114 protein-coding genes, 1 tRNA gene, 1 pseudogene and 2 riboswitches (2 of these 118 only partly in view) are annotated in these 113448 nt (G+C 69.3%); of the genes and pseudogenes, 33 read left to right on the plus strand and 83 right to left on the minus strand.

What is annotated here, in order from left to right; all coding sequences use genetic code 11:
* Both Psi02_RS11135 and Psi02_RS40030 read left to right on the plus strand, forming a co-directional pair.
* Window positions 1-594: the 3' portion of a tyrosine recombinase XerC gene (locus Psi02_RS11135; RefSeq protein WP_239094794.1), read on the plus strand. 330 nt of this gene lie to the left of the window's left edge; only the last 594 of its 924 coding nucleotides appear in the window; its start codon lies beyond the left edge, outside the window; its stop codon occupies window positions 592-594.
* A gap of 224 nt (window positions 595-818) precedes the next feature.
* Window positions 819-1070 (plus strand): hypothetical protein, encoded by a 252-nt coding sequence (locus Psi02_RS40030; protein WP_239094825.1) that lies wholly within the window; start codon window positions 819-821, stop codon window positions 1068-1070.
* Between the two features lie 47 nt (window positions 1071-1117).
* Here Psi02_RS40030 and Psi02_RS40035 read toward each other — a convergent pair.
* From Psi02_RS40035 to Psi02_RS11280, 29 genes and pseudogenes are all read right to left on the minus strand, one after another.
* A pseudogene (locus Psi02_RS40035) lies at window positions 1118-1741 on the minus strand (murein hydrolase activator EnvC family protein); the annotation flags it as partial.
* 61 nt (window positions 1742-1802) lie between these two features.
* The gene (locus Psi02_RS11145) at window positions 1803-2126 is read right to left on the minus strand and encodes a DUF2469 domain-containing protein (RefSeq protein ID WP_012888569.1); all 324 of its coding nucleotides are present in this window, start codon (window positions 2124-2126) and stop codon (window positions 1803-1805) included.
* 39 nt (window positions 2127-2165) lie between these two features.
* Window positions 2166-2891 carry a ribonuclease HII gene (locus tag Psi02_RS11150; RefSeq protein WP_203973392.1) on the minus strand — a complete coding sequence of 242 codons (726 nt, stop codon included), beginning with the start codon at window positions 2889-2891 and terminating at the stop codon, window positions 2166-2168.
* A 78-nt stretch (window positions 2892-2969) separates the two neighbouring features.
* Window positions 2970-3563: a signal peptidase I gene (gene lepB, locus Psi02_RS11155; RefSeq protein ID WP_203973393.1), complete on the minus strand. Its 594-nt coding sequence runs from the start codon at window positions 3561-3563 to the stop codon at window positions 2970-2972.
* Window positions 3564-3573: 10 nt separating this feature from the next.
* On the minus strand, window positions 3574-4422 hold the full coding sequence (gene lepB / locus Psi02_RS11160) for a signal peptidase I (protein WP_203973394.1): 849 nt from the start codon (window positions 4420-4422) through the stop codon (window positions 3574-3576).
* Window positions 4423-4532: 110 nt separating this feature from the next.
* A complete protein-coding gene (rplS, locus tag Psi02_RS11165) occupies window positions 4533-4895 on the minus strand; it encodes a 50S ribosomal protein L19 (protein ID WP_203973395.1) in 363 nt (120 codons plus the stop codon).
* Window positions 4896-5066: 171 nt separating this feature from the next.
* Window positions 5067-5891 (minus strand): tRNA (guanosine(37)-N1)-methyltransferase TrmD, encoded by an 825-nt coding sequence (gene trmD / locus Psi02_RS11170; RefSeq protein WP_203973396.1) that lies wholly within the window; start codon window positions 5889-5891, stop codon window positions 5067-5069.
* A gap of 13 nt (window positions 5892-5904) precedes the next feature.
* Window positions 5905-6423, minus strand: a complete 519-nt coding sequence (gene rimM / locus Psi02_RS11175) for a ribosome maturation factor RimM (RefSeq protein WP_203973397.1) — start codon at window positions 6421-6423, stop codon at window positions 5905-5907.
* A 109-nt stretch (window positions 6424-6532) separates the two neighbouring features.
* On the minus strand, window positions 6533-6775 hold the full coding sequence (locus Psi02_RS11180) for an RNA-binding protein (protein ID WP_203973398.1): 243 nt from the start codon (window positions 6773-6775) through the stop codon (window positions 6533-6535).
* Window position 6776: 1 nt separating this feature from the next.
* Window positions 6777-7226: a 30S ribosomal protein S16 gene (rpsP, locus tag Psi02_RS11185; protein ID WP_203954852.1), complete on the minus strand. Its 450-nt coding sequence runs from the start codon at window positions 7224-7226 to the stop codon at window positions 6777-6779.
* A gap of 232 nt (window positions 7227-7458) precedes the next feature.
* On the minus strand, window positions 7459-8973 hold the full coding sequence (gene ffh / locus Psi02_RS11190) for a signal recognition particle protein (RefSeq protein WP_203973399.1): 1515 nt from the start codon (window positions 8971-8973) through the stop codon (window positions 7459-7461).
* Window positions 8974-9463: 490 nt separating this feature from the next.
* Window positions 9464-10027 carry a GTP-binding protein gene (locus tag Psi02_RS11195; RefSeq protein ID WP_203955035.1) on the minus strand — a complete coding sequence of 188 codons (564 nt, stop codon included), beginning with the start codon at window positions 10025-10027 and terminating at the stop codon, window positions 9464-9466.
* Between the two features lie 7 nt (window positions 10028-10034).
* Window positions 10035-10439 carry a DUF742 domain-containing protein gene (locus tag Psi02_RS11200; protein WP_203973565.1) on the minus strand — a complete coding sequence of 135 codons (405 nt, stop codon included), beginning with the start codon at window positions 10437-10439 and terminating at the stop codon, window positions 10035-10037.
* A gap of 147 nt (window positions 10440-10586) precedes the next feature.
* Window positions 10587-11009 (minus strand): roadblock/LC7 domain-containing protein, encoded by a 423-nt coding sequence (locus Psi02_RS11205; protein WP_275415182.1) that lies wholly within the window; start codon window positions 11007-11009, stop codon window positions 10587-10589.
* Complete coding sequence (locus Psi02_RS11210) at window positions 11006-13933, minus strand: nitrate- and nitrite sensing domain-containing protein (protein WP_203973400.1); 2928 nt, start codon at window positions 13931-13933, stop codon at window positions 11006-11008. Before Psi02_RS11210 ends, Psi02_RS11205 begins: the two co-directional genes overlap by 4 nt.
* A gap of 422 nt (window positions 13934-14355) precedes the next feature.
* Window positions 14356-14940 (minus strand): GTP-binding protein, encoded by a 585-nt coding sequence (locus Psi02_RS11215; RefSeq protein WP_373315676.1) that lies wholly within the window; start codon window positions 14938-14940, stop codon window positions 14356-14358.
* On the minus strand, window positions 14921-15280 hold the full coding sequence (locus tag Psi02_RS11220; protein WP_203954857.1) for a DUF742 domain-containing protein: 360 nt from the start codon (window positions 15278-15280) through the stop codon (window positions 14921-14923). The genes Psi02_RS11215 and Psi02_RS11220 overlap by 20 nt, the downstream gene beginning before the upstream one ends.
* A gap of 18 nt (window positions 15281-15298) precedes the next feature.
* Window positions 15299-15718, minus strand: a complete 420-nt coding sequence (locus Psi02_RS11225) for a roadblock/LC7 domain-containing protein (RefSeq protein ID WP_275409590.1) — start codon at window positions 15716-15718, stop codon at window positions 15299-15301.
* On the minus strand, window positions 15715-18576 hold the full coding sequence (locus Psi02_RS11230) for a sensor histidine kinase (RefSeq protein ID WP_203973401.1): 2862 nt from the start codon (window positions 18574-18576) through the stop codon (window positions 15715-15717). Before Psi02_RS11230 ends, Psi02_RS11225 begins: the two co-directional genes overlap by 4 nt.
* A 243-nt stretch (window positions 18577-18819) precedes the next feature.
* Entirely contained in the window at window positions 18820-21132 is a 2313-nt protein-coding gene (locus Psi02_RS11235; RefSeq protein ID WP_239094795.1) for a [protein-PII] uridylyltransferase, read from the minus strand.
* A gap of 4 nt (window positions 21133-21136) precedes the next feature.
* Window positions 21137-21475, minus strand: coding sequence for a P-II family nitrogen regulator (locus Psi02_RS11240; protein WP_203887678.1), 339 nt, complete (start codon window positions 21473-21475; stop codon window positions 21137-21139).
* Window positions 21472-22782 (minus strand): ammonium transporter, encoded by a 1311-nt coding sequence (locus Psi02_RS11245; protein ID WP_203954859.1) that lies wholly within the window; start codon window positions 22780-22782, stop codon window positions 21472-21474. The genes Psi02_RS11240 and Psi02_RS11245 overlap by 4 nt, the downstream gene beginning before the upstream one ends.
* A gap of 289 nt (window positions 22783-23071) precedes the next feature.
* Window positions 23072-24007 carry a sigma-70 family RNA polymerase sigma factor gene (locus tag Psi02_RS11250; protein ID WP_203954860.1) on the minus strand — a complete coding sequence of 312 codons (936 nt, stop codon included), beginning with the start codon at window positions 24005-24007 and terminating at the stop codon, window positions 23072-23074.
* A 230-nt stretch (window positions 24008-24237) separates the two neighbouring features.
* The gene (gene hutI, locus Psi02_RS11255; protein ID WP_203973402.1) at window positions 24238-25386 is read right to left on the minus strand and encodes an imidazolonepropionase; all 1149 of its coding nucleotides are present in this window, start codon (window positions 25384-25386) and stop codon (window positions 24238-24240) included.
* Between the two features lie 54 nt (window positions 25387-25440).
* Entirely contained in the window at window positions 25441-26784 is a 1344-nt protein-coding gene (locus Psi02_RS11260; RefSeq protein WP_203973403.1) for a formimidoylglutamate deiminase, read from the minus strand.
* Window positions 26785-27117: 333 nt separating this feature from the next.
* Window positions 27118-28896: an ABC transporter ATP-binding protein gene (locus Psi02_RS11265; RefSeq protein ID WP_239094796.1), complete on the minus strand. Its 1779-nt coding sequence runs from the start codon at window positions 28894-28896 to the stop codon at window positions 27118-27120.
* 197 nt (window positions 28897-29093) lie between these two features.
* Window positions 29094-29255, minus strand: coding sequence for a hypothetical protein (locus tag Psi02_RS11270; RefSeq protein ID WP_203973404.1), 162 nt, complete (start codon window positions 29253-29255; stop codon window positions 29094-29096).
* Window positions 29256-29356: 101 nt separating this feature from the next.
* Window positions 29357-30148, minus strand: a complete 792-nt coding sequence (locus Psi02_RS11275; protein WP_203973405.1) for a hypothetical protein — start codon at window positions 30146-30148, stop codon at window positions 29357-29359.
* A 55-nt stretch (window positions 30149-30203) separates the two neighbouring features.
* Window positions 30204-30932 carry a FadR/GntR family transcriptional regulator gene (locus Psi02_RS11280; RefSeq protein ID WP_203973406.1) on the minus strand — a complete coding sequence of 243 codons (729 nt, stop codon included), beginning with the start codon at window positions 30930-30932 and terminating at the stop codon, window positions 30204-30206.
* A 100-nt stretch (window positions 30933-31032) separates the two neighbouring features.
* Between Psi02_RS11280 and Psi02_RS11285 the strand changes: the two genes are divergently transcribed.
* From Psi02_RS11285 to Psi02_RS11300, 4 genes are read left to right on the plus strand one after another with little or no spacing between them, the layout of a single operon-like run.
* A complete protein-coding gene (locus tag Psi02_RS11285; protein WP_203973407.1) occupies window positions 31033-32424 on the plus strand; it encodes a glutamine synthetase family protein in 1392 nt (463 codons plus the stop codon).
* A gap of 44 nt (window positions 32425-32468) precedes the next feature.
* A complete protein-coding gene (locus Psi02_RS11290; RefSeq protein ID WP_239094824.1) occupies window positions 32469-33800 on the plus strand; it encodes an aldehyde dehydrogenase family protein in 1332 nt (443 codons plus the stop codon).
* A 4-nt stretch (window positions 33801-33804) separates the two neighbouring features.
* Window positions 33805-34569, plus strand: a complete 765-nt coding sequence (locus Psi02_RS11295; protein ID WP_203954868.1) for a 3-oxoacyl-ACP reductase — start codon at window positions 33805-33807, stop codon at window positions 34567-34569.
* 39 nt (window positions 34570-34608) lie between these two features.
* Window positions 34609-35301 carry a gamma-glutamyl-gamma-aminobutyrate hydrolase family protein gene (locus Psi02_RS11300; protein ID WP_203973409.1) on the plus strand — a complete coding sequence of 231 codons (693 nt, stop codon included), beginning with the start codon at window positions 34609-34611 and terminating at the stop codon, window positions 35299-35301.
* Between the two features lie 134 nt (window positions 35302-35435).
* On the opposite strand, the gene Psi02_RS11305 is transcribed toward Psi02_RS11300, so the two are convergent.
* Window positions 35436-36293: a hypothetical protein gene (locus tag Psi02_RS11305; RefSeq protein ID WP_203973410.1), complete on the minus strand. Its 858-nt coding sequence runs from the start codon at window positions 36291-36293 to the stop codon at window positions 35436-35438.
* Window positions 36294-36441: 148 nt separating this feature from the next.
* On the minus strand, window positions 36442-36741 hold the full coding sequence (locus Psi02_RS11310) for an antibiotic biosynthesis monooxygenase family protein (protein ID WP_203973411.1): 300 nt from the start codon (window positions 36739-36741) through the stop codon (window positions 36442-36444).
* A 154-nt stretch (window positions 36742-36895) separates the two neighbouring features.
* Window positions 36896-36993: riboswitch (glycine riboswitch) on the plus strand.
* Window positions 36994-37089: riboswitch (glycine riboswitch) on the plus strand. It abuts the riboswitch before it with no gap.
* Window positions 37090-37133: 44 nt separating this feature from the next.
* Here Psi02_RS11310 and gcvT point away from each other — a divergent pair.
* The 3 genes from gcvT to Psi02_RS11325 are packed head-to-tail and all read left to right on the plus strand — an operon-like array spanning window position 37134 to window position 40066.
* Entirely contained in the window at window positions 37134-38249 is a 1116-nt protein-coding gene (gene gcvT, locus Psi02_RS11315; protein WP_203973412.1) for a glycine cleavage system aminomethyltransferase GcvT, read from the plus strand.
* On the plus strand, window positions 38246-38635 hold the full coding sequence (gcvH, locus tag Psi02_RS11320) for a glycine cleavage system protein GcvH (RefSeq protein WP_203973413.1): 390 nt from the start codon (window positions 38246-38248) through the stop codon (window positions 38633-38635). Before gcvT ends, gcvH begins: the two co-directional genes overlap by 4 nt.
* 60 nt (window positions 38636-38695) lie before the next feature.
* A complete protein-coding gene (locus tag Psi02_RS11325; protein ID WP_203973414.1) occupies window positions 38696-40066 on the plus strand; it encodes an L-serine ammonia-lyase in 1371 nt (456 codons plus the stop codon).
* A 5-nt stretch (window positions 40067-40071) separates the two neighbouring features.
* On the opposite strand, the gene Psi02_RS11330 is transcribed toward Psi02_RS11325, so the two are convergent.
* Together Psi02_RS11330 and Psi02_RS11335 are read right to left on the minus strand one after the other, a co-directional pair.
* Complete coding sequence (locus tag Psi02_RS11330) at window positions 40072-40548, minus strand: hypothetical protein (protein ID WP_203973415.1); 477 nt, start codon at window positions 40546-40548, stop codon at window positions 40072-40074.
* Window positions 40549-40550: 2 nt separating this feature from the next.
* Window positions 40551-41150, minus strand: coding sequence for a DUF6286 domain-containing protein (locus Psi02_RS11335; protein WP_203973416.1), 600 nt, complete (start codon window positions 41148-41150; stop codon window positions 40551-40553).
* Between the two features lie 201 nt (window positions 41151-41351).
* Between Psi02_RS11335 and Psi02_RS11340 the strand changes: the two genes are divergently transcribed.
* Window positions 41352-42527 (plus strand): amino acid deaminase/aldolase, encoded by a 1176-nt coding sequence (locus Psi02_RS11340; RefSeq protein WP_203973417.1) that lies wholly within the window; start codon window positions 41352-41354, stop codon window positions 42525-42527.
* Between the two features lie 495 nt (window positions 42528-43022).
* Here the strand turns inward: Psi02_RS11340 and Psi02_RS11345 are convergent, their stop codons facing one another.
* A complete protein-coding gene (locus Psi02_RS11345) occupies window positions 43023-43346 on the minus strand; it encodes a DUF3618 domain-containing protein (RefSeq protein WP_203973418.1) in 324 nt (107 codons plus the stop codon).
* Between the two features lie 133 nt (window positions 43347-43479).
* On the opposite strand from Psi02_RS11345, the gene bcp reads away from it, so the two are divergent.
* Window positions 43480-43947: a thioredoxin-dependent thiol peroxidase gene (gene bcp, locus Psi02_RS11350; RefSeq protein ID WP_203973419.1), complete on the plus strand. Its 468-nt coding sequence runs from the start codon at window positions 43480-43482 to the stop codon at window positions 43945-43947.
* Window positions 43948-44081: 134 nt separating this feature from the next.
* A tRNA-Leu gene (locus Psi02_RS11355) sits at window positions 44082-44154 on the plus strand.
* Window positions 44155-44174: 20 nt separating this feature from the next.
* Here Psi02_RS11355 and Psi02_RS11360 read toward each other — a convergent pair.
* On the minus strand, window positions 44175-44456 hold the full coding sequence (locus Psi02_RS11360) for a hypothetical protein (protein WP_203973420.1): 282 nt from the start codon (window positions 44454-44456) through the stop codon (window positions 44175-44177).
* A gap of 525 nt (window positions 44457-44981) precedes the next feature.
* Here Psi02_RS11360 and Psi02_RS11365 point away from each other — a divergent pair.
* From Psi02_RS11365 to Psi02_RS11380, 4 genes are all read left to right on the plus strand, one after another.
* The gene (locus Psi02_RS11365) at window positions 44982-46160 is read left to right on the plus strand and encodes a sensor histidine kinase (RefSeq protein ID WP_203973421.1); all 1179 of its coding nucleotides are present in this window, start codon (window positions 44982-44984) and stop codon (window positions 46158-46160) included.
* 19 nt (window positions 46161-46179) lie between these two features.
* Complete coding sequence (locus tag Psi02_RS11370; RefSeq protein WP_203973422.1) at window positions 46180-46845, plus strand: response regulator transcription factor; 666 nt, start codon at window positions 46180-46182, stop codon at window positions 46843-46845.
* 112 nt (window positions 46846-46957) lie between these two features.
* The gene (locus Psi02_RS11375) at window positions 46958-47701 is read left to right on the plus strand and encodes an ABC transporter ATP-binding protein (RefSeq protein WP_203973423.1); all 744 of its coding nucleotides are present in this window, start codon (window positions 46958-46960) and stop codon (window positions 47699-47701) included.
* A 3-nt stretch (window positions 47702-47704) separates the two neighbouring features.
* A complete protein-coding gene (locus tag Psi02_RS11380; RefSeq protein ID WP_203973424.1) occupies window positions 47705-50185 on the plus strand; it encodes an ABC transporter permease in 2481 nt (826 codons plus the stop codon).
* Between the two features lie 58 nt (window positions 50186-50243).
* Here Psi02_RS11380 and Psi02_RS11385 read toward each other — a convergent pair whose 3' ends face one another.
* The 8 genes from Psi02_RS11385 to Psi02_RS11420 form a co-directional block, all read right to left on the minus strand.
* On the minus strand, window positions 50244-50507 hold the full coding sequence (locus Psi02_RS11385; protein ID WP_203973425.1) for a PepSY domain-containing protein: 264 nt from the start codon (window positions 50505-50507) through the stop codon (window positions 50244-50246).
* Entirely contained in the window at window positions 50507-52282 is a 1776-nt protein-coding gene (locus tag Psi02_RS40040; RefSeq protein ID WP_239094797.1) for a toxin glutamine deamidase domain-containing protein, read from the minus strand. The genes Psi02_RS11385 and Psi02_RS40040 overlap by 1 nt, the downstream gene beginning before the upstream one ends.
* A 125-nt stretch (window positions 52283-52407) precedes the next feature.
* On the minus strand, window positions 52408-54141 hold the full coding sequence (locus Psi02_RS11395) for a molybdopterin-dependent oxidoreductase (protein ID WP_239094798.1): 1734 nt from the start codon (window positions 54139-54141) through the stop codon (window positions 52408-52410).
* Window positions 54142-54187: 46 nt separating this feature from the next.
* Complete coding sequence (gene rdgB / locus Psi02_RS11400) at window positions 54188-54790, minus strand: RdgB/HAM1 family non-canonical purine NTP pyrophosphatase (RefSeq protein WP_203973426.1); 603 nt, start codon at window positions 54788-54790, stop codon at window positions 54188-54190.
* Complete coding sequence (gene rph, locus Psi02_RS11405; RefSeq protein WP_203973427.1) at window positions 54787-55515, minus strand: ribonuclease PH; 729 nt, start codon at window positions 55513-55515, stop codon at window positions 54787-54789. Before rph ends, rdgB begins: the two co-directional genes overlap by 4 nt.
* Window positions 55516-55520: 5 nt before the next feature.
* A complete protein-coding gene (locus tag Psi02_RS11410) occupies window positions 55521-56273 on the minus strand; it encodes an MBL fold metallo-hydrolase (RefSeq protein WP_203973428.1) in 753 nt (250 codons plus the stop codon).
* On the minus strand, window positions 56270-57097 hold the full coding sequence (murI, locus tag Psi02_RS11415) for a glutamate racemase (protein WP_239094799.1): 828 nt from the start codon (window positions 57095-57097) through the stop codon (window positions 56270-56272). The genes Psi02_RS11410 and murI overlap by 4 nt, the downstream gene beginning before the upstream one ends.
* Window positions 57098-57338: 241 nt before the next feature.
* A complete protein-coding gene (locus Psi02_RS11420) occupies window positions 57339-58133 on the minus strand; it encodes a thioesterase family protein (protein ID WP_203973429.1) in 795 nt (264 codons plus the stop codon).
* A 168-nt stretch (window positions 58134-58301) separates the two neighbouring features.
* On the opposite strand from Psi02_RS11420, the gene Psi02_RS11425 reads away from it, so the two are divergent.
* Window positions 58302-59909 carry a DUF3352 domain-containing protein gene (locus Psi02_RS11425; protein ID WP_203973430.1) on the plus strand — a complete coding sequence of 536 codons (1608 nt, stop codon included), beginning with the start codon at window positions 58302-58304 and terminating at the stop codon, window positions 59907-59909.
* 235 nt (window positions 59910-60144) lie between these two features.
* On the opposite strand, the gene Psi02_RS11430 is transcribed toward Psi02_RS11425, so the two are convergent.
* The 5 genes from Psi02_RS11430 to clpS form a co-directional block, all read right to left on the minus strand.
* Entirely contained in the window at window positions 60145-61092 is a 948-nt protein-coding gene (locus Psi02_RS11430) for a PLP-dependent cysteine synthase family protein (RefSeq protein WP_203973431.1), read from the minus strand.
* An 11-nt stretch (window positions 61093-61103) separates the two neighbouring features.
* Window positions 61104-61382 (minus strand): MoaD/ThiS family protein, encoded by a 279-nt coding sequence (locus Psi02_RS11435; protein WP_203954892.1) that lies wholly within the window; start codon window positions 61380-61382, stop codon window positions 61104-61106.
* Between the two features lie 206 nt (window positions 61383-61588).
* Window positions 61589-62002 carry a M67 family metallopeptidase gene (locus tag Psi02_RS11440; protein ID WP_203954893.1) on the minus strand — a complete coding sequence of 138 codons (414 nt, stop codon included), beginning with the start codon at window positions 62000-62002 and terminating at the stop codon, window positions 61589-61591.
* A 10-nt stretch (window positions 62003-62012) separates the two neighbouring features.
* Entirely contained in the window at window positions 62013-62537 is a 525-nt protein-coding gene (locus tag Psi02_RS11445) for a DUF2017 domain-containing protein (RefSeq protein ID WP_203973432.1), read from the minus strand.
* 96 nt (window positions 62538-62633) lie between these two features.
* Complete coding sequence (clpS, locus tag Psi02_RS11450; protein ID WP_239094800.1) at window positions 62634-62921, minus strand: ATP-dependent Clp protease adapter ClpS; 288 nt, start codon at window positions 62919-62921, stop codon at window positions 62634-62636.
* A gap of 39 nt (window positions 62922-62960) precedes the next feature.
* Here clpS and Psi02_RS11455 point away from each other — a divergent pair, with 39 nt between their 5' ends.
* The 3 genes from Psi02_RS11455 (at window position 62961) to Psi02_RS11465 (ending at window position 65644) form a co-directional block, all read left to right on the plus strand.
* The gene (locus Psi02_RS11455; RefSeq protein WP_275415183.1) at window positions 62961-64244 is read left to right on the plus strand and encodes a nicotinate phosphoribosyltransferase; all 1284 of its coding nucleotides are present in this window, start codon (window positions 62961-62963) and stop codon (window positions 64242-64244) included.
* A gap of 70 nt (window positions 64245-64314) precedes the next feature.
* Entirely contained in the window at window positions 64315-64887 is a 573-nt protein-coding gene (locus Psi02_RS11460; RefSeq protein ID WP_203973434.1) for an isochorismatase family protein, read from the plus strand.
* Window positions 64888-65008: 121 nt separating this feature from the next.
* Complete coding sequence (locus Psi02_RS11465) at window positions 65009-65644, plus strand: hypothetical protein (RefSeq protein ID WP_203973435.1); 636 nt, start codon at window positions 65009-65011, stop codon at window positions 65642-65644.
* An 84-nt stretch (window positions 65645-65728) separates the two neighbouring features.
* Here Psi02_RS11465 and Psi02_RS11470 read toward each other — a convergent pair whose 3' ends face one another.
* From Psi02_RS11470 to Psi02_RS11490, 5 genes are all read right to left on the minus strand, one after another.
* Complete coding sequence (locus Psi02_RS11470) at window positions 65729-67483, minus strand: DEAD/DEAH box helicase (protein WP_203973436.1); 1755 nt, start codon at window positions 67481-67483, stop codon at window positions 65729-65731.
* Window positions 67484-67635: 152 nt separating this feature from the next.
* Window positions 67636-68370 (minus strand): hypothetical protein, encoded by a 735-nt coding sequence (locus tag Psi02_RS11475; protein WP_203973437.1) that lies wholly within the window; start codon window positions 68368-68370, stop codon window positions 67636-67638.
* A 156-nt stretch (window positions 68371-68526) separates the two neighbouring features.
* Window positions 68527-69468 (minus strand): zinc metalloprotease, encoded by a 942-nt coding sequence (locus tag Psi02_RS11480; protein WP_203973438.1) that lies wholly within the window; start codon window positions 69466-69468, stop codon window positions 68527-68529.
* Between the two features lie 98 nt (window positions 69469-69566).
* Window positions 69567-69818 carry a DUF3039 domain-containing protein gene (locus tag Psi02_RS11485; RefSeq protein WP_373317324.1) on the minus strand — a complete coding sequence of 84 codons (252 nt, stop codon included), beginning with the start codon at window positions 69816-69818 and terminating at the stop codon, window positions 69567-69569.
* A 137-nt stretch (window positions 69819-69955) separates the two neighbouring features.
* Window positions 69956-71521, minus strand: a complete 1566-nt coding sequence (locus Psi02_RS11490) for a DHA2 family efflux MFS transporter permease subunit (protein ID WP_203973439.1) — start codon at window positions 71519-71521, stop codon at window positions 69956-69958.
* 140 nt (window positions 71522-71661) lie between these two features.
* Here Psi02_RS11490 and Psi02_RS11495 point away from each other — a divergent pair, with 140 nt between their 5' ends.
* Window positions 71662-72303 (plus strand): TetR family transcriptional regulator, encoded by a 642-nt coding sequence (locus Psi02_RS11495; protein ID WP_203973440.1) that lies wholly within the window; start codon window positions 71662-71664, stop codon window positions 72301-72303.
* A 67-nt stretch (window positions 72304-72370) separates the two neighbouring features.
* Here the strand turns inward: Psi02_RS11495 and Psi02_RS11500 are convergent, their stop codons facing one another.
* The 5 genes from Psi02_RS11500 to Psi02_RS11520 all read right to left on the minus strand — a co-directional run bounded on the left by Psi02_RS11500 (window position 72371) and on the right by Psi02_RS11520 (window position 76744).
* Complete coding sequence (locus tag Psi02_RS11500; RefSeq protein WP_203973441.1) at window positions 72371-72946, minus strand: YqgE/AlgH family protein; 576 nt, start codon at window positions 72944-72946, stop codon at window positions 72371-72373.
* 103 nt (window positions 72947-73049) lie between these two features.
* On the minus strand, window positions 73050-74459 hold the full coding sequence (locus tag Psi02_RS11505) for an NAD-dependent malic enzyme (protein WP_203954905.1): 1410 nt from the start codon (window positions 74457-74459) through the stop codon (window positions 73050-73052).
* 148 nt (window positions 74460-74607) lie between these two features.
* Complete coding sequence (locus Psi02_RS11510) at window positions 74608-75237, minus strand: cytidylate kinase-like family protein (protein ID WP_203973442.1); 630 nt, start codon at window positions 75235-75237, stop codon at window positions 74608-74610.
* Window positions 75238-75284: 47 nt separating this feature from the next.
* Entirely contained in the window at window positions 75285-76202 is a 918-nt protein-coding gene (locus Psi02_RS11515) for a tetratricopeptide repeat protein (protein WP_203973443.1), read from the minus strand.
* Window positions 76203-76276: 74 nt separating this feature from the next.
* The gene (locus Psi02_RS11520; RefSeq protein ID WP_203954908.1) at window positions 76277-76744 is read right to left on the minus strand and encodes an Lrp/AsnC family transcriptional regulator; all 468 of its coding nucleotides are present in this window, start codon (window positions 76742-76744) and stop codon (window positions 76277-76279) included.
* A gap of 66 nt (window positions 76745-76810) precedes the next feature.
* Between Psi02_RS11520 and Psi02_RS11525 the strand changes: the two genes are divergently transcribed.
* Window positions 76811-78202 carry a pyridoxal phosphate-dependent decarboxylase family protein gene (locus tag Psi02_RS11525; RefSeq protein WP_203973444.1) on the plus strand — a complete coding sequence of 464 codons (1392 nt, stop codon included), beginning with the start codon at window positions 76811-76813 and terminating at the stop codon, window positions 78200-78202.
* A gap of 483 nt (window positions 78203-78685) precedes the next feature.
* On the opposite strand, the gene icmA is transcribed toward Psi02_RS11525, so the two are convergent.
* Complete coding sequence (gene icmA / locus Psi02_RS11530) at window positions 78686-80368, minus strand: coenzyme B12-dependent isobutyryl-CoA mutase large subunit (RefSeq protein ID WP_203954910.1); 1683 nt, start codon at window positions 80366-80368, stop codon at window positions 78686-78688.
* Window positions 80369-80580: 212 nt separating this feature from the next.
* Between icmA and Psi02_RS11535 the strand changes: the two genes are divergently transcribed.
* A complete protein-coding gene (locus Psi02_RS11535) occupies window positions 80581-82305 on the plus strand; it encodes a S8 family serine peptidase (protein ID WP_239094801.1) in 1725 nt (574 codons plus the stop codon).
* A 166-nt stretch (window positions 82306-82471) separates the two neighbouring features.
* On the opposite strand, the gene Psi02_RS11540 is transcribed toward Psi02_RS11535, so the two are convergent.
* Window positions 82472-83017: a MarR family winged helix-turn-helix transcriptional regulator gene (locus Psi02_RS11540; RefSeq protein ID WP_203973445.1), complete on the minus strand. Its 546-nt coding sequence runs from the start codon at window positions 83015-83017 to the stop codon at window positions 82472-82474.
* Between the two features lie 336 nt (window positions 83018-83353).
* On the opposite strand from Psi02_RS11540, the gene Psi02_RS11545 reads away from it, so the two are divergent.
* Together Psi02_RS11545 and Psi02_RS11550 are read left to right on the plus strand one after the other, a co-directional pair.
* A complete protein-coding gene (locus Psi02_RS11545) occupies window positions 83354-85186 on the plus strand; it encodes a hypothetical protein (RefSeq protein ID WP_203973446.1) in 1833 nt (610 codons plus the stop codon).
* Between the two features lie 86 nt (window positions 85187-85272).
* Window positions 85273-85962, plus strand: coding sequence for a DUF4230 domain-containing protein (locus Psi02_RS11550; RefSeq protein WP_203973447.1), 690 nt, complete (start codon window positions 85273-85275; stop codon window positions 85960-85962).
* Window positions 85963-86075: 113 nt separating this feature from the next.
* On the opposite strand, the gene meaB is transcribed toward Psi02_RS11550, so the two are convergent.
* A complete protein-coding gene (meaB, locus tag Psi02_RS11555; protein ID WP_203973448.1) occupies window positions 86076-87035 on the minus strand; it encodes a methylmalonyl Co-A mutase-associated GTPase MeaB in 960 nt (319 codons plus the stop codon).
* Between the two features lie 2 nt (window positions 87036-87037).
* A complete protein-coding gene (locus Psi02_RS11560) occupies window positions 87038-88237 on the minus strand; it encodes an acetyl-CoA C-acetyltransferase (protein ID WP_203973449.1) in 1200 nt (399 codons plus the stop codon).
* A 110-nt stretch (window positions 88238-88347) separates the two neighbouring features.
* Between Psi02_RS11560 and mce the strand changes: the two genes are divergently transcribed.
* Window positions 88348-88770 carry a methylmalonyl-CoA epimerase gene (gene mce / locus Psi02_RS11565; protein WP_203973450.1) on the plus strand — a complete coding sequence of 141 codons (423 nt, stop codon included), beginning with the start codon at window positions 88348-88350 and terminating at the stop codon, window positions 88768-88770.
* 183 nt (window positions 88771-88953) lie between these two features.
* Window positions 88954-90249 carry a DivIVA domain-containing protein gene (locus tag Psi02_RS11570; RefSeq protein ID WP_203973451.1) on the plus strand — a complete coding sequence of 432 codons (1296 nt, stop codon included), beginning with the start codon at window positions 88954-88956 and terminating at the stop codon, window positions 90247-90249.
* Between the two features lie 88 nt (window positions 90250-90337).
* Here the strand turns inward: Psi02_RS11570 and Psi02_RS11575 are convergent, their stop codons facing one another.
* From Psi02_RS11575 to Psi02_RS11590, 4 genes are all read right to left on the minus strand, one after another.
* Window positions 90338-91075: an alpha/beta fold hydrolase gene (locus Psi02_RS11575; RefSeq protein ID WP_239094802.1), complete on the minus strand. Its 738-nt coding sequence runs from the start codon at window positions 91073-91075 to the stop codon at window positions 90338-90340.
* A gap of 153 nt (window positions 91076-91228) precedes the next feature.
* A complete protein-coding gene (locus Psi02_RS11580; protein ID WP_203973453.1) occupies window positions 91229-91933 on the minus strand; it encodes an alpha/beta hydrolase in 705 nt (234 codons plus the stop codon).
* A 256-nt stretch (window positions 91934-92189) separates the two neighbouring features.
* The gene (locus tag Psi02_RS11585) at window positions 92190-92507 is read right to left on the minus strand and encodes an Rv1322 family protein (protein WP_203973454.1); all 318 of its coding nucleotides are present in this window, start codon (window positions 92505-92507) and stop codon (window positions 92190-92192) included.
* A 92-nt stretch (window positions 92508-92599) separates the two neighbouring features.
* The gene (locus Psi02_RS11590) at window positions 92600-94108 is read right to left on the minus strand and encodes a 3-hydroxyacyl-CoA dehydrogenase family protein (protein ID WP_203973455.1); all 1509 of its coding nucleotides are present in this window, start codon (window positions 94106-94108) and stop codon (window positions 92600-92602) included.
* Between the two features lie 57 nt (window positions 94109-94165).
* Between Psi02_RS11590 and nucS the strand changes: the two genes are divergently transcribed.
* From nucS to Psi02_RS11620, 6 genes are all read left to right on the plus strand, one after another.
* The gene (gene nucS, locus Psi02_RS11595; RefSeq protein WP_203954922.1) at window positions 94166-94840 is read left to right on the plus strand and encodes an endonuclease NucS; all 675 of its coding nucleotides are present in this window, start codon (window positions 94166-94168) and stop codon (window positions 94838-94840) included.
* 176 nt (window positions 94841-95016) lie between these two features.
* Complete coding sequence (locus Psi02_RS11600) at window positions 95017-95577, plus strand: hypothetical protein (protein WP_203973456.1); 561 nt, start codon at window positions 95017-95019, stop codon at window positions 95575-95577.
* A 131-nt stretch (window positions 95578-95708) separates the two neighbouring features.
* Entirely contained in the window at window positions 95709-96536 is an 828-nt protein-coding gene (locus Psi02_RS11605; protein ID WP_203973457.1) for an ABC transporter ATP-binding protein, read from the plus strand.
* Window positions 96537-96610: 74 nt separating this feature from the next.
* Entirely contained in the window at window positions 96611-97465 is an 855-nt protein-coding gene (locus Psi02_RS11610) for an ABC transporter permease (RefSeq protein WP_203973458.1), read from the plus strand.
* Between the two features lie 196 nt (window positions 97466-97661).
* Window positions 97662-98267, plus strand: a complete 606-nt coding sequence (locus Psi02_RS11615; protein ID WP_239094803.1) for a TetR/AcrR family transcriptional regulator — start codon at window positions 97662-97664, stop codon at window positions 98265-98267.
* Between the two features lie 72 nt (window positions 98268-98339).
* A complete protein-coding gene (locus tag Psi02_RS11620) occupies window positions 98340-98951 on the plus strand; it encodes a cob(I)yrinic acid a,c-diamide adenosyltransferase (protein ID WP_203973459.1) in 612 nt (203 codons plus the stop codon).
* Window positions 98952-99175: 224 nt separating this feature from the next.
* Here the strand turns inward: Psi02_RS11620 and Psi02_RS11625 are convergent, their stop codons facing one another.
* The 17 genes from Psi02_RS11625 to prmC all read right to left on the minus strand — a co-directional run.
* The gene (locus tag Psi02_RS11625; RefSeq protein WP_203973460.1) at window positions 99176-99574 is read right to left on the minus strand and encodes a DUF2550 domain-containing protein; all 399 of its coding nucleotides are present in this window, start codon (window positions 99572-99574) and stop codon (window positions 99176-99178) included.
* 19 nt (window positions 99575-99593) lie between these two features.
* A complete protein-coding gene (locus Psi02_RS11630) occupies window positions 99594-99995 on the minus strand; it encodes a F0F1 ATP synthase subunit epsilon (RefSeq protein ID WP_203954928.1) in 402 nt (133 codons plus the stop codon).
* A gap of 68 nt (window positions 99996-100063) precedes the next feature.
* Window positions 100064-101491: a F0F1 ATP synthase subunit beta gene (gene atpD, locus Psi02_RS11635; protein ID WP_203973461.1), complete on the minus strand. Its 1428-nt coding sequence runs from the start codon at window positions 101489-101491 to the stop codon at window positions 100064-100066.
* Window position 101492: 1 nt separating this feature from the next.
* Window positions 101493-102392, minus strand: a complete 900-nt coding sequence (locus tag Psi02_RS11640; RefSeq protein WP_203973462.1) for a F0F1 ATP synthase subunit gamma — start codon at window positions 102390-102392, stop codon at window positions 101493-101495.
* A gap of 3 nt (window positions 102393-102395) precedes the next feature.
* Window positions 102396-104045, minus strand: a complete 1650-nt coding sequence (gene atpA / locus Psi02_RS11645) for a F0F1 ATP synthase subunit alpha (RefSeq protein ID WP_203954931.1) — start codon at window positions 104043-104045, stop codon at window positions 102396-102398.
* Between the two features lie 24 nt (window positions 104046-104069).
* The gene (locus Psi02_RS11650) at window positions 104070-104879 is read right to left on the minus strand and encodes a F0F1 ATP synthase subunit delta (protein ID WP_203973463.1); all 810 of its coding nucleotides are present in this window, start codon (window positions 104877-104879) and stop codon (window positions 104070-104072) included.
* Between the two features lie 82 nt (window positions 104880-104961).
* Window positions 104962-105510: a F0F1 ATP synthase subunit B gene (locus tag Psi02_RS11655; RefSeq protein ID WP_373317623.1), complete on the minus strand. Its 549-nt coding sequence runs from the start codon at window positions 105508-105510 to the stop codon at window positions 104962-104964.
* Between the two features lie 28 nt (window positions 105511-105538).
* Window positions 105539-105769 carry an ATP synthase F0 subunit C gene (gene atpE / locus Psi02_RS11660; RefSeq protein ID WP_203973464.1) on the minus strand — a complete coding sequence of 77 codons (231 nt, stop codon included), beginning with the start codon at window positions 105767-105769 and terminating at the stop codon, window positions 105539-105541.
* 67 nt (window positions 105770-105836) lie between these two features.
* On the minus strand, window positions 105837-106625 hold the full coding sequence (atpB, locus tag Psi02_RS11665) for a F0F1 ATP synthase subunit A (protein ID WP_203973465.1): 789 nt from the start codon (window positions 106623-106625) through the stop codon (window positions 105837-105839).
* A 135-nt stretch (window positions 106626-106760) separates the two neighbouring features.
* The gene (locus Psi02_RS11670) at window positions 106761-106976 is read right to left on the minus strand and encodes a hypothetical protein (protein ID WP_203973466.1); all 216 of its coding nucleotides are present in this window, start codon (window positions 106974-106976) and stop codon (window positions 106761-106763) included.
* A gap of 63 nt (window positions 106977-107039) precedes the next feature.
* Window positions 107040-107462 carry a Cg1360 family ATP-synthase-associated protein gene (locus tag Psi02_RS11675; protein ID WP_203973467.1) on the minus strand — a complete coding sequence of 141 codons (423 nt, stop codon included), beginning with the start codon at window positions 107460-107462 and terminating at the stop codon, window positions 107040-107042.
* A 116-nt stretch (window positions 107463-107578) separates the two neighbouring features.
* Window positions 107579-108961: a glycosyltransferase family 4 protein gene (locus Psi02_RS11680; RefSeq protein WP_203973468.1), complete on the minus strand. Its 1383-nt coding sequence runs from the start codon at window positions 108959-108961 to the stop codon at window positions 107579-107581.
* Window positions 108962-109018: 57 nt separating this feature from the next.
* Complete coding sequence (glyA, locus tag Psi02_RS11685; protein ID WP_203973469.1) at window positions 109019-110287, minus strand: serine hydroxymethyltransferase; 1269 nt, start codon at window positions 110285-110287, stop codon at window positions 109019-109021.
* A gap of 106 nt (window positions 110288-110393) precedes the next feature.
* Window positions 110394-110780: a hypothetical protein gene (locus tag Psi02_RS11690; protein ID WP_239094804.1), complete on the minus strand. Its 387-nt coding sequence runs from the start codon at window positions 110778-110780 to the stop codon at window positions 110394-110396.
* Window positions 110781-110817: 37 nt separating this feature from the next.
* On the minus strand, window positions 110818-112149 hold the full coding sequence (locus tag Psi02_RS11695; protein WP_203973471.1) for a hypothetical protein: 1332 nt from the start codon (window positions 112147-112149) through the stop codon (window positions 110818-110820).
* 145 nt (window positions 112150-112294) lie between these two features.
* Window positions 112295-112942, minus strand: a complete 648-nt coding sequence (locus tag Psi02_RS11700; protein WP_203973472.1) for an L-threonylcarbamoyladenylate synthase — start codon at window positions 112940-112942, stop codon at window positions 112295-112297.
* Window positions 112943-113031: 89 nt separating this feature from the next.
* Window positions 113032-113448, minus strand: partial view of a peptide chain release factor N(5)-glutamine methyltransferase gene (gene prmC / locus Psi02_RS11705; RefSeq protein WP_203973473.1) — the 3' end only. Its footprint extends 438 nt past the window's final position; 417 of the gene's 855 nt are visible here — the last part of the coding sequence; its start codon lies off the right edge, out of view — the gene reads right to left on this strand; its stop codon occupies window positions 113032-113034.

Raw genomic sequence — 113448 nt, forward strand, 5'->3', positions numbered from 1 at the left:
CTGGGCACCGCGAAGTCGAACCGGTCGTTGCCCGCCGTCCTCGACCAGGCGGAGGCCGAAGCCGTGCTCGCCCTTGACGGGCCCGGCGATCCCAAGGACCTCCGCGATCAGGCGATCATGGAAGTCCTGTACGCCACAGGCGTCCGGGTGAGCGAGCTGTGCGGGCTCGACGTGGACGACGTCGACCGGGAACGCACGACCCTGCGGGTGATGGGCAAGGGGCGCAAGGAGCGCACCGTGCCCTTCGGGCTTCCGGCTCTCCGCGCCCTGGACGCCTGGTGCGTCCGGGGCCGCCCGCTGTGGATCCGCGAGGGCACCGGCCCCGCTCTGTTCCTCGGAGTCAGGGGCGGCCGCATCGATCAGGGCACCGTGCGGCGTGTCGTGCACGCCCGCCTCGGCCGGGCGGAGACCACGGACATGGGGCCGCACGGGCTCCGGCATACGGCCGCGACGCACATGCTGGAAGGCGGCGCCGATCTGCGCAGCGTCCAGGAGATGCTCGGCCACGCCTCCCTGGCCACCACCCAGGTCTACACCCACGTCTCGATCGAGCGGCTCAGGACCGCCTACCGCCAGGCCCACCCCCGCGCCTGACCGTTCTCGCGGGCATTCTCGCGGGCAGAGCTCGACAGCCGAGGCCCCCGCGCCGCGCTCGGCGGACGGTCAGGATTCCCATCAGGAAGGCGGCCGCCGCTCCGGCCGGCACGGTGTGAAGACTCGCCGGTACGGCGTGACGGCCCGCCGACTCCGCCGATCCTGCCGGTCCCGACAGACCCGACGATCCCGACAAACTCGACGGGCCCGACAGGGAGTCCGCCGTGGACAAGACCGGCCGCGCCCCCGACGACCGCGGTGCCGTGGACGAGTTCGGCCCTGGTCTCGACGGTCTCGACGGTGAGGGTGCCGTGGATGAGACCGGCCCTACCCCCGACGGCGACCATGGCCGGTCGGCGGCACTCGGGGCCACGCGACCGCGGACCCGAAGCGCGAGCCGCAGGGGCACCCGGCCTCCCCACCTGGGCAACAGGCGCACGTGGCCGGAGCCGAACAGGACAAGCGGGTCGAGGTAGCTCTCTCCCCGCAGGAGGCCCCAGTGCAGGCATGTCACCCGGCAGTGACCCGTCACGGGCTCCAGGACGCCGATCTTCTCCCCCGCCGCCACGGCTTGGCCCGGCCGTACCGTGGGGCGGACCGGAAGGTAGGTGGTCCGGAGCCCACCCGGATGGACGATCGTGACAGCGCCCCTGCCGCCGACTGATCCGGCGAAACCCACGGTCCCGGCCCCGGCGGCACGGATCTCCGCGCCCGGCCGCGCCGCGACGTCGACCCCCCGGTGCCCGGCGAGCCAGGGCTCAGCCGGAGGGTCGAAGCGTCTCGTCACAGCTCGCCCACCCTCGACCGGCCATCGCCACTCGGGCGGATCCGCCGTCTCGGCGGCCGCCGGCGCCGCCAGGACGGCGGGCAGAGCCAGACCAGCGGACACAGCCAGGCCAGCGGACAGAACCAGGACGGCACGGAAGAGAAGCAGCCCGAAGACGATCAAGTGAGCGCGACGCATGCCAGAACACTGCGCCAAGACCTGCGGCCGGAAGCCGCCGAACGCCGCTCTGTGGACGACCGGCCTGCGTGAGCAGACAAGCGTGGGCATGCGAACAGGCCGCCGACCTGAGCTGACCGCGTAAGCAGACCACCAGCCCGAGCTGATCGCGCGAGCAGGCCGTCGCCGACCTAAGCCGACCATCGGCCTGAGCTGATCATGCGAGCAGACCACCAGCCTGCAGGCCGTCAGCCCGGGCCGGCCGTCAGTTGGAGAAACCCTCCTTGGGCATCTCGAGATCGGGCTTGGCCAGTTCTTCGACGTTGACGTCCTTGAAGGTGACAACTCGGACGTTCTTGACGAACCTGGCCGGACGGTACATGTCCCACACCCAGGCGTCCTGCATCTTCACGTCGAAGAAGACATCCCCGTTCTCAGCCGTGCGGACATCGAGATCCACGGAGTTGGTCAGGTAGAAGCGCCGCTCGGTCTCGACAACGTAGGTGAACAGCCCGACCACGTCGCGGTACTCCCGGTAGAGCTGCAACTCCATCTCGGTCTCGTACTTTTCGAGATCCTCCGCGCTCATCCCGGTCCTCCTCTTCCACTCCCCGTCGAGATCGCCCTCTCAGACGACACCGGCCCCAACCTCATTCTCGCGCATGTCCCCATCCTGCCTGGCCCATGGGCTCGCATCCCGGAGCGGCGAGCCACGAGTCACCCTCGCCACCGTCACGAACGAGAACCGATGATGCGCGGTCGGTCCGTGAACGCCCAAAGCCCGCCGATGAGCGGGCGTGACGTACCCCTTGTGCTCGGCGAAGCCGTACTCGGGGTGGACACCGTCCAGATTGTGCATCATGCGGTCCCTGGTCACCTTGGCCACGATCGACGCGGCCGCCACACAGGCCGCGACCTGATCGCCCTTCCACACCGCGAGCGACGGGACGGGAAGACCGGGGACGGGAAACCCGTCGATCAGCACATATCCGAGATCGATCTCCAGACCGGCCACGGCCCTGCGCATGCCGGCGATGTTGCACTTGTGCAGGCCGCGCGTGTCGATCTCCCCCGGAGGTATCACCACGACGCTCACGGCCTTGGCCGAGGCGAGAACCTGATCGTACAGGCGTTCGCGCACGGCCTCGGTCAGGAGCTTGGAGTCGGCCAGACCGTCGATCTCCCGGCCCAGCACCACCGCCGCGACCACCAGCGGCCCGGCACAGGCTCCCCGCCCGGCCTCGTCCACCCCGGCGACGGGCGTGAGCCCTCGTCGGGCGAGAGCACGCTCGTAGCCGTAGAGTCCCGAATCCCGCCGTACGACACTGGGTCGCGGGCGATACGCAGCTGTCATGACGACAAGCAGATTACGCTCCATTCGGGCCCTGCGGTACGGCGAGAGCGCACTCGATCGGGGCGAGCGCAGGTCAGCTCAGTGGATTGCCGAGAAAGTCGCGGGCGGGGACAGGAAGGATCCGCGGGAAAGCGGCCAATAGCGGACGAAGGCCCGGCCGATCACGTCATCCTCCGAGATCGTCCCCTCGTGCCCGTCGTCGACGAACGACCGGGAATCCTGGGAGTCGTCGCGGTGATCGCCCATCAGCCAGAGACGGCCTGCGGGGACCCTGACGTCGAAGCGCCCGTCCGAGGGAGAGGCGCCCGGGTACACGTAGCCGCCCTGCTCGTCGAGGGGGGTGCCGTTGACCGTGATCCGATTCCGCGCGTCGCAGCACCTCACGGTGTCGCCGCCCTTGGCGATCACCCGCTTGATGGTGTCCTCTCCCGTCCAGCCCTTGAAGACGACGATGTCGCCGCGATCCACGTCACCGAACCGGTAGGCGAGCTTGTTCACCAGCACCCGGTCGTTGATGAGGAGCGTGTTCTCCATCGACTCGGACGGGATGTAGAACGACTGCAGCGCGAACACATGGACGAGGACCGCCACGGCGACGCCGCCCAGCAGGAACAGGATCGACTCCCGAGTGCCTGAGCGCTTCGCCGCCGGGGGGTCCTTCTCTTCGGCCATGATGAGCCGGCTATCGCCTGGTCAGGCGGCGGCGCAACGCGATGATCGGGATCGCTCCGGCGAACCCGGCGGCCAAGGGGGCGGCTCCGGCCGCGACCTGGAGCGCGGGCTGGGAGAACGTCTCGGGAATCGGCAGGATCTTCGCCCGGTCGAACGGCCAGACGATCACGAACGCCCGCCCGATCACCTTGTCGATGGGGATGGTCCCGCCGCCCGGATCGCCGACGTGCGACCGGGAGTCGAGGGAGACCGACCGGTGGTCGCCCATCACCCAGAGCCGGTCCGGCGGCACCTTCACCTCGAAGTCGCTCTGCGAGGGCTGATCACCGGGGTAGAGGTAGGCCTTCTCGTCGATCGCGGTGCCGTTCACCGTGACCCGGCCCTGGGCATCGCAACACTTGATCGTGTCGCCGGGCACGCCGATGACCCGCTTGATGTAGTCCTTCTCCCCCGGGACCACGCCGAACGCCGTGCCGACCCACCGGAAGAACGCGGCCACGGGGTTCGACGGCTCCTCCAGCTGGATCTCGGGATCCCAGGAGTCCACGCCGCTGAACACCACGACGTCACCGCGCTCGATGTCACGCACGCGATAGACGAGCTTGTTGACGAGCACCCTGTCGTTCTTGAGGAGGGTGTCCTCCATGGACTCAGAAGGGATGTAGAAGGCCTGGACCACGAACGACTTGATGAGCAGCGCGAGGAGTAGCGCGACCACGATCAGGACGGGCAACTCCCGCCAGAACGAGCCCTTCTTCCCCTCGCCGCCCTTGGCGGCCTGCTGGGTGTCTTCCGCGACCACGTCCACCCCGTCCTCGGCGGGCAGGTGCACTTCGAACTCCTGCCCCTCGTTAGTCATCGGTGCTGAGCCTAAATGATGTCCCTGGCAGTCACCGCCGGGGACTCGGCATCACCGGCAAAAAGAAAATGGCCCGCGCCACCTGGCACGGGCCATCGTCACGGCCTGGTCTACTTCGCGGGGAGCGCGTCGCGCTTCTCGCGGATGCGGGCGGCCTTGCCCCGCAGGTCACGCATGTAGTACAGCTTCGCCCTGCGGACGTCGCCGCGGGTGACCACGGTGATCTTCTCGATCACCGGGCTGTGCACCGGGAAGGTACGCTCGACGCCGACGCCGTAGCTGACCTTGCGAACGGTGAACGTCTCACGGGCGCCACCGCCCTGGCGGCGCAGGACGAATCCCTTGAACACCTGGATACGGGACCGGTTGCCCTCGACGACGCGGACGTGGACCTCCAGCGTGTCGCCGGGCCGGAACGCCGGTACGTCACTCCGGAGAGCGGCCTTCTCGAGCTCCTGGATCTGCGTGTGCATGGCAGCGGTTCCTCTTGACATGGGCGCGCGGAGGTCCGCCCGGCCGATCTGGGAAGGTCGGCAGCGAGGGGGACACGCACGCTTGGCTTGATACGTCTGACTTGCTACGTACTGTTTGTGGACCGGGCCTCGCCCGGTCACGCCGCCACAATGAAAATCGGCAGCAGCGACTCAGTTTGCCATATCTTCCGGCCCCGCGCGAAACGCGTCGCCGGAAGCCTTGCGCTCCAGCTCTTCCAGGACGCGCCTGTCGTGCGCGTCCAGGGTTCCGGAGTCGAGTCTCGCGAGGAGTTCCGGCCGCTTCTCCAAGGTACGGCGGAACGCCTCGTCGCGGCGCCACCGGGCGATCTTGCCGTGGTGGCCGGACAGGAGGATCTCCGGCACCTCGCGGCCACGCCACACGGGCGGCTTGGTGTAGACGGGCCCCTCCAGCAGGTTGGCCATCGCCCCCGGCGCGAAGGAGTCGTCCGAGACCGAGCACGCGTTGCCGAGGACCCCCGGCAGCAGGCGGCCGACGGCCTCGACGATGACGAGGACGGCCGCCTCTCCCCCGGCCAGGACGTAGTCGCCGATGCTGACCTCGTCGACCCGCAGGCGGGAGCCGTACTCGGCCATGACCCGGGAGTCGATGCCCTCATAACGGGCGGGGGTGAACAGCAGCCAGGGCTCCCTGGCGTACTCCAGCGCCACTTCCTGGGTGAACGGCCGGCCACTCGGCGTGGGCACGATCATCCGGGGCGGCACCGACACGTCGCCTTCCGGCCGGCCCTGGGCGACCACGGCGTCGATCGCCTCGCCCCAGATCTCCGGCTTCATCACCATTCCGGGGCCGCCGCCGTACGGCGTGTCGTCGACGGTCTTGTGGATGTCGCGGGCCCAGTCACGGAGCTGGTGCAGCCGGATGTCCAGGATGCCGCGGTCGCGGGCCTTGCCCATGAGCGAGACGTCCAGCGGCGCGAAGTACTCCGGGAAGATCGAGATGATGTCGACGCGCACGGGCCCGGCCTCCCTACTCCGACTCGCCGAGATCGAACAGGCCCGGCGGGGCGGCGACGACGAGCAGGCCCTTCTCGAGGTCGATCTCGGGTACGAGCGCCTTGACGAACGGCACGTAGACCTCGTCCCGGGACGGGCGGCGCACCACCAGCAGGTCCTGGCCGTGGTGGAGGACCTCGGCGACCTCCCCCACGCTCTCCCCGTCGGTCGTCACGACGGTGAGGCCCACGAGTTGGTGATCGTGGAACTCGTCCGGATCGTCCAGCGCGGGGATGTCGGCGGAGTCGACCACCAGCAGCGTGCCGCGCAGCGTCTCCGCGGCGTCCCTGTCGTGCACGCCGGCGATGGCGAGCAGCAGGATCCCGGCGTTCCAGCGAGCCCGCTCGACCACGAGCGGCCCCAGACCTGCGGGTTCGGTGGCCAGAGCCGTACCAGGGGCGAAACGCTGCTCGGGGTCGTCGGTGCGCACCTCGATCGTGACCTCGCCCCGCACTCCGTGCGGCCGGCCGATCCTGCCCACGACTAGCTGCACTTGTCGCCTTCCTCCGAACGTCTGTGGAACCTCGGTCGCGACGTCGTCACGGCCCCTGAAACGAACCGGGGGACCCTCGCATGAGGGTCCCCCGGCCGTACGGTTCTACTCAGCGGGCCTCGTCCAGATCGACCAGGTCGACCCGCACGTACTTGCCGTCGGCCAAGGCGGTCACCACGGTGCGCAGCGCCTTCGCCGTACGGCCCCCGCGGCCGATTACCTTGCCGAGGTCCTCGGGATGTACCCGAACCTCGAGGACGCGCCCGGTGCGAATGCGCCGGGCTCGGACCCGGACCTCGTCGGGATGCTCGACGATGCCCTTAACCAGGTGCTCGAGGGCTTCCTCGAGCACCTCAGGACCCGCCTTCCGGCTTCTCCTCGGCGGCGGGCGCCTCAGTGGTCTCTTCGGCCTTGGCCGGCTTCTTGGCCTTCTTCGGCGTGGTGGCGGCACCGGTGTCGCTGGACAGCGACTCCTTGGCCGCGGCCTCGTAGGCGGCGTGACGGTCGGCCTTCGGCTCGGCGACCAGGAGCGGCGCCGGAGCGGCCTCGCCCTTGAACTTCTGCCAGTCGCCGGTCAGCTTGAAAAGCTTGAGAACCGGGTCGGTCGGCTGTGCGCCGACGCTCAGCCAGTACTGTGCCCGGTCGGAGTTCACCTCGATGCGCGAGGGGTGCTCCTTCGGGTGGTACAGGCCGATCTCTTCGATCGCACGGCCGTCACGCTTGGTGCGGCTGTCGGCGACGACGATGCGGTACTGCGGGTTACGGATCATCCCGAGCCGCTTGAGCTTGATCTTGACTGCCACGGGTGTGGTCTCTCCTGCATTAGAGCGTGGGTGAGCGGTGTCTCATCGAGTGGGGCACGATGAGAGCCCGCCCGAGGGACAGACGCGACCGGCGGGGGTGAGAGGGCACCCGCCATGGCCACGATGTTCCAGCTAGACATTCTGCCAGACACTCACAGGTGCTCGGCCAATCGCCGCCGATGTGACGTCGACGAATTCGTGATCGAGACGCGGATCGGCGGCCGGAGAAGGCTTACTGCTGGCCGGGGAGCTTGAACTTGGACGGGTCGAACCCGGGCGGAAGCTGCAGATTGCCGAGCGCGCCGCCACGAGGCTGGGGGGTCTCCTCCGCCCCGGACTTGATCTGCCCCGCCTTGCGGGGGTCGCCGCTCACACGGCGGCCCTTCTTGGCCTTCTGCGCCTTCTGCGCCTTGTTCCGGCCTCCCGGCATGCCGGGGATCCCCATGCCCTGGCTCATCCGCTTCATCATCTTCTGCGCTTCGAAGAAACGGACCACGAGTCCGCTCACCTCGGTGACGGTCACGCCGGAGCCCTTCGCGATGCGGGCGCGGCGCGAGCCGTTGATGAGCTTCGGCTCCTGGCGCTCGCCGGGGGTCATCGAGCGGATGATCGCGGCGATGCGGTCCAGATCGCGGTCGTCGACCTGGTTGAGCTGGTCCCGCATCTGCCCCATGCCGGGCATCATGCCGAGGAGGTTCTTGATGGGGCCCATCTTGCGGACCATCATCATCTGCTCGAGGAAGTCGTCGAGCGTGAAGCCGTCCCCGGAGACGAGCTTCTCCGCCATCTTGGCGGCTTCCTGCTCGTCGAAGGTCTTCTGGGCCTGCTCGATCAGGGTGAGGATGTCACCCATGTCGAGGATCCGGCCCGCCATGCGGTCCGGGTGGAACGCGTCGAAGTCGGCGAGCTTCTCACCCGTCGACGCGAACATGATCGGACGGCCGGTGACGTGCCGGACGGACAGGGCGGCGCCGCCGCGGGCGTCGCCGTCGAGCTTGGTGAGGACGACGCCGTCGAAGCCGACCCCGTCCATGAACGCCTGGGCGGTGCTGACGGCGTCCTGACCGATCATCGCGTCGACCACGAACAGCACCTCGTCGGGGCTGATCGCGTCGCGGATGTCGGCGGCCTGCCGCATCAGCTCCTGGTCGATGCCCAGCCGTCCCGCGGTGTCGACGATGACCACGTCGTGCTGCTGCCGCCTGGCGTGCTCGATCGACTGCCTGGCGACCGCGACCGGGTCCCCGACTCCGTTGCCCGGCTCGGGCGCGAAGACGGCCACCTCGGCCCGCTCGGCCATGACCGACAACTGCTGGACCGCGTTGGGACGCTGGAGGTCACAGGCGACGAGCAGCGGAGCGTGACCCTGGTCCCGCAGCCATTTGGCGAGCTTGCCCGCGAGGGTCGTCTTGCCCGATCCCTGGAGACCGGCGAGCATCACGACGGTGGGCGGCGTCTTGGCGTAGCGCAGCCGCCGCGTCTCGCCACCGAGGATCTCGATCAGTTCGTCATTGACGATCTTCACGACTTGCTGGGCGGGATTCAGTGCCTGGGAGACCTCGGCTCCGCGGGCTCGCTCCTTGATCCGCGCCACGAAATCCTTGACGACCGCCAGCGCGACGTCCGCCTCGAGCAACGCGATGCGAATCTCACGGCAGGTCGCGTCGATGTCGGCGTCGGAAAGCCTGCCTTTGGACCGAAGGGAGGAGAAGACCGAAGTCAGCCGGTCGGAAAGCGTCTCGAACACGTGATTGGCCAGCCTCGAAGCAAGTGAACAGTCAGTGGACTAAGCGTCGTGTCCCCCAGCCTATCCGTCCAGACGGCCTGCGCGCCCGGGCCGCCGCGATCACGTCATCGGCCGCATACGCCTTGGACGGGAGCCGCCACGGTCAGACGCGGCCTCTCTGGAGGAAGAATCGCGACGCCGGAGAGCCGGCAGGGGCAGGCGACGGCGTGGACGCCGGCCAGCGGCGGAGCATGGAGACGGAACCGTCCGAGCAGGGCCAAGCTCGCGACATACTGCCGCCTCATTGGGGTTTCCAGTGCTCTGACCAGCAGCCACGCGGCCAGCACGGCGACGAAGCCGACTATCGCCTAACTCCTGGTCTCAGGTGCGTACCGGTTCGCCATGGGCAGCAGCACAGAGCGGAGGAGTCCCAGGAGTGCGCGGAATCGAGTCCCAAACGCCGATCATGCGGGAACGACAGCGGAGCACGCGCTCTCGGCCCGGGCGACGACTACGCGCGGTTCCCGTCGGGGACGGCGACCCGCATGGTCAGCGCGTGCTCGACCAGCGTGATGAGCGTGCCCTTGACCGAGTCCCTGTTGCGGGCGTCGGTCCGGACGACCGGAACGTGCGAGGACAGGGTGAGCGCCTCGCGCACCTCGTTCTCACTGTGCGGGTGGTGCCCGCCGAAGCCGTTCAGGCCCACCACGAACGGCAACTGGGCTTCTTCGAAATAGTCCACCGCAGGGAAACTGTCGGCGAGCCGCCGCGTGTCCACCAGCACCACGGCGCCGATCGCACCGCGTACCAAGTCGTCCCACATGAACCAAAATCGGTGCTGGCCAGGCGTTCCGAACAAATAAAGGATCAAATCCTGATCCAGCGACACACGGCCGAAGTCCATCGCCACCGTCGTCGTGGTCTTGTGCGGCGTCAATCCGACATCGTCGATGCCCGCCGAGGCGTCGGTCATCACCGCCTCGGTCGTCAACGGGACGATCTCCGACACCGCTCCGACGAAGGTGGTCTTGCCCACGCCGAAACCACCCGCAACGACGATCTTCGTCGAAGTCAGCCCACGACTAGAGCCTGCGAAGTCCACTGAGCACCCTTTCCAGCAAGTTCAGATCCGGCTTACCCGCGTCCAGCTGCGGCTGGTGCACGTGCACCAGCCCTTCCGCCGCCATGTCCCCGACCACCACGCGCACCACGCCCAGCGGCATCCGCAGCAGAGCGGAGATCTCCGCCACCGACCGCACCTGACGGCACAGCGAGCTGATCGCCTGACGCTCCGGGGTCAGGATGGACAGATCCTGGTGGATGGACGTGGCGGAGGACACGAGTGCCTCCATGGCGAGCTGGAGGCGAGGGGCAGTCCGCCCCCCGGTCACTGCATAGGGGCGCACCAGAGAGCTACGCTCCGGCGAAGGGGGCGGGGTCGATTGACCCGGGTTCGTGCCGCCGTAGTACCGGTGGGCGTCGTCCACCGGCGGATATGGCTCATTGCTCCAGCCGCCGCCTGCCACAACGTCCTCCTGACCTGCTCGTGCTCGCTCGGGAACTCACTGACCCCCTGGCCGCCTCGCTTTCAGGCCGCTTCTTCCGCCCTAGGCTCGACCGCTTCGAACCACATGTCACCTGGGATGAGACGACTGAAGCTCGGCGCGAACCGCCGGCGTCAGCACCTGACCCGCACGCTCGACCAGCAATGTCATCTGGTAGGCCACCAAACCCATGTCGGAGTCGGCCGAGGCCAGCACCGCGAGACAGGATCCGTCACTGATCGACATGATCAGCAGCAGGCCCCGCTGCATCTCGACCACCGTCTGGGTCACGGGTCCGCCTTCGAAGACCCGGGAGGCTCCCTGGGTCAAGCTGATCAAACCCGCGGAAACCGCGGCCAGCTGATCCGCCCGATCCTTCGGAAACCCGTCGGAGTACGCCAACGGCAACCCGTCCGACGACACCACCACGGTGTGCGCCACTCCAGGCACGTTATTGACGAAATCGGTGATCAACCAGTTGATGCCGCGTGCGGCCTGGCTCATTTCCCTCATCGGTCCTCCTTCTCAGTGCCGTGGGCACCGTTCTCGCCCAGTGGCACCGCCCCGGGGTAGCCCATTTCCTCGTTCGTGTCTCCCTTTGCGGCCGCCCGTGCCTGCCTGACTCCCTGCTGGAAGCTGGAGAGCCTGCTCCGCACCCGATCGGGCGAGAGCACGGGCGGGGGGGAGCTCACGGGAGTCGCGACGGACTCGGGAGCGGAGGCGGTGGCCGAGCCGGGCACCAGGTTCGCCTTGGGTACGCGCTTGGGCAGCCCTGAAGAGGTCACGCCTCCGAGCGCGGGCTCGCTGGCCGCCTTGGCCGCCTGCCAGCCTGCGTCGGCCGGAGAGGACCATGCCTTGTTCTCCACCGGGTCGACGCCGGAGTCCGTCTTCTCGATCTGCGTGTCAACCTTCTTGAACCAGTCGGACTCCACAGCCGCGAAGATCGGCAAGAACTCCTCCTCCGCCTCCATTGGCGAGGTCCGCACCACAGGCAGTGGACCCGTGTTGTCGACATCCCCGTTGAACGGGCCTCGGCCGGGTCGTCCCGACCAGCCGCCGTTGTCCTGCTGCTGTTGCGCCGGCCACGACCCGCTTCCCGGAGAGGGCAGATGACCCGGCCACGGCGTGTCCACCGGAGCCTCGCCGACCCGGGGCTGCCCGAAGGTGTTCGGCTCGAAGGAACTCCGGTCGAAGGCGCCGGTATCGAACGGGTCGCGCGCGAACGGATCCGGCTCGGGACCACGCGCGAAGGGGCTGGGGTCGAAGGGGTCGCGCGCGAACGGATCCTGCTCCCTGCCTCGTTCGAACGGCGTGGGGTCGAACGGATCGCGGGCGAAGGTCTCGAACGGCCCGCGCTCCAGACCGCCGCTCCTGGCCACGCTGGGCTCGTCCGCTCCGTACACCGGCGTCCGCGGCATCGCCTCGAACGGGGTGGGGCTGGCGAGAGCCGGCGCGCCGAACGACGCGCCGAGCTGGCCGGCGCCGCCCACGGCGGGCATCGGGCTGGTCAGCTCAGGCTGGGGCATGCCCGGGTAGGCGGGGCCCGCGGCGGCGAGCAACGATTCGGGCAGCAGGACCATGGCGGTGAGGCCGCCGGACTCCTGCGGCCGCATCTGCACCCGGATGCCGTGGCGGAGCGCCAGGCGGCCGACCACGAACAGGCCCATTCGGCGGGAGACGGAGACGTCGACGACCGGCGGGTTGGCGAGGCGGTGGTTCGCCTGGGCCAGCTCGTCGCCCGTCATCCCGATGCCCATGTCGCTGACCGAGATGATCAGGCCGCCGCCGTCGATGCGATTACTGGCCACGGTGACCTTGGTCTCGCCCGACGAGAACGCGATGGCGTTCTCGACCAGCTCGGCCACGAGGTGGACGACGTCGTTGACGGACTGGCCGACCACCGCCACGCCGGACTGAACCTGGAGGTCCACCCGCTCGTAGTTCTCGACCTCCGACAGCGAGGCGCGGACCACGTCCACGACCGGGACCGGCTGGCCCCAGCGCCGTGTGGGTTCCTGACCGGCGAGGACCAGGAGGTTCTCACTGTTGCGGCGCATGCGCGTCGCCAGGTGGTCGAGCTTGAACAGGTTGCCGAGCCGCTGCTCGTCCTGCTCGCCCTGCTCCAGGCCGTCGATCAGCGACAGTTGCCGCTCGACCAGGGTCTGCGTACGGCGGGACAGGTTGACGAACATCGAGTTGACGTTGCTGCGCAGACGGGCCTCGTCACCCGCCAGGCGTACGGCTTCGCGGTGGACCTCGTCGAAGGCCCGGGCGACTTCACCGATCTCGTCGCGGGCGACCACGCCGATCGGGGCGATGGCCGGAACCTCACTCGCCTCACCGGCCTCACGCAGCTTCTGGACCATGTCGGGCAGGCGCCGCCCGGCGATCTCCAGGGCCTCCCGGCGCAGGCGGCGCAGCGGCCCCACGAGCGACCGCGCGACGCCGGTGGTGAACAGCAGGACCGCGATCAGCAGCGCGGCCACGGCGACGCCGACGATGATCGCCCGCTGCTGCTCGTCGTCCTTGAGCGTCGCGCTCCTGGCGACGATCGACGCGGTGAGCTTGGTCTCGACGGACCGCATCCGGTTGATGGGATCCGACACGGAGTCGAACCACTCGCGGTTCTCGTCCCTGGTCGTGTAGTCGAGATTCTCGAGCGAGAAGCCGGCGTTGGCACGGTCGAGCACGAGGGTGCGGAGGAACTCCGCCTGGTCGACCTTGTTACCGGTGACGGTGTTGTCGAACTCGGCCCGTTCCTGCGTGGTCGCACTCTTGCGGAATGCCTTCAGCTCGCTGTCCTCGGCGGAGACGGCACCGAGGAAGTCCTGCAGCTGTGTCTGGTCGAACCGATGGGCCGGCAGGACGGTCGCCAGCAGTCCCCGCTGGAGGGAGAGATTCTCCTTGGCCTTGGCGAGGGCCGCCAGGGTGACCGACGCCGCGGCCAGGTTGTCGTCCTGCGTGCCCTTGGCGAGCTCGTCCTGCAACGCCAGGAGGTCGTCGACGACGAGGGTGTACTGGGTGATCACGGCGCCGGGGAGGAGCGTCCCTCGAACGGCCTGCTCGCGGAGCGGCTCGAGGCTGTCGAGCTTGCCGATGATGTGCTCGACCTCGTCGCCGGCGCGCCCTCCGACCTTGGACCGGAGGCTGGTGGCGAGCTGCCGGACGGACGTGGCCGCCTTGTCCACCTTGCCGATCTGGGCGGTCACCGTCGCCGTGGTCTTCTCCGTCCGGCCGACGGTGGCGTTCCATGCCGCCCGGTCCCGCTCGGTCTGAAGCTCCTGGGTGAGCACGGCCACGGTGTCGACGAGCCGCGCCAGGTCGTTGACCTGCTGGTAGTCGGCGGCCGTGTTGACCGAGGTGAGCACACGCAGACCGCCCAGGAGGAGCGCCGCGAGGGTGGGGACGAGGATCAGCGCGACGAGCCTGGACCGCACACGCCAGTTCCTTAACCGGAAGCGGCTCCCCTCGCCAGGATCGCGCTCAGCCGGAACACCGGTCCTCGGGCCCTGATCACTCCGGGGGTCTTTGGTCCTCACAGGCTTTCGAACCTCTCGCCGTATGTGCGCGCGGTGGGAAGACTCTCCACGAGTGTGACAGACGAGACACCAGAGACTTCCCGCGGGCGAGGGTAATTGCAGCACACCGACACCAGCGAGGCCAACCGAACACCCGTGCCCAAATAGCCTAAAGAGGGATGTGTATGGCGTTAATTGGTCAAATATCAGGCTGTCTTTATTAGCAAATTGTGCCCCGTCGGCAAGGAGGTCACTCCTCCGACAACGAACAAGGGCGACGCCTTGTCAGGCGCCGCCCTTGAAACCTCCGCGCCCGTGGCGCGGAACGCGTCCGAAACCCGTCAGAGAGCCCGGCCGTACGCCGCACGAACCGTCAGAACGTACTCCACCAGGTTGATGAGCGTCGACTTCACCGCGTCCCTCGACCGCGCGTCCGTGCGCACGACGGGGACGTGCGGCGGAAGGGACAGAGCCTCCCGGACCTCGTCCTCCGTGTGGACGAAGCTGCCGTCCCAGCCGTTCAGCGCGACCAGGAAGGGCAACTGCGCCTCCTCGAAGTAGTCGATCGCCGGGAAGCAGTCCGCCAGCCGGCGGCTGTCCACGAGCACGACGGCCCCGATGGCGCCTCGGACGAGGTCGTCCCACATGAACCAGAACCGGTGCTGGCCGGGAGTCCCGAACAGGTACAGGATCAGGTCCTGGTCCAGCGAGAGACGGCCGAAGTCCATGGCGACGGTGGTCGTCGTCTTGTTCGGTGTGAGCCCGAGGTCGTCGATTCCCGCACTGGCGTCGGTCATCACGGCCTCGGTCGTCAGGGGAAGGATCTCCGAGACGGCCCCGACGAAGGTCGTCTTCCCCACGCCGAACCCACCCGCGACGACGATCTTCGTCGAGGTCAGACCACGGCTAGAGCCTGCGTAGTCCACTGAGCACCCTTTCGAGCAGGTTGAGGTCTGGCTGTCCCTGGCTGAGCTGCGGCATGTGCAGCCGGACCAGACCCTCGTCGGCCATGTCGGCGATCAGCACCCTGGCCACGCCGAGCGGGACCCGCAGCAACGCCGAGATCTCCGCGACCGATCGTACGGAACGGCACAACATCATGATCGATTCCTGCTCAGGGGTGAGCAGGGAGTATTCGTCGCTCATCAAGGCCACCGATGATACGAGCGTTTCCATCGCCATGTGGTAACGCGGCTCGGAACGCCCGCCGGTGACGGCGTACGGACGGAACAGAGGCTCGTCCTCTGTCCCGTCAGACCCGCGCATACCCCTCTCCGACGGTGATCATCGGCGAGACACCTGAAGCTCGGCGCGGAGCGCCGGCGTGAGCACCTGACCGGCCCGCTCAACGAGCAGGGTCATCTGGTAAGCCACCAGGCCCATGTCGCAGTCGGGGGCGGCCAGCACGGTCAGGCACGAGCCGTCGCTGATCGCCATGACCAGCAGCAGCCCGCGTTGCATCTCCACGACGGTCTGAGTGACCGAGCCGCCCTCGAACACCCGGGAGGCGCCCATCGTGAGGCTGAGCAGACCGGCGGCCACGGCCGCCAACTGGTCGGCACGGTCATGCGGGAAGCCGTCGGATTGCGCCAGCCGCAGACCGTCGGCCGACACCACCACCGCGTGTGCCACACCCGGCGTGGAACCGACGAACTCGGTGATCAGCCAGTCGAACCTGCGTGCTTCCACGCTCAGCTCAGTCACGAGCCCTCCTCCTCATTTCCCAAGCCATCAGCGGATCCTCCGGCCAGATCGGCACGGCCCCGCCGTACACCCTGCTGCAAGCTCGACAGACGACTGCGGACCGCGTCGGCCGACACCGGGGGACGTGGCGCGGGGGCCGGGGTGTCCCCGCCCACCGAACCAGGTACCAGGTTGGCCTTCGGCGTCCGCTTCGGCAGACCTGCCGCCGTCACCCCGCCCTGCGTGGGATCCTTCGCCACACCGGCCGCCTTCTCGAAGCCGCTGTCCGCGCGGGACCACCAGGCCCCCTGCTCAGAAGTCGCACCGGGCGGGTCGAGCGGCCCCGGAACGGGACCGGTCTGCCTCCCGGGTGTGCCGGCCGCCGCAGGACGCGACAAGCCGGAATCCGGCGCCTTCCCGTTCCCCGCGTGCCCCGCCTGCTCGTTCGGGCCCGGCGCGGGCGTGCCCGCGCCGTTGGGCGCCGGACGCCGGAACCAGGCCGACTCCACGGCTGCGAAGATCGGCAGGTACTCGTCACCGCGCTCCAGCGGAGCGTCCTCCACAACCGGCAGCGGCCCCGTCGCCTCTCCGGGCTCCATGATGGGGAAGGCTCCGGAGTGCTCGGTGAACGTGGGACGTCCCGGCCTCTGCCGGCCCGGCAGCAGACCGCCGGCGGTGTCCGACACGGCGGGGAAGCTCGCCGTGGTCTCCTCCGGCGGAGCGCCGAAGGGCGCGAAGGCGCCCGTGTCGGAAGATGCGCCGGAACGGGCTTCCCCACCGGCCGCCAGAGGCCCGCCGTCATGGCCGGGCGATCTGCGCGTGGGCAGCCCGTTGGCCGGCGGCGTCGGAGCGGAGGACGTCCACGGTGAGAACGTCCCGGTCGCCTCGGGCGCCGCCGGAGGCGCGTTCCAGGACTGGAAACCGCCCGAAGCGGACGCGCCGCCGCCCATCTGGGGCTGATCGGCGAACGCCCCGACCGTGGCCGTCGCAGGTTGCGCGGGGGCCGCCTGGTCGGCGTTGGAGATCATCTCGGCGGGGAACAGCACCATGGCGATCATGCCGCCCTGGTCACCGCGGCGCATCTGCACCCGGATGCCGTGGCGGAGCGCGAGGCGGCCGACCACGAACAGGCCCATGCGCCGCGACACCGACACGTCGACCGTGGGCGGCTCGGCCAGGCGGTGGTTGATGTCCGCCACTTCCTCGGGGGACATGCCGATGCCGGCGTCGCTCACCCCCAGCATGACGGCCCCGCCCTCGACGGGACTGCTCGACACGATGACCCGGGTGTTGCGCGGCGAGAACGCGATGGCGTTCTCGACGAGCTCCGCGACCAGGTGGACGATGTCGTTGGCGGCGTGCCCGGCGATCGCGATGCTGCGGTGCACCTTGACCGTGACACGCTCGTAGTCCTCGATCTCCGACAGGGAGGCGCGGACCACGTCCACCAGGCGCGCGGGCTGGCTTCGCTTGCGCGCGGGCTCGTGCCCGGCGAGGACCAGGAGGTTCTCACTGTTGCGGCGCATGCGGGTGGCCAGGTGGTCGAGCTTGAACAGGTCGGACAGACGCTGTCCGTCCTCTTCACCGCGCTCCAGACCGTCGATCAGGGCGATCTGCCGTTCCACCAGCGTCTGCGTGCGGCGCGAGAGGTTCACGAACATCGCGTTGACGTTGGAACGCAGGCGCGACTCCTCCGCGGCCAGGCGGACGGCCTGCCGGTGGACCTCGTCGAAGGCCTGGGCGACTTCACCGATCTCATCCTCTGTGCCGACGGAGATCGGCCGCACATGCGGCTCGCTCGTGTCGTCCGACTCGCGCATCCGCCGGACCATGTCCGGCAGGCGCAGGCCCGCGATCTCGAGCGCCTCGGCGCGCAGGCGGCGCAGCGGCCGGACCATCGAGCGCGCGATGAGGACGGTGGTGGCGAGGACCAGGAGGAGCAGCGCGAGGATCAGGCCACCGGCGATCAGCACGTTGCGCTGTTCCGACGACTGCAACCCCCGCGCGCGGTCGAGAACCGAGGCCGAGACCCGGTGCTCGACGGTGGCCATCTGGTCGATGGTCTTGGTGCTGTCCTGGAACCAGCGCTGCAGAGTCTGGGTACGGGTTAGAGCGTTGTACGTGGACAGCGGCGTGTTCCGGGTCCCGAGCTGGATCGCCCAGGCCTTGGCCAGTTCGGCCTCGACGACATCGGGGTCGCTGAGCAGCGTCACCAGTTGCTTCGACTGCTCAGGCTGGCTCTCGGTGATGAAGGTGTCGGTGTCCGACTGCTGCCGCGACTGGGAGGCGATGAAGTCCGTCAGCTCGGTACCCACGAACTGCTGCTTGTGCTCCAGCAGTTCCCTGGTGAGGGTCGCCCGCTGTTCGGACGCCTCCTCCTTCGCGTGGGCGAGCGCGGTCAGCGCGCGCGCGTCGCCGACCACTTCAGGGTCGTCGCTGGTCTGCGCGAGTTCGTCGTGCAGCCGCAGGAGTGTGGCGATGAGGGTGGTGTAGCCGTCGATCTCCCTCTTGTCCCGCAGCTTGGCCAGCCCCGTCAGCCCCGTGGCCGCCTGCTCGGCATCCTGCTCGGCGCGGACGCCGTAGCCGGCGTCGATCCCGTCGAGATCGGCGTTCACCTGCTTGGCCAGGCCGTCCACGACCACTGTCTGCTGGGCGAGGGTGATGGTCTTGCCCGTGCCCAGCTTGATCTTGCGCTTGGGACCCCAAGTGCTGATGTCCCGTTCAAGGCCCAGCTGCTGGATGAGATCCCTCAGCCGGACGGAGTACTCCGCACTCTGCCTCACCTGCTGATATCCGTTGAGGCTTTCGATCGACCCCACGACGCGGATGCCGGCAAGAAGCACGGCCACCAGCGTGGGAGCGACGATGAGGGCCGTCACGCGGGTGGGCACCCGCCAGTTACGCGGCGCGAAACGCCTCGACCGCGCGTGTTTTTCGCTTTTCGACTGCTCCGTGCTCACCGGCCCCGCCATCTTTCGGCATGTCTTCATGGGTCTGGACAGCATGAAGTTACATAGCTATACAGGCGGGGACAATTCGACCACAAGGTCAAGGGCACCGGAGGCCGTACGGATGGCGGCTCACCCAATCGTTACCAACAGGAAAGACGATCGTCGCCCATCTCACCGCAGAGCGGCCAGCACGTGCTCACGCACCTGGGCCCGTTGTTCCTCGTCAGCGATGGGATGGCCGTTCCGGTCCGCCACGTAGAAGACGTCGACGGCTTCCGCGCCGAGAGTCTCTACGCGAGCAGCCCTCACGTCAAGACCGCATTCGCCGAACGCGCGGCCGATCTTCCAAAGCAGTCCCGGCCGGTCGTGTGCGCGCACCTCGACCACGGTCGCCGTGCTGGACGCGTCGTCGATGAGGGTGACGCGGGGCGGCGCCACCGGCACCCGGGGCGGCCGGATCGACCTCGTCCGCCTGGCGAGTCTCGCCTCGATGTCGAGACGCCCGGCGAGGACCAGACGGAGATCGGCCTCCAGCGTCGCGGGGTCGGGGGGCGTGCCGTACTCGGGCACGACGACGAACTCGATCACGGCGGTGGAACCGGCGGACGCGGCGGACGCCGACCGCACGACCATCCGGTGCGCGGCCAGCACCCCGGCTGCGCTCCATAGCAGTCCGGGCCGGTCGGGCGCGACCACGGTGACGGCCCCCTTGTTGACCCGTACGGCGCCGCCGCCGTGCCGTGCGAGGGCCGCCTGCTCCTCCGACAGGACGGGCGCAGGCGTGGGCGGGGTGCCCGACAGGACCGACCTGACCCGGCGGACCAGGTCGGACACCAGGGACGCCTTCCAGGAGTTCCACGCGGCCGGGCCGGTGGCGTTGCCGTCGGCGACGGCGAGGGCCGCGAGCAGTTCCAGGACCTCCCGCGACCCGACCGCCTCGGCCACCCGCGCGATGGTCACCGGGTCGTCGAGATCGCGCCGGGTGGCGGTCTCCGGAAGCAGGAGGTGATGGCGGACGACGGTGGACACGATCTCCACGTCGGCCGGCGGAAGGCCGATCCTGGCGCCGATGTCACGGGCCACGACCTCACCCGTCGTCGAGTGGTCGCCGGGCCATCCCTTGCCGATGTCGTGCAGGAGCGCGGAGATCAGCAACAGGTCGGGCCGCGAGACCTCACGGGTGAACGACGCCGCCCCCGCCGCGGCCTCGATCAGATGTCGGTCGACCGTGTAACGGTGCACGGGATTGCGCTGCGGGCGGTGCCGCACCCGCTCCCAGTCGGGGAGCAGACGCACCAGGATGCCCGCCTGGTCCAGTTCCTCCCACACCGGTACGGCGGCGCGCCCGGCGCCGAGCAGCGCCACGAGAGCGGCGCGGGCGTCCTCGGGCCACGGCACGTCGAGGGGAGGCGACTGCGCGGCGAGCACGGAGACGGTGGCGGGCGCGAGAGGGAGCCCGGCCTCCGCGGCGGCGGCCGCCGCGCGGAGCACCAGCGTCGGGTCCTTGCGCGGGCTCACGCCGCGGGCGAGGACGACCTCGCCGCCGTGCTCCACCACGCCGTCGGCGAGCGGACGGCGGCCTCTCGGCGCGGGACCGGACAACAACCTGTCGACGGTCCGCCACGTGGCGTCGAACGAATGGGAGATGGTCCGGCCGGCCTCGGCGAGGCGGCGCATCAGCGCCTCCGCGTCCAGCAGGCCGAGCGTTCCCGCGACGGCGTCCTGCTCCTGGAGGACCAGGCGGTCGGCGCCGCGAGCGGTGACCAGATGCAGGCCGTGCCGGATGTCCAGCAGGAACTCGTAGGCCTCGCGTACCCGCGGGCCGGGGGCCGAGGCCACCCAGGCGGCGGCGACGGCCTGCATCGCCTGCACGTCTCGCAGGCCGCCCCTGGAGTCCCGCAGATCGGGCTCGAGGAGGAAGGCCAGCTCACCGCTCGACTCGGCCCGCTTGTCGGCCGCCATCCTGAGCTCGGCGAGCCTGCGCCGGGAGTCCGCGCGCCATTCCGCGAGCACGGCCTCGCGGGCCGCGCGCGTGAGCTCGGGATCGCCCACGATGTGGCGGGCCTGGATGAGGCCGAGCACGGCCTTCAGGTCCTCGCGCGCCACCTTGACGGCCTCGTCGACCGTACGGACCGAATGGTCCAGCCCGATCCCGGAGTCCCAGATGGGGTACCAGATACGGTCCGCGATGCGCGCGACATCGTCGTGGCCGTTGTGGAGCAGCACCAGGTCGAGGTCGCTACCTGGGGCGAGTTCTCCTCGCCCCAGGCTGCCGACCGCCACGAGTGCGACGCCGCCGATCCCGTTGGGACCGGGCGCGCCGCGTTCGTCGGGGAAACCGCTCTTGGGGCCCGGCCCCGCCCGTCCCTCGCGTGCGTACGGTTGCGCACCCGCCGTGCGGAACAGATCGGTGAGCCACCTGTCGATGTCCGCGGCCCGATCCTTACGGGCCGCGGCGAACGAACGAGCTTCCCCCCTCATCATCCGGTTACAGAGCCTCCGGCCCGCGCTCCCCCGTGCGGACCCGGACGACCGTGTCCACGGGGACGGACCAGACCTTGCCGTCGCCGATCTTGCCGGTCTGCGCGGCCTTGACGATCACGTCGATGACGTCCTCGGCGTCGTCCTCCTCCGCCAGGACTTCAAGACGGACCTTGGGCACCAGGTCGACCTGGTACTCGGCCCCGCGGTACACCTCGGTGTGGCCGCGCTGCCGGCCGTAGCCGCTGGCCTCGCTCACCGTCATGCCCTTGATGCCGAACTGCTCCAGCGCCGCCTTGACGTCGTCGAGCTTGAACGGCTTGATCACTGCCGTGATGAGTTTCATGCGTCAACCTTCTTCGCCTCAGCAGGGACGGGCCCGTTGACGGAGGCCACCCCCGAGGAGTGGATGGTGCCGAGGTCGTAGCCGGTCTCGGCGTGGGTGGTGATGTCGATGCCGGTGACCTCTTCCTCCTGCGAGACCCGGAAGCCCATCGTCTTGTCGATTATCTTGCCGATGATCCAGGCCAGGACGAACGAGTAGAGGCCCACCACGACCGGGCCGAGCACCTGCCGCCCGAGCTGCGTCAGACCGCCACCGTAGAAGAGGCCCGGGGCCTGGGGGTCGAGGAAGGGGTAGGCCGCGAAGAAGCCGAGCGAGATGGCGCCGAGAGCGCCACCGACGAGGTGCACGCCGACCACGTCGAGCGAGTCGTCGAAACCGAGCTTGTACTTGAGGCCGACGGCGTAGGCGCAGACCGTGCCGGCGATGGCGCCGATGACGATGGCCGCCCACGGGTCGACGAAACCACAGGCCGGGGTGATGGCGACGAGACCGGCGACCGCACCGGAGGCGACGCCCAGCGTCGTGGAGTGACCGTCACGGAACTTCTCGACCAGGATCCAGGCGCCGGCGGCCACCGCCGTGGCGATCTGGGTGTTCATGAAGGCCAGACCGGCGGTGCCGTCGACGGCCAACTCGGAGCCCGCGTTGAAGCCGAACCAGCCGAACCACAGCAGGCCGACGCCGAGCAGGACCAGGGTGAGGTTGTGCGGCCGCATCGGCTCCTTGCGCCAGCCCGCCCGCTTGCCGATCACGAGGGCCAGTGCGAGACCTGCCGCACCGGCGTTCACGTGGACCACGGTTCCACCGGCGAAGTCCTCAATGCCGAGCTGGGTCAGCCAGCCGCCGCCCCACACCCAGTGCGCGACGGGGAAGTACACGACCGTCGCCCAGACCACGGAGAAGACGACCCAGGCGCCGAACTTGGCCCGGTCCGCGATCGCACCACTGATCAGCGCCACCGTGATGATGGCGAATGTCAGCTGGAACGCGGAGAAGACCAGGCTGGGCATGCCGGTGCCGTCGTCCTTGGTCGCCGTGTCGACCAGGGACTGCAGACCGAATTCCTTGAGACCACCGATGAACTTGTTCAGGGTGTCGTTGCCGTTGGTGCCGAACGCGAACGCGTGACCGTAGATCACCCATGCGATCGTCACCGTGATGATGCTGACGAAAGACATCATCATCATGTTCAGGACGCTCTTGGCCCTGGTCATGCCCCCGTAGAAGAACGCGAGGCCGGGAGTCATCAGCAGCACCAGGGCGGTGGCTGTGATCATCCAGGCGGTGGTGCCGGTATCGATCTTCATCGACGCGGCCCTCCTTACAATTTGCCGTGTGGCCGGTTATCACTCCCGCAGTGGCTTCGTCCGGGGCATCGTCGGCCGGCGGGCGCACTGACGTTGGCGACAGCGTGTTCTTTCGCCGTTTCAGGTCACGCCTCTTCGTGTTTCACATCTGTGAAACACAGTGAACGAGCGTTACAGGGAGGTTTCGGACACCCCGGAGAACGCAAAACGCGCACCCCTTAGGGGTGCGCGTCGCGGAAAGACCGGGAAAGACCCGCCCGCCGTGCGTCGTGCAGGTTTCCGGCGGGGGTCAGGCGGCGGCGGTGGCCATCTTCCGCAGCCGCGTCAGCGCGTCCCGCTCCAGCCTCCGGGCCCGGTCGCGGCCGATGCCGTAGCGCTCCCCCACCTCGGTGAGGGTGTGCTCGCGGCCGTCGACGAGGCCGTAACGCCACCGGAGTATCTCCCGCGTACGGCCTTCGAGGCCGGTCAGCCACTCCTCGAGACGCTCCTTCTCCAGCGTGGCGAGTGCCTGCTGCTCGGGATCCGCCCAGGTCTCGTCGGCGATCATGTCACCGAGCTCGGTCTCGTCCTCGTCGCCCACTCCGAGCTGGAGGGACACGGGGTCGGAGGCCCAGCGGCGCAGTTCCTGCACCCGCTCGATCGGCAGGTCGAGCACCGCCGCCAGATCGGCGTCGGTCGGCTCGGCGTCGAACTCGGCCAGCATGTCGCGGCGGACGCGCATCAGGCGCGTCATCTGCTCCCCCGCGTGTGTGGGCAGCCGCACCGGGCGCGCCTGCTCGTGGATCGACCGGCCCACCGACTGCCTGATCCACCACGTCGCGTAGGTCGAGAACTTGTACCCCCGCTGGTAGTCGAACTTCTCGACCGCCCGTACCAACCCCAGGTTGCCCTCCTGGACGAGATCGATCAGGGGCATCCCCCGCCCCGAGTACTTCCTCGCGACCGCGACCACGAGACGCAGGTTGGCCTGGATGAACTCATCCTTCGCCCGCCTCCCGGAAATCGCTATGCGCTCAAGCTCCTCATCGGCCGCATCAGAGACCTTGGGCTCCACCCTGCCGCTGTCGAGCAGGTGCTCCGCGAGCAGGCCTGCCTCGATGCGCTTGGCGAGCTCGACCTCCTGCTCCGCGGTCAAAAGGGGCACCCGCCCGATCTCGGCGAGATATGTCCCCAACAGATCCCGGTCGGATACCTGCTGATCCTGCGTCCGATTCCCCGTCGCCATTCGATGGCACCTCGTTCCGCCGCGCCGCAGTGTGCACCGTGTTAGAAGCCGGCCTCGGAGCCGGATCCCCCGCGATGAACACGGATTCCTCGACTTCGACGTCCTGAACCTCACAACGGTTTATCCAGGGCAAAGATTCCCTAAATTAATACGCCCGCGGAATGGTTTCGGATTCATCCCCAAGGAGGATGTGACCCCCAGAAAGGGCCGATTACCCCACCGGAGAGTGATCAAACAACCCTGCGGCCCGACCGCCACACCTGGGCCACCAATGGCACGCCCGGCCGGTAGGCGAGATGAACATAGGACGGCGCGTCCAGCATCACGAGATCGGCCTGGGCCCCCTCGCGCAACGTGCCGACGTCGTTCCTCAGCAGGGCCCGCGCCCCGCCGCGGGTGGCCGCGCGCACGGCCTCGAGCGGCGTCATCCGCATCTCCCGCACGGCGAGGGCCACACAGAACGGCATCGACGTCGTGAACGAGGAGCCCGGGTTGCAGTCGGTGGCGAGCGCGACGGTGACCCCGGCGTCCAGCAGTCGGCGCGCGTCCGGGTACGGCGAGCGCGTGGAGAACTCGGCCCCGGGCAGCAGGGTCGCGACCACGCCCGCGTCCGCCAGGGCGGCCACGTCCGCGTCGGTCAGATGGGTGCAGTGGTCGGCCGACGCCGCTCCCATCTCGCAGGCGACCCGCACGCCGGGGCCCTCGCCCAGTTGGTTGGCGTGGATCCTCGCCCGCAGTCCCGCCTTGATCCCCGCGGCCAGGATCTCCCTGCTCTGGTCCTCGTCGAAGGCGCCGCGCTCGCAGAACACGTCCACCCATCGCGCGTGGGGCGCGCACGCGTCCAGCATGGGTCCGGTCACCGTGCGGACGTAGTCGTCAGGCGTCGTCTCCGGCGGTACGACATGGGCCCCGAGATAGGTCGTCTCCGGGGTGAACTGGCCGGCGATCTCCAGGCAGCGGCGCTCGCTCTCGACCGTCAGGCCGTAGCCGCTCTTGATCTCGAACGTCGTCGTGCCCTGAGCGGTCATCTCGGTCACCAGCAGCGCGGTGGTGGCGGCGAGTTCGGGGACGGTCGCCTCCCTGGTCGCGGCGACCGTGGTGCGGATGCCGCCCGCCGAGTAACGCTCCCCCGCCATCCGCGCGGCGAACTCCGCCGTGCGGTCCCCGGCGAACACCAGGTGGGAGTGGCTGTCGACGAACCCGGGAATGACCGCGCGCCCCTCCGCGTCCACCCGCTCGTCCGCCGCGGGCGCGTCGGCGGACCGCCCGATCCATCGGACGACACCGTCCTCCACCACCAGCGCGGCGTCCTCGATCTCCTCACGGAACGGGTCCGCCGTGTACAGCAGGCCGATCCCGTCGAACACCGTTGAACTCATCGCCCTCGCTCCACGATTTCGTTTCCTCGCCACCGGCCGCGGGGCGCAAACCCGCTATTCGCGGGCCCGCGCGACGGCGTCACGCAGGAGAGCGCCGACGTCGCCGAGCGTGTACAGACCGTCCTCGACGATCATGCGGCCTCCCGAGATCACCGAGTGGACGTCGGCCGCCGTCGCGGCGAACACCACGGATTCGGCGGCCGTCAGCCGTGTCGCCCCCGCCGTACGGACCGAGTCGAGACGGACGGAGACCAGGTCGGCCCATGCCCCGGGGACCAGGCTGCCGGCGTCCGGGTAACCCATCGAGGCGTGGCCCGCCGCGGTGGCCGCGTTCAGCAGGTCGGCCGCACGCCAGTGCCCGCGCTCCCTGCTGGCCAGTCGCTCGTCCAGTTCGACGGCCCTGGCCTCCTCGAACAGGTCGATCACCGCCTGGCTGTCGGAGCCCAGCGTGATCGGCGACCCGGCGTCGAGCAATCTGCGGGCCGGCCCGATGCCGTCGGCGAGGTCGCGCTCGGTCGTCGGGCACATGCACACGTGCGTGGACGAGCCTCCGAGCAGCGCCACGTCCACATCCGACAGGTGCGTGGCGTGCACGGCGGTCGAGCGCGGCCCGAGGACGCCGTGTTCATGCAGCACCTGCACGGGAGTGGCGGAGTAGGCCTCGACACACGCCTCGTTCTCGGCGCGCTGCTCGGACACGTGGACGTGCAGCGGCCCGGAGTGCCGATGGGCGAAGTCGACGACCACGTGCATCTGCTCGGGCGGCACCGCACGCACGGAGTGGACCGCGGCGCCGATCTCCACGTCCTCCGCGCCCTCATACGACAGGGCCAACTCCTCGGCCCTCGACGCCCAGCCGTCCGCGTCGCCGTCCCCGAAGCGCACCTGGGGCCCGGTGAGGGCGTCGCCGATGCCACCCGTGAGATAGCACGTGTCGAGCAGCACGATCCGCAGACCGGCCTCCCTCGCCGCACGCACCAGAACGTGGCCCATGACGTTGGGATCGTCGTACGGCACGCCGCCCGGGCCATGGTGCAGGTAGTGGAACTCGGCGACACAGGTGATCCCGGCCAGCGCCATCTCCGCGTAGACGGCCCTGGCCAGCGCCAGGTAGGTGTCCGGATCGAGACGGCCGGCCACGCCGTACATCTGCTCGCGCCACGTCCAGAAACTGCCCCTGCCCGTCTGCGTGTGGCCCCGGAGCGCCCGGTGGAACGCGTGCGAATGGGCGTTGGCGAGGCCCGGCAGGGTCAGTCCGGCCAGCCGTACGGCTCCGGGCGGAGCGGGGACGCCGGGATACACCTCCGTGACGCGCACACCGTCGACGATCACGGCCACGTTCTCCACGACCTCACCGGGCGGCAGCCACGCCATCTCGCACCAGTAGGTCACACGCACAGATCCTCCAGAGCAGCGCCGCACTCGTCCGGCCCGCTACGGCCGGAGCCGGCGGCATCCTGACACTCTAGTGAACGCGTCCGCAGGCGCGGATCTCCTGGTGACGGGGCGCCCCGGGGTACACCCCCCGAGGCGCCCCGCCTTCGGCCGTCGTCCCCGGACGCGCCCGCACGCGCGTTCGACCCGGTGACTCCGGCTGAGGTGAAGGAGAGGTTCCGCACTCCGGGAGTTCCCGATTTCAGGAGCCGCCAAGCTGCGGACCGGCGTAAAGGCTGCGTACGGCTTTGCCATCACGGCCGCCGCATGTCACCGGATCCCCGCCCGCACAGGGGTTCACGACGACACGAGGAACTGGGTGGCCGCCAGCTCCCGGTAGAGGTCGTCGGCGTCGACGAGCTCCTCGTGGGTGCCCGAGGCTCGGACCCGCCCCGCCTCCATCACGATGATCCGGTCGGCGCCGGTCACCGTGGACAGGCGGTGGGCGATCACCAGGACGGTGGTCTCCCTGGCGACCTCGGCCACCACCTCGCGCAGGCGGAGTTCGTTCACGGCGTCGAGTTGCGAGGTGGCCTCGTCCAGGAGCAGCAGGGACGGCCGGCGGAGCAGGGCCCTGGCGATGGCGACCCGCTGGCGCTCCCCGCCGGAGAGCAGCACCCCGCGGTGGCCGACCGGCGTCTCCAGGCCGGCGGGCAGGCGCTCGACCAGGTCGTCGAGGCGGGTCCGGGCGAGGGCCTGCGCGATCTCCCCCTCGGTGACGTCGGGGGCGCCGAAGACGAGGTTCTCCCTGAACGTGCCGGCCAGGACCGGGGCGTCCTGCTCGACGTAGCCGAGCGCGGCCCGCAGGTCTCCGAGCGGCCACTCCCGGATGTCGCGCCCGCCGACGAGGATCGTCCCGGCCTGAGGCTCGTAGAAGCGCTCGATCAGCCCGAAGACCGTGGTCTTGCCCGCGCCGGAAGGCCCCACCAGGGCCGTCATCCCGCCCGCGGGCACCTCGAAGCTCACCTGGTCATGGACGACCGGCCGATCGTCTCCGTACCGGAAGACCACGTCGTCGAAGCGCACGTCGACGGGCATCCGGGCCCGCGCCGGGCCCGCGCCGCCGGAGGCCGCGGGCTCAGAGTCGAGCGCGGTCACCTCCTGGATCCGGATGATCGCGGCCATGGCGACCTGAAGCTGGGTGAGGCTCTGGATGAGCTGCCCGATCGGGGAGACGAGATAGAACAGGTAAAGCAGGAACGCGATCAGCGCCGAGACCTCCATCGCCCCACTGGCGACACGGGCTCCGCCCACACCGAGGACGGCGATGAACGCGAGCTGGACCGACATCCACGCTCCGGTGCCCGCGACGGACGTCCAGGCGGCGGCCGTCACACCGCGGTCGCGCGCGCGGGTCGCGGCGCCGGACACCGCGGCGATCTCACGTGACTCAGCCCCGCTGGCCTTGACCGTGCGGAACGCCTGAAGGGCACGGTCGAGCACGGAGCCCATCTCCCCGAGGGCCACCTGCGCCCCGAGCGACGCCCGGCGGATCCTGGGCGCGATCGCCAGGCCCATGAGGGCGACCAGGGCCACGACGCCGAGGGTGACCAGGAGCAGCAGGCCGTCCATGATCGCCATGAGGACCACGGCGCCCAGGAACATGAACACCGACCCCACGGAGCCGGCCAGCGCCTCTGTGTAGACGGCGCGCAGCAGCGTGGTGTCGGAGCTGACCCGCGAGAGCAGGTCGCCCGGCTTGAGCCGGTCCACGTCCGGGACCTTGAGCCGGAGGATCCGCTCGACCAGGCTCGTGCGGGTGGCCAGCACGATGCCCTCGGCCATCCGCTCGAGGAGGAACCGTCCCCAGGCGGCGATCAGCGCGCCCGCCAGGACGGCCAGCGACAACCCGGCCAGCGGCCCCACCAGGTCGGCGCCCTTCCCGAAGGCGTCGATGACCGACTTGGCGAGGATCGGCATCGCCAGCCCGGCGAACGTGCCGACCAGGCTGAGCGAGGCGCCGAGCACCAGCGCCTTCCTGTGCGGTCGCACCTGGCCGAACAGGAGCCGCCACGACCCCCGGTCGCGCAACATGTCGGCCCGCCGGTTCTCCGGCTCCGCGTCCTCCGCACCCATGACACTCCCCCTGCGCGGCCCGGCCGCATCCGTCAACTCACTTTGACGGTAGGTCGGGAAGGGCGATCGTGGGCGCGTCGAGGGCGACGAATCCGATCAGTCGAGGTCGGGGAGCCGAAGTCGTCGTAGTCCGCGTCGCCGTCGGCGGGGCGGCTGGACGTCTCCTCAGTACGGCCGCCCCGCCGACGGCGCGGCGGTCATCCCGCCACCCCGTAGAGCTGGCGGATCTCCGTGGCGGTGTCGACGATGGCGTGCCAGGTCAGGCACAACCTCGCCTCCGCCTCCTCCGTGCGGGCCTCGGCGGCGAGCAGCCTGTCGCCCGTCAACAGGGCGGCCTCCCGTTTCAACTGCGCCGCCATTTCCTGAAATTCGAAATGCCCCTTCGACTCCATGCCGTCGACTCCCCACCCCGGAACGACTTTCGCATGGATAAATACCCATAATTAACTTACTTATCGATTCATGAACGCCAGGATCGGCGCTGTGACGACGGAACGTCATGACGTCCGGAGACGAACTCCTGAATGGCGATCTTCACGCGGATGACGGGCCTGCGCCAGCGTTCCTCACGATGAACGGCTTTCGCCATCCGCCGCGGTTTGGGCCTTCTCGCCACCTCCGAGTAGTACCAGCGGGCCCACGGCGATCCCGGGCGGGCGAGCCGCAGGGCCCCGATGTAGACGAACGGCGGGACGAACAGCCCGATCAGGCCACTCCAGATCTTCCCCTTGAGCAGGGTGACGACGGCGAAGACGAGGTTGACGACGAGGATCGCCATCGCCGTGCCCCTGCCTCCGAGCGCCTCGTCCGAACCGCTCCACGCGAGCGGGCGCAGGCCGACCAGCAGCAGGCCGGTCCCCGCGACGGCCACGAAGACGGCGTCGACCGACGTGCGGCCCTCCTCCTGCCAGTAGACGTCGCGCAGATGCAGGAGCAGGGCGAACTCGTCGAGCACCAGCGCCGCTCCGACACCGAAGACGGCCGCGCTGAACGCGTACCACCCGATGGAGACGCTGGACAGGATCAGCCCGGCGACCCCGCCGAGCAACATCAGCACGACGCCGAACACGACATGGTGGATGTGCGTCTCCCCGACGCTGACGTTGCCGAACCAGCGCACCCGTGACCGGATCAGCCGGACGTTCACGCGGGTGCCCACGAAGGCGACGATCAGCGCCACGAAGAAGCAGAACAGCGGCAACCTGCGCGCGCCCTCATGGAGCGACGCGTCGGCAAGGTACCAGTCAGCCATTGATGAAGTCCTCGATCGGCGGAACTGCGGAAGCGACGGCGGTGGGACGGGCCGGTCAGCTGAGGAAGCCGCGCAACAGCGCGGCCGTGCCTTCCAAGTGCTCGGCCACCGCTCGCCGGGCGCCCTCGGGATCGCCTTCCAGGATCGCCGCCACGATGGCCGCGTGCTGCGTGGCGGCGTGCTCGATGTTGGGCTGGAGCACCGGAATGGCGTTGAGCAGATCGGTCACGCGTAGCCGGGCGTCCGCGCACGCGGCGGCGAGCAGCGGCGACCCGGTCAGCTCGGCGATGGCGAGGTGGAAGGCGGTGTCCAGTCGCCGGTAGTCGGCCGGGGCCGCGTCGTTCACCCCGGCGAGACGGGAGGAGAGCGTCGCCCGCTGCCCCTCGGTGAGCTCCATGCCGGCCAGGATCTGGGCGGCGCCGCACTCGACCGCCATCCGGAAGGTCAGCGCGTCGTCAAGCCCGCCGGCTCCCATCTCGTTGACGGCCCGGCGCAGGTCTCCCTTGCGGGGGCTCGGCGGCCGGTAGACGACGAACGCTCCGCCGTAACGGCCTCGCCGTACGTCGAGGAAGTCCGCCTCCTGGAGGGCCCGGATCGCCTCCCGTAAGGTGACGCGGCTGATGCCGAGCTGGGCGGCCAGCTCGCGCTCCGGCGGCAGTTTCTCCCCATGGGCGACCACGCCGAGCTTGATGGCCTGCAGCAGCCGTTCGACGGTCTCCTCGAACGCGTTGCCCGCCCGGACCGGCCTGAGGAGCGAGACGGCCCCCGTGGCGCCCCCGTCCAATGCTCCACCGTCCTTTCACGAATCGGCGCGCCCCACACCCCCGTGAGCCCGAGGTTAACCCACAGAGCATTGTTGACTCAGGGGCAGGCCGGGTGCTTGCATGCCCTTCAATGGTCTGTTTCCAGACTTTTGGACAGGAGGCACCGTGCTCGACGTGGATCAGCTTCGCGGCGACATCGAGGCCGGCCGCGTGGACACGGTCCTGCTGGCCGTCACCGACATGCAGGGCAGGTTGCAGGGCAAGCGCCTGTCGGCGCGGTACTTCCTGGAGGAGGTGCTGAGCCACGCCGCCGAGGGGTGCAACTACCTGCTGGCCGTCGACGTCGACATGAACACGGTGGACGGCTACGCCATGTCGTCGTGGGAACGCGGCTACGGCGACTTCGTGATGAGGCCCGACCTCACGACGCTGCGCCGGGTGCCCTGGCAGGAGGGGACCGTCCTGCTGCTGGCCGACCTGGTCTGGGAGGACGGGTCGGACGTCGTCCCCTCTCCCCGGCAGATCCTCCGCAGGCAGATCGCCCGGCTGGCCGACCGGGGATGGACCGCCTTCGTCGGCACCGAGCTGGAGTTCTGCGTCTACAACGACACCTATGAGGACGCGTGGCGGCGCGGCTACCGCGACCTGACGCCCGCCAACCTCTACAACGTCGACTACTCCCTGCTCGGCACGGCCAGGATCGAACCGCTGCTGCGGAAGATCCGGCTCGGCATGGAGGGCGCGGGCCTGTACGTGGAGTCGGCGAAGGGCGAGTGCAACCTCGGCCAGCACGAGATCGCCTTCCGGTTCTCCGACGCGCTGACGACGTGCGACAACCACGTGATCTACAAGAACGGCGCCAAGGAGATCGCCGCCCAGGAGGGCAGCTCGATCACCTTCATGGCCAAGCCGAACCAGCGTGAGGGCAACTCCTGCCACATCCACATCTCCCTGCGCGACGCCGGCGGGCGACCGGTGATGGCGGGGACGGAGCCGCACGGGCTCTCCAAGGTCGGAGAGCACTTCATCGCGGGCCAGCTCGCCGCGCTCAGAGATCTGACCCTCTTCTACGCGCCCAACATCAACTCCTACAAGCGGTACGTCCCCGGCAGCTTCGCCCCCACCGCGGTGAAGTGGGGCATCGACAACCGGACCTGCTCGCTGCGGCTCGTCGGCCACGGGCCGTCACTCCGGATCGAGAACCGCGTGCCGGGCGGCGACGTGAACCCGTATCTGGCGGTGTCCGCCCTGATCGCCGCGGGCCTGCGCGGGATCGAGGAGGAGCTGCCGCTGGAGGAGCCCTACGCGGGGAACGCCTACGCCGCGGGCGCGGAGACCGTGCCGAGCACGCTCCGCGACGCGCTCTCGCTGTGGGAGGGCTCCGACCTCGCCGAGGCGGCCTTCGGCAAGGATGTGGTCGAGCACTACGCGAACAACGCACGGGTCGAGTTGGCCGCCTATGACGCGGCGGTCACCGACTGGGAGCTCTATCGGGGGTTCGAAAGGCTGTGAAGGTACTCAATCCGGCGACCGAAGACGTGGTCGCCGAGGTCGGCATGGCGGACGCCGCCGAGGTCGACCGCGTGGTCGAGCGTGCGCGGACGGCGTTCGCGAGCTGGCGGTCGGTCGCCCCCGGCGAACGGGCGCGGCTCCTGCGGCGGTTCGCCCAGGTGGTCGAGGACCACGCCGAGGAGCTCGCCCAGCTGGAGATCGCGGGTGCCGGGCACACGATCGGCAACGCCCGCTGGGAGGCCGGGAACGTCCGCGACGTCCTGAACTTCTACGCGGGCGCGCCCGAGCGCGACCACGGCAGGCAGATTCCCGTGGCGGGCGGTGTGGACATCACGTTCCAGGAGCCACTGGGCGTCGTGGGCGTCATCGTGCCGTGGAACTTCCCCATGGTCATCATGACCTGGGGGGTGGCTCCCGCCCTGGCGGCGGGCAACACCGTCGTCGTGAAGCCCGCCGAGTGGACGCCGCTGACGGCGCTCCGGCTGGCCGAACTGGCCCTTGAGGCCGGCATCCCCGAGGGCGTGCTGCAGGTCGTCCCCGGCGAGGGCGAGGTGGCCGGCGCCCGGCTCGTCGAACACCCGGACGTGCGCAAGATCGTGTTCACGGGTTCGACCGAGGTGGGCAAGCTGATCGCGGCCCAGGCCGCCGCCCAAGTGAAGCGGGTGACGCTGGAACTCGGCGGCAAGAGCGCCAACATCGTCTTCGCCGACTCCGACTTGGACAGGGCGGCGGCGTCCGCCCCGATGGCGGTGTTCGACAACTCCGGGCAGGACTGCTGCGCCCGATCGCGCATCCTGGTGGAGCGTTCCGTCTACGACGACTTCCTCGCGCGGCTCACCCGGGCCGTCCGGGACGTGAAGGTCGGGGATCCGCTCGATCCCGCCACGCAGATGGGCCCGCTGATCAGCGCCGAGCACCACGCGCGGGTGACGTCGTTCGTGGGGGCCGTCGACGTGCACACGGCCGGGTCCTGCCCGGACGGACCCGGCTTCTGGTTCGCGCCCACCGTCCTGGCCGCGCCCGCCGGGTTCGACCCGCTGGCGGAGGGCTCAGGCGCCTTCCACCGGGCGTTCACCGAGGAGATCTTCGGGCCGGTCGTGTCCGTCGTCCCGTTCGACGACGAGGCTCATGCCGTACAGATCGCCAACCACACGGCCTATGGGCTGTCCGGGTCGATCTGGACGCGTGACGTCGGACGCGCCCTGCGGGTGGCCCGGGCGGTCGAGGCGGGCAACCTGTCGGTGAACTCCCATTCCAGCGTCCGTTACTGGACGCCGTTCGGCGGCTTCAAGCAGTCCGGCCTCGGCCGGGAGCTGGGTCCCGACGCCCTGGCCGCCTTCACCGAGACCAAGAACGTCTTCATTTCCACGGAGTAGAAACATGCAGCGTTTGCAGGACCGCGTCGCCGTCATCACGGGGGCGGGCAGCGGCATAGGGCTCGCCACGGCACAGCGGTTCGCCCAGGAGGGCGCCAAGATCGTGGCGGTGGACCTCGACGAGGCGGCCGGGACCAAGGTCGCCGACGAGGTCGGCGGCCTGTTCGTCCGGGCCGACGTCGCGAACGAGGACGACGTCGTGCGGATGTACCAGACCGCGTTCGACACGTTCGGCAGCGTCGACATCGCCTTCAACAACGCGGGGATCTCGCCGCCGGAGGACGACTCCATCCTCGACACCGGCATCGAGGCGTGGCGCCGGGTCCAGGAGGTCAACCTCACCAGCGTCTATCTGTGCTGCAAGCACGTCCTGCCGTACATGCGGAGGCAGGGCAAGGGCTCGATCATCAACACGGCGTCGTTCGTGGCGGTGCTCGGCTCGGCGACGTCGCAGATCTCCTACACGGCGTCCAAGGGCGGCGTGCTCGCGATGAGCCGCGAACTCGGCGTGCAGTTCGCCCGCGAGGGCATCCGGGTGAACGCGCTCTGCCCCGGGCCGGTGGACACTCCCCTGCTGCGGGAGTTGTTCGCCAAGGACCCGGAGCGCGCGCAGCGCCGCCTCGTCCACGTGCCGATCGGGCGGTTCGCCCGCGCGGAGGAGATCGCGGCCGCTGTGGCCTTCCTCGCGTCCGACGACTCGAGCTTCATCACCGCGTCGGAGTTCCTGGTCGACGGCGGCATCTCCGGGGCCTACGTCACTCCTCTGTAACGGCGTCTCTGTAACGGCATCCGATCCAGCGAGGTGGTCATGTCACGACCGGTCATCGGCATCACGTGCTACGTGGAGCCCGCCAGGTTCACGGTCTGGGACATGCCCACCGCGCTGCTGCCGTACATGTACGTCGAACACGTCGCACGGGCCGGCGGGCAACCGGTGATCATCCCGCCCGCGGGTGATCCCGCCGAACTGGCCGGCCGGCTCGACGGCCTGATCATCGCGGGCGGCGGCGACATCGATCCCGCCCGGTACGGCTCTCACCCGCACGAACAGACCGGATACGTACGGAAATTTCGTGATGAGGCGGAGTTCGGGCTGATGCGTGCTGCTCTGGACTCCGGCCTGCCGTTCCTCGGCATCTGCCGAGGGCTCCAGGTCCTCAACGTGGCCTTGGGCGGCTCGCTCCACCAGCACCTTCCCGACGTGGTCGGCCACACCGACCACTCGCCCGCCCCGGGGACCTTCGGCCGGGTCCCGGTACGGCTCTCGCCGACGCTGGCCAAGATCTACCAGGACGACCACCTGACCCCGGCGCACTACCACCACCAGGCGGTCGATCGGCTGGCGGACGACCTGGAGATCACCGGCAGATCAGAGGACGGCACGATCGAGGCCGTCGAACTGGCCGGCCACCCGTTCGCGCTCGCCGTCCAGTGGCACCCCGAGGCCGACGAGGACGGTCCCCTCTTCGACGCCCTCGTGTCCGCGGCCGGGCGCGACTGACCGAGCCGCCGGCGCGGTTGACCGGGCCGCCGACGCGGTGTCCGCCGGGCAGGCTCCAGGCGCAGGGTCCGGACAGTTGAACCCGCATGTCAGCTGGGGAGGCGTCGACCGCGGTCTCGACCGGCCCGATCGACTCAGGCGAAGAGTTCGTCCGCGGAGCTCACGGTGACCGCCCGGCGGATCCAGGTCTCCAGCATGTTCAGGTCGTCGCAGCGGGTGATCCGGTCGCGCGTGTCGGAGGAGATCTCCAGGCCACGCGTCTCGAGCACAGCCAAGATCGCCGCTCCTTCGCCCTCCGCCCGGCCTTCCTGACGGCCTTGATCGACCCAGTGCGACAGGTACTGACTGGCGATGTGCTCGTAATCGTGGCTGGTCGTGGTCACGATCTCCTCCAGGTGCTTGCGTGCCACGCTCGGTAGCACGGCGAACACGTAGTTCAAATATAGCTTGGCCCGGTCCTCGTCCAGGGTGTCCAGCGCGGCGAGCATGGCCTGCAACGCCGGTCCGATCTCGGGCCGTTCGGCATGTGCGGTGGCCGACAGGACCGCCAACTCCGGACAGGCACGCGCCCGCTCCGGATCGGTGATCAGCGGAATACGGCCCGGGTGGACGGCCAGTGGGGTGACAGTGCCGCTGGGACCCAGCGCGATGGCCTGCTCGCACCAGCGGGCGACCGCCGCGTCCGGACAGAGGACCATCAGGGCGGTCGGGCACTCCAGCCGGGCCCTCAGTGCCGCGGCGTACACCGGCCAGCTGAACCTCTTGCGCGAGTCATGACGGTTCTGGACCTCCACGATCAGGGCCAGCTGAGCTCCCCCTGCCGCGTCGCGCAACACCACGACCGAGTCGGCGCGGAACTCCACCGGGGCCAACTGGGCGAAGTCGACCGACTCCACCGCAGCGGTGGCGAAGGGGGGTGGTTGGACGCCGACGGCGTCCCGCAGTAGCTCTACCGCGGTCATCGGGTCGTTGTGGATGAGCTCGATAGGCATCTCATGGTCGATCCCTGGCACAGAGCGGATACTATTTGCGGTCAATCGATTACGCAAAGTTACGACCAATAACTCCGCACGGGGCAAGCCAGATCCGACCGGAATCATCCTTGGGCGAGGATCGGCAGCCCACGCCAGGCGGCGGGAGTCACCCGCTTCTTTCCGGTACGGCGATGCCCTCCTCGGTGCTGACGACCTCGTCGATCAGAGCGAAGAACGCTGCGATGCCGGGGAGGTTTCCACCCTTGGCGCGGGAGGCGGCGAAATCCTCCGGCGAACGCCAGTAGACGATGTCCAGCCATTCGCCCGCGGGCAGGCGGATCAGTTCGGCATCGAGGAAGCCCGCGCGGTCGGCCTGGAAGTCGCGCAACATCGCGGGCCGGGCGGCGATCAACTCCTCGGCGCGCTCCGGCGCCACACGGAAACGGGTCAGCTCGACGGTCACCATTGGTCCCCCCTTACGACTGATCCGGGCAACGTGGCACGGCAGGCCCCTCGGCCCTCGACCGCCCACCAGCACGGGCGACCGGCCGAGGCCGCAAAAGGTGCCCAGCGGGCGTTACCACGACCAGTCCCCACCCACTAGGCTGGCGGAACACCATTGATCCCGCGCGGGAGAGTGTCCTGGCATCCTGTCAGGGCCCCTGAAGGAGCAAGCCCTCCCCGCGAACCTCTCAAGGCAAAGGACCGTGCGGGCCAGGTGTCCTCTGGAAAGCAGGCCTGCTGGCCTCGCCGAAGGTGAAAGTCCGGCAAAGGACGGGCGAAGCTCTCAGGCACCGATGACAGAGGGGGAGGATGCCCAATAGTCCGACGCAGCATCCGTCCTCCTGAGGTGCATTCATGTCCCGGTCCACTCCGTTGCGCGAGGTCCACGAGGCCCTCGGCGCCACCCTGACGGACTTCGCGGGCTGGCTCATGCCCCTGCGCTACGGCAGCGAGTCGGTCGAGCACAACGCGGTCCGGACGGCGGCCGGGCTCTTCGACCTGTCCCACATGGGAGAAATCTTCGTCACCGGGCCGCAGGCGGGAGAGGCGCTCGACTACGCCCTCGTCGGCTGGCTGAGCGCGCTCGACGTCGGACGCGCCCGCTACACCATGATCGTGAACGGGGACGGCCGCGTCCTCGACGATCTCATCGTCTACCGGCTGGCGCCCGAGGAGTTCCTCGTCGTCGCCAACGCCTCCAACTACTCGATGGTCGCGCGCGAGCTGACCGCGCGTGCCGAGCCGTACGACGCGCGGGTGGATGACCGGTCCGGCTCCTACGCGCTGGTCGCGGTGCAGGGGCCGAAGAGCACCGAGATCCTGCGCACGCTCACCGACGCCGACCTCGAAGGTCTCAAGTACTACGCCGGCCTCCCCGCCACGGTCGCCGGGTTCGAGGCCCTCATCGCGCGCACGGGCTACACCGGCGAGGACGGGTTCGAACTGTTCGTCCGCAACGAGGACGCCGCGCCGCTGTGGAACGCGCTGACGGAGGCCGGTGAGGGCCTGGGGCTCATACCCGCGGGCCTGTCCGCCCGTGACACGCTCCGCCTCGAGGCGGGCATGCCGTTGTACGGCAACGAGCTGACCGCGGACCTCACACCGTTCGACGCCGGGCTCGGCCGGGTGGTGCGCCTGGACAAGCCAGGCGACTTCGTCGGGCGCGCGGCCCTCACCGAACGGGCCGCCCTCGCGGATCAGGAGGCCGGGCCGGACGGCACGGCCCGGCGCCTCGTCGGGCTCGTCGCGCGCGGCCGCAGGGTCCCGCGGCACGGCTATCCCGTCACCCGGGACGGCGTGGTCGTGGGCGAGGTGACCAGTGGCGCGCCTTCGCAGTCGCTGGGAAAGCCGATCGCCATGGCGTACGTCTCGCCGAGCGCCGTGGAAGCGGGCGGCCTGGCCGTGGACATTCGTGGCAGCCATGAACCGGTCGACGTCGTTGACCTGCCTTTTTACAGGAGGAGCAAGTGAGCAGCATTCCCGAGGACCTCAGCTACACCAAGGAGCACGAGTGGGTCGCCGGGCTCGATGACGGCCGCACCGTCACCGTCGGCGTCACCGCCTACGCCGCCGAGCAGCTCGGCGACGTGGTCTACGTGCAGGTGCCCGAGGTCGGCGCCGCGGTCACGGCCGGAGACGCCGTGGGCGAGGTCGAGTCGACCAAGTCGGTCAGCGACATCTTCGCGCCGGTCACCGGCGAGATCGTGGAGGTCAACGCGGCCGTCGTCGACGATCCCTCGCTGGTCAACTCCGACCCGTACGGCGAGGGCTGGCTGTTCCGTGTGCAGATCGGCGAGGAGCCGGAGGACCTGCTGACCTCCGGCGAGTACACCTCGCTGACCTCCGCCGAGGCCTGACAGCCCTTCAGGACACCGACCTTCTCTCGGGACACCGACCTTCTCTCAAGGACACCGACAGTGGCTATCAGCGTGTTCGACCTGTTCAAGGTGGGAATCGGGCCGTCCAGCTCGCACACGGGCGGCCCGATGGCCGCGGCTCACCGTTTCGCCCGCGGCCTGCACGCGGACGGGCTACTGGAGAAGGTCACCGAGGTCCGGGTCATCCTCTACGGGTCTCTCGGGCTGACGGGGAAGGGCCACGGCAGCGACAAGGCCGTGCTGCTCGGCCTGTCCGGGGAGAAGCCGGAGCTCGTCGACGTCGACCGCGTCGACGAGATGCTCGCGGAAATGCGGTCGAGCGGCACGGTCCGGCTCTTCGGCTCACAGGAAGTGCCGTTCGTGGTGGGCGACCACCTGGTGTTCGAGCGGAAGCTCTCGCTCCCCCACCACCCGAACGGCATGCGCTTCACGGCCTTCTCCGAAGGCACCCTCGTGCGGGAGAAGGTCTACTACTCGGTCGGCGGCGGCTTCGTCGTGGACGAGAACGCCACCGGCGCCGATCGGATCAAACCCGACGACACGGTGCTGCCGTATCCGTTCACGACGGCCGCGCAACTGCTCGCCCACTGCGCGGACACCGGCCTGTCCATCTCCGGACTGATGCTGGAGAACGAGAAGGCCTTCGGCCGTACGCCGGAGGAGGTCCGCGCGCAACTGCTGCACCTGTGGTCGGTCATGGTCGAGTGCGTACGGCGGGGCACCCACAACGAGGGCGTCCTGCCGGGCGGGCTGAAGGTCAAGCGCCGGGCGAACCAGCTCCACCGCCGGCTCCAGAGCGAGACCGACGCCGACCCTCTGCGCGCCATGGACTGGGTGACGTTGTTCGCCCTCGCCGTCAACGAGGAGAACGCGGCGGGCGGCCGCATCGTCACGGCTCCCACGAACGGCGCGGCGGGGATCATCCCCGCGGTCCTGTCGTACTACACCAGGTTCATCCCCGGCGCGGCCGACGACGGGGTGGTCCGGTTCCTGCTGACCGCCGGAGCCATGGGCGTGCTGTTCAAGGAGAACGCCTCGATCTCCGGCGCGGAGGTCGGCTGCCAGGGAGAGGTCGGCTCGGCCTGCTCGATGGCCGCGGCGGGGCTCACCGAGGTGCTGGGCGGTACTCCCGAGCAGGTGGAGAACGCGGCCGAGATCGGCATCGAGCACAACCTGGGGCTGACCTGCGACCCGATCGGCGGCCTCGTCCAGATCCCCTGCATCGAGCGCAACGCGGTCGCCTCGATCAAGGCGATCGCCGCGGCCAGGATCGCGCTGCGCGGGGACGGCCGTCACTTCGTGGCCCTGGACAAGGCCATCAAGACCATGCGGGACACCGGCAGGGACATGCTCGACAAGTACAAGGAGACGTCCCGCGGCGGCCTGGCCGTCAACGTCATCGAGTGCTGATCCGGTCAGCGCCGGCGGACGTGCAGCCTGACCAGCGTGGGGATCTCCTCACGGTCGACCGCGCCGCGCACGCGTGAGATCGCCTGCCCGTCGAGACGGCCGATCACCTCGTGCACGTCGGCGCGGGGCAGAAGGGACACCAGGACGCGCATCCGCTTGTCGCGGACCAGCCTGACCTGGATCCTGCCGATGCCCTCGATGCCCTTCATCGCGACGCCCAGCATCGCCGTCCCCGATCCCGTACGGCTCCCGCAGCGCCCCCAGCCGAGGGCGACCGCCAGCCAGCGCGTGACGAGAAGGGCGATCAGTATGGCGGCCGCCGCGGCCGGCGGCCGCGCCCAGGCGTTCCGCACGAAGAACGACAGGTCGATGATCCGTACACCGAGGTGATCGGCCCGGGCGGCCAGCACGCCGACGCCGGCGATCGCCATGACCAGCCCGACGATCCCGAGCCCGACCCGGTTCCCCATGTGCGCGCGCATCCTCAGACCCTCCTCCTGCGCAACCGGACGACGACCTCGTGACGGCACTGCGCACCGAGGCCGGAAAGCTGGTCGCCCACGGCCGCACCGACCTCGCGGAGTAGTTCACCCGTGCCCTTGGCCTCGGTCACCACCACGACCTCGATCTGGCCGCGCAACATCCGCACCCGGGCCCGCCGGACGCCTTCGACCGTCTGCGCCGCGACCGCGAGCGTCCTGCTCAGGCCCGCGCGGGTCAGTCCCATCACGAGGAGCGGGTCCTCGCATTCCAGGGGCACCAGCCGGGGCCGCCCGGGCAGCACGGCGAGAGCCACCAGGCCCGCACCGCAAACGATCATCATCGCGGCGGTTCCGGGAACGGCGGGGTCCCCGAAGGTCGTCGACATCAGGCGATGGAGCGGCGGCCACAGGACGGGCGAGCCGAAGATCGTCGCGATGATCTCGACGGCCAGGGCCCACGCGCCGACGGAGAGCACCGCGGCCACCACGATTCCCGCAGGCGTACGGCCCGGCCGCAGAGCGCGGATGGCGTTGCGACGTACGGCACGCCGGCTGTCGCCCTTCGCCGATGCGCCCGCGAAGATCTCCTGCACGACGCTCATCAACCGCTCACCTCTGACCAGCACAGCATCGAATCCGATCTGTAGTCACCTGTTCAGGGGTACACGGCGGGAGGCGGTCGCGAGCCGATCACCCGCCATCTTGCGCGATCATGGCCGGGCGGCTCCGGAGATTTTGCCGCGGCCCCCGTTAACGTGAGTAGCACTCATTTAATTTGTGCGCATTCGTACTAGGCTGCGGGCATGGACGACCGACAGCGTCTCGACCAGGCCACGGCCGGGTTGCACCCCCCCTTCGCGGTGGTCGACCTCGATGCGCTGCGGTCCAACAGCGCCGACATGGTCCGCCGGGCGAACGGCAAGCCGATCCGCGTCGCCAGCAAGTCGATCCGGAGCCGGGCGGTCCTCGAACGCGTTCTCGCCATGGACGGCTTCGCCGGGATCATGGCGTTCACGCTTCCCGAGGCGCTCTGGCTCGTGTCATGCGGTCTGCGTGACGTGCTCGTGGCGTACCCGTCCGTGGACACCGACGCTCTCCGCACACTCGGGTCCGACCGCCGCGCCGCCGACGAGATCACGGTGATGGCCGACTCGCCGGGCCACCTGAATCTGATCGAAAGCCTCCAGCTTCCTCACCAGGTCCGGATATGTCTTGATATGGACGCGGCGTTTGTGGCGTTCGGCGGGAAGTTGCGCGTGGGGGCCTTGCGCTCCCCCGTCCGCGAGCCCGACCAGGCGGCCCGGATCGCCGAGGACATCGCCGGCCGCCCCGGAATGCGCCTGGTGGGACTCATGTCGTACGAGGCGCAGATCGCCGGCGTGGGCGACAGGGTCCCCGGCGCGTACGGGCGGGTCGTCCGGTGGATGCAGGCCAGATCCCGCCAGGAACTCGCCGTACGGCGCGGGCGGGTCGTGCAGGCCGTACGGCAGGCCGCCGACCTGGAGTTCGTCAACGGCGGAGGCACCGGCAGCATCGAGCGGACGGCGGCGGAACACGCGATCACCGAGGTCGCGGCCGGCTCGGGCTTCTTCCATCCACGGCTGTTCGACTTCTACCGGAGCTTCAGCGGGCGGCCCGCGGCGCTGTTCGCCCTGCCCGTGGTGCGCAAGCCGTCCCCCGGTGTCGTGACGGTACTGGGCGGTGGGTATCCGGCCTCAGGTCCTTCAGGAGCCAGCCGGCTGCCCTACCCCCACCTGCCGGCGGGGCTGCAGTACGACTCCAACGAGGGGGCGGGCGAGGTCCAGACCCCATTGGTCGGAGCCGCGGCCCATGACCTGCGGATCGGCGACCGCGTCTGGTTCCGGCACGCCAAGGCCGGCGAGTTGTGCGAGCGCTTCGCCAGCCTGCATCTGATCGAGGGCGACCGGATAGTCGAGGAAGTCCCCACCTACCGAGGAGAAGGCCAAACCTTCCTCTGACCCCCTCCCGCCCTTTCCCGCGTGATCATGCACAGGTTCGTGAATGGATGGCCTGACCAGCCCAAACCCCGAACGTGATCATGCACAGGTTCGTGGATTACGCCGCCGACCTGGCCGTTCTTCATCCGTGATCATGCACGAATTCGAGCGCAGCCCACACGGCCTGCGCCTCTTCAGTGTGTGATCATGCACAGCGGCGGCCCCCGTCACATGGGAAGCCCATCGGCTGACCGACATTGCATGATCACGAGCCACGCTTTCCCAGGTGGGCGGCCATGCAGAAGAACTTGCGCATGATCACGAACTGGATCCGCCCAGGTCGGCGGCGCAATCCCCGAATCCGTGCATGATCACGTTCGGGACCCGGGCTGGTCAGGGGTCATCTTCACGAACCTGTGCATGATCACGCCCAAAACCCCCTGGCGGGACCTTCGTGCCCGGCTTTGAAATCACCGTCGCCCCATTGCTCTGCGAGAGCAATGGGGCGACGGGCGGTCAGCGGTTGCGGCGGCGGAGCAGGATGATCGTGGCACCGACAACGAGGACCGCGCCGAGGCCGATCAGCACCGGCGCCATGGACTGCGCCGGCGGATACCGCTCCTCGCCTTCCATCTCGGCGGCGGAGCGCGATGTGGAGCCCCCCACGAGATCCCCGAACGACGACACCAGGTGTTCGGCGTTGGCCTTGACCTTGGCGACGCTCCGCTCGGCCACCCGTTTCGGGCTCACCCGGTCCGCGATGGCGTCGACCGTGCGAGCCAGCTCGGCCCGGGTGCGCTCGATCTCTCGTTCCAGCGCATCGGGATCGGTGTCAGCCATGCGATCCCCTCCTGTGGTTTCCGTAGGTGATCAGTCTGCCAGGTCCGGTACGCACCCCGCACAACGGCCGAACCGGTAGTTTGGTTGACGCTTGTCCGCACATCGACGCGGGTCACCCTCACGGGAGGTATTCATGAGCAGGCTCGAGGTCGGCGACGCCGCGCCCGAATTCACCCTCAAGGACGACAAGGGCGAAGAGGTGTCGCTCGAGTCGTTCCGTGGCCAGCGCGTCATCCTTTATTTCTACCCAGCGGCGATGACTCCAGGCTGCACCAAGCAGGCCTGCGACTTTCGCGACAATCTGGGCTCTCTCACCGCCCAGGGCTTCGTGGTCCTCGGCGTCTCCAAGGACAAGCCCGCTAAGCTCCAGCAGTTCCGCGAGCGTGACGCGCTCACGTTCCCGCTCCTGTCCGACGTCGATCTCGACGTGCACAAGGCGTACGGCGCCTACGGCGAGAAGACGAACTACGGCAAGACGATCCTGGGCGTCATCCGCTCGACTTTTGTCATCGACGCCGACGGCAAGGTCGAGAAGGCGCTCTACAACGTGAAGGCCACCGGCCATGTCGCCCGCCTGGTGAAAGAGCTCGACATCTCCTGACCCGTACGGTCACACCGGCAGGGGCCCCCGCAAAACGGGCGGCCCGTGGCGGTGTCCAGCCTGTACGATGGGCGGCGCCTGCCTGTGACGCCACAGGGACCGCGCCGTCCGTCGGCGGCGCGCGTCGAAGCTCAGGGGCCGTAGTCCAACGGCAGAGACAGCGGCTTTAGGTGCCGTCCAGCGTGGGTTCGAATCCCACCGGCCCCACTGCGTGACCGGCCATCCGGCTACGAGGTCGGAGCGGGATTCGGTACCGCTCCGGGTCCGTCACAGCGGATTCCCGCGTCGGTCCGTCGGCAGTATCCGGACAGGTCGTCCGACGGCTGGTCCTGCCCGAAACGCCGGCCGTTCTGGCCGTATCCCGGCATCCGCCGCGGCCCCTGATCGGGGTTCGACCACACGACGCCGTACCGCGGGCCGTGGAACCGGTGCCACAGGACGTCACCGACCGCGACGACGCTCCCGCCGAACAGGGCTCCCACCACCGCGCACACCAGACCGACGATCACGAGCCGGTTGGCGTCCGTCCGCCGGGGCCTAGAAGCGCCCGGCTGAGGAGCACCCAGCCGAGGAGCGCCCGAAGGTCCCGCCGGTGGACCACCGGGGACTCCGGGCCCGCCCTGTCCCGCCGCGGGACGCCAGCCTGGAGCATTCCAGCCGGCCCCGCCGGGACCGTAGGCATACCCCGGCGCCTGGAACGCGGATTGGCCGGCGGAGCCTACTCCGGACCCTGCAGCAGATCCGGAGCCTGGCTCCGCCGTGGTCTGGTCGGGAGCCGCCTCGGCAGGTAGCGGTGTGGTGCCCTCTCCCGGCCCCGGAACGCGCGACTCATCCTCAGCATCGCGCGGCCCTCCATGTTGATCCGCCATCACAGATCTCCTGTCCGCCCCACCGAGGCGCTCCCGTGGATAATGATGGTCCTCGTTTCGTAAAGGCGACGTAAGGCCCGTCTTCGCATCTGCGACCTGAGTCGTACGCCCGGATCCGCCCGAAGGCGGAACACCGCTGAGCAGCCACTACGTAGGGTTGGAACCGTGTTCGGCAGACCACGCGCCTGGGCCCGGCGTCATCCCGTCCTGATCGACTCCTTCACGGTCTCTCCACTCGTCCTGTTCTGCCTGGCCACGGTCGGGAACTTCAGCGAAGCCCAGTGGCTGGCCGGCACCCGCGTGGGGATGCCGGCGGGCCTGTTCCTGACGATCGCGCTCCTCGCGCCGCTCATGGTGCGCAGGAACCACCCCCGCGAGGTGTTCGCGGCCATCGCCCTCCTCAGCTTCGGCCAATGGGTGGCCGGCCTGGCCGAGATCCCGGCGAACCTCGCCGTCCTCGTCGCGATGTACGCCGTGGCCGCCCGCTGCACCGCCGCCTGGGCCGTCGCGGCCGGTCTGGTGACTGAGGTCGGGCTGGCGCTCGCCCAGTCCCGCTACACCGCTTTCGAACCGTCGACCTTCGCCTCCATGTCGGTGTTCGTCGTGGCCATCTGGGTCACCGGGATCTACGCGAACACCCGGCGGCGCTTCGTCGAGAGCCTGGTGGAGCGCGCCGAACGCGCCGAACGTGAGCGGGACCAGCAGGCGCAGATCGCCGCCGCCGCCGAGCGCACCCGCATCGCCCGTGAGCTGCACGACGTCGTCGCGCACAACGTCAGCGTGATGGTGGTGCAGGCGGACGGCGCGGGTTACGCCATCGACAGCGACCCGGAGCAGGCGCGCCGTGCCGTACAGGCGATCTCGGCGACGGGGCGCACGGCGCTCGCCGAGATGCGACGCCTGGTGGGGGTGCTCAGGCAGGAGGGGGACCACACGCAGGAGTACGCTCCGCAACCGGGAGTGGCTCAGCTCGGCGACCTGGTCAAGCAGGTCGGCGACTCCGGATTGCCGATCGACTTCACCGTCTCCGGCGTGCCGCACGTACTCCCGGAGGGAGAACAGCTGGTGATCTACCGGATCGTCCAGGAGGCGCTGACGAACACCCTCAAGCACGGGGGGCCGGGCGCTCGCGCCCTGGTCGACATGACGTACGGCCGGGGCGAGGTCATGCTGCGGATCTCCGACGACGGCAGGGGCGCGGCCGCGATCGCGTCAGAGGGCGGACACGGACTGGTCGGCATGCGCGAGCGGGCGGCGATGTACGGCGGGAGCATCGACGCGGGCCCGAAGGCCGGCGGCGGCTTCCAGGTGCTCGCGCGGATCCCGACCGGAGTGACGGTATGACGGACAGGAAGCTGCGGCGATGATTCGAGTGATGGTGGTCGACGACCAGGAACTGGTGCGCACGGGATTCCGGATGGTGCTCGGGGCGCAGCCCGACATCGAGGTCGTCGGTGAGGCGGCGGACGGGGCCGCGGCCATCGAGACGTTGCGCACGACCGAAGCCGACGTTGTGTTGATGGACGTCCGGATGCCCCGCATGGACGGGGTGGAGGCGGCCCGGCTCATCTGCGCGTCCCCCGGCTCGCCGAAGGTCCTCATGCTGACGACCTTCGACCTGGACGAGTACGCCTTCGAGGCCATCAAGGCGGGCGTCTCGGGCTTCCTGCTCAAGGACGTGCCGCCGCCCGAGCTGATCAGCGCCATCCGTTCCGTCCACGCCGGGGACGCCGTGATCGCCCCCAGTACGACCAGGAGGCTGCTCGACCGCGTCGCCGTACATCTGCCGGCGGGCGAGGCCCTGAAGCGGGACGACGACACCCTGACGGCGCGGGAGCGTGAAGTCCTGTACCACGTGGCCCTGGGGCTGTCGAACTCGGAGATCGCCCAGCAGTTGCAGCTGGCGGAGGCGACGGTGAAGACCCACCTCGGCCGGATCCTGGCCAAACTGAGCCTGCGTGACCGTGCTCAGGCCGTCGTCTACGCGTACGAAAGCGGGCTCGTCACGCCCGATCGTTCCCAGGGCTGACTCGGGACTACATCAGAAATCGCAGATCCTCCGTACGGACCCTCAGCAAACGGATCAGAAAGCCCTTCGCACGGCAGAGGTGCACGCATGATCACGAATCTAGGGTTTTCGTATGACCACAATCACGAGTGTCCGGAGCGCCGTGACCGCGCAGGGGCTCACCAAGGTGTACGGCACGGGCGACGCAGCCGTGCACGCCCTGCGCGGAATCGACGTCGGGTTCGCCACCGAGGCGTTCACCGCGATCATGGGCCCGTCGGGCTCCGGCAAGTCGACGCTGATGCACTGCCTCGCCGGACTCGACTCGGTGACGGACGGCCACGTCTCCATCGGCGACATCGAGATCACCCGGCTGAACGACAAGCGGCTCACGCTGCTGCGGCGCGAGCGCGTCGGCTTCATCTTCCAGGCGTTCAATCTGCTGCCCACCCTGACCGCCGAGCAGAACATCCTGCTGCCGTTGCAGATCGCCGGGCGGCAGGCCGACCAGGCCCTGTTCGACCGCGTGATCGACACGGTCGGCCTCCGCGACCGGTTGCGGCACAAGCCGAGCCAGCTGTCCGGCGGCCAGCAGCAGCGGGTCGCGGTCGCGCGGGCGCTCATCAGCAAACCCCAAGTGATCTTCGCGGACGAGCCGACCGGAAACCTCGATTCGCGTAGCGGCGCGGAGGTCCTGGCGTTCCTGCGCACCTCGGTGCGGGAACTCGGGCAGACGATCGTGATGGTGACCCACGATCCCGTCGCGGCGTCCTACGCCGACAGGGTCGTGTTCCTCCGCGACGGGCTGCTGGTGCGCGAGATCGAGCAGCCGACGCCGCAGACGGTCCTCGACACGCTCGTGGCGCTGGAGGCCTGACCCGTGTTCAGGACCACCATCATGGGCCTGCTGGCGCACCGGCTCCGGCTGGTGCTCACCTCGCTGGCCATCATCCTCGGCGTGGGCTTCATCGCCGGGACCTTCGTGCTCACCGACACGATCGACGCCGGCTTCAGCCAGTCCTTCACCGCCGCCGCCGACAAGATCGACGTCGCGGTGCGCTCCAAGGACGACCCGCTTCCCCCGAGCCTGCTCGCCAAGATCGGATCAGTCGCCGGCGTCAAGGACGCACAACCCGTCGTGTCCGGCGAGGCGCCCCTCATCGGCAAGGACGGCAAGACCGTCGGCGAACTCGTCACCGCCGGGGTGTCGTTCCCCTCGTACCGGCTGGACGTCACCAGCGGCAAGGCGCCGGCGTCGGACGGCGAGGCCCTGGTCGACACGAGCACGGCGAGGACGCAGGGCTTCCGGATCGGGGACACCATCGGCGTCCTCGACCAGAAGAACGTCCGGCACGACTTCCGGCTCGTCGGCACCTTCGACGTCGGCGTCGACCAGTCCCTCGCCGCCCGCGGCGCGGTCGCCTACACCCCGGCGACCGCGATGCGGATGACGGGAGCGACGGGCTACGCCGAGATCGACGTCACCACCGCGGGCCCGTCCAGGGAGAGTCTCCGTACGGCCGTCGCCGCGGTCGCCGGGTCCGGCGCCAAGGTCCAGACCGGGGAGGAGGTCGCCTCCGACCTGGCGGCGTCCAACGGCGCGAGCACCGAGTATCTGAAGGTCGGCCTGCTGATGTTCGGATTCATCGCGCTGCTGGTCGCGGGCCTGGTGATCTATAACACCTTCGGAATCCTGGTCGCCCAGCGCATGCGCGAGCTGGCGCTGCTGCGATGCATCGGGGCGACCCGTCGTCAGGTCTTCGGCTCGATCATGTTGGAGTCGGCCATCGTCGGACTGGTCTCCTCGATCCTCGGCCTGGCCGCCGGGCTCGGCATGGGATGGCTCGCCGTGTTCCTGCTGGGGACCTACCAACCGGACGTGGAGGTCCCCACGGGCACCGTGACGTTGTCGCCGCAGACCATCGTCATCGGCCTGGCGACCGGCCTGATCATGACGGTCGTCGCGGCCCTGCTCCCGGCCCGCCAGGCCACCAAGGTCGCGCCCGTCGCGGCCCTGCGCACGCAGACCGAGGAGCACACGTTCCGCGCCGGCGTCGTACGGATCGTCTTCGCCGTGCTGTTCGGGCTGGCCGCCGCGGGACTGACGTACATGGGCGTGACCGCGAAGCCCGACGAGACGGCGCTCATGACCGTGATGGCGGGCGGCGTGCTGGCCTTCTTCACCGTGCTGATCCTCGGGCCGGTGGTCGTCACACCGCTGAGCGGGCTGGCCGGCTGGCTGCCCGGGCGGCTGTTCGGGGTGCCGGGCCGCCTGGCCACGGAGAACTCACGCCGCAACCCGAAGCGGTCGGCCACGACGACGATCGCCCTCACCATCGGCGTCACTCTCATGACGTTCATGGCCGTCCTCACCGCGACCATGCGGGCCACCGCCGACCAGGAGCTCGACTCGCAGTTCCCCGCCGACTACCGGGTCGCCGCGCAGACCGGCGACATCCCCCACGCGGTCGCGGAGGCGTTGCGCGGGCACTCGGAGTTGGCCACCGTGGCGGAGTTCAGGGAGGTCGACGGCAAGCTCGACGACGAGGACTATCCCATCGGGACGGTGACGTCGTCGGTGCTCGAGACCGCTGTGCGGCCGAAGGCGACGTCGGGCTCCGCCGACGGCTTCAAGCCGGGAACGGTCATGATCGCCGACTACGTGGCCAAGCAGCTCAAGATCAAGGTGGGCGACGACGTCAGGGTTGGAACCGCGAAGAACGCCACCCCGCTTCGTGTGGTCGCCATCCTCGACTCGCAGTCGTTGCTGCCGTCGATCACCGTGCCGGAGCAGTTCTTCGACGAGCGCTTCGGGAAGACGGACGACAACCAGATCCTGATCACCGCGGCCGACGGCGCCGACCTGGACAAGGCACGGGCGATCGTGGACAACGCGACCCAGCCGTACCCGGCGGTGAAGGTCGCCAGCTCCACCGAGATCCGCGGTCAGTTCGACGAGGCGATCAACGGCATATTGTCGGTCGTCACCGGCCTGCTCGGCCTCGCGATCGTCATCTCGCTGCTGGGCATCGCGAACACGTTGTCGTTGTCGGTTCACGAGCGGACGCGCGAGTCGGCGCTGCTGCGCGCCCTCGGCCTGAAGCGCGGGCAACTGCGCGGCATGCTCACCGTCGAGGCGCTGATCCTCGGTCTGGTCGGCGCCCTCGTCGGCACCGTCCTCGGCATCGTGTACGGCTGGGCCGCGACGACGACGATCTCGGAGTCGGTGAGCTTCCGGCTGCCCGTCGGGCAGGTCGCGTTGTTCATCGCGGCGTCCGGGCTTGCCGGAGTGCTGGCGGCCGTCCTTCCCGCCAGGCGCGCGGCGCGGACGTCCATCGTGGGCTCCCTCGCGAGCGACTGAGCCCGCTCACAGCCGGCCGTACGCCGAGGGTAGGGCGTGCGCGGTCACGCACGCATGATCACGCAGGTGGGGGGAGGGGGGTGGGCCACTGCTCGGCCACGTCGTTCGGGCCGAGCAGTGGCCGTATCACGATGTCACCCGTCGTGCCGTCGATGACGACGCAGCCGCCCCCCACCGTCTCGGGGGGAACACTCGGGTCCTCGGGCTCGTCGTCCGCGATCCAGGCTACGTAGCCGCCGTCGAAGGCGAGCATCTCCGCCTCGGATCCGCGATCACCGAAATAGCGCTCCGCCAGCTCCCGCGCCTGGTCGGGCGAGACCATCAAAGGCGCTGCCCTTCCCGGTCGATGACCACGCAGAAGACCCCGGTGACGACCTCGTACGGCGGTTCGACCGCCATGTGACCCCGCTGCGCGTCGATCCACAGGACCTCGTCCCGGCAGTTCACGGCGTTCCATGCGTGGCTCCCACCACCCGGCCAGCGGGTGATGAGCATCGCGCTCGCCCCGTGACCTCCGAAGACCAGGCGCTGCGCGATGGCCACGTAGGCGCGACGGCCGTGCCCGACATACTCGAACCGATGCCCCAGCCACTGCTCGGCGCGGGCCACTCCCCCGGTCTCACCGGTCAGAAGCGGCTTTCCCCCCGCGTCGAACTCAGGCTGACGACGTGCGGCCACGACCGGTTCCCCGTGCCAGGTCGACATGACGGCGAGCGCGCAGTCGACGGCGTTCGTCGACCGGAACGGGTCCTCCGTCGGCCCCTCCGCGTTGATCAGACGGATCCACGTGCCCCGGGGATCGGGGAACCGGCCGCTGACCGCTTGGACGAGACTCGCCTGGGCGAGGATCTCCTCGGTCCCCGGCCTCGACTCCGCGAGCCCGCCCGGCTTGCCGTACGGACGCGTCGTCTCCAGTCGCGGCGGCCTGCGGGCACTATCGAACCAGTCAGGCTCGAGATCCGTGCCCGCGTCGTCCCGGACCCGGGATCCGGCTGGTCCCCGCATAGGACCCTGCTCCCACCCCGGGACGGCCGACTGCGGCGGGACGTCCGACACCGTCGGGACCTCTGACCGCGGCGGGACGTCTGGGTGCGGCGGGACCTCTGACCGCGCCGGGCTCTGGCCCCATTCCGGGCGCTCTCCCCAAACCGGAATCCCGGCATCGGGTGCGGCGGTCTCAGCGACCACGCCTTCGGCCGACGCGACCGGCGACAGGTCCGCCAGGCCCTCCCCGCCGGAGGCGGGCGCAGGCGGCAGTGCCGAAACAGGTGCGGGTGTCGAAACCGGTGCGGGTGCGGGTGCCTCAACCCGGACCCCGGCAACGGCCTCGACCGACGCTTCAACAGGTGCCGGAACCGATGTCTCAGCCGGCACTTCGAGCTGTGCGCCGGCCTGCGTCCCGTGCTGTGCTTCGACCTGTGCTCCCGGCTGTGTTCCCGGCTGTACGGCCGCGTCGGCGATCGCCTCACTCGCCGGATCGGCTGCGAACGCGGCCCCCTCCAGTGCGTGGGTGGCGGTGTCGCCCGTGGCATCCGCAACTGGGGCGACGGCGCCCTCGGCCGCGTCCTCCACAACACCGTCGTTCAGACCGTCATTCAGACCACCGTTCAGACCGGCATTCGGGCCGTCGGCCAGGCTGTCGCCCGGGGCCTCGCTCAGGCCGTTCGGCGTGCCGCCCAGCAGGGGATTGGACGTCCCCTTCACCAGGCCGTTCCGCGCACCCTTCGCCAAACCGTTGAGCAGGCCGCTCAGCAGCCCGGTCGACGTGCCGTTCGAAGTGCCGTTGGACATCCCGTTGGCCAGGCCGTTCGCCATGCTCTTCGCCGAAGCGTTCACCATGCCACCGGCCACGCTGTTCGCCGGGCCGTCCGCCAGGACGACCGCACGCACCTCGGCGTGACGGTTCTCCTGGACTCGACCTTCCGTGCAGAGATCGTCCACGTGGCGATCGTCGAGGTGCCGGTTCTCCCCGGACGCCGGAGTCTCCGCGGCCCTCTCGTAATCGCGCCACCTACGCCCGTCTGCGCTCACGATCGGGTTGTAGACACCGGTCGGCAACCGCCACCGGGCATGCCTGCGAGCCATCTCCTGAGTCACGTGCTGCGGCCCCCTCCCTGACACGTAATCAGGGTGCCGATGGTAGGGGCGGCCTCACCGCCGTCACAGCGGCTTTCCCAAGTCCAGAAGGATCGCCGGCGGCCTTCAGCAGGGTTCGTCCGGGTTCATCCGACCAGAATGCCGATGGCGTGGTAGCCCGTCGCGCCATCGGGAGCGGGCGGAGCATAATTCGGCGTCTGGGTGTAGCCGCTCGCATCGGTCGCGCGGACCGTGATGACCCGCTTTCCGGGGGTGAGGTCCGTCTCGATCGACCACTGCCTCCAGGTGTCCGGGCCGTTCACCTCGGCGAGCTTCGCCTCCCGCCACTCGCCTCCGTCCACCTGGACCTCCACCGCGGAGATCCCCTTGTGCTGGGCCCAGGCGACTCCGGCGATTATGGTCGGGCCGTGCGGGACGGCGTCGCCGTCTCGGGGGACGTCGATCCGGGACTCCGTCTTGATCGGGCCCCGCGGAGACCAGCCGCGTGGCGTCCAGTAGGCCTCGTCCTGGTCGAACCGTGTCACCTTGATCTCGGTGATCCACTTCGTGGCGGACACGTAGCCGTACAGGCCGGGGACGACCTGACGGACGGGGAACCCGTGCGCGGCCGGCAGCACCTCGCCGTTCATCGCGACCGCGAGCAGCGCGTCCCTGCCGTCCATGACGACGTCGACGGGGGTGCCGCAGGTGAAGCCGTCCTGCGAGACGCTCAGCAGCATGTCGGCGTCCGACCTGATCCCCGCGTCGCGGAGCACATCGGCCAGGCGCGCGCCGAGCCAGCGGGCGTTGCCCACGTACGGCCCGCCGACGTCGTTGGACACACAGGTCAGCGTGACGTCCGCCTCCATCAGCGGACGCCTGAGCAGGTCGTCGAAGGTGAGCTCGACCGGCTTGTCGACCAGTCCGTGGATCTTCAGCGTCCAGTCGGTCGGATCGACCGAGGGGACGACCAGGGCGGTGTCCACCCGATAGAAGTCACGGTTGGGCGTGACGAAGGGCGACAGATCCTTGAGGTGCAGGTCCGCACCCGCCGGGATCGGCTTCGCCGCGACGGCCGGCCGGGGCAACGTCTTCGCGACCGTCCTCCTGGCGAGGTCCACGTCCTTGGAGGCCCCGAGCAGGCGCCCGCCGAACCCGGCGACTCCGGCGACTCCCACCCCCACGGCCACGCCGGTCAGCAGGCGCCGGCGGTCGAACGTGTAGAGGGCGTCGCCTGCCCGCATCACGGGCGGCATCTCCGCTGGATGCGGGACCGGCTCACCCCCGCCCGGCTCGTCTGCGTCCCGCTCATCCTCGCCCGGCTCTCCCTCGTCCGCGTACGGCGGATATTCCGAGTACTCGGGGTCGGTCGTCCACGCCGACGTGCCGGCAGCGGCGGGATACTCCTCCGGAAGGTCGTCCCAGTCGTTCAGCTCCACCCGGCGGAACAGCAGGGAGAGCGCCCACGCTCCCGCGCCTACACCGATGAGGGACGGCAGGATGTCGAACGGCCCCGAGTCGGGCCTGGTGGCCGCGGCCCCCGCTCCGACGAGGCCGAACAGCAGCAGCCCCGTCATGCCGTAGCCGACCCTCCGGCGGGAGAGCACGCCGAGACCCGCGGCGATCAGAGCCAGGACCACGACGATGCCGCTGATCAGGACCAACTTGTCGTTCGACCCGAAGTTCCTGATGGCCCAGTCCTTGAGCGCGGGCGGGGTCCGGTCGACCGCCGCGCCGCCGACCGCGATCACCGGTGACGCACTCGCGTTGGTCAGTCCGGCCGCGAGTTGGGCCACGCCGAGCGCCACCGCTCCCGCGACGACCCCGATCACGGCCGCCACCCACTTGGGCAGGCGAGAACCGCCGTCGTCCTTGTTCACAGTCGAACGCTACGCCCCACTCGTGCCGGAAGGTCTTACGGGTGGATTACAGGACGACCGATTCGATGACCGGCACGAGGGCGCGAAAAGCCCGGCCACGATGGCTGATCGCGTCCTTCTCTCCCGCTGACATCTCCGCGGTCGTACGGCTCTCGCCATCCGGAACGAAGATCGGATCGTAACCGAAGCCGTTGGCTCCCCTGGGCTCACGGATGACGTGGCCGTGCATGGCCCCCTCCACCACGTGCTCCTCGCCCGAAGGCAGCGCGAGCGCGGCCGTACAGGCGAAGTGGCCCTGGCGGCGGCCGTCGGGGACGTCCGAGATCTGGGCCAGGAGCAGCCACAGGTTGGCGACGTCGTCACCATGCGTGCCGGACCAGCGGGCGGAGAAGATCCCCGGCATGCCGTTCAGGGCGTCGACGCAGAGCCCGGAGTCGTCGGCGACGGCGAGCAGGCCGCTCTCCCTCGCTACGGCGTGCGCCTTGAGCAGCGCGTTCTCGGCGAACGTCAGGCCCGTTTCGGCCACGTCGGCGATGTCCGGGAAGTCCTCGAGCCCCACGAGTTCGATCGGCAGGCTGGACTCCTCCAGGATCCTGCGGAGCTCCACGATCTTGCCGGCGTTCCTGGTCGCCAGAACCACCTTGTTCATTCGGTCGCCACCGCGAGCGCCTCGGCCTGCAGGCGGGTCAGCTCCGCGCAGCCGCCGGCGGCCAGGTCGAGCAGGCCGCTCAGCATCACCCGGTCGAAGGGCGCACCCTCGGCGGTGCCCTGCACCTCGACGAAGTCTCCGGCGCCGGTCATCACCACGTTCATGTCGGTCTCGGCCTTGACGTCCTCGGTGTAGCAGAGGTCGAGCAGCGGCTCCGAGCCGAGGACGCCGACGGAGACCGCCGCGACCGAGGTGACCAGCGGGTCTCCCGGGCACATCTTGCGCTTGCGCATCCAGGCCACGGCGTCGGCGAGCGCGACGTAGGCCCCGGTGATCGCGGCCGTCCGCGTGCCGCCGTCGGCCTGCAGCACGTCGCAGTCGAGGATGATCGAGTTCTCCCCCAGCGCCTTGTAGTCCACGCAGGCCCGCAGCGAGCGGCCGATCAGCCGCGAGATCTCGTGGGTCCTGCCACCGATCTTGCCGCGGACCGACTCACGGTCACCGCGCGTGTTGGTGGCGCGGGGCAACATGGCGTACTCGGCCGTCACCCAGCCGAGGCCGCTGCCCTTGCGCCATCGGGGCACGCCGCTCTCCACGGAGGCGGCGCACAACACCCGCGTGCCGCCGAACTCGACGAGCACGGAACCCTCGGCGTGCGCGAGCCAGTTCCGCGTGATGGTCACGGGGCGAAGCTGATCGGGACGACGTCCATCTGAACGAGCCATAGGGGTCACCCTAGGTCATAGACGGCGCCACTCCGAGCCAGCTCCATCCTGCCGGCGAAGCCGCCGCGCGAGGCGTCGTCCAGCACCCTCTTCTGGTCGTTCCAGGGGACGAGATGGGTGAGGACCAGCGTCTGCGCCCCGGCCCGGGCCGCGTGTTCCGCCGCCTGCCGACCGCTGAGATGGAGACCGGGTGTGAGGCCTGGGCCGTCGACGAAGGATGCCTCACACAGCAGCACGTCGGCGTCGTGTGCCAGCTTGACGAGCTCGGCGGACTCGCCGGTGTCCGCGGAGTAGGCCACGGAACGGCCGCCGTGGGTGACACGGAAGCCGTAGGTCTCGACGGGATGGTTCATCGGAGCGGCCGTCACCTCGAAGGGGCCGATCTCCCGTGTGCCGGGCGAGAGCCGCGCGAAGTCGAAGGACTTCTCCATGACCGGTTCGTCGGGCATGCCGTACGCGGCGTTGAGCCGCTGGGCCGCCCCCGCCGGAGCGTGGACGGGCACCCGGGGCAGCGGCCCGGCCGGCGAGTAGGTGCGGACGACGTGGTAGGAGCACATGTCGAGGCAGTGGTCGGCATGCAGGTGCGACAAGCAGATGGCGTCCACGTCGTAGATCCCCGCGTAGCGCTGCAGGACCCCCAGCGAACCGTTGCCGAAGTCGAGCAGCATCCGGAATCCCTCGGCCTCCAGCAGATAGCACGACGAGGGGCCCTCCGGGCCGGGGAAACTCCCCGAACACCCGATGATCGTCAACTTCACGCCGACCTCCCAATGTCGGACTCGTCGCCGACCGCCGCGAGCTCGACCGCCTGGATCTCCGGCCCGAGGAACCGCTGTCCGAGATGCTCGAACAGAGCGGTGTCACCCGTGGCCCCGAAGCGGTGGAGCGGATCGTCCGCTCCACCGGCCAGCCCCCGGTCGTGCAGGATGCGATAGACGTCCTTGGCGGTCTCCTCGGCGCTCGACACGAGGGTGACCGTGTCTCCCGCGACGTAGGACAGCGCGCCCGTCAGAAGCGGGTAGTGCGTGCAGCCCAGGATGAGGGTGTCGCAGCCCGCGTCCTGGATGGGCTTCAGATAACCGCGGATCACATCGATGAGCTCCTCGCTCATCGTCTCGCCCCGCTCGACGAAGTCCACGAGGAGCGGAGCCGCGACCCCCACCAGTTCGACGTGCGGCGCGGCGGCGAAGGCGTCGTGGTAGGCCATCGATTCGATCGTAGCCCGCGTGCCGATCACGCCGACTCTGCCGTTCCTTGTCGCCCGCACGGCCCGGCGGGTGGCGGGCTGGATCACCTCGACGACCGGGACCCCGTAACGCTCCCTGGCGTCCCTGAGCACGGCGGCGCTGGCGCTGTTGCAGGCGATCACCAGCATCTTGACGTCGTGCTCGACCAGGTGGTCCATGACCTCGAGGGCATACCTCCGGACCTGGGCGATGCGCTTGGGCCCGTAGGGCTGCCGCGCCGTGTCGGCCACGTAGAAGATCGATTCGTGGGGCAGCTGGTCGAGGATCGCCCGGGCGACGGTCAGACCGCCGACGCCACTGTCGAAGATCCCGATCGCCCCACTGTTGTCCGGCACACTTCCCAAGGTTAGGGGATCATGCACGACCACTCACGGTAAGAATCCTCACAACCTCCCCCCACCCCCCTTCCCCGGCGTGATCATGCACAGATTCGGTGGCGGCACCGCTGACCTGCCACGATCCCGGCCGTGATCATGCACAGGTTCGGAGAAAACGGCCTCACCAGCGGAAACACTCGGCGTGATCATGCAAACAGGCGCGGAATCCGAACCGGCGCGGCCGGGCCGTACGGAGGAGTCAGCCTCGTCCCACCCTCGCGAGCTGGCGAGATTGAGCCACCAGACGACCCGCCGAGTCCCACACCTCGACGTCCTCGTCGAACCAGCCGTCGCTGATCAGCCTTCCGCTGCCCAAGAGGGTCAGCCATCCGGGGGCCGGCAGCGCGCGCAGGTGCCACGTCAACTCCACCGTGGGCGCCCACCCCCGCGCCCCCGCCGAGAACACCACTGGCGGCAGCGCGTCGACGGCGAGCGCGAGCACGAACGGATCGGGATCCTGCGTCTCCGCCATCCGGAAATAGGCCCGCGACTCCGGCCTGCCGGTGGGCTCTCCGGCGAGCCATCCGATCGTCGGCGGATCGAATCGCAACTCCATCTGCGCGTTCAGGTTCATGTTCGATTCGGGCTTGGGGTCCGGAAGTTTTGTACAGTCGGACAAATCTGGCATGGGGCTCGCCGGCCCGTCCGCCCATTCCGGAGTGGCGGCTGGATCCAATGTGGCCGTCGTCACCAGGGTGTCGATGAAGGACCGGCCGTCCTGCACCAGCGTCGCCCGGGTCATCGTGGCCGTCCTGCCCGACTTGAGCCGCTCGATCCTGACCGTGGCCGGCCCGGGCACCGCGGCCCGGAGGAACTGGGCGCTCGTCGACACCGGGTGCGCGTGCGGCGACTCGTCGACCACCGCCCGCAGAACGGTCGCCAGCAGGTAGCCCCCGTTCAGCGGCCCGCCGATCGAATATCCGCCATCAAGACACACGTCATAGGTGGTGTCGTCGACCCGGATCGCCTGCGTCGCCTCGTCGAACTTGGTCACAACGCTCCTCGCACGAAAAACTCAACCGAACCTTGTTCTAGTGAGTACTTTAGCGGAGGTACACGCCTTGTCACGGATATGTGACGCAATCAACTTTGTGACCAAGATTTCTCCAATTCATTGGCATAATTAGCAGATCATCCGACAAATGCATACGGGGCGTGAACTATGTCTGCCGAAACTCCTCCGGGGGCTTCATTCCCGGAGAGTCCGGACCCTGATCGGACCATCGAACACCGGACGCCACAGCCCGGACAGGCGACCGCGAACGACGCGCACACCCGGCAACTGCCGTACGGCCAGGCCGAGGAGCTCGGGTTCAACGCTCCCGACGGGACCGAAGGCGCACCGGCCAAGCGCGGCCGCGGCTGGCTGCTCGCAGCCATCTCCGCCATCGTCGTCGTCATCCTCGGTGGTGGCGGCGTATGGGCGTTCTCGCAGCTGAGCGGTGGAGGAACTCAGCCGCAGGAGGTGCTGCCCGGCAACGCCATCGCCTACGTACGGCTGGACCTCGACCCCGCGGCCAACCAGAAGCTGGCCCTGCTGACCATCGCGAGGAAGTTCCCGGGGATCAAGGACTCCCTGAGCGACGACGATCCGCGCAAGGCCCTTTTCGAGGCCATCAAGGGCGACTCCCCCGACCTGGCGAAGGTCGACTACGCCAAGGACGTCGAGCCCTGGCTCGGCGACCGCGCGGGCCTGGCCGTACTGTCCTCCGGCGCCGGCAAGGAGCCCGACGTCGCGGCGGCCGTACAGGTGAAGGACGAGGCCGCGGCGCGGGACGGCATCGCCAAGCTGGCCCCCGGCGACGAATACGGCCTCGCGTTCCGCGACGGTTACGCGATCTTGGCCAAGACGCAGGCGGCGGCCGACGGGTACGCCAAGGCGGCGCCGCTGTCGCAGAACGCCCAGTTCAGCGATGACACCTCTGCCGTCGGAGAGCCCGGCGTGATGTCGTTCTGGATGGATCTCGGCGAGCTGGCCGACATGTCGGGCGCCGCCGCCACCGCGGCCCCGACGGCGCTGGAATCGATCAAGGACATGCGGTTCGCCGGCGCTCTCCGCTTCGACGGCGACTACGCCGAGCTGACGGGGATCACCCGGGGCGGTGCCGCCAACACCCTCAAGGGGCAGCCGGTAAAGATCGCGGAGCTGCCGGCCTCGACCGTGGGCGCCATCTCGCTCTCCGGCCTCGGTGACGGGTTCGCGACGCAGTGGCCCAAGATCCAGCAGGCGGCGGAGGCGACCCCTGACGGCCAGACCATCACGAAGAGCCTCGAGCAGTTCCAGCAGCTCTACGGCATCTCGGTCCCTGACGACATCGTGACGCTGCTCGGCAAGAGCCTCACGATCGCACTCGACCAGGAGGGCCTCGACGCCCAGCAGCCGAACGTCGGAGCGGTCCTCACGACCGATCCGGTCAAGGCGCAGGCGGTCGTGACCAAGCTGGAGGCGCTCCTCGCCGGGTCCGGCACCCCGTTGCAGCTCGCCAAGAAGCCCGGCGACGGGCAGCTGGTGGTGGCGAGCACGCAGACATACGCGGACAAGCTGGGCACGAAGGGGACACTCGGCGAGAGCGAGAGCTTCAAGCTGGCCGTTCCGGACGCGGACGCGGCGAACTACGCCGTGTACGTCGACCTCGACAAGCTCGAACCGCTCTACCTCAGCGGCCTGAAGGGCGAGGAGAAGTCCAACGTCCAGGTGCTTCGCGCGATCGGGCTGAGCGGGAACTACACGGACGGTACCAGCATGACCCTGCGCGTCCTGTTCAACTGATCGTTCAGCTGTCCCGGGAACGCCGCGACCCCGGCATGTGACCCGATCACATGCCGGGGTCGTCCGCTTTCATGAGCCTGCTTTCATGAGCCTGCTTTCATAAGCCTGCTTTCATAAGCCTGCGCATGATCACGAAAGGCGAAAGCCCAGGTCGTGGCCGACTTTGCCGAATCCGCGCATGATCACGCTCGATGAAAGGCCAGGTCAAGGGCCGTTCCACCGAATGTGTGCATGATCACGCCCAGAGTTGGCCGTCGAGGCGGTCTTCGGCTTCGTCGAGGGTGCCTTCGTAGGCTCCGGTGGACAGGTACTTCCAGCCCCCGTCGGCGACGATGAAGGCGATGTCCGCCCGCTCCCCCGCCTGTACGGCCTTGCGCGCCAGCCCGAGCGCGGCGTGCAGGGCACACCCCGTCGAGATGCCGGCGAAGATGCCCTCGACGGCCAGCAGCTCCCGCGTCCTGCGCAGGGCGTCGGCCGCCGTCACCGAGTAGCGGGTGGTCAGGACGGACTCGTCGTACAACTCGGGGATGAAGCCCTCGTCCACGTTGCGCAGGCCGTACACCAACTCGCCGTACCTCGGCTCGGCGGCGACGATCTGCACCCCGGGGACGTGCTCGCGCAGGAAGCGCCCGACGCCCATCAGGGTGCCCGTGGTGCCGAGTCCGGCCACGAAGTGCGTCACCGTCGGAAGGTCCTCGAGGATCTCCGGGCCGGTCGACTCGTAGTGGGACCGCCAGTTGGCCGGATTGCCGTACTGGTAGAGCATCACCCAGTCGGGATGCTCCGCCGCCAGGCCCTTGGCGACCCGGACGGCCTCGTTCGACCCCCCCGCCGCCGGCGAGGAGATGATCTCCGCGCCGTACATGCGAAGGAGTTGCCGGCGTTCCTCCGAGGTGTTCTCCGGCATGACGCAGATGAGCCGGTATCCCTTGAGGCGGGCCGACATCGCGAGGGAGATGCCGGTGTTGCCCGAGGTCGGCTCGAGGATCGTGCACCCGGGCGTGAGCAGGCCGTCCTTCTCCGCCTGCTCGATCATCCACAGGGCGGGCCGGTCCTTGATCGACCCGGTGGGGTTCCGGTCCTCGAGCTTGGCCCAGACCCGCACGTCATCGGACGGCGAGAGCCGGGGAAGCCCGACGAGCGGCGTGCGCCCCACCGAGTCGACCAGCGAATCGAAGCGCATGGCGCGCGGCCCTAGCGGGCGCCGCCGGCCACGGCGGGCAGCACCGTCACGGTGTCGCCGTCGGCGACCGGCGTGCCGAGCCCGCCGAGGAAGCGGACGTCCTCGTCGTTCAGGTAGACGTTGACGAAGCGGCGCAGGCCGGCGTCGTCCACCAGGCGCTCTTTGAGGCCCGGGTGACGCGCCTCCAGGTCGCCGATCAGCTCGGCGAGCGTGGCGCCCTTCGCGTCCACGGCCTTGGCGCCGTCCGTGTAGTTACGCAGGATGGTCGGAATGCGAACCTCGATGGCCATCGCGGCTCAGTCTCCTTGGTCAGTGGTCGTCATGATGTTGGACACCCACCTGATTGGAACATGGTCAGGCGGAGCGGGATTCCGTCCGGGACGGATTCTCAGCGACAGTCGTAGACGACGACGGAGGGGGTGTGCGCGAAAAGGAACCTCTGCAGGGCAGCGCGGGACGACACGGTACGGATGTCGTCGCGAGGCATGCGGCAAGTCTAGCCGTAGGCCTCGACGATCTTGACGTCCTCCTCGGTCACGACGCCGTCGACGATCCGGTAGGAGCGGAACTGCGGCTCGTCGTAGGCCGTGGAGACCAGGACGTAGTGCGTGTCCGGCTCGGAGGCGTAGCTGATGTCCGTACGCGAGGGATAGGCCTCGGTCGCGGTGTGCGAGTGGTAGATCACCACCGGCACCTCGTCACGATCGTCCATGTCGCGCCAGACGCGGAACTGCTCATGGGAGTCGAACCGGTAGAACGTCGGGGAACGCTCGGCGTTGTCCATCTGGATGAACCGCTCGGGGCGGTCGGACCCCTCAGGCCCGGCCACGACGCCGCAGGCCTCGTCCGGATGGTCCGCGCGGGCGTGAGCCACGATGGCGTCGACCAGCTCACGGGAAATCGTCAGCATGCCGGGAAAACTACCAAAGGGCCCGGACAAGGGTGTCCTGAAGGTAGGTCAGCCAGTCGTAGGTCACGAACGCCGGATAACGCGGATCGTCCTCGGACATGCCTGCGATCTCCTCGTGGACCTCCTCCGTCACCTCCAGCCGGACGCCGAGCGCGAGCCGCACATCGTTGATCGCGCGCAACCAGGCCATGGCCTGGTCGGCGGTGAGCTGCACCTTCCCGGGCTCGACCGTCTCCAGCAACGTCGCGGCGTCGGCCCGCTTCCCGTCGCGCAGCGTCGCCTCGGTGTAGCGGCGGAACTCACCCGCCGCCTTGTCGTCGTCCGCGTACGCCGCGGGGAACAGCCGGGCCAGCACCGGATCCGACGGCGTCTCGGGCGACCCGATGCCCAGAGCCCGCTCGAGGGGGTCGTCGCCCGTCGCGCCGGGCTCCACAAGATCGAGAACCTGGGATACCAGGGAGACGAGGAGCGAGACCTCGCCGGCGTCGAGTTTGACGGACACGCCCTTGCCCGACGACTTGAAACCCGTGCTCATCGGCCCGGCCCTCGCCCGCATGACTGCCCGCACCGATGCCCGCACGATCGCCCGGACCGATGCCTGCCCGCATGAACGCTCGACGCGCCGCCCACGTCAGGAGTCCCGCTGGACGGTGGCCCACAGGCCGTAGGAATGCAGAATCTGGACGTCGCGCTCCATCTCCTCGCGCGCGCCGCTGGCGACGACGGCCCTGCCCTTGTGGTGAACGTCCATCATCAGCTTCTCCGCCTTCTCCCGCGGATAGCCGAACACCGCTTGGAAGACATATGTGACGTACGACATTAAATTCACCGGGTCGTTCCAGACGATCGTCAGCCAAGGCAAGTCTGGCCGCACGTCCGTCGACGGACGCTCGACCTCGGCCGGAGCGGTACTACCCACAGGACCATCCTGCACCACGCCGGTCGTAGTCTTCGACACGTGCGCACGACCATGGGCTCCGCCCTGCTGACCGACCAGTACGAGCTGACGATGCTCCAGGCCGCCCTGGCCGATGGTGCGGCACATCGGAGGGCGGTCTTCGAGGTGTTCGCCCGGCGGCTGCCCGGAGGGCGCCGATACGGGGTGGTTTCGGGGATCGGCCGCTTCCTCGACGCGCTGGAGGACTTCCGGTTCGAGGAATCAGATCTCGGCTACCTCCGGGCCGCGGGCATCGTCGACGAGCCGACTCTGGCGTTTCTCGCCGATTACCGGTTCTCCGGACATGTGTACGGCTACCGCGAGGGCGAGGCCTACTTCCCCGGCTCACCGATCATGGTGGTGGAGGGCACGTTCGCCGAGGCGGTGCTGCTGGAGACCATCGTCCTGTCGATCCTTAACCACGACTGCGCGATCGCGTCCGCCGCGTCGCGGATGGCCCACGCGGCCGGCGACAGGCCGCTGATCGAGATGGGCTCCCGGCGCACCCACGAGATCGCCGCCGTCGCCGCGGCCAGATCCGCCTATCTGTGCGGCTTCTCCTCGACCTCCAACCTCAGGGCGGGCCGCATGTACGGCGTGCCGACGGCGGGAACGGCGGCCCACGCGTTCATCCTGCTCCACGACTCGGAGGAGGACGCCTTCCGCGCCCAGCTGCAGTCCCTCGGAATGGACACCACCCTGCTGGTGGACACCTACGACGTGGCGAAGGCCGTACGGACCGCCGTGGAGCTCGCGGGACGCGACCTGGGCGCCGTGCGGATCGACTCCGGCGACCTGGGAGCGGCGGCCCTGGACGTGCGGCGGGCTCTCGACGCGTATGGCGCGGAGGACACCAGGATCATCGTGACCGGCGACCTGGACGAGTTCTCGATCGCCGGACTCGCCGCGGCCCCCGTCGACGGCTACGGCGTGGGCACCGCCCTGGTCACCGGGTCCGGATGCCCGACGGCCAACCTCGTCTACAAGCTGGTCGCCCGGGAGGACGCCTCGGGCCGGTTGCAGCCGGTGGCCAAGCGGTCCGTCGGCAAGCCGAGCAAGGGCGGCCGCAAGTGGGCCTACCGGGAGACGTCCGGCGGGACGGCCACCGCGGAGATCGTCACGGGCGCGCCGATGGAGTCCGTCGGCAGGCCCCTGCTGGCCGAGCTGGTCACGAAGGGCCGGGTCGTCGGCCGGGAACCCCTGGAGGCCGCCCGCGAACGACACCGCGCCACGCTGGCCGAGCTGCCTCCGGCCGCCCACAGCCTCTCGCCCGGCGACCCCGCCGTCCCCACCGTCTTCAGCTGATCTCAGCTGATCACACCGAGGCCGGCGCGCGCGAGTGACGCCGGTGCCCCCCTCGCCGTGAGGAGACCGAATGAGAACCGCGCTCGTCGTCGTGGACGTCCAGAACGACTTCTGCGAAGGCGGCAGCCTCGCCGTGAACGGCGGCGCCGAGGTGGCCGCCGCGATCACCCGGCACACGAGGCGGCACGCCTATGACCACGTCGTGGCCACCGGTGATCGGCATGTCGACCCGGGAAGCCACTTCTCGGCCGAACCCGACTACGTGGACACCTGGCCCGCCCACTGCGTCGCGGGCACCGCTGGAGCCGACTTCCATCCCGCCTTCGACACCGCGGCCGTGGAGACGGTCTTCAGCAAGGGCGCGCACGAGGGCGCCTACAGCGGATTCGAAGGAGTCGACCCGTCGGGCGTCGGCCTCCGCGAGTGGCTCGGCCGGCACGACGTGGAGGCCCTGGACGTCGTCGGCATCGCCACCGACCACTGCGTCAGGGCGACCGCGCTCGACGGTGTGCGGAACGGCTTCGCCGTGCGGGTCCTGCTCGACCTCACCGCCGGCGTCGCCAGGGAGACCACCGACCGCGCCCTGAGAGAGCTCGAGAAGGCTGGGGTCGAGCTCGTCGGCACCCCTGTGGTGCGCCCCTGACCCCGGCCGTATGCGTCCCACGCCCCGCCGACACTCCGGTCATGGGACGTTCAATGCCTTCACCACGATGCGTCATGGGTGTATTACGTAGAGCGACATCTCCTCGTGATTGGCAGCCTCGATGTTCGCGTTCGTGCTCGGCCTCTCCTGGCTCATCCTGACTCCGGTGTGCGTCTGGCTGCTCTTCGGCCGCGGCCACCGCGGGCTCGCCCGCGGGGCGGCGGCCCTGACCCTCGCGGGGTTACAGGCGGGCACGTTGCTGATGGGGTTCCTCGAGGAGCCTCCCGCGTCCGTGGCGTCGCACCCGCTCGCCCGCCCGGCCGTCTCTCCCTCCCACGCCGGCTCCCCCTCCCACGCCGCCTCTCGTGACGGCGCCGCCGCCACGCCGCTGGCATCGGTCACCGCCCGCCCCTGCCCCGTCCACGCCCTCACCCCCGGGTCCGTACGGCTCTCGCGTCGCGGCACCGAGGTGGACGGCATGACGGTCTACTGGGCCGCCACCCCCCATGAATGCGGCACGGCCTCCGTGGCCCTGCGGCCCGCCGGACGGCGGTTGCGGATCTGGCTGGAGGAAGGCACCGCGGAACACCACGAGGGAGCTCGAGCGCTCCCCGTCACGGTGGCGGGCGGCCAGGCGTCGCTCGACCTCCGGCTCAGCCCGCCGCTGCGTCCCCGCCCGCACTACGTGGCGATCGACGCCCGCACCGGCCATCGCATCCCGCTCAAGCCGGGGACCCCCGCGTCTTCCGGGACGTAGAAGGGACGTAGAAGGGACGCAGCAGGGACGAGAAAGGACGCGGAAAGAAGCGGCGAAGCCGGGCCTCGCGGGGCCCGGCTTCTCTCACTTGCGCTGCATGGCCCACTTGCGGATCATCGCTATCCGCTCGCGTATCTGCTCGGCGGAGGCCTGGGCGATGGCCGGACCTCCACAGGCCCTGCGCAGCTCTGCGTGGATCACACCGTGCGGCTGCCCGGTGCGGTGGTTCCACGCGCCCACGAGCCCGTTCAGCTCCTTGCGCAGTTCGTGCAGCAGCTCATGCGGGGCGAGCACCGGCTCGGACTCCGAGACGGGCTTCACCTTCCGCCTGGCGGCCTGCTGATCGGCCTGGCGCTTGCGCAGCAGTGACGCGACCTGGTCCGGCTCGAGCAGCCCGGGAAGGCCGAGGAAGTCCTCCTCCTCGGGCGACCCCGGAGCCGCGGCGGTGCCGAACTCGCCGCCGTCGAACAACACCCGGTCAAAGGTGGCCGAGGCCTCCAGCGTCTGAAAGGGCAGCTCGTCGCCCAGGGCGTCCGGCTGCTTCTTCTCCTGCTGCGCCTGCTCCAGGAGCAGGTCGTCGAGCCCGTCCTCGTCGCGCTGGCGGCCGAGCACGTGGTCGCGCTCGGCCTCCATCTCGGAGGCGAGGCCCATGAGCAGGGGCACCGACGGCAGGAACACCGAGGCGGTCTCCCCGCGTTTGCGGGCCCGGACGAAGCGGCCCACCGCCTGCGCGAAGAACAGCGGGGTCGAGATGCTCGTGGCGTAGACGCCGACGGCCAGGCGCGGGATGTCGACGCCCTCGGAGACCATCCGGACCGCGACCAGCCAGCGCGCCTCGGAGGTGGCGAAATCCTTGATCTTCTTTGAGGCGCCGGGGTCGTCGGAGAGCACGACCTGCGCGCCCTCACCGGTGACGGTCCTGATGTGCCGGGCGTAGGCGCGAGCCGACTCGTGGTCGGTGGCGATGACCAGGCCGCCCGCGTCGGGCATGCCCCGCCTGACCTCGGTGAGCCGCCGGTCGGCCGCCTGGATGACCTGGCGGATCCAGTCACCCTTGGGATCGAGCGCGGCCCGCCAGGCCTGGGAGAGCTGGTCCTTGGTGAGGGGGGTGCCGAGCGTGGCCGTGATCTCGTCACCCGCCCGCGTGCGCCACTTCATCTCGCCCGAGTAGGCCAGGAAGATCACGGGCCGGACGACGCCGTCCGCGAGAGCGGGGCCGTACCCGTAGGAGTAGTCGGAGGCGCTCCGCAACGTGCCCTCGCCGTCCTCGACGTAGGAGACGAAGGGGATCGGGCTGTCGTCGGACCGGAACGGCGTGCCCGTCAGGCCCAGTCGCCGCGTCGCGGGCTCGAACGCCTCCCGGACGCCGTCGCCCCACGACTTGGCGTCGCCCGCGTGGTGGATCTCATCGAAGATGACGAGCGTCTTGCGTGCCTCCGTGCGCGCCCTGTGCAGGGCGGGATGCATCGCGACCTGGGCGTAGGTGATGGCGACGCCGAGGTAGTCGCGGGAGGTGGCGCCCTGGCTGTTCTTGAACTCGGGGTCGATGCCGATGCCGACCTTGGCGGCGGCGTCGGCCCACTGGCGCTTCAGGTGCTCGGTGGGCGTGACGATCGTGATGGCCTTGATGGCCCCACGGGTGAGCAGCTCGCTGGCGATCCGCAGGGCGTAGGTCGTCTTGCCCGCCCCCGGCGTGGCGACCGTCAGGAAGTCTCTCGGCTCGCGCTGGAGGTAGAGGTCGAAGGCCTCCTGCTGCCAGGCGCGCAACTTCGTGGCGGTGCCCCAGGCGGCGCGATCAGGGTAGGAAGGGGAGAGATGGGACGCGGCCGAAACGCTCAACGACGCCTCCCCGCGCTCGTCAGGACAATGGTGTATCTATCGGTTCGCTCCCTCACAGTGACCTCAGGGTAGTCGGACCCACCGACAAGACGTGCCGAGCCGACGAGATTCGAGCCACCGCACGCCTCCTGTGGTATGGGCGTCCGCGCAGATCAGTGCACGCCCGTCATGACCGTCTCGATGTCCGCACGTGAGCGGGGATCGTCGGGGTGGGCGAGACCCAGCAGCACCGTGCTCTTGCCGTCGGGGCGGGTGAGCAACGTCACTCTCATGAAGGCCGGCTGGTTCACGACGTCGCGATACTCCGCCCGGACGGCCCGCGTGTGGCCGGGCCGTCCGCCGATCGTGATGTCGCGGTCGTCCACCACTTCGACCTTGTCGCCGTGGAGCAGCAGCTTGGCGTAGAGGCTGCTCAGATCGAGGACGGCGGGGCCGAGGCCGTCCGGCTCCACGTGCGCCTCCGGCCTGGCCATGACCGTGGCCAGGTCGCCTCGGGCGGCGACGGAGGTGAAGCCGGTCACCGGCGCGACCACCCCCTCGGTCCACTCCGGCGGCAGCGAGTAGGACACCCCGGCGAGCGGGTCGGCGACCATGGCCGGAGGCGCGGTCTCGCTGCGATTGAGGATCACGAACACCACCCCGCCGATCACGACGGCGGCGACGGCCACGGCGGCTCCGGCGACGAGGAGGCGTTGCAGCCACCGCGGCATTCGGCGGGGCGGTTCGACGGGCGTGCCGTACCAGACGGCCGAGGGCGGGAGGTCGTTGTCAGGCGCGGGCGCGTCGTCGGCGGGCGCGGGCATGAGCGTGGGTGTGAGCGGGGGCATGGGCTTGGGCGTGTCGTCGTCGGCGGGCGGCCATACGCGGCGCGACCACTGATCGTTCACGAAGCCTCCCGGAGCCGGAGGAGCCGGGCGCACGTGGAACCGAGCCGGTGAGCGCCGGATCGATCACGAGCGACCCACGACACCATGAGCGCTGCTGTGGCAGTTACTCACAGAGACGGTGCCTCGTCAACGAAAATCCGGGCATTGCTATCGGATCTAGACAGGTGGGGCGGTTGGCCTGCGATAGAGGTCCCACATCTGCCGCATCCGGACCGCCTGGCCCGCGGTGAAGTTGGTCATGCACCGGTCCTGGGCGTAGTCCATGAAGTTGTGGACGGGGTCCTGCCCCGGCTCCGTGCAGGTGTCCTTGCTAGGCGGGCAGCCCGTGGTCGGGTACGCCTCGGGCGGGGTGTCGTCGACCGCGTCCCCCGGCGCGGAGCAGCCGTTCTCGAAGGTGTGCAGCAGGCCGAGCCAGTGGCCGATCTCGTGGACGGCGGTGAAGCCCTTATCGAAGTTGCGCAACGGGCCTCCCGGCACGCTGCGCCAGTCGATGACCACACCGTCCAGTTGCGGCTCGCCCTGGTACCAGTACGGGTAGGTCGCGTAGCCGAGGACCAGCTCGCCGAGCTGTGCGATGTAGAGGTTGAGCGTCTCCGGACCGCCCACGCGCAGCTTCGTCTTGATGGCCGCCTCGTTGCCCAGCGGGTCGCGGAACCAGTCCTTGTTCAGTGTGTGGGTGATGCCGGTGAGCACGAAGCGCACCCCGGTGTCGACGCCGCCGAGCCTGCCGCCGTAGGCCGCGTTCAGCGTGTCGACCTGCCGCTTGACGCCCGCGTCCGACAGCCCGAGCACACCGTCCTTGATCACATGCACCCAGAGGGGCACCATGATCTCGCCCGTGGCCGGCGCCCGGCGCATGCCGCCGGACTCCTCGAGCCGGCGACGCAGGTCTGCGGACATCCGGGCGATCTCATCCGGCCCCGGTTCGCGCGGCTCGACCGCGTGGGTGAGGCCCTCGGCTCCGGGACGAAGGGCCGCGCCTTCGGACGGCTCGCCGACCGGGCACTCCGCCCCGGCCCTCACCTCAGCCGGGTCCGGCCGGCTGTCGGCGCGGGCCGCGGCAGGGGGACCGCCGCCCAGCGTGAACAGGCATGCCATGAGGACGGCTGTCGCACACCGGGCCATTCGCTCCCCCGATCTTGCTGGTCAGGAGCCTGACGTTAGCCGTCTCGGGGGCGATCATTTCGTTTCGACACTCAGTCGTCGGAAGGTTTGCCCTTGGGCAGTCCTTCGTAGATCTCCTTGCATTCCGGGCAGACCGGATACTTCTTGGGATCCCGGCTGGGCACCCACACCTTGCCGCAGAGAGCCCGGACAGGAGCACCCGTCACGTAGCTCTCAGTGATCTTGTTCTTGTCGGCGTAGTGCGAGAAGCGCTCGTGGTCGCCGTCGCCGTGTGACACGCGCGGCGCGACATCGCTCTCGGGAAGAATTTTCGTGCTGGTCACGAACACCGAGTCTACTGAGCCGGTGACGCCCTGACGCCGGGCCCGCACAACGATCCAGGGACGGGTACGGCTCCCGCCCGGGAATGGGCGGGAGCCGTACTGCCGGAAGTGGAGCCGTACTGCCGGAACAGGCGCCGTCAGCCCACGTGGACGGGGGCGCCCTCGGTCTTGCGGCCGGCCTTGACGAACAGCGCCAGGATCGCCGCGATCACGGCGACGGCCGTGCTCACGACGAAGCCGAGGTGCAGTCCGTCCATGAACGACAGGTGCGAGGCGTTGGTGATGACACTCGCGGCCGGGCCGGGGAGGGCGGGAAACGCCATGCCGACCGACGCCGCCGACTTGAGCCCCTCCAACTGCTCGGGCGGGAGGGCCTCGGCCACCGGGCCGAGGTAGCCGGGCAGCACGCTCGACACCTTGGCCGCCACGATCGCACCGAGGACGGCGGTGCCGAGGGCGCCGCCGACCTGCATCGCGGAGTTCTGCACGCCGCCCGCGACACCGCTGAGCTCCTCGGGCGCGTTGCCGACGATGATCTCGGTGGCTCCCACGAAGACCGGGGACAGGCCGAAGGCCAGCAGGACGAAGGGGATCGCGCTGTCCATGAACTGCGCCTCGACGCTGAGCCGCGACATCAGGAACATCGCGACGGCCGTGATCAGCATGCCGCCCGCGATGGTGACGCGGGGGCCCAGCTTGCCGATGAGGATTCCGGCGATGGGAGAGGCCACGATCATGCCGGCGCTCATGGGCAACATCCGCAGGCCCGACTGCAGCGGGGAGAGCCCGTGCACGCCCTGGAAGAAGAACGTGAGGAAGAACATCGCCCCGAACATCGAGAACGCCATGAGGATCATCAGCCCGGTACCGATGGAGACCGAGATGTTGCGGAACAGGCTCAGCGGCAGCAACGGCTCCGCGGCCCGGGCCTGCCAGAACAGGAACACCGCGCCGACGACGACGGCCGCGGCGAGGAAGCCGATGGTCTTCGGGTCGCCCCAGCCCCACTCGGGCGCCTTGATGATGGACCAGACCAGCGAGAACATCGTGGCGGACAGCAGCAGCACCCCGAGCCAGTCGACCCTGGACAACAGCTTCGTCCTGCCGCCCCTGAGGACCCACAGGCCGAACGCCAGCGCCGCCACGCCGACGGGCACGTTGATGAAGAAGACGGACTGCCAGCTCACGTTCTCGACGAGCAGCCCGCCGATGATCGGGCCTCCCGCGCTGGACAGCCCGATGATGGCGCCCCAGGCGCCCATCGCCATGTTCAGCCGCTCACCGGGGAAGGCGAGCCTCAGGAGGGCGAGCGCGGCCGGCTGGAGCAGCGCGCCGAACAGGCCCTGCAGGACACGGAAGGCGATCAGCATCCCGATCGAGGAGGTCAGTCCGATCGCCAGCGAGGTCAGGGCGAAGCCCGCGACACCGATGAGGAAGACCTTCTTGTGGCCGAACAGGTCGCCGAGTTTACCGGCGGTGATGAGGAAGACCGCCAGCGCGAGCAGGTAACCACTGGTGATCCATTGCAGGTCGGACAGTGACGCTCCGAGATCCTCGGCGATGCGCGGGTTGGCGATCGCCACGACAGTGCCGTCGAGCATCACCATGATGACGCCGAGCGAAACGGCCAGCAGCGTCAGCCACGGATGCGCCTCCCCGCCGCCGTCACGGGTATCAGGTGGTACGGCTACCGCTTGAGCCATGAATGAGTCCCCCTTGGAAAGGCCAACGGTCCGGTCTCAGGCAACGATGCGTAATTTATGTCACAGCATGACAGATGACAAATCCTTTTATCCGACATACGGTGACATCTGACAGCATGTGAACTACCAGTTTCGAGCAGGTGACAACCGTGGGTCTGCGCGAGCGCAAGAAGGTGCAGACGCGAAACGCCTTGATCGACGCGGCTCTCGAGCTCTTCCTCACGCAGGGCTACGACGCCACGACGATCGACCAGATCGCGGCGCGGGTCGACGTGTCGCCGCGCACGTTCTTCCGGTACTTCTCGTCGAAGGAGGAGGTCGCGCTCTCCCCGCCCGCCGACAGCCAGGAGATCTTCCTGGCCGAGTTCGCGGGCCGCCCGGAGAGCGAGTCTCCGTACACGGCACTCAGCCAGGCGATGCGCGCCATGATCGGCACACTGCGGGACAGGGATCCCGCGGAGGCCGAGCGGTTCATGAAGTCGCGGCAACTGGTGGAGGAGACGCCCCACCTGCTCGCCGGCCAGATGCGCCTGCTCATGGACAACCAGAAGAGGCTCGTCGCCGAGGTCGCCCGCAGACAGGGTACCGACGCCGGGGACCTGTTACCCCAGTTCGTCGTGTCGATCTTCACCGGCCTCGGGATGGTCTGCCACACCAGTGGCCCACAGGGGTTCGACATCATGGCCAAGCGCCTCGATGACGTGCTGAAACTGGCCGACCGTTCCCTTCGCCCGGGCTGGGATCTGGCCACGATGACCGTTCCGTCCCCTGCGGCCGGCTGAAGCGACCGCCGCGACGCGACTTCGCTCACGCGATCAGAGCAGGATGCGCGCGGACGGCCGCCGGATCTCAGTTCTGCTGGGGGTCCTCGGGGAAGGTGGCGACGAGGGCGAGATCACCCTGCTGCCTCCGCAGGACATTCCGCCAGAGCGCGCCCGGATCGGAGTTGAAGGTGTCGCCCGGCTCGGAGTCCACGACGTACCAGGCGCCCTCTTCGAGCTCCGCCTGCAGCTGACCGCCGGTCCAGCCCGCGTATCCGGCGAAGATCCGCATCTGCGAGATCTCCCCCGCGAGGATCTCGGGGGGCGCGTCGAGGTCGACCGTGCCCAGGCGGGACATCGTGGACCTGCCCTGCAGCCGCCGCCAGCCCAGCGGCTCCTCGCCGCTCAGCACCGCGGCCAGGGCGAGGGCGCTGTCGGTCTGGACCGGCCCGCCCTCGAAGAGCACAGGGGGGCCGGTGACGAGCGGGTCCCATGAGGGGAGGACCTGCGTCACCGCGACCTCGCTCGGCCTGTTGATGACCACTCCCAGCGTGCCGCCGTCCTCGTCGTGCTCCAGGACGAGGACGACGCTGCGCCGGAAGTTGGGGTCGTCGAGCAGAGGCGTCGCCACGAGGAGCCGGCCGACGTAGATCGCTTCCGCCATACCTCCCATGATGAAGGAGGAATGGCGATTCGCGCACGCCACCCCCGACTCAGCCTGGGGCGTCACCCACCGTACGGCCGGTGTCGCCGCAAGTGGTCGCCGATCAGGCCTCGGTGAACCCCCGTGCCTTTCCGCCGGCCGACTCACGTACGGCTGCCGCCACCGCGTTGGCCACGTCCGGGTGGAAGACGCTGGGGATGATGTAGTTCGGCCCCAGTTCCTCGCTGGTCACGACGGCCGCGAGCGCCTTGGCCGCCGCCAGCAGCATCTCCTGGGAGACGCCGTTGGCCTGCGCGTCGAGCAGGCCGCGGAAGACGCCCGGGAAGGACAGGACGTTGTTGATCTGGTTCGGGTAGTCGGACCGGCCGGTGGCCACCACCGCCGCGTACTCGCGGGCGTCGTCGGGCGACACCTCCGGCTCGGGGTTGGCCAGCGCGAAGACCACCGCGCCCTCCGCCATCGCGGCGACGTCGTCGGCGGTGAGGATGCCCGGCGCGGACACCCCGATGAAGACGTCGGCGCCCTTGACCGCGCCGCGCAGGTCGCCCGCGTACCCGTCCGCGTTGGTGTGCTCGGCGATCCAGCGCAGCGAGTCGTCCAGGTCGTCCCGCCCGAGATGGACCGCGCCAAGGTAGTCGCAGACGACCACGTTGCGGGCGCCGGCCGCCAGCAGCAGGCGCAGCACGGCGGTGCCGGCGGCACCGGCGCCGGCCAGCGCGATCCGGACGTCCGCGAGCTCCTTGCGCACGACCTTCAGCGCGTTGGTCAGTGCGGCGAGCACCACGATCGCGGTGCCGTGCTGGTCGTCGTGGAACACCGGGATGTCGAGCAACTCGCGGAGCCTGCGCTCCACCTCGAAGCAGCGCGGCGCGGAGATGTCCTCGAGGTTGATGCCGCCGAACCCGGGAGCGATCACCTGGACCGTCCGCACGATCTCGTCGACGTCCTGCGTGTCGAGGCAGATCGGCCAGGCGTCGATGCCCGCGAAGCGCTTGAACAGCGCGGCCTTGCCCTCCATCACCGGGAGCGCGGCCGCCGGGCCGATGTTGCCGAGACCGAGGACGGCCGAGCCGTCGGTGACCACGGCGACGGAGTTGCGCTTGATGGTCAGGCGGCGGGCGTCCTCCGGGTTGCGCGCGATGGCCAGGCTGACGCGTGCCACACCTGGCGTGTACGCCATGGACAGCTCGTCGCGGTTGCGCAAGGGGACCTTCGACTGCATCTCGATCTTGCCGCCGAGGTGCATGAGGAAGGTGCGGTCGGACACCTTGTGAATGGTGACCCCCTCGACCGCGCCCAGGCTGTCCACGATCGCCTGGGCATGATCGGTGTCCCTGGCGGCGCAGGTCACGTCGATGCGAAGCTTCTCGTGGCCGGCGTTGGTCACGTCGAGGGCGGTCACCACCCCGCCGGCGTTCTCCACCGCGTGGGTGAGCAGGCTTACCGCCTTGCCCCCCGCCGGGACCTCAAGGCGAACAGTGATCGAGTAGGAAACGCTTGGCACGGTGGCCACGGCAATCCGCTCCTTTGCGGGGGTCTTTCCGACCGTACGCGCTCGGTGCGGGCGTGTTGCCGGCTCGGGCGAATCGCTTGCCCGGCTGCCGCACCCGGCTCGACGGCATCGTGGATGTATTCCATCGTGCCATCCCCGGACAGGTGATTCAGCCCACAGCCGAGGCGGCGGCCACGATCAACTCCACGCACGTGGTCACCGGGATGACGGTGCTGTCCAGAACCATGTGGTACAGCCCGGGATCAGCGGGGTCGCTCCGATAGAACTGCCGGACGTACGCCCTGCGCGCCCGGTCGTTGTCGTTCACGACCCTCTTGGCCTCCTGCTCCGGTATGCCGGAGTACGCCGCCGTCTGCAGGACGCGCCGCCGTAGCGGGCCGTCGAGCCGGACGTGCAGGGCACCCGGGTGATCGGCGAGCACGATCGCGCCGGCCCTGCCCAGGATCACGCCGCCGTGGACGCGGGCGATCTCGCGGATGACCTGTTCCGTCCGGGCGGCGAACTCGTCGGGCGTCAGCGGCATCCCGGCGGGAACGTAGAGCTCCACGCCGCCGAGCGTCACCGTCGGCAGCCGCATCATGCCGGTCAGGAGCCTGCCGAAGCCGCTCTCCGCCCGGTCGTCGTGCGCCAGCGCCTCCTCCAGCGTCACGCCGAGCTCACTGGCGACGGCGCTGGGAATCGCCCGGTCGACGAACGGCACGCCGAGCCGATCGGCCACCGCCGGCCCGATGACGCTGCCGCCGGTGCCGTACGTCGCGGAGATGGTGACGACCCGCACGTCCCTCCTATGCCCGCGTGGTGGGCGGGCGACCTCTCAGGAAGGTCTCAGAAGAGCGCGTTGGCGAGGTTCCGCCGCGCCTTGGAGACCGAGGGGTCCTCTGCCGGCAGCGCGTCGAAGAGGCTGAGGAGGTGACGCCTGGCCTTGTCGCGGTCGGCGCCGTTCGTGCGCCGGACGAGCGCGACGAGCCGGTCGAAGGCGTCGTCCACCTTCCCGTCGAGCGTCTCGAGGTCGGCGGCCTGGATGTGCACGTCGACGTCGGCCGGGTCCGCGGTGGCACGGCGCATGACGTCGGCCGCGTCGAGGTCCTGGGTCCGGCGAAGGAGGCCGACCCCGGCGAGGCCGATCTTCGCGGCCTCGTCGTCCGGCGACTTCGCGCGCAGGCGCTCGTAGGCCGCGGCCGCCGCGTCGAGATCGCCCTTGTCCATGGCCTCGTCGGCCGCGAGGAGGTCCGGGTCGACCCGCTCGGCCTCGCCGCCCTCCTCCTGTTCGGGGGCGGCCTCGGCGAGCTCGACACCGAGCTGCTCGAAGACCTGCGCCAGCGCCTGCCTCAGCTGCGCCTCGGGCAGCGGCCCCTCGAACAGGGGCATGAGCTGGCCCTGGAACGCCAGGTAGACGGTGGGGATCGCCCGCATGCGCAACGCCTGGGCGAGGTCGGGGTTCGCCTCGACGTCGACGCGGGCGAGCAGCCACGCGCCGGCGGCCTCGGCGGCCAGCTTCTCCAGCGTGTAGCTGAACTGCTGAACCTGTTCCGCTCTCGGCACCGTCGCCTCGACGATCACCGGGACGCTCATCGAGCGCTCCACGACGTCGGAGTTGAAGGTGGCCGAGGTCGCCTCGATCACGTCCGGGGTCGCTCCTGGCCCTTCGGCCTCGCGCCGTGCCTGCGCTTCCAGAGCCTGCTTACGCGCGCCGAGGTCCACGGCGCCGTACAGGGATCCAGGTCGAGAGAAGTCCGCTGCCATACCCCCAATCCTGCCGTACGCGCGCGCCTGATCCGTGCCAACCCCCGCCTCCTTGGACGACGGGCGCACGGCGGTCAGCCCACCGGGCGCTGGATCGGCTGCCGCTCGGTCCGGTAGATGAGGGTGGTCTCCAGGTGGAAGATCTCCGGACGGATCAGGATGCGTTCCAGGATCAGCCGGTGCAGATGATCGGCGTCGGGCACCGCGACGTGCACCAGGAGGTCCTCGGGCCCGGCCACGTGGAACAGGGCGATCGTCTCGGGAAGGCCGAGTATGAAGGCGCGCAGCGGGTCGACGAGCTGGCTGGTGTGCGGGCGCACCTGCAGCGCGAGCATCGCCTGGAGTGATCGGCCGAGCGCCTTGGCGTCCACTTCCGCGCGAAAGCCCGTGATCACCCCACGCCTCCGCAGGCCGCGCACCCGCTCCAGCGCCGTGGAGGGGGCGACGCCCACCCGCTCCGCGAGGTCCTTGTTGGGCAGCCGTGCGTCGTTCTGCAGCTCTGCCAGAATCGCCCTGTCGATCGAATCCAGTTCGCTGCTCATGGGGTATCTCACTTCTGAATTCGGCGTCTATGGCGTTCCGCCGTCCGATGTAGTCATTATCCTGCCATGGAGTCGAATATGACGTGGGACGTGAAAGAGTTCGCCGAGGCCGCTGAGGTGACGGTGGACGAGCTGGCCGCCTATGTGGACCAGAGCCAGCGGGGCATGGCGCCGGTTCTGCGCCGCCGGCCTCCGCGTGAGCTGGCGGACAAGCTGGAGCTGGCCCGGTGGATCCGAGAGGGGGGCATGACGCCCGAGGACTACCGGCGGTTCCTCGGCGACTATCTCCGCGAGGGCACGCGGCTGCACCACCCCGCCTACCTCGGCCACCAGAGCGCCGTTCCCGACTTCCCCGCGGCGCTCGCCGACTTCGTCCACGGCGCGACCAACAACCCGATGGCGATCTACGAGATGGGCGCCTCGGCCGCGACGGTCGAGTTCGAGGTGCTGCGCTGGATGCTCGCCAAGGTCGGTTTCCGCGACGGCGGCGGCGTGCTGACGCACGGGGGTTCCCTGGCCAACCTGACCGGGATGCTCGCCGCGCGGGCCGCCGTAGCGCCGGACGCCTGGGCCGACGGCGTCCCGGCGGACCTCGTCCTGCTGGCACCGCCGTCCGCGCACTACTCGATCACCCGGGCCGCCGCGATCCTCGGCCTGGGCGAGCGGGCCGTCGTTCCGCTGGAGGTCGACGGCCTCGGCCGGATCGACGTCACCCGCCTGCCCGCCGTACTGGAACAGGTGCGCCGGTCGGGGCGGCGGCCGATGGCCCTGGTCGCCGGAGCGTGCGCCACCGGCACCGGCCTTTACGACGATCTCCGGGCGATCGGGGAGTTCTGCGCGGAGAACGGCATCTGGTACCACGTTGACGGCGCGCACGGGGCCTCAGCCCTGCTCAGCGACGGCCACCGGCATCTGCTCGACGGCATCGAACTGGCCGACTCGGTCATCTGGGACGCCCACAAGATGTTGCGGACCTCGAGCCTCGCCGCCGCGGTGCTCGTGCGCCGGGAGCCCGACCTGGACGCGGCCTTCCAGCAGCAGGCGAGTTACCTCTTCTACGGCGACCAGGGATTCGACCTGGTCGGCAGGGCCGTCGAGTGCACCAAGGCCGAACTCGGGCTGAAGATCTTCCTCAACCTCGCATGGCGGGGCGAGCGGGGCATGGGCGAATACGTGGCGCGGCAGTACGAGACGGCCCACAGGTTCTGGGAGCTGGCCAGGAACCGGCCCGGTTTCGTGTTCCCCTACGAGCCGGAGAGCAACATCGTCTGCTTCCGGTACGGCACGGCCGACCAGGCGGCCATCCGCGAACGGCTGATGGCCGACGGCACGTTCCACCTGACCTCAGCCGAGATCGGCGGGGTCCGCCACCTCCGGGTGACCGTGATGGCCCCGGCGACCGACGACCAAACCCTGGAGTCCCTCCTCGACCACATCACCCCCCTCTTTTCCGCGTGATCATGCACAGGTTCGGCGGCATGCCGTACGAGCTGGCCAAACCCCGTCCGTGATCATGCACAGGTTCGCGTTCATGGCTCGAGAGCTGGGCGAATCCAGTTCGTGATCATGCACAGGTTCGGTCGCACGCCGCACGACCTCGGGAAACTTTCACCGTGATCATGCGCAGGTTCGCGGACATGTCGCCCAACCTCGGGAAACCCCTCCCGTGATCATGCACTGGGCTCCGCCGTGCATGATCACGGGAACGAAAGCAGCAGGCCACACGGCCGACTACAGAATCTGCGCATGATCACGAACTGGAAAGCGGCAGGTTGGCCATGCGATCAACGAATCCGTGCATGATCACGGGCAACATTCGCGCTGGTCATTGGCCATTCCCAAGAACCCGTGCATGATCACGGACAAGGTGGCCGCTGGTCGGCGGCCACCTTTCCGAACCTGTGCATGATCACGGCGATGGGGGGCGGGCGGGGTGGGGGGTTAGAAACGGGCGGGTTCTGAGTAGGTGCCCCATTCGGCGCGGAGGGCGTCGCAGATCTCCCCCAGGGTCGCCTCGGCCCGGGCGGCGTCGAGCATGGGCGGGATCATGTTGTCGCTCGTCCTCGAAGCGGCCGTGAGCGCCGCCAGAGCCGCGTCGACGGCCGCCTGGTCCCGGGCGCCGCGGCGTTCCGCGAGAACGCGCCGCTGTTCGACCTCGACCTCATGGCTGATCCGGAGGATCTCCAGGGGCTCCTCGACCGACGCGGTGTGGCAGTTGACCCCGACGATCCGCTTGTCCCCCTTCTCCAGCTTCCGCTGGTAGTCGAAGGCCGCCTCGGCGATCTCCGACATGAACCAGCCGTCCTCGATGCCTCGGAGGATCCCGGACGTCATCGTCCCGTCAGACCCCATATCCCGAATTTTCGTGAAAATGGCTTCGGCCTCGGCCTCCAGCCTGTCGGTCAGCTCCTCGACGTACCAGGAGCCGCCCAGAGGATCGACGACGTTGACGACCTCGGTCTCCTCCATGATGACCTGCTGCGTCCGCAGGGCGATCTCCGCGGCCTTCTGGGACGGCAGCGCGAGCACCTCGTCCAGCGCGTTGGTGTGCAGGGAGTTGGTCCCGCCGAGCACCGCCGCCAGCGCCTCCACCGCCGTGCGGACGATGTTGTTGTCGGGCTGTTGCGCGGTCAGCGAGACGCCTGCGGTCTGGGTGTGGAAGCGCAGCCACTGGGCCTTCTCGGTCCGCGCGCCGTACACGTCTCGCATCCACCGGGCCCAGATCCGCCGGGCGGCCCTGAACTTGGCGATCTCCTCGAAGAAGTCGATGTGCGCGTCGAAGAAGAACGACAATCCCGGAGCGAAGGCGTCGACGTCGAGCCCGCGCGACAGGCCGAGCTCGACGTAGCCGAACCCGTCCGCGAGGGTGAAAGCCAGCTCCTGCGCCGCCGTGGACCCGGCCTCCCGGATGTGGTAGCCGGAGACCGACAGCGGCTTGTACGCGGGGATCTCGGCGGCGCAGAACTCCATGAGGTCGCCGATCAGCCGCAGATGGGGCTCGGGGGAGAACAGCCACTCCTTCTGCGCGATGTACTCCTTGAAGATGTCCGTCTGGAGGGTTCCGTTCAGCTTGCCCGTCGGCACGCCCTGCCTCTCGGCCGCGACGACGTACATGCAGAAGATCGGTACGGCCGGCCCGCTGATGGTCATCGAGGTGGTGACGTCACCGAGCGGGATGCCGTCGAACAGCTGGTCCATGTCCAGTGCCGAGTCGATGGCGACACCGCAGTGCCCCACCTCCCCGAGGGAGTGCGAGTCGTCGGAGTCGCGGCCCATCAGCGTCGGCATGTCGAACGCGACGGACAGACCTCCTCCTCCGGCGCCGAGGATCATCTTGTAGCGCTCGTTGGTCTGCTGGGCGTTGCCGAACCCGGCGAACTGCCGGATCGTCCATGGCCGCCCCCGGTAGCCGGTCGGATGGAGGCCCCGGGTGAACGGGAACTCGCCGGGCCAGCCGATGCGCGCGAATCGCGGATCGCTGGAGGTGGGCCCGTAAACGGGGTCGACCTCCAGGCCGGAAAGGGTCCGGAACTCCCCTGCCCGCTTGAAGGCGGCGTCGTACCGTGCCTGCCAGCGGGCCCGGCCGGCCTCGGTGTCGGCGTCGCGCGCGTGCTTCGGGTCCATACGGCCTCCAAAGTGTCGGATCCCAAAGAAAATACTAGGACGTCCTAGTACCCTTTCCAACGCCGCGTCGCCCCTTACGGAAGGTGACCTGACGGTTCCCCTTCGCATGCCGTCATGTCACACGTTGGTCGCAAATTGCCACGGATCTTTGACAAACAGATGAAATCTTCAACCATGGCTAGGGCCCTCTCAAAGTCCACACGGAGGTGGATGTGAAGCGCGTCACAGTAGTCGTCGCAGCGACCGCGGTCGTAGCGGCGACCTTGACGGCCCCGGCTCAAGCGGTCCAGACCACGCGATCCGCAGCCGCGGCCCAAAAGGCCACGACCGAATACGTCGTCCTGTACAAGGAAGGCGCCAACGCCGCACAAGCCCAGAAGGCGATCGAGGCGGCGGGCGGCACGCTCGTCAAGGTCAATTCCGAAGTCGGCGTCGCCACAGTCAGCACCACCAACGCCGGCTTCGTCGGCGCGATCAAGAACAACGCGGTCATCGGAGGTGTCGCCCGCAACCGCACGATCGGCAGCGTGCCCGCCGACTCCGCGGTCACGCGGAAGGCCGCCCAGAACAAGGCGGTCGAACGGGAAGGCCGCGGTCACGGCTCCCCGTCCAAGGGGCACACGAGCACCAAGGACGAGCCGCTGTCCGACCTTCAGTGGGACATGAAGCAGATCCAGGCGGACAAGGCCCACAAGTACGAGCAGGGCGACAAGGGCGTCCTCGTCGGCGTCCTCGACACCGGCATCGACGGGTCCCACCCCGACATCGCGCCCAACTTCAGCAAGAAGCTGAGCCGCAACTTCACCGTCGACCTTCCCGCCGACGCCAACGGCACCGTGATCGACGGGCCGTGCGCGAGTGACCCGGACGGCTCCTGCAACGACCCCAACGACGTGGACGAGGACGGGCACGGCACGCACGTCGCCTCCTCGATCGCCTCCCCCATCAACGGCCTCGGCATCTCCGGCGTCGCACCCAAGGTCACCCTGGTGAACCTGCGGGCGGGCCAGGACTCGGGCTACTTCTTCGTCCAGCCCACCATCGACGCCCTCACCTACGCCGGTGACATCGGCGTCGACGTGGTCAACATGAGCTACTACATCGACCCGTGGCTGTTCAACTGCGCCAACAACCCGGCCGACTCGCCCGACGAGCAGCTGGAGCAGCGGACGATCGTCACGGCGGTCCAGCGGGCACTGAACTACGCGAACAAGCGCGGCGTGACCCTGGTGTCCGCGGCCGGCAACGGAGCGACCGACTACACGAAGACGATCTCCGACGCCTCCAGCCCGGACTTCGCCCAGGTCGCCGGTCAGCAGCCGCGCAGCCGCACGATCCCGCCGAGCTGCATCTCGATGCCGAGCGAGGGCGAGCACGTGATCTCCGTGTCGTCGACCGGCATCAGCACCCGCAAGGCGTACTACTCCGACTACGGCAACGGCTACATCGACGTGGCCTCGCCGGGCGGCGACGCCTACGACACCCCCGGCAACACCAGGGACATCACCAAGACGACGCTCTCGGCCTACCCGAAGGCCCTCGCCGTCGCCAACGAGGAGATCGACGCGAACGGCGACCCGACGGTCGACTACGTGGTCAAGGACTGCAAGGGCTCCGTCTGCGCCTACTACCAGTACCTCCAGGGCACCTCGATGGCCTCCCCCAGGGCGGTCGGCGTCGTGGCGCTGATCGTCAGCAAGTACGGCCACCGCGACTACCGGCACGGCGGCCTGACGCTCGACCCGAGCGTCGTCGAGGGCATCCTCAAGGGCACGGCCACCAAGAAGGCCTGCCCGACGCCGGCCGCCTTCACCTACACCCGGATCCTGCCGACCGGTGGCACCGCCACCGCGACGCACACGTGTGAGGGCTCGGTGTCCGGCAACGGCTTCTACGGCAAGGGCATCGTCAACGCCCTCCACGCCGTTGGGCACTGACCGCGCACCCTCCGCATGACACCGACGGCCATCGCCTCCGGGCGGTGGCCGTCACCGTCTCGGTCCCCCGAGCCGACCGCCGCGAGGAACACGATGGCCAGGAACCGACGGCCTCCAAGGCGCCCCGAGCCCGGCTAGCCGGAGGCGAGGCGACCAAACACAGGAGTTAGACGCTGAAGTCCCCTGCGGCGACTCGGAGCGTCTTGAGGAGGTCGAACATCTCCCCCAGGTCGGCGTCGCCGTACATGCCCATGCCGAAGCCCGCCTCCATGAGGTCGGCGGTGGCCCGGCTCACCACGTCACGGCCCTCGTCGGTGATGTGGGCCAGGACGCCGCGCCCGTCCTTGGGATTGCGCATCCGCTTGACCAGTCCGGCCCGCTCGAGCCGGTCGACGGTGTTCGTCACGCTGGTCGGATGGACCATGAGACGCTCGCCGATCTTGGACAGGGGCAGGGCGCCGGCACGGCTGAACGTGAGCAGCACCAGCGCCTCGTAACGGGCGAAGGTCAGGTCGTACGGCTTCAGCAGCGTGTCCAGTTGCGCCAGCAGGATCTGGTGGGCTCGCATGATCGACGTCACGGCGGCCATGGCGGACGACGGGCCGAACTTCTCGCGCCAGGTCTCCGCGGCACGTTCGATCGGGTCGAACGGCAGGTTGAGCGGCCGTGAACCGCTGAGCGGGAGCTGGCTTGAACTGGGCGGAAGGGGCACAGCGATATACGGTATCGCGACGGCTTTCGTGATCGACCCGCGCACGTAGCGTAACTGAATTCATTCCTTGACCCCAGAACTCCCTCCCTCAGGGTCACGCTCCGTTATGGTTGCGACGTCAAAAGGTGAGGCGGCGGCAAACCCGGTGGCCCGGGGAGCCCGGTCTGCTAACGCGGACCGTGGCGAGGCCGATGGAAGACCAGTGCCGGGGGGAACGGCGCGGTCCCACGCCCCGCTCACACAGGCACGGGGGGTGCTTGATGGGCAGCATGCCTGTCCCGGCGCGTAGCACGCGCCGTATATCGACGATGGTGCGGCCAGGGGCCGCGCCGGGCCGTGGGTAACCACAGAGGCGTTTCACGCGAGGAGCTCAAGCACGGCACGGTCGTCACGGTGACCGTGTTGCTGGCGCTCGGGCTCGTCGTCGCGTGGAGCGCCTTGATACCCGGCTTCATGAGCTGGGACGACATCGTGATGGCGGTCATCGGCTCGCTCCGGTTGACCGGCCCGGTCGCCGCCGCGTTCGCGGCGTGGGTGGCGGTGCGCAAGCATCGCGCCAGCAACGGCCGTGCCATCACTCCGTGGCGGGCGGTGAAGGCGCCGCTCGCGATCCTCGTGGTCGTGACCGGCTCGTTCGGCACCACGGTCCTGGTGCTCGGGCTGCGTGCCGGCCTGGGCGAGCAACCGGGACGCCTGGTGCCCAGCGGCCTGGCCATGTGCGTCGCCTCGCTGGCCCTCTACGTGGTGGTGGGCTGGATCATCGGCTGGCTGCTCCCTCTCGTCGCCACACCGGCGATCGCCGGGCTCGGCACCTATGTGCTGTTCACCTGGCTGGCCGGCAACTTCACCTGGGCCGACAGGCTCGCTCCCGCGACGCGGGAGCCGTACGACCTGTTCGAGGGGATGAGCGCGACCGCCTTCACCGACCAGACGTTGTGGCTGCTCGGCCTGAGCACCGCGTTCCTGCTCGGGTGGGTGGCGCTCGTCACCAGGCGCATGCTCGCGCTCGCCGCGGCCGTGATGGCCGTCATGGCCGCCGGTACGGGGGCCGCCCGGCTGGTCACCGAACCCCAGACCGTGGCCGCGAGCGAGCGCCTGGTCTACAGCTGCCAGGAGTGGCCGATCACGGTGTGCGTGCATCCCTCGATGCGCGCCGGCCTCACCGAGTTGGTGAGCACGTTCACGACGATCGCCGCCAGGCTGGCGGGCACCCCGGCCGCCTTCAACCGGGTCGAGCAGCACTCCCCCGACGACGGCGACCAGGCGGACCCGGGGGTGGCCTTCATCCATGTCGACGACCTGAACGACGGGTACGCGGACCGTGCGGCGGGCGAGTTCCTCGACCGGCTGGCCAAGCCGTGCCCCGGGACGGTCACCGCCGGCTACCGGGCGATCGTCATCTCCTGGTTGCGCAACGAGCCGCTGTCGGCGGGGCCGCTGCCCGAGCACCGGTACGCCGCGGTGTGGTTCTCCGAACTCACCGAGACCCAGCGGCGCGACTGGCTGCGCATGTTCTATTCGGACTTCGTGTCGTGCGGGCTGCAGAGCCGGCACTTCGGCGGCGGGGCGAGGCAGGCGGACCCGAACATGACCGGATACCCGGTCAACGCCGGCGCGGATTTCGCGCCCGTGTATCCGGTGGCCCCGAGCCCCGGCTACCCGTCCGCTGCGCCCGTCGTGCCGTCGCCTTCCGGACCGGCCGGGCAGATTCCCGGCGTGGTCCTCACCCCCGGCACGGTCCCCGGAGCGGGCCCGGGAACGGTGCCCGGATCGATCCCGGGAGCCGGGAGCGGGACGGGTCAGGGCACCGGGCCGGACACCGGCGCGGGGACCGGCCCGGACGGCGGCGCCTCTCCCGAGCCCGGGCCCGGCGCGTCTCCGGGTCCCGGGACCCTGCCCGACGCCCCCGACGGCTCGGGCCCCGACGGCTCCGGCTCCGGCTCCGGGCAGGACTCTCCCCGGCGTGACGGCACCGATACGCCCGGCTCCCGGCCAGGTCAGGACCCGGGTTCGGCCGGGACGGACCGGGCCGGGGGCCAGGACTCCCGGCGCGGCACCGACTTCCGCCCCGGCCAGGAGCGGCTTCCCGGCGACGGCACCGCGTTGTCACCCGTGGGTGCCTCCGACGGCTTCCGCGGGCACCGCCGTCACCACGATTTCCAGCAGTGAGCCGGCCAGGTCAACCGGTTCCCCGACGGCCTCGGCGGCGATGGCGTGGATGTGAGATCGGGCGAATAAGGGGAAGATGTCCTCCCGTGGACCGTCAGACCCGACCCCTCCCCACGCCGGACACCGACGAACCCGTCCCCCGGCGCCCACGCAGAGGCTGGCGCTTGCTCGCCGGCTTCCTCTTCGTCATCCTCCTGGTCGTCGTGGGTGCACGACTGACCTGGTCGTGGCTGAACCCGCTCGGGGAGGAGACCATCGACCGCAGCAGCCCGGTGCTGCTGAAGTCGATCCAGAACCTCAGCCGATACGAGGCGGCGACGGGCAACTTCCAGGTCATCGTGGACCTGGAGAAGGACGCCAACTTCCTGCCCGACGCCATCAAGGGAACCCGGACTCTGTTCGTGGGCGTGGGCAGCGTGGACGCCTACGTCGACTTCTCCGGACTCTCCAAGGACGCCATCACCGTCTCCCCCGACGGGAAGACCGTGACCGTACGGCTCCCGCACGCCCAGTTGGAGAAACCGAATCTGGACAACCAGCAGTCCCACGTGTTCGCCCAGCAACGAGGCCTGTTCGACCGCGTGTCGGATTTCCTGTCCTCCTCGCCGGCGAACCAGCAGGAGCTCTACGTGCTGGCCGAGCAGAAGATCGCCGACACCGCGACCTCGAGCGACCTGCGCAACCGGGCCGACCAGAACACCAAGGCGACGCTGGAGGGCATGCTGAAGGCCCTCGGCTTCACCACCGTGGTCATCCAGTACGGCGACGAGACGTGACCCGTGGAGCCCGCGATCATGCTCGCGGGCTCCCCTGTCCGCCGGGACCATTCCCCGGGCGGCCCTGTACGGCGAGGCTCGCGAGAGCCGTACAGGGAGCCTGAAGGGGGCGGTCAGCCGAGGGCGGCGATGAGGTCGTCCGCGGCCGAGTAGGGATCGACGGCGCCCGCGAGCAGGCGCTCGGCGAGCCCGTCGAGCCGGTCCACGTGCGGATCGGCGAGCCTGGACCTGATCTGAGCGAGCGCGATCGCCTCGATCTCGTCCCTGGCGCGGGCCAGCCGCCGGCGGCGGAACTCGCCCGACTCCTCCAAGTGGGCGGCGTGCTTGTCGAGGGCGTCGAGCAACTCCTCGGCGCCCTCGCCCTTCGCCGCCACCGTGGGGACGATCGGGGGCCGCCACGGCGCGGTCGCGAGCGCCACCATGTTCCGCAGGTCGCGCACGGTCGCCTGGAGTCCGTCGCGGTCGGCCTTGTTGACGACGAACACGTCGGCGATCTCGAGGATCCCCGCCTTCGCCGCCTGGATGCCGTCGCCCATCCCCGGAGCCAGCAGCACGAGCGTCGTGTCGGCCAGCCGGGCGACGTCGACCTCGGCCTGGCCGACTCCCACCGTCTCGATGAGGATGACGTCGCATCCGGCGGCGTCGAGGACGCGCAGCGCCTGCGGCGTGGCCCACGCGAGCCCGCCCAGGTGGCCCCGGCTGGCCATGCTGCGGATGAAGACGTCGGGGTCGGTCGCGTGGTCCTGCATCCGCACGCGGTCGCCGAGCAGCGCGCCGCCGGTGAACGGGCTCGAGGGGTCCACGGCGAGGACGCCCACCCGGCTGCCGCGGGCGCGGAAGGCCCGGATGAGCATGCCCGTCGTCGTGGACTTCCCGACGCCGGGCGCGCCCGTCAGGCCGATCACCCTCGCGGTGTACGGCTTGCGCGCCCCCGTCGCGAGCTCGGCCATGACCTCGCGGAGCGTCGCGGCGCGCTCGGGGGCGGCCACGGCGTTCTCGACCAGGGAGAGCAGGCGGGCGACCGCGCGCGGCCGGCCGCGTCGCGCGTCGGCGGCGAGCTCGCGGACGTCCATGTTCAGCTTCCGTCGCGACCGGAGGGAACGCGGATGATCAGGGCGTCGCCCTGGCCGCCGCCGCCGCACAGACCCGCGGCGCCCAGCCCGCCGCCGCGCCGCCTGAGCTCGTGCGCGAGGGCCAGCACGATGCGCGCGCCGGACGCGCCGATCGGATGGCCGAGGGCGATGCCGCCGCCGTTGACGTTGACCTTGTCGAGCGGGATGTCCAGCTCCTTCGCCGACTGGAGCACGACCTGGGCGAACGCCTCGTTGATCTCGACCAGGTCGAGATCGCCCGTGGTCAGCCCCTGCTTGCCGAGGGCCTGCTTGATGGCGTTGGCGGGCTGGGACTGCAGCGAGTTGTCCGGTCCGGCCACGTTCCCGTGCGCACCGATCTCGGCCAGCCAGTCGAGGCCCAGTTCCTCGGCCTTGGCCCGGGACATGACCACCACGGCCACGGCGCCGTCGGAGATCTGGGAGGCGGAACCCGCGGTGATCGTGCCGTCCTTCGTGAACGCGGGGCGCAGACGGGCGAGACCCTCCACGGTGGTGTCGGGACGGATGCCCTCGTCCGCCGAGAACAGGATCGGCTCTCCCTTGCGCTGCGGCAGGGAGACGGGGACGATCTCGTCGTCGAACAGGCCGTTCTTGGTCGCCTGGGCGGCGAGCTGATGCGACCGGGCGGAGAACTCGTCCTGCTCCTGCCGGGTCAGGCCGAGCCGCGCGTTGTGGTGCTCGGTCGACTCACCCATCGCCACCTGGTCGAACGCGTCGGTCAGCCCATCGAGCGCCATCGAGTCGAGCACGCCGGCGTTGCCGTACTTGACGCCCTTGCGCAGGCCGGGCAGCAAGTGGGGCGCGTTGGTCATCGACTCCATGCCGCCCGCGACGACGATGTCGAACTCCCCCGCCCGGATGAGCTGGTCGGCCAGGGCGATGGCGTCAAGGCCCGACAGGCACACCTTGTTGATGGTGAGCGAGGGCACCGTCATGGGTATGCCCGCCTTCACGGCGGCCTGCCGTGAAGGAATCTGACCGGCCCCGGCCTGGAGAACCTGCCCCATGATCACGTATTGCACCTGGCCGGGAGCCACGCCCGCACGTGCCAGGGCCGCCTCGATGGCGAGGCCGCCGAGGTCGACGGCGGAAAGGTCGGCGAGCGAGCCCAGGAGCCTTCCGATGGGCGTGCGCGCTCCGGCGACGATGACGGAACCAGACATTTGAGGGGCCTCCATCACGAGATCAGGGCGACGGTGCCACCATACCCAGCAGGCGCCGGACGACCGCGAGAGCGGCCGCCGTTGAACGACACACGAAACGGAGTCCCCAAATGTTGCTCAGGATCGATCATGTGGGAATCGCCTGCCACAATCTGAGCGAGAAGATCGAATTCTACGAGTCGGTGTTCGGCCTGACCGTCGTGAGCCGGGAGATCAACGAGGAGCAGGGCGTTCGCGAGGCCATGCTGCACGTGGCGGACGGCGATCAGGGCGCTTCCTATGTGCAGTTGCTGGAGCCGCTCCACCCCGACACAGCGGTGGGCAAGTTCCTGGCCAAGCGTGGCGAGGGCGTGCACCATGTCGGATACGGAGTGACGGACATCACCAAAGCGCTCGCGGAAATCTCCGCGAAAGGCGTTCGTTTGCTCGACGAAAGAGCGCGGCACGGATCGATGGGCGCCTCCATCGCTTTTCTCCATCCGAAAGACATCGGAGGGGTGCTCACCGAACTGGTGGAGACATCCAGACACTGATCCAAACGTAAGAAACGTTCATACGTAACAAGTAGCGCAGAAAGTCGGAGAGGGCCGCCAAGGCAGCGGTAGCGGAGTACGCTGGCGTACCACCGGAGGTGGATGCCCGTGGGCTCCCCGCCTCGGATGTCCGAACCCCCCGTCCGGCCCGTGTAGCCGTCTCGACAACCAGGATCGAGCCTCATGCAGTCCGACATCGACGCCCAGCTCAATAATTTCTTCGAAGACGCCCCTTCTCGGGAATTCGACGTGGTGCTGAGGGGCTATGACCGGCACCAGGTCCACGACCACTTGAAGACGCTCGACACCGAGCTGCGTCAGGCCAAGGAGCAGGTGACAGGTCTGCAGCGCGACCTGTCCGACTCGCAGCGACAGTTGCAGGAGCAGGAGCGCCCGACCTATTCCGGTCTGGGCGCCCGCATCGAGCAGTTGCTGCGCCTGGCGGAAGAGCAGGCCACCGAGCTCGTACAGGCGGCCAGGTCCGAGGCGAACGAGATCAAGGCCGCGGCACGGGTGGACGCAGCCGACCTGCGCGCTGCCGCGGAGAACGAGGCCGCCGAGAAGCGCGCTCTCGCCAACCGCGAGGCCGAGGACATGCGGAGCACCGCCGAGCGTGACGCCGAGGAGATCCGCTCCACCGCGAAGCGTGAGTCCGACGAGCTGACCTCGACCACCGAGCGCGAGGTCGCCAAGCTGCGCGCCACCGCCGACCACGAGGTCGCGGAGAAGCGCGCCGACGCCGAGCGTGAGATCGCCAAGCTGCGCACCACGACCGAGCGCGAGGTCGCCCAGCTCCGTGCGTCCACCAAGCGTGAGCGCGACGAGGTGCTGACCACGGCCAAGCGCCAGGCGGACGAGATGCGCGCGCAGGCTCAGCGCGTCCTCGAGGAGTCCGAGGCCAAGCGGGCCCAGGACGAGGCCGAGTTCGAGATCCAGCTCGCCGCCCGCCGCGAAGACGCGGAGCGGCAGGAGGCCGAGCGGCACGCCACCGCGCAGGCCAACACGCAGAAGCTGGTCGCCGAGGCCGAGCAGCGGGCCGCGACCGCCGAGCAGCGGGCCACCAAGGCCACGCAGCAGGCCGACCAGACCCGTCGCGAGGCGGACACGCACGCCAAGCAGTTGCTCGCCAACGCCCGCAAGAACGCCGACCAGGTCGTGGCCGAGGCGAAGTCGAGCTCCGAGTCGATCGTGAGCGACGCCAAGAGTGAGGCGGAGCGGACCCGCACCTCGATGCAGCGGCAGGTCGACGAGCTCACGCGCCAGCGCGACAGCATCACCAGCCACCTCGCCCAGCTGCGTCAGCTGCTCGGCGGCGCGGCGCTGCCGGGCATGGAGCCCGAGCCCGCCCCGGTCACCGCGGCTCCGCCGAAGCCGGCCCTGTCGGCCGCGCCCCCGGTGAGCGAGAAGCCGATCGTGGCGGCCAAGCCGGTCGAGCCCGCGCCCAAGGCGGACGACGACGCCGAATGGTGGCAGGAGTAACGGTCGGCGCATTCGGGGAGTTGCGACGGCTATCTGAGCAGGGCCCGGTGGGAACGATCCCGCCGGGCCCTGTCCGTTCGCGCGCGTCTCAGCGGAGGGACCGGACGAACTCCGCGACGACGGCGTTGAAGGCCTCAGGCTGTTCGATCGCGGACAGGTGCCCGGCCTTCTCGATGACCGCCAGCTTCGCCTCAGGCACTGCCTGAGCCATCGCCTCGGCGTCGGAGGGCGGGGACAGCTCGTCCTCGTCGCCCACGACGACCAGGACCGGCACGTCCAGGGCCCGCAACGTCTCGAAGGAGTCGGGCCGCCCGGCCATCGCCCGCTGGGCCCAGGCCACGGCTCCAGGCGGGGCCGCCTGCACCAGGCCGCGGACCCGCCCGACGACCATCCCCCTGCGCTGTTTGGTGGTCGTGCCGATCAGCGTGGGCAGGACGTCGTCCAGCAGCACGCCCGCGCCGCCGTTGAGCACAGCCGCGGCGATCCTCTCCCGGTTGGCCCGCGCCGCCTCCGTGTCCGCGCTCGCCTTCGTGTCGGCGAATATCGCGCCCATCAGCCGGTCCGGATGCCGGCGGCACAGCGCCATCGTCACATAGCCGCCCATCGACAGTCCTCCGACCACCGCCCGCTCGACGCCTTCGTCGTCGAGCAGCCGTGCCACGTCGTCGGCCATCGCGTCGACGGAAGGGTCCTCGTCGCCCAGCCGCGAGCCGCCGAAGCCGCGCAGATCTGGAGTGATCACCCTGCATTCGCCTGCCAGAGCCTCACGCTGCGCAAGCCACATCGCCGATGAGAGCGGGAAGGCATGGAGCAGCACGAGGGGCATGCCACTTCCTGCCGATCGCGAGTAAAGCTGCATCACGTCAACGTAACGCGCGATCGGCCGCTTGCCACCCTCCCCGCACCGAATCGCCCCCGACGCGGTCAGACGACGACGGTCAGAGGGCCAGGTCCAGGCGAGGCGGTGCGGCGGGGCGGATCAGACGGCGGTGGGCAGCGGAGCGGCCGACGGGTTGACCCGCTTGACGATCTCGTTCAGCACGATCCGCACGTACGGCTCGCCCACCCACAGGTGCTTGGCCCCCTCGACCCCGACGACCTCGGCCTGGGGGACCCGGCTGAAACGGCGCGTGGCCTCCTCCGGCTGGAGGTAGTCGTCGAACTCCGGCACGAGGGCGATCAGAGGACGGTCGAACTCGGCCCAGGCGTCGAGATCGGCGTCGGTGGCCCGGTGCAGCGGGGGCGACAACAGGATGGCGCCTTGGACGAGGGGATCCCTCCCCCACTTCAGGGCCAACTCGGTGCCGAACGACCAGCCGACCAGCCAGGGACGCGGCAGGTCGTGGAAGTCCGCGTACTCCAGCGCCGCGGCCACGTCGTACCGCTCGCCCTCTCCCCCGTCGAACGCCCCCTGCGACGTGCCGCGGTCGGAGGTCGTCCCACGGGTGTTGAAGCGCAACACGGCGAGGTCGGCGAGAGCCGGCAGCCGATAGGACGCCTTGCGCAGGACATGGCTGTCCATCATGCCGCCGTGCGTGGGAAGCGGGTGCAGGCATATCAGGGTGGCGGCGGGCGGACCGCCCTCCGGAAGCGCGAGCTCTCCCACCAGGGTCAGACCGTCGGCCGTGTTCAGCTCGATGTCCTCCCGCTTGGCGGGCAGGACCGTCGACGCCCTGATGTCCATCCCGACCCCAACCCCTCCATCGTGATCATGCACAAGTTCTCCCACAGTATCCCTGACCACCCAATTCTCCCGCCGTGATCATGCACAGGCTCGCCGCCATCCCCCGTGACCAGCCCACACCCCCCGCGTGATCATGCACTGGTTCGCCGCCACCCCGCGCGACCAGGCCGTACACCATCCGTGATCATGCACACGTTCGGGCACAACCCCGCCGGCCAGCGCATACTCCGTACGTGATCATGCAAATGCGGCACCCTCAGTAACGACTGCGGCCGGGGCCCCGGTTGGCCCGGTTACGCCAGCACGCCGTATGCCAGTGCCGCCGCTCGTCCTCGCCTCCGGGCCAGGCGGGCCAGCTCACGATGTGCGGCACACCGGACCGGATCTCCTGCTCGCAGCCGGGGCATCGATAGGCCTTGCCGAGGGCCGGGCCGGACACGTTCCGCACCACCCAGTCGCCGTCCGGCGAGGTCTCCACCCGGTCCACACCGGGAACCGCCTCGACCGGCCGACCGGCCCCGCGGCCGTCAGGGCGATCGAACGGGCCGCGGCGGCGGGCACGACGCGGGCTCACGGCGTCAGTCCTCCTCGAGGGGATGTGTCCTGCAAGCGATCACCTGACACAGGACAGAACGGCATATCATCCCGCATTCTTCCAGGCCCGCTTCAGCGCGCGTACGCGCGGAATCCCGGCACACCGGCCGTCACGAGCTGGTCGAGGAGCGGCGCGGGAGCGAACGACGGCTCGCGATACTCGGCGTAGAGCGCGCGCAGGCCGTCCCTGACCCGCTCCAGCCCGATGGCGTCGAGCATCTCGAACGGCCCGGCGGGATAGCCGCAGCCCAGCCTCATCGCGTCGTCGATGTCCGCGGCCGTCGCGTAGCCCGAGTCCAGCATGCGGACGGCGTCGTTGAGATAGGGATAGAGCAGCGCGTTGACGACCAGTTCGGCCCGATCGCCGCACCGCACCGGCGTGCGCCTGAGCACGGTCACCAGATCCTGTACGGCTCCCGCCACATCCTCGGACGTGAGGACGGTCGAGGCCACCTCGGCCACGCGGTCGCCCACCAGGTGCAGGCCGACGAGCCGTTCGGGATGCGGGAGCCGTACGGCGAGTTCGATGACGGGCCGGTCCGAGAGCGCGACGACCACGTCGGCGTCGGCCACCGGGGTGAGATCGGACCTTTCTGCCACGGTCGCCTTGAATCCGGCGGCGTCGAGGTCGGCGACCAGGCCGGCGACCTCGGGCCCGCTGCCGACGATGCCCACCATCGACACGACGGCCCTGGGCCCGGGCTCGTGGGCGGCGGGGGTGGGAGCGGCGTAGGAGTAGAAACCCCGGCCCGTCTTCCGGCCGAGCAGCCCCGCGGTGACGAACTCGCGCAGGACGGGGGCCGGTGCGTGGCGGCGGTCCCGGCTCTCGCGGAACAACACCTCGCACACCTCGTACGACGTGTCGAGACCGATGAGGTCGAGCAGCGTGAAGGGGCCCATCGGAAGGCCGAGACCGAGCTTCACGGCCGCGTCGATGTCGTCCCGGCCGGCGAGGCCTGATTCGAGCAGGCCGCAGGCGTGGTTGAGGTAGCCGAGCAGCAGCCGGTTGACCACGAAGCCCGCCCGGTCGCCGACCGTCACCGGCGTCTTGCCGAGCCGCCGGGCGAGGTCGGCGATCTCGGCGGCCAGGCCGTCCTCGGTCACGACGGTGCTGATCACCTCGACCAGCTTCATGACCGGTGCGGGGTTGAAGAAGTGCATGCCGACCACCTGCGCGGGGCGCGAGGTCGTGGCGGCGATGGCGGTCACCGAGAGCGAGGAGGTGTTGGTGGCGAGCACCGCGGACGGCTTGCAGATCCGGTCGAGATCCGAGAACAGGCCCCGCTTGTACTCCATGATCTCGGGGATCGCCTCGATGACGAGATCGGCGTCCGCCAGATCCTCACGGGAGGTGGTGAAGGTGATCCGGCCGAGGAGGGCGGCCTGCTGCTCGGCGGTCATCCTGCCCTTCGCGACGGCCCTGGACGTGGAGGTCGAAAGATGCCCGCGGCCTCTCCCGAGTGCCTCCTCGTCGGCCTCGACGCCGATCACTCGCATCCCCGCGCGGGCGAACACCTCCGCGATGCCCGCGCCCATCGTCCCGAGCCCGACGACTCCGACCGTCTCGAACGTCCGTGTCATGGAGTCAGTTTTCCAGAGGGCCTCGTCACAGCCGCAAGCCCGGTAGGGTTGGCGCCCATGCGGCTCGTCATCGCGCGGTGCAGCGTGGACTACGTGGGAAGACTGACGGCCCATCTCCCGATGGCGCCCCGGCTCATCCTGATCAAGGCGGACGGCTCGGTCTCCATTCATGCGGACGACCGGGCCTTCAAACCGCTCAACTGGATGAATCCGCCGTGCAAGATCCGCGAGGAGAACATCGACGGATCGGTCACCTGGTCGGTGATCCACGGAAAGACCGGCGAGAAGCTCGTGCTGACGATCGAGGAGATCCTCCACGACTCGAGCCACGAGCTCGGCATCGATCCCGGCCTGCAGAAGGACGGCGTCGAGGCCCATCTCCAGGAGTTGCTCGCCGAGCACATCACCACCCTCGGCGAGGGCTGGTCGCTGGTCCGCCGCGAGTACATGACGGCGATCGGCCCTGTGGACATCCTGTGCCGCGACCACCTGGGCGGCAGCGTCGCCATCGAGATCAAGCGGCGAGGCGACATCGACGGCGTGGAGCAGCTGACGCGCTACCTGGAGCTGCTCAACCGGGATCCGCGGCTGGCGCCGGTCAAGGGCGTCTTCGCCGCCCAGGAGATCAAGCCCCAGGCCCGGGTGCTCGCCGCGGACCGCGGCATCGACTGCGTCATCCTCGACTACGACGGCCTGCGCGGCATCGAGCCGGAGAACCCCACCCTGTTCTGACGCGCCGTCTGGGTTATTCTGGGGTCCGGCGTTGATCCGACGCCCAACCTCCTTCGGCCCTCCCCGGCAGGGCCGCCCGGTGGAGGCAAAGGGGACTCGCTGCCTCGGATCGCTGGTCATCCGCCCGCCACTGGGTTCCTCGCCGGGGGTCGAGCCTTCGTGGTGTCGAGGGTCTGATGACAGCGAACAAGCACTTCAAGCGTCGTGTCCGTGAACGCGCCCGCCGTACCGGAGAGTCCTACACCGCTGCCCTCAGGCACCTGCGACGCGTCGACGCCGAGGAGCGGCACATGGAATGGCAGCGCATAGAAAAGCCCGAGTTCGGCTACGCCGTACATGTCCCCGAGGACTGGGATGAACGGCCACCGAACCTGAAGAACAGCCCAATGGAGACCGCCAGGTTCGGCCAGCCGACCGATCGCAGGCGCAGCGTCATCGTCTTCCGGGGGTTCCCACGGCCGGGCTCGACCGCGGTCGACGCGGCCGAACTGGTCCAGCCGATCCTGGAATCAGCGGGATTCCGCGACTTCCAGATCACCGACGTGGAGATCGCAGGACGCGCGGCCGCCCGGCTCGACTGCGCCAGGCACGACGCCGGCCGGGTCTGGGCCGTCCGTGAATACTTCGTCGTCCACGACGACGTGCGGTTCTGCCTCGGCTGCGGGTCGTCCGTACCGGAAGAGGACGATCTCCTCTTCACGGCCATCGCCGAGCGGTTCGAGATCCTCGAGGCCTGACGGTCGAAGCCTCCCGGCCGGCGTCTCACCCGCCGCCGGCCGGGCCGCGCGGCCGTTCCCTCCCCGCGAACGACCGGCGAATCATCCGATCGGAGGTGACGCGACAGCCGTAGATCAACGAACCTATAGGCATGAAACACGCCATACAGGTGCGAGGGTTGACGAAGCTCTACAGCGGCGTCGAAGCGGTCGCCGGGATCGATCTGGAGATCGAACACGGCGAGGTGTTCGCCATCCTCGGCCCCAACGGAGCGGGCAAGTCGACGACGGTCGAGATCCTCGAGGGTTACCGGAAGCGGGACTCCGGCGAGGTGAGCGTGCTCGGCGCCGATCCCGGACGGCCCACCCGGCAGTGGCGCTCCCGGATCGGCATCGTCCTGCAGACGAACGCGGACGCTCCCGAGCTGACCGTCCGCGAGATCATGCGGCTCTACGCGACGTACTACCCGGACTCCCGTGACCCGGATGAGGTCATCGAGATGGTGGGGCTCACCGAGAGCGCGGGCAAACGCATCCGCCAGCTATCCGGCGGGCAGCGGCGGCGGGTCGACGTGGCCCTCGGCGTCGTCGGCCGACCCCAACTGCTGTTCCTGGACGAGCCGACGACGGGCTTCGACCCCGAGTCACGCCGTCGTTTCTGGGATCTGATCTCGGGCCTGGCCCATGGCGGCACCACGATCGTGCTGACCACCCACTATCTCGAAGAGGCCGAGACACTGGCCGACCGCGTCGCGGTGATCTCCCGAGGGAAGATCGTCGCGGAGGGAGATCCGTCGACCCTGGGCGGCCGTGCGACGGCCAAGGCCCGCGTGACCTGGGCGGACGGTTCCATTGAGACCGACACCCCGACGGAGACCGTGCTGGAGCTCAGTCAGCGCTTCGACGGCGAGATCCCCGAGCTGGCCGTCACCCGTCCCTCGCTCGAGGACATCTACCTCCGCCTGATCGAGCCCTCCTGACCCGGACTCCGCCCATCGGCTGCCGGCTCGGCCGGCGCACAGACTCATCCCTCACCACCCCACCGAGGTCCCCCATGGCTGAAGCAGTCGAAACCACCCACGCACCGCCCGCCGCCGTCACCTCCGCGCCGATGCCGTCCATCGTCACGGTGAGCCTGGCCCGTGCGGCGGCGGAGACGAAGATGTTCTTCCGGGAGAAGGACGCGGTCGTCTTCACGTTCGCCTTCCCGATCATCCTGCTCGTCCTGTTCGGCTCCATCTTCGCCGGCGAACTGGAAGGCACAGGAGTCACCGTCTCCCAGCTGTACACCGCAGGCCTGATCGGCGCGGGCGTCATGGGGGCGGGCTTCCAGAACCTCGGCATCGGCATAGCGACCGAGCGCCAGGACGGCACGCTCAAGCGGCTGGCGGGCACGCCGATGCCGCCCAGTGCCTACTTCGTCGGCAAGGTACTCGTCGTACTGCTCATCGCAGTCCTCGAAGTGGCCATCCTGCTGGCCATCGGCGTCACGCTGTACGACCTAGACCTGCCCTCCGAGGCATCGAGGTGGCTGACGTTCGCCTGGGTGTTCGTGCTCGGCGTCTCGGGCTCGGCGCTGCTGGGCATCGCGGCGAGCAGCCTGCCGAGATCGGCCAAGAGCGCCGCGGCCGTGATCAGCATGCCCTTCGTGGTCCTGCAGTTCGTCTCCGGCGTCTTCATCCCCTTCACCGCGATGCCTCAGTGGTTGATGAACATCGCATCGGTCTTCCCGCTGAAGTGGATGTGCCAGGGCTTCCGTTCGGTCTTCCTGGGGGACGGCGGAGCCGCCTTGGAAGCCGCTAAGTCGTACGAACTCGATCGCGTCGCCCTGGTCCTCGCCGCGTGGCTGATCGGTGGCGTCGTGTTGTGCCTGACGACGTTCCGCTGGAAGAGCCGCCGCGACGGATGATCACAGACGGCCGGGCCACGATGGGTGGTCGCAGCGACGCGATCCAGCCATGACAGAGTGTCCGGTCGATCCGGCTGTCAAGCCTTCTGGCCACCTCGGCATATGCGGAAGGTGCCCGTTTCATGGCACTTCCGTATAAAGGATCTTGCCTTCATAATGGAAGATTCCGGGGGGCATGACGGCGCGAGGTGGAACATTGACGGGACGTGACTACCGGGGCATGTCTGCCGCGGAGCGGCTCGCCGACCGAAGGGAACGGCTCATAACGGCGGCCTACACGCTCTTCGCACATCCCGGGTTCCACGCCACGACCATTGAGAAGTTGTGCACCACCGCGCGCATCTCGAACCGGGCCTTCTACGAGTGCTTCTCGAGCCGCGAGGATCTGATGCGCGCGGTCTACGACCGGTGTGTGGAGGAGACCCTCACATCCGTCAACCAGGCGATCGACAAGGCGCCGCCGACGTTGGACGAGCGGATCGTCGCCGGCATCGCGGAGTACGTTCGGTTCGTCACCAAGGACGTCCGGCGTGCTCGGGTGATGCATTTAGAGGTCCGCCGGGCCGGGAGCGTGCTCACCGCCGCCCGGCAGCACACGGTCAAGGCCTTCTCGGAGATCATCGAAGGCGTCGTTCAGGACGTGCCGCATCGCCTCCCCCTCGAAACGCACCTGCTCTCCCTCGGCCTGATCGGAGCCATCACGGAGTTGCTGATCGAGTGGGTGCTCGCCAACCCCGCCCCACCGACCGACAAGGTGATCGACGCCGCCGTGCACATCTTCCGCTGCGCCTTCGGCGTCTGAACCGTACGGCCACGGCCCGCCCGAGGACCCGGACGGCGAGCGGCCGCCGCCTGGCTGGTTACGCTGAACGACATGACGCGAGCCGATGACGACAAGCCGGTCGTGCTGTCGAAGATCTACACCAGGACGGGCGACGACGGGACGACGACTCTCGGCGACATGAGCCGGACCCACAAGACCGACCCCCGCCTCGCGGCCTACGCCGACGTGGAGGAGGCCAACGCCGCTCTCGGCGTCGCCATCGCCGTCGGCGGCTTCTCCACGGAGGTCCGCGGCCTCCCTGACGACGTCGTCGCGGTGCTGACCCGGGTGCAGAACGAGCTCTTCGACGTGGGGGCGGACCTCTGCACGCCGGTGACGGAGAACCCGGAGTTCCCTCCGTTGCGTGTGGAGGAGTCCTACATCGTGTGGCTCGAGGAGCAGTGCGACCGGTTCAACGCGTCGCTGAAACCACTGCGCAGTTTCATCCTGCCCGGAGGCGCCCCCGCCACCGCGTTCCTCCACGTCGCCCGCACGGTCGTACGGCGGGCGGAGCGGACGGCCTGGTCGGCGCTCGAGGCTCACGACGACGTCAACCCGCTGACGGCGAAGTACCTGAACCGGCTCTCCGACCTGCTGTTCATCCTCTGCCGGATCGTGGCGGAGGGCGACGAGATCCTCTGGAAACCCGGCGGCACGCGCTGAGGTGTGTCTGATTGCGCTGTGTCCCCTTGCAGGACCCTGAAGCTCGAAGAACACGAAGACTGACCTGCGGTGGGCAACCGTCATGTGAGGGGCGCGGCGGCGTCTGGACTGAGGAGAGAGCGGGGAGCGAGGTACGAGCGACCCCGAACGACGAGGGAAGACATCGCCTCTAAGGCGCCGCGAACCCGCCGAGCCGGAGGCGAGGCAATCAAGCGCAGCGCAATTTACACAGCGTCGAGGTGGGCGCTGGGCGGGGCCGACTCCAGCCAGGCGAGGAAGCCGGTCAGCGCGTCCTCGCTCATCGCGAGCGAGAGCGGCCCCCGCTCAGCCGAGCACACGACCGTCCAGTACCCCGCGGGGCCTTCGCCCGTCGTCAGCCGCCGCCGGCTGGAAACAGTAAGGCCGCGCCTCGCAATCGCGTGGCGCGGCCTCAGTCGCAGTCCGATGAAGGGGATCCAGTGGAGCTCTCCTCCGACGTAGCGGGCTACCCCGCTTTGCCAGCCCGTGTCCCCCCGGCGTACCCGACAGACGACAGTGCCCCGGCTTCGAGCCAGGGCAATACCGCGAAACAGGAGGAGTGCGGCCACGGAGCAGACGCCCAGAAGAATCGTCAGCGCCGCCATCGCCGCCCCCCTTACAAGATCAGACCTCTTCGCCGGCCGCACGCAGCCGGGCCGCGGCACGCTTGGCTTCAAGCCGTGCGTCCGCGTCTTCTTGATCGGCCTCGATCGAGGCCTGGGCACGCTGCAGGGCGTCCTTCGCGGCCGCGACGTCGACCTCGGAGCCGAGCTCCGCCGCCTCCGCCAGGACCGACACGTCGTTGTCCGCGACAGACAGGAAGCCGCCGTGCACCGCCGCGACGAGGTCGCCCTCGCCGTCGCGCTTGACGCGCAAGACCCCGCCCTCGACGAGGACGCCGAGAACAGGAGCGTGTCCCGGCATAATACCGATCTCGCCGTCGACGGTCTTGGCAATCACCATGTCGGCTTCGCCCGACCAGATCTCACGTTCCGGCGATACGACGCCTACGCGAAGCTTTGCCACTTCTCAGCTCCTCCTTCCAAGGAGACAGGAGACGCCGGCACGGCCTGCCGTACCGGCGTCTCAGGCGACTAGCGCTCGAGGTCCTTCGCCTTCGCGATGGCCTGCTCGATGCCGCCGACCATGAAGAACGCCTGCTCGGGCAGGTGGTCGTACTCACCCGCGCAGAGGCCCTTGAAGGAGGCGATGGTCTCGTCCAGCGGCACGAACTCGCCGGGCTGCCCGGTGAACGCCTCGGCGGCGTACATCGGGTGGGACAGGAATCGCTCGATCCGGCGGGCCCGCTGGACGGTGACCTTGTCCTCTTCGGAGAGCTCGTCGATGCCGAGGATCGCGATGATGTCCTGCAGTTCCTTGTACTTCTGCAGGATCCGCTTGGTCTCCTGGGCCACCGCGTAGTGCTCGTCCCCGATGACCACGGGGTCGAGGATTCGCGAGGAGGAGTCGAGCGGGTCCACCGCGGGGTAGATGCCCTTCTCCGAAATGGGCCGCGAGAGCACGGTCTGCGCGTCGAGGTGCGCGAACGCGTTGTGCGGCGCCGGGTCGGTGATGTCGTCGGCGGGCACGTAGATCGCCTGCATGGAGGTGATCGAGTGTCCACGCGTCGAGGTGATGCGCTCCTGGAGCACGCCCATCTCGTCGGCCAGGGTGGGCTGGTAACCCACCGCGGACGGCATGCGGCCGAGGAGGGTGGAGACCTCCGAGCCCGCCTGGGTGAACCGGAAGATGTTGTCGATGAACAGCAGAACGTCCTGCTTCTGCACGTCGCGGAAGTACTCCGCCATCGTCAGAGCGGACAGGGCGACGCGCAGACGCGTGCCCGGCGGCTCGTCCATCTGGCCGAAGACGAGCGCGGTGTCCTTGAGGACGTTCGCCTCCTCCATCTCCAGCCAGAGGTCGTTGCCCTCACGGGTGCGCTCGCCGACGCCCGCGAACACCGAGGTGCCCGAGAACTTCAGCGCGACGCGGCGGATCATCTCCTGGATGAGGACGGTCTTGCCGACGCCCGCGCCGCCGAACAGGCCGATCTTGCCACCCTTGACGTACGGCGTGAGCAGGTCGATGACCTTGATGCCCGTGGGCAGCATCTCCGTACGCGCCTCGAGCTGGTCGAACGGCGGCGACGGGCGGTGGATGCCCCACTTCTCGGTGACCTCGAGCGAGGCCTTGGGCACGTCGAGCGGCTCGCCCAGGGCGTTCCACACGTGGCCCTTGACGATGTCGCCCACCGGCACCGAGATCGGCGCCCCGGTGTCGGAGACGGCCGCGCCGCGGACGAGACCGTCGGTCGGCTGCATCGAGATGGCCCGGACCATGTTGTCGCCCAGGTGCTGGGCGACCTCGAGGGTCAGGACCTTGGTCTCCTCGCCGAGCGTGACGTCAACGGTGAGGGCGTTGTAGATGTCGGGCATGTCGTCGACGGAGAACTCCACGTCGACGACAGGACCGGTGACGCGGGCGACACGGCCCACGCTGGTCTCAACAGTCTGTGCGGTCATATCACTCTTTCCCCGCTGCGGCGTCAGCGAGCGCGTTCGCGCCACCGACGATCTCGCTGATTTCCTGGGTGATCTCAGCCTGGCGAGCCTGGTTCATCTGGCGGGTGAACACGGAGATGAGCTCGTTGGCGTTGTCGGTGGCGGACTTCATCGCCCGGCGCCGGGCGGCGTGCTCGGAGGCAGCCGACTGGAGCAGCGCGTTGAAGATCCGCGATTCGATGTAGCGCGGCAGAAGGGAGTCGAGCACGTCACCAGCCGTGGGCTCGAACTCGTAGTACGGCATCACGGTCTCCGGCGTCGCCTCGGCCTCCTCGACCTCGAGCGGCAGGATCCGCTTGACGACGACCTCCTGCGTCAACATCGAGACGAACTCGGTGTAGACGATGTGGATCTCGTCGATGCCGTCGTCCTGCTTGAACGAGGAGATGAGCGCGTCGGCGATCTCCTTGGCGTGGCCGTACGACGGGTTGTCGGAGAACCCGTCCCACTCGCCGGACATCTCGCGGCTGCGGAACCGGTGCCACGTGATGCCCTTACGACCCACCACGAAGGGCTTCACCTGAAGGCCGCGCCCGGACAGGTGCGCCTTCAGCGCCTCCGCCTCACGCAGCACGTTGGCGTTGAAGCCACCGCAGAAACCCCGGTCACTGGTCACGATGAGCACGCCGGCCATGGCCGGCTGCTCCTTCGCGACGGTCAGCGGGTGGTCCACGCTGGAGGTGTTCGACAGGACCGCGGACACCGCGTGCGTGATCTCACGCTCGTACGGCACGGCCGCGTGCATCCGCTGCTGCGCCTTGACGATGCGCGACGAGGCGATCAGCTCCTGCGCGCGGGTGATCTTCGCCGTGGACTTGACCGACTTGATCCGCCGCCGCAGCAGTCTCAGCTGGGCACCCATACGCTACTTCTTCTCGGTCTTGCGGACGTGCTTCACGATCGTCTCCTGGCGGACCTCGTCCGCCGCGAGCGCCTCAACCGGGACGTCCTTGACCAGGAGCTCTCCGCTCGAGGTCGTGAAGCCCTTCTTGAACTCGCCGATCGCGTCCTTGAGCGTGGTGACCGTGTCGTCGGACAGGTCCTTGGTCTCGCGGAGGCTGTCGAGCACACCCTTGTACTGGCTGGACAGGTAGTCCAGGAACTCGCTCTCGAAGCGCCGGATGTCCTCGATCGGCACGTCGTCGAGCTCGCCGGTCGTGCCGGACCACACCGAGACGACCTGCTTCTCGACGGGGAACGGGCTGTACTGCGACTGCTTGAGCAGCTCCACCAGACGGCTGCCCCGCTCCAGCTGGGCGCGGGATGCCGCGTCCAGGTCGGAGGCGAAGGCGGCGAAGGCCTCGAGGTCGCGGTACTGCGACAGCGACAGACGCAGCGTGCCGGCGACCTTCCGCATCGCCTTGATCTGCGCCGATCCGCCGACTCGGGACACCGAGACACCGACGTTGATGGCGGGACGGACGCCCGCGTTGAACAGGTCGGTCTCCAGGAAGCACTGACCGTCGGTGATGGAGATGACGTTGGTCGGGATGAACGCCGAGACGTCGTTGCCCTTCGTCTCGACGATCGGCAGACCCGTCATCGACCCGGCGCCCATGTCGTCGGAGAGCTTGGCGCAGCGCTCCAGCAGACGCGAGTGCAAGTAGAAGACGTCGCCGGGGAACGCCTCGCGGCCCGGCGGACGACGAAGCAGCAGGGAGACCGAGCGGTACGCGTCCGCCTGCTTCGTGAGGTCGTCGAAGATGATGAGGACGTGCTTGCCCTGGTACATCCAGTGCTGCCCGATGGCGGAACCGGTGTAGGGGGCGACGTACTTGAAGCCCGCCGGGTCGGACGCCGGGGCGGCGACGATGGTGGTGTACTCCATCGCCCCCTGCTCTTCGAGGCGACCCTTGACCTGCGCGATCGTCGAGCCCTTCTGGCCGACCGCGACGTAGATGCAGCGGACCTGCTTGTCAGGGTCGCCGGAGAGCCAGTTCTCCTTCTGGTTCAGGATCGTGTCGACGGCGATCGCGGTCTTACCGGTACCGCGGTCACCGATGATCAGCTGGCGCTGCCCGCGGCCGATCGGCGTCATGGCGTCGATCGCCTTGAGGCCGGTCTGCAGCGGCTGCTTCACCGGCTGGCGCTGGACCACGGAGGGGGCCTGGAGTTCGAGGGCGCGGCGGCCCTCGGCCTCGATGGCGCCCTTGCCGTCCAGCGGGTTGCCCAGGGGGTCGACGACGCGACCCAGGAAGTTGTCGCCGACGGGGACCGACAGGATCTCGCCGGTACGGCGAACCTGCTGTCCCTCCTCGACCTTGCTGAAGTCGCCCAGGATGACCACACCGATCTCCCGGACGTCCAGGTTCAACGCCAGGCCACGCGTGCCGTCCTCGAACTCGACCAGCTCATTGGCCATCGCCGAGGGCAGGCCGGAGACATGGGCGATGCCGTCGCCTGCGTCGGCGACGGTCCCGATCTCCTCGCGCGCGGCACCTTCCGGCTCGTACGCCTGGACGAAGCGCTCAAGCGCGTCCCGGATCTCGTCCGGCCGGATCGTAAGCTCCGCCATCTCTCTTTCGTCTCCCTATTCGCCTTAGCCGGCCAACCGGCGGCGGACTTCTTCGATACGTCCAGCGATGGTGGTGTCGATGAGGTCGTCTCCGATCCTGATGGAGAACCCTCCGAGCACCTCCGGGTCCACTTCGACGTTCAAGTGGACGTCGCGCCCGTACGTGGCTCGCAACGAGGCGGCGAGCCGCTGCTTCTGCGCCTCCGAAAGCGGAACGGCACTGCGGACGACACCGACCAGGCGCTCGCGCGTCCTGGCGACGATCCAGCCGAACTCCTCCAGAGCCGTCTCCAGGCTACGTCCCCGCTGGTGGACGACCAGTTGCGTCACCAGACGGAGAGTGGAGGGCGCGACCTTGTCGCCGATCAGGCCGGCGAGGAGCTCCTGCTTGCGCTCCCCCGGAATCGCGGCGTCGACCAGCGCGCGCCGCAACGTGGGGTTGGCCGACAGGATCCGTCCGAAGCGGAACAGCTCGTCCTCGACCTCGTCGAGTTTGCCCGCCGACTCGGCCTCGGCCGCGGCGGCCGTGACCCCGATGCGCTCGACGGCGTCGGGGAGGTCGCCGGACCTCGACCACTTGGCACGGACCGCGGCGACCGCGACCTCAAGCGCGGCCTCACTGACCTTGCCCTGGAGCAGGCCACGGACGGCCTGCTCCTTCTGCTCCGCGGGGCGCGAGGCGTCCGACAGGTTCCGGCGAAGCCCGTGCTCGCGGTCGAGCAGATCGGTGACGGCGAACAGCTCGTCGGCGAGCGTGCCGAGGTCGGCGGACGCCGCGACGGCGTTGAACCGCTCCTCGACCTCCGCCAGCGCGGCCCTGCTCAGACCCCTCATCTGTCACTCACCGCTTCTCGTCCGGCCACGCCGGCAACATGCTCCGGCGAGGCGAAGCGCACCGAACCGGCTCGGGCCGACATCAGCGGACCGCTTCCGGACGGGCCTCGATCTCCTCGAGGAACCGGTCGATGGTGCGGCGCTGGCGGGCTTCGTCCTCCAGCGACTCACCGACGATGCGGCCCGCGAGCTCGACCGACAACCGGCCGATCTCGGCGCGCAGCTGGGCGACCGCCTGCTGCCTGTCGGCCTCGATCTGCGCGTGAGCGGCCTCGACGAGGCGACGCGCCTCGGCCTGGGCCTCCTCGCGGAGCTCGGCCTTGATCTGGGCGCCCTGCTCGCGCGCCTCTTCCCGCAACCGGGACGCCTCCTGGCGGGCCTCCGCCAACTGGGTCCGGTACTGCTCCAGGGTCTGCTGAGCTTCGGCCTGAAGGTCCTCGGCCTTCTTGATCCCGCCCTCGATCACCTCGGTCCGCTCAGCCAGCGTCTTCTGGATGCGCGGGGTGAGGATCTTACCGACGACGATGAAGACGACGAGGAAGGCGAAGCTGCCGACGACCAGCTCCGCGGCATGCGGAAGCAGCGGGTTCTGCGCTTCCTCAGCCGCCAGGAGCGTAGCTGCCATAGTCATGGGTGCAGCCTTCCGTCAGAGTGTTACGTCAGCTCTTGGGGTAGATGAAGGGGGCGACGAGGCCGATCAGGGCCAGGGCCTCGGTCAGAACGAAGCCCAGCAGCATGTTCTGACGGATGAGGCCGTACGCCTCGGGCTGGCGCGCGATGGCCTGCACGCCCTGACCGAAGATGATGCCCACGCCGATGCCGGGGCCGATGGCGGCAAGACCGTAACCGATGGCGCCGATGTTGCCGGTGACCTCAGCGAGAACGCTCATTGCTGTTTTCCTTTACTGGTCGGCCGGTGAGTTCTTTCACCGGTCTGGACTACGTCAGAGTTGGTTCTCAGTGATCCGAGTGCAGCGAGCCGCCGATGTACATCGCGGCGAGCAACGTGAAGAGGAACGCCTGCAGAAACTGGATGAAGATCTCGAAGCCGGTCATGGCGATGGTCATGACCACGCCCAGGACGCCGAGACCGGCGCCGAGCGGGGTGAGCTTCTCGAAGAGGAACCAGAATCCGACGGCGCTGAAGAAGGCCAGGATGAGGTGTCCCGCGAACATGTTCGCGAAGAGTCGTACGGCGTGCGTGAACGGCGCGATGATCAGGTTCGACATGAACTCGATCGGCGCCAGCAGCACGTAGATCGGCTTCGGCAGTCCCGGCGGGAACATCATGTTCTTGAAATAGCCGCCCAGGCCCTGATGCTTGATGCCGAGGTATACCTTGATCACATAGATCACGATCGCGAACACCGCGGGGAAGGCGATGTGCGACGCGATCGGGATCTGGATCAGCGGGACGACACCGAAGAAGTTCCACAGCAGGATCAGGAAGAACAAGCTGAGGAGCAACGGCATCCAGCGCTCGGCGTCCTTGCCGAGGAACGGCCGGGCGACCTGGTCACGGACGAACTCGTAACCCTTCTCGCCGATGTTCTGCATCCCCCGCGGCACGAGCTGCGGCTTGGCGAACGCGCTCCAGGCGAAGGCGACCACCAGGAGGGCGCCGACGACGGCGAAGACCGTCGGCTTGGTCAGCCAGGCCGGTGCTCCGTCGTAGAGCGGGGGGAAGTCGAAGATCGACGGCCCCGGCGCCTGGAAGTCTTCGGCAAGGACGATTGAGGGGGTCACGTGACCACCTCGGTTACCTGCTCGGACTGTGATATCCGAGACATGCTGTGGTTGTTCGTCCGCTCGCTACGCTCGCGCACGGGCGTTCCCTTCAACGTGATTGATCAACAGAAGAGCGTGGGAAGCCGGCAGCCTTCAGCGGCCGTACTTCAGGTACACGAGGTAGACCGCGAGTACCGCGCCGAGAATGACACCTATGGGGATGAACGCGTGCACACCGGACCACTTGGCCAGCAACCAGCCGAGACCGCCCCAAACCAGGATCCCCGACAGCAGATAGCTCGGGACCGACCAGGCGGCGTCGGCGAAGTCGCGGCCGTCGCTCTCGGGCCTGCGCTCCTGTTCGCTCATCGCGCGCACGACGATAGCAGGAGCCGGGGGGACTAGTCATATCGGGCTGACCCGCAAGCTTGATCATCTCGAGCCCCGGCCGGGAACCTGGGCGTCGGGCTCGACGTACAACATCTTCAGCTTCAGGAATCCGCGCATCTCACCGACGGTCCACGTCAGGGTGCACGCGATGACGCTCAGAGCGAACGCTCGGGAGTTGAAGGCGGTGGTCCCCTGGAAGGCGGTGAGCATCGCCATGATCGCGAGCACCTTCACGACGTATCCCACGACGGCCGCGGCCATCATGGCCACGGGCGAGACCCGCCCGGCCCACGAGACGACGACCAGGCCGAGGGTGAAGAAGACCGCGACCAGGACAAGGCCGATGCCGGCTCCCAGCGCTCCCTTGACTCCGGTCAGAACCGCCGCCAGAACGACGGCGAGAAGACCCACTGCGAGGGTCGGCACGGCGGCGCCCTTGAGCACGCGCACGTCGTTGGCCTGCATCGGAACTCCATCATCGGTTGTCAAACGAGCGATTGCTACCTCTAGGGACGCAGTGCGGCGCGTCCCTGTTAGTGAAAGCTATCACAAGCTCCGCGGGGCCGCCTTTACCTGCCCTTTCAGGAGACTGTGCCAGTGGTCACGTTTGCCGGGCGGGCAGGCGGCTGGGGAGGCGACTGGTGTTGAGCCGGCGACCGGCCGGGCATCTGGGGCTGGTTCGGCACCTGGGGCCGGCCCGCGACCAGGACGTCCGCGGGAGGCGAGATTCGGGACTGATTGGGGATCTGGGCCGTGCCGTCGGACTGCGGATAGGGGTGGGACCGGACCGGCGCCCTGTGCTCGGCCACGTCCGGAAGTTCGGGGATCACGATCTGCGTCGCCGCCTTGCGCTGGCGGAGTTCCTCGCGCTGGCGCCGCCACCTGGGCAGTCCCATCAGTACGAGCACGCCGACCGCGAGCAGGATCGTGAGCGGGAACACGATGAGCGGCACTCCGCCGATCGACAGGCCGACGATGGTGAAGGCGAACAGGAACGTCCACGCGTACATGATCAGAACACTGCGGCGATGCGAGTGCCCGATGTCGAGCAGCCGGTGGTGCAGGTGGCCGCGATCGGGCGCGAAGGGCGACCGGCCGGCGGACGTGCGGCGGACGACCGCCAGGATGAGGTCCGCCAGGGGCAGCACCATGACGGCGATCGGCAGGATCAGGGGCAGCAGGACGGGGAACCTGTTGATCCCGACCGCGCTCGGCTCGACCGAAGACGTGATGGTGATCAGCGACGTCGCCAGGAGCAGGCCGATCAGCATGGAGCCCGTGTCGCCCATGAAGATCTTGGCCGGATTGAAGTTGTGCGGCAGGAAGCCCAGGCACATCCCGATCAGGATGGCGGCGATCGCGGCCGTCATGTTGATCCGGGAGCCGCCGCTCGTCTGGGAGAGCGCGACGGAATAGGCGAACGTCGCCATGGCGGCGATGCCCACGATGCCGGCGGCCAGGCCGTCCAGGCCGTCGACGAAGTTCACCGCATTGATCACGACGACCACGACCATGATCGTGATGACCGTGCGGAGCGTGGTGTCGAGGCCGGTGGATCCGCCGAGGAACTGAGGGAGCGGGAGCCACGGGAGGTACATCCCGAAGTAGACCAGCAGGCCGCCCGCCCCGATCTGACCGCCGAGCTTGACGAGGGAGTCCATCCCCAGCCAGTCGTCCAGAAAGCCGGTCACGACGATCAGGCCGCCGGCTAGGAACAGGGCCGTGGTCGTCTGGCCGTTGCCGAACGCGTCGCCCACATAGGGCAGATGGTTGGCCACCAGCAGGCCCGCGCCCAGCCCGCCGAACATCGCCAGACCCCCCAGCCGGGGGGTGGGCACCTTGTGCACGTCTCGTTCCCGCACTTCGGGAGCCGCGCCGATGCGCACGGCGAAGGCTCTGACCGGGGGCACGAGCAGGAAGGTGACCGATGCCGCCACGAGCGCCAAGAGGAGATATTCGCGCACGGACCTAGTTTCCTGTATGGGAGAACCGCATGTGACGAGAAATCAGCACAGACCGCCTCATTCTTCACGGGGATATGCCGGATGCGTGGCGGTCAGCACCTTTACCCGTTGGAGCACCGACGTTACCGCACCGGGATCGCGGACGGCGTGGGCGACGAGGGACGCGATCTCCTTCATTTCCCCCACGCCCATCCCCTGCGTGGTCACGCAGGGGGTGCCGGCCCGGACGCCGGAGGTCACGGTGGGCGGCTCGGGATCGTAGGGGATCACGTTGCGGTTGAGCGTGATCCCGGCGGCGGCGCAGCGACGCTCGGCCTCGGCGCCGCTCACCCCCAGGTCACGCAGATCGATGAGGGTGAGGTGGGTGTCCGTGCCACCGGACACCGGCCGCATCCCCTCGGCCGCCAGCCCTTCGGCCAGCGCGGCCGCGTTCTCGACGGTCATGGCCGCGTAGCGCTTGAAGTCCGGCCTGAGCGCCTCGCCGAACGCCACCGCCTTGGCCGCGATCACATGCATGAGCGGCCCGCCCTGCGTGAAGGGGAACACCGCGCGGTCGATCCGCTGCGTCAGCTCCTCCGTGCACAGCAGCCCGCCCCCGCGCGGCCCGCGCAGCGTCTTATGCGTGGTGAAGGACACGACGTCCGCGTACGGCACGGCCGACGGGATCGCCTCCCCCGCCATCAGACCGATCGTGTGGGCCGCGTCGACGAACAGCCAGGCGCCGATCTCGTCGGCGATCCCGCGGAAGATCGAGTAGTCGATCAACCGCGGATACGACGTGGCGCCACAGATGATCATCTTGGGGCTGTGCCGGATCGCGAGTTCGCGCACCTCGTCGTAGTCGATGAGTTCCGTGTCGCGGCGGACGCCGTAGGAGACGACGTCGAACCACCGGCCGGAGAAGTTGACGTGGGAGCCGTGCGTGAGATGGCCGCCGTGCTGGAGGGCCATCGCCAGAACCGTGTCCCCCGGCTGGAGCAGCGCCGCGTACGCCGCGAGGTTCGCCGAGGCGCCGCTGTGCGGCTGGACGTTGGCGTGGTCGGCCTTGAACAGGGCCTTCGCCCGGTCGATGGCCAGGCTTTCCGCCCGGTCGACCACCTCGCACCCGCCGTAGTACCTGCGGCCTGGATAGCCCTCGGCGTACTTGTCGGTGAGGCTCGACCCGAGCGCCGCCATCACCGCGCCGGAGGCGAGATTCTCACTGGCGATCAACTGGAGGCCGCCGCGCAGCCTGGCCACCTCGTCCAGCAGGACCTGGGCGACCTCTGGATCCTCCCGCGCCAGCTGGGAGAAATCCGGCCCGTAGAACGGCTCCGACTTGTCCATTGAAATCCGCCCGTATACCGGGGACGACACTCCTCTCAATGTAAACCCCGTGTCGCGAACGGGTTCTCGACGAGCGGTCCTTTGCCCAAGCTGTAGGTAACGGAGATCAGGAGAATGCGTGCGGAGCCCCCACGCCGCCGGGGACCCAGCGGGGGGTGTCGGCGGCCTCGTCGCTGATCGAGGTGAGCACCGCCTGGCGGTACATCCCCAGCCGGCCGCGCCATTCGGCCAGGTCGTGGACGTAACGCTCCGCGACGGGCGCGTCCCAGACGTCCCTGCTCCTGGCCCGCTCGTACGGCTTGTCCAGCGCGCCGGTCAGCCGGTCCATCAGCGGGACCACCTGCAGCCACAGGTCCACGAGCCGCTGGTACTCCGGGTTGAACACCCACGCGGTCGGCTGGCCGCCGGGGCTGAGCAGGTCGGTCCCCGAGGGGGTCGGCGGCATCTCGCCGGGCTGCATCGGAACCGGTGCGGGCGGGTCGACGTACGTCACGATCGTGCCTCCCATGCGCTCTCGCCCTCGCGTGCCTTCATGACAGATCACCCCAGGGCCGCTCCCGCACGTCCGCCGGCCCCGGGGAGCGGTGACGACCGGTTGCGGACGGGCCGGCCTGCCCGTCCTCGGCGTACGGCTCCGCCCGCGTGTGCCTCCCGTGCGGCTCCGCCTGCACCGGCATCCACCGGCCGTTCGGATCGGCGTCCGTGGGCGCCCACCCCTCCCCCGCCTGCGTGGCCAGGCCGGGAACCGAGATGGGCCCGGTCTCGGGGCGGCGATCGACGAGCACCCACAACATGTCGTCGCCTGCCCTGCCGGTGGGATAGGAGACCACGTCGACCGGCTGGACCGCGGACGGCAACGGGAGGCCCTGCCAGGTCCCGGCAGCGGACGCCGTACGGGGATCGACTCCCGCCTCCACGGGAGGCCGCTGATCGAGGCCTCCCGGACCGGTGAGCGGGCCATCGGGCACCGGCGCTCCCAGCACCAGGTACGGCTCACGCACGGTGACGGGATTCCGGGTGGCGTCCGCCGGGTCGAACGCGGCGGCCGGATCCCGCCCCAGTCCGGCCGTCATGCCCGCGGGTGTTGTCGCGGTCCGGGGGCCGGAGCCGGCGGGGCCGGTCGCGTCGGGGCTTCCCGGCGTTCCCGCCAGATCCGGCGAACCCGGCCTCTGGGGGCGGAGGTCGTGGGACCTGTCATCGTGAGGGGACCTGGCCGGGCCTGTATAGGGCCTACGGCGGTGTTTCCCGGAATCTGAGACACGACCATTCGGCGTGCCCGTCCATCCGCTCTGAGGGCCGTCGTGCCCGCCGGACCCGGATTGGCCGGGCGGGCAGACCCCTGGCTTCGAGTCCCCAGGCTTCGAGTCACCCGGCTTGGAATCTCCGGGCGGGGATCCGCCGTGCACGCCGTCACCCGGGATGGGGCCCAGCTTCGTGGGATCGTGCTTGGACCTCGGCCTGACGGGCTCGCGCTTCTCGGGCTTCTCGGGCTTCTCGGGGGGACGCGTGACCGGCTCACGCTTGGGCCCTGCGCCCTTCCCCGTCTCACGAGGGCCGTCATCGGTGACGGCCCTCTTCGGAGCGGTCGACGAGATGATCGCCACCAGGGCCTCATGCCCGACCTGCCGCCGCTGCTTCTCCTGCTTTTCGAGGAGGGCCAGGCGGTCGGTGACGTCTTTCACCATCCCCCGGCACGCGTCGGCGACCTCCGCCGGGTGGTGCGTCGCCTGGACCGCGACGCCGGCTCCCCGGGTCAGCTGCGCGATCCGCGCGTCGAGGGTGTCCAGTCGCTTCGCGGCCCGCTGGAGATCTGCCAGCATCTCGCGGACGAGCTTCGGATCCATCCCATCGAGCTTGGCCATGGGCATGCCTCCGCAGAGTTACCGGCAGAGATATCGGCGCACCTCACGGTAGCCCGGAAGGCCGCGTCACAACCCCGCCGATAGCCAGACGGCATGATTCGCCCCGCACGTCGCAGGGACCACATGGCCGTACGAACTGGAGGGCTCAGTCCTCCGTGGCGAGGTACCCGACGACTCCGCGGAGCTTGTCGACGGGGATCGCGCCCTTGCGGAGGATCCGCGGCACGGCGGTGGTGAGGTCGAGGATCGTGGACGGCACGTTGTCGGAGCACGGGCCGCCGTCGAGGTACACGGAGACCGAGTCTCCCAGTTGCTCCTCGGCGTCGGCGGCGGTGGTCGCCGGTGCGGCGCCCGACCGGTTCGCGCTGGAGACCGCCATCGGACCCGTCTCCTTGAGGAGATCGAGGGCCACGGGGTGCAGCGGCATGCGGACGGCGACCGTCCCCCTCGTGTCGCCGAGATCCCACGACAACGACCGGTTGGCGCGCAGGATGAGTGTCAGGGGGCCGGGCCAGAAGGCGTCGGCGAGGTCCTGCCCGTACGTGCCGAGGCTCTCGACCAGGGCGTTGGCGGCCCGGACCGTGCCGACGAGCACGGGAACGGGCATGTCCCTGCCGCGCCCCTTGGCCTCGAGGAGTGCGGTTACGGCGGAGTGGGTGAAGGCGTCCGCGCCGATGCCGTAGACGGTGTCGGTGGGGATGACCACCAGTTCGCCCCGCCGTACGACCGAGGCGGCGTCGATAAGCCCCGAGGCCCGTTCACCCTGATTGGCACAGTCATACCGTCGACTCACATGCTTATCCTGCCACGTGCCCCACCCCACTCCTCCCCGCGATCACGCGTGAGGCAGCCGGGAGGCCCGTTCCCGGCGGTCCGGAGAGGTCAGTCCTGGTTCAGGCGGGCGGTGACGAAGCGGTCGCGGCCGGTCAGGTCCTGGCGGAGCCGCACGTCACGCCAGCCCTTCTCCTCGGGGAACAGCCAGTACACCGAGTTCCCCTGCTCGTCCGCGTGCTCGACCGCGACGAATCCGCCGGGCCGCAGGAGCCGCCGGGCCGTCCGCTCCACCGCCCTGACCTCGTCGAGGCCGTCGTCCCCGGAGCCGTAGAGGGCGCGGGACGGGTCGTAGTCGCGCACTTCAGGATCACGCGGGATCGCGCCCGGCGGGATGTACGGCGGATTGGAGATCACCAGGTCGACGCGCCCGTTGAGTTCCGGCAGGCAGTCGGCGAGGTCCTCCGGGTGGAGCGAGGTCCGGCCCTGGCCGTGCTCGAGGATGTTCCGCTTGGCCCAGCCGTACGC

The sequence above is a fragment of the Planotetraspora silvatica genome, assembly GCF_016863315.1.
GTDB classification, from domain to species: Bacteria; Actinomycetota; Actinomycetes; order Streptosporangiales; family Streptosporangiaceae; genus Planotetraspora; species Planotetraspora silvatica.

Bases quoted from the DNA above. Each gene is read 5' to 3' on its own strand.
- Psi02_RS11370 (WP_203973422.1), top strand. From the start codon at position 46,180: ATGATTCGAGTGATGGTGGTCGACGACCAGGAACTGGTGCGCACGGGA.
- Psi02_RS11330 (WP_203973415.1), bottom strand. From the start codon at position 40,548: ATGCGCGCGCACATGGGGAACCGGGTCGGGCTCGGGATCGTCGGGCTG.
- Psi02_RS11440 (WP_203954893.1), bottom strand. From the start codon at position 62,002: ATGCTGACGATTTCCCGTGAGCTGGTCGACGCCATCGTGGCTCACGCC.
- Psi02_RS11560 (WP_203973449.1), bottom strand. From the start codon at position 88,237: ATGTCTGGTTCCGTCATCGTCGCCGGAGCGCGCACGCCCATCGGAAGG.
- rplS (WP_203973395.1), bottom strand. From the start codon at position 4,895: ATGCACACGCAGATCCAGGAGCTCGAGAAGGCCGCTCTCCGGAGTGAC.
- rdgB (WP_203973426.1), bottom strand. From the start codon at position 54,790: ATGAACAAGGTGGTTCTGGCGACCAGGAACGCCGGCAAGATCGTGGAG.
- Psi02_RS11235 (WP_239094795.1), bottom strand. From the start codon at position 21,132: ATGATGAGGGGGGAAGCTCGTTCGTTCGCCGCGGCCCGTAAGGATCGG.
- atpD (WP_203973461.1), bottom strand. From the start codon at position 101,491: ATGACCGCACAGACTGTTGAGACCAGCGTGGGCCGTGTCGCCCGCGTC.
- Psi02_RS11205 (WP_275415182.1), bottom strand. From the start codon at position 11,009: ATGAGGGAAATGAGCCAGGCCGCACGCGGCATCAACTGGTTGATCACC.
- Psi02_RS11295 (WP_203954868.1), top strand. From the start codon at position 33,805: ATGCAGCGTTTGCAGGACCGCGTCGCCGTCATCACGGGGGCGGGCAGC.
- Psi02_RS11250 (WP_203954860.1), bottom strand. From the start codon at position 24,007: ATGGCGACGGGGAATCGGACGCAGGATCAGCAGGTATCCGACCGGGAT.
- Psi02_RS11375 (WP_203973423.1), top strand. From the start codon at position 46,958: ATGACCACAATCACGAGTGTCCGGAGCGCCGTGACCGCGCAGGGGCTC.
- Psi02_RS11625 (WP_203973460.1), bottom strand. From the start codon at position 99,574: ATGGCGGCGCTGACGATTCTTCTGGGCGTCTGCTCCGTGGCCGCACTC.
- Psi02_RS11290 (WP_239094824.1), top strand. From the start codon at position 32,469: ATGGCGGACGCCGCCGAGGTCGACCGCGTGGTCGAGCGTGCGCGGACG.
- Psi02_RS11285 (WP_203973407.1), top strand. From the start codon at position 31,033: ATGCCCTTCAATGGTCTGTTTCCAGACTTTTGGACAGGAGGCACCGTG.
- Psi02_RS11515 (WP_203973443.1), bottom strand. From the start codon at position 76,202: ATGGCAGCGGACTTCTCTCGACCTGGATCCCTGTACGGCGCCGTGGAC.
- Psi02_RS11425 (WP_203973430.1), top strand. From the start codon at position 58,302: ATGTCTGCCGAAACTCCTCCGGGGGCTTCATTCCCGGAGAGTCCGGAC.
- Psi02_RS11430 (WP_203973431.1), bottom strand. From the start codon at position 61,092: ATGCGCTTCGATTCGCTGGTCGACTCGGTGGGGCGCACGCCGCTCGTC.
- Psi02_RS11435 (WP_203954892.1), bottom strand. From the start codon at position 61,382: ATGGCCATCGAGGTTCGCATTCCGACCATCCTGCGTAACTACACGGAC.
- atpA (WP_203954931.1), bottom strand. From the start codon at position 104,045: ATGGCGGAGCTTACGATCCGGCCGGACGAGATCCGGGACGCGCTTGAG.
- bcp (WP_203973419.1), top strand. From the start codon at position 43,480: ATGAGCAGGCTCGAGGTCGGCGACGCCGCGCCCGAATTCACCCTCAAG.
- Psi02_RS11570 (WP_203973451.1), top strand. From the start codon at position 88,954: ATGCAGTCCGACATCGACGCCCAGCTCAATAATTTCTTCGAAGACGCC.
- Psi02_RS11655 (WP_373317623.1), bottom strand. From the start codon at position 105,510: ATGACTATGGCAGCTACGCTCCTGGCGGCTGAGGAAGCGCAGAACCCG.
- Psi02_RS11525 (WP_203973444.1), top strand. From the start codon at position 76,811: ATGGAGTCGAATATGACGTGGGACGTGAAAGAGTTCGCCGAGGCCGCT.
- gcvT (WP_203973412.1), top strand. From the start codon at position 37,134: ATGTCCCGGTCCACTCCGTTGCGCGAGGTCCACGAGGCCCTCGGCGCC.
- Psi02_RS11220 (WP_203954857.1), bottom strand. From the start codon at position 15,280: ATGCGCGGGTCTGACGGGACAGAGGACGAGCCTCTGTTCCGTCCGTAC.
- Psi02_RS11695 (WP_203973471.1), bottom strand. From the start codon at position 112,149: ATGGCCAAGCTCGATGGGATGGATCCGAAGCTCGTCCGCGAGATGCTG.
- Psi02_RS11590 (WP_203973455.1), bottom strand. From the start codon at position 94,108: ATGACACGGACGTTCGAGACGGTCGGAGTCGTCGGGCTCGGGACGATG.
- Psi02_RS11245 (WP_203954859.1), bottom strand. From the start codon at position 22,782: ATGAAGATCGATACCGGCACCACCGCCTGGATGATCACAGCCACCGCC.
- Psi02_RS11650 (WP_203973463.1), bottom strand. From the start codon at position 104,879: ATGAGGGGTCTGAGCAGGGCCGCGCTGGCGGAGGTCGAGGAGCGGTTC.
- Psi02_RS11605 (WP_203973457.1), top strand. From the start codon at position 95,709: ATGAAACACGCCATACAGGTGCGAGGGTTGACGAAGCTCTACAGCGGC.
- Psi02_RS11265 (WP_239094796.1), bottom strand. From the start codon at position 28,896: ATGGGTGCGGAGGACGCGGAGCCGGAGAACCGGCGGGCCGACATGTTG.
- Psi02_RS11640 (WP_203973462.1), bottom strand. From the start codon at position 102,392: ATGGGTGCCCAGCTGAGACTGCTGCGGCGGCGGATCAAGTCGGTCAAG.
- Psi02_RS11340 (WP_203973417.1), top strand. From the start codon at position 41,352: ATGGACGACCGACAGCGTCTCGACCAGGCCACGGCCGGGTTGCACCCC.
- Psi02_RS11575 (WP_239094802.1), bottom strand. From the start codon at position 91,075: ATGCCCCTCGTGCTGCTCCATGCCTTCCCGCTCTCATCGGCGATGTGG.
- Psi02_RS11610 (WP_203973458.1), top strand. From the start codon at position 96,611: ATGGCTGAAGCAGTCGAAACCACCCACGCACCGCCCGCCGCCGTCACC.
- Psi02_RS11145 (WP_012888569.1), bottom strand. From the start codon at position 2,126: ATGAGCGCGGAGGATCTCGAAAAGTACGAGACCGAGATGGAGTTGCAG.
- Psi02_RS11490 (WP_203973439.1), bottom strand. From the start codon at position 71,521: ATGGCTCAAGCGGTAGCCGTACCACCTGATACCCGTGACGGCGGCGGG.
- atpE (WP_203973464.1), bottom strand. From the start codon at position 105,769: ATGAGCGTTCTCGCTGAGGTCACCGGCAACATCGGCGCCATCGGTTAC.
- Psi02_RS11310 (WP_203973411.1), bottom strand. From the start codon at position 36,741: ATGGTGACCGTCGAGCTGACCCGTTTCCGTGTGGCGCCGGAGCGCGCC.
- meaB (WP_203973448.1), bottom strand. From the start codon at position 87,035: ATGGACGTCCGCGAGCTCGCCGCCGACGCGCGACGCGGCCGGCCGCGC.
- lepB (WP_203973393.1), bottom strand. From the start codon at position 3,563: ATGGCCGAAGAGAAGGACCCCCCGGCGGCGAAGCGCTCAGGCACTCGG.
- Psi02_RS11275 (WP_203973405.1), bottom strand. From the start codon at position 30,148: ATGGCTGACTGGTACCTTGCCGACGCGTCGCTCCATGAGGGCGCGCGC.
- Psi02_RS11335 (WP_203973416.1), bottom strand. From the start codon at position 41,150: ATGAGCGTCGTGCAGGAGATCTTCGCGGGCGCATCGGCGAAGGGCGAC.
- Psi02_RS11620 (WP_203973459.1), top strand. From the start codon at position 98,340: ATGACGCGAGCCGATGACGACAAGCCGGTCGTGCTGTCGAAGATCTAC.
- Psi02_RS11480 (WP_203973438.1), bottom strand. From the start codon at position 69,468: ATGGCATGCCTGTTCACGCTGGGCGGCGGTCCCCCTGCCGCGGCCCGC.
- Psi02_RS11675 (WP_203973467.1), bottom strand. From the start codon at position 107,462: ATGCAGGCCAACGACGTGCGCGTGCTCAAGGGCGCCGCCGTGCCGACC.
- glyA (WP_203973469.1), bottom strand. From the start codon at position 110,287: ATGGACAAGTCGGAGCCGTTCTACGGGCCGGATTTCTCCCAGCTGGCG.
- Psi02_RS11305 (WP_203973410.1), bottom strand. From the start codon at position 36,293: ATGCCTATCGAGCTCATCCACAACGACCCGATGACCGCGGTAGAGCTA.
- Psi02_RS11385 (WP_203973425.1), bottom strand. From the start codon at position 50,507: ATGGTCTCGCCCGACCAGGCGCGGGAGCTGGCGGAGCGCTATTTCGGT.
- Psi02_RS11465 (WP_203973435.1), top strand. From the start codon at position 65,009: ATGTTCGCGTTCGTGCTCGGCCTCTCCTGGCTCATCCTGACTCCGGTG.
- icmA (WP_203954910.1), bottom strand. From the start codon at position 80,368: ATGGACCCGAAGCACGCGCGCGACGCCGACACCGAGGCCGGCCGGGCC.
- Psi02_RS11270 (WP_203973404.1), bottom strand. From the start codon at position 29,255: ATGGCGGCGCAGTTGAAACGGGAGGCCGCCCTGTTGACGGGCGACAGG.
- Psi02_RS11240 (WP_203887678.1), bottom strand. From the start codon at position 21,475: ATGAAACTCATCACGGCAGTGATCAAGCCGTTCAAGCTCGACGACGTC.
- lepB (WP_203973394.1), bottom strand. From the start codon at position 4,422: ATGACTAACGAGGGGCAGGAGTTCGAAGTGCACCTGCCCGCCGAGGAC.
- hutI (WP_203973402.1), bottom strand. From the start codon at position 25,386: ATGAGTTCAACGGTGTTCGACGGGATCGGCCTGCTGTACACGGCGGAC.
- Psi02_RS11150 (WP_203973392.1), bottom strand. From the start codon at position 2,891: ATGACAGCTGCGTATCGCCCGCGACCCAGTGTCGTACGGCGGGATTCG.
- Psi02_RS11500 (WP_203973441.1), bottom strand. From the start codon at position 72,946: ATGGCGGAAGCGATCTACGTCGGCCGGCTCCTCGTGGCGACGCCTCTG.
- Psi02_RS11670 (WP_203973466.1), bottom strand. From the start codon at position 106,976: ATGAGCGAACAGGAGCGCAGGCCCGAGAGCGACGGCCGCGACTTCGCC.
- Psi02_RS11580 (WP_203973453.1), bottom strand. From the start codon at position 91,933: ATGGACATCAGGGCGTCGACGGTCCTGCCCGCCAAGCGGGAGGACATC.
- mce (WP_203973450.1), top strand. From the start codon at position 88,348: ATGTTGCTCAGGATCGATCATGTGGGAATCGCCTGCCACAATCTGAGC.
- rph (WP_203973427.1), bottom strand. From the start codon at position 55,515: ATGGCTCGTTCAGATGGACGTCGTCCCGATCAGCTTCGCCCCGTGACC.
- Psi02_RS11600 (WP_203973456.1), top strand. From the start codon at position 95,017: ATGACAGCGAACAAGCACTTCAAGCGTCGTGTCCGTGAACGCGCCCGC.
- Psi02_RS11445 (WP_203973432.1), bottom strand. From the start codon at position 62,537: ATGAGCACGGGTTTCAAGTCGTCGGGCAAGGGCGTGTCCGTCAAACTC.
- Psi02_RS11345 (WP_203973418.1), bottom strand. From the start codon at position 43,346: ATGGCTGACACCGATCCCGATGCGCTGGAACGAGAGATCGAGCGCACC.
- nucS (WP_203954922.1), top strand. From the start codon at position 94,166: ATGCGGCTCGTCATCGCGCGGTGCAGCGTGGACTACGTGGGAAGACTG.
- Psi02_RS11520 (WP_203954908.1), bottom strand. From the start codon at position 76,744: ATGAGCAGCGAACTGGATTCGATCGACAGGGCGATTCTGGCAGAGCTG.
- Psi02_RS11460 (WP_203973434.1), top strand. From the start codon at position 64,315: ATGAGAACCGCGCTCGTCGTCGTGGACGTCCAGAACGACTTCTGCGAA.
- Psi02_RS11300 (WP_203973409.1), top strand. From the start codon at position 34,609: ATGTCACGACCGGTCATCGGCATCACGTGCTACGTGGAGCCCGCCAGG.